101 protein-coding genes, 3 tRNA genes and 1 other RNA gene (2 of these 105 only partly in view) are annotated in these 115343 nt (G+C 66.9%); 50 read left to right on the top strand and 55 right to left on the bottom strand.

Going from position 1 to position 115343, the window contains the following annotated elements; genetic code table 11:
• On the bottom strand, positions 1-1633 hold the 5' portion of the coding sequence (locus LC066_RS01870) for an autotransporter outer membrane beta-barrel domain-containing protein (RefSeq protein ID WP_224896299.1). The gene continues 803 nt to the left of window position 1, outside the view; only the first 1633 of its 2436 coding nucleotides appear in the window; it begins with the start codon at positions 1631-1633; the stop codon falls past the left edge of the window.
• 184 nt (positions 1634-1817) lie between these two features.
• Between LC066_RS01870 and LC066_RS01865 the strand changes: the two genes are divergently transcribed.
• The 3 genes from LC066_RS01865 to eno all read left to right on the top strand — a co-directional run bounded on the left by LC066_RS01865 (position 1818) and on the right by eno (position 4675).
• Complete coding sequence (locus tag LC066_RS01865) at positions 1818-2249, top strand: Fur family transcriptional regulator (RefSeq protein WP_222474393.1); 432 nt, start codon at positions 1818-1820, stop codon at positions 2247-2249.
• A gap of 79 nt (positions 2250-2328) precedes the next feature.
• Positions 2329-3228, top strand: a complete 900-nt coding sequence (locus tag LC066_RS01860; protein ID WP_224896298.1) for a DMT family transporter — start codon at positions 2329-2331, stop codon at positions 3226-3228.
• Positions 3229-3400: 172 nt separating this feature from the next.
• The gene (eno, locus tag LC066_RS01855) at positions 3401-4675 is read left to right on the top strand and encodes a phosphopyruvate hydratase (protein WP_222474391.1); all 1275 of its coding nucleotides are present in this window, start codon (positions 3401-3403) and stop codon (positions 4673-4675) included.
• 90 nt (positions 4676-4765) lie between these two features.
• Here the strand turns inward: eno and LC066_RS01850 are convergent, their stop codons facing one another.
• The gene (locus LC066_RS01850; protein ID WP_224896297.1) at positions 4766-5038 is read right to left on the bottom strand and encodes a DUF2798 domain-containing protein; all 273 of its coding nucleotides are present in this window, start codon (positions 5036-5038) and stop codon (positions 4766-4768) included.
• A 339-nt stretch (positions 5039-5377) separates the two neighbouring features.
• A complete protein-coding gene (locus tag LC066_RS01845) occupies positions 5378-5896 on the bottom strand; it encodes a PRC-barrel domain-containing protein (RefSeq protein ID WP_224896296.1) in 519 nt (172 codons plus the stop codon).
• 112 nt (positions 5897-6008) lie between these two features.
• Between LC066_RS01845 and LC066_RS01840 the strand changes: the two genes are divergently transcribed.
• On the top strand, positions 6009-6437 hold the full coding sequence (locus LC066_RS01840) for a cupin domain-containing protein (protein ID WP_224896295.1): 429 nt from the start codon (positions 6009-6011) through the stop codon (positions 6435-6437).
• Positions 6438-7085: 648 nt separating this feature from the next.
• Here LC066_RS01840 and pgi read toward each other — a convergent pair.
• The 4 genes from pgi to LC066_RS01820 all read right to left on the bottom strand — a co-directional run bounded on the left by pgi (position 7086) and on the right by LC066_RS01820 (position 12347).
• The gene (pgi, locus tag LC066_RS01835; RefSeq protein WP_224896294.1) at positions 7086-8690 is read right to left on the bottom strand and encodes a glucose-6-phosphate isomerase; all 1605 of its coding nucleotides are present in this window, start codon (positions 8688-8690) and stop codon (positions 7086-7088) included.
• Positions 8691-8785: 95 nt separating this feature from the next.
• Complete coding sequence (gene pgl, locus LC066_RS01830; protein ID WP_222474386.1) at positions 8786-9457, bottom strand: 6-phosphogluconolactonase; 672 nt, start codon at positions 9455-9457, stop codon at positions 8786-8788.
• An 80-nt stretch (positions 9458-9537) separates the two neighbouring features.
• Positions 9538-10992 carry a glucose-6-phosphate dehydrogenase gene (gene zwf, locus LC066_RS01825; protein WP_222474385.1) on the bottom strand — a complete coding sequence of 485 codons (1455 nt, stop codon included), beginning with the start codon at positions 10990-10992 and terminating at the stop codon, positions 9538-9540.
• A gap of 215 nt (positions 10993-11207) precedes the next feature.
• Positions 11208-12347 (bottom strand): anhydro-N-acetylmuramic acid kinase, encoded by a 1140-nt coding sequence (locus LC066_RS01820; RefSeq protein ID WP_224896293.1) that lies wholly within the window; start codon positions 12345-12347, stop codon positions 11208-11210.
• A 64-nt stretch (positions 12348-12411) separates the two neighbouring features.
• Here LC066_RS01820 and tyrS point away from each other — a divergent pair, with 64 nt between their 5' ends.
• The 6 genes from tyrS (at position 12412) to LC066_RS01790 (ending at position 18187) form a co-directional block, all read left to right on the top strand.
• On the top strand, positions 12412-13665 hold the full coding sequence (tyrS, locus tag LC066_RS01815) for a tyrosine--tRNA ligase (RefSeq protein ID WP_224896292.1): 1254 nt from the start codon (positions 12412-12414) through the stop codon (positions 13663-13665).
• 127 nt (positions 13666-13792) lie between these two features.
• Positions 13793-14142: a transfer-messenger RNA gene (gene ssrA, locus LC066_RS01810) on the top strand.
• A gap of 117 nt (positions 14143-14259) precedes the next feature.
• Positions 14260-15381, top strand: coding sequence for a THUMP domain-containing class I SAM-dependent RNA methyltransferase (locus LC066_RS01805; RefSeq protein ID WP_224896291.1), 1122 nt, complete (start codon positions 14260-14262; stop codon positions 15379-15381).
• Between the two features lie 85 nt (positions 15382-15466).
• The gene (gene chrA / locus LC066_RS01800) at positions 15467-16744 is read left to right on the top strand and encodes a chromate efflux transporter (RefSeq protein ID WP_224896290.1); all 1278 of its coding nucleotides are present in this window, start codon (positions 15467-15469) and stop codon (positions 16742-16744) included.
• A 112-nt stretch (positions 16745-16856) separates the two neighbouring features.
• A complete protein-coding gene (locus tag LC066_RS01795; RefSeq protein ID WP_224896289.1) occupies positions 16857-17354 on the top strand; it encodes an SspB family protein in 498 nt (165 codons plus the stop codon).
• 308 nt (positions 17355-17662) lie between these two features.
• Positions 17663-18187 (top strand): class I SAM-dependent methyltransferase, encoded by a 525-nt coding sequence (locus tag LC066_RS01790; RefSeq protein WP_224896288.1) that lies wholly within the window; start codon positions 17663-17665, stop codon positions 18185-18187.
• A 90-nt stretch (positions 18188-18277) separates the two neighbouring features.
• Here the strand turns inward: LC066_RS01790 and LC066_RS01785 are convergent, their stop codons facing one another.
• Positions 18278-19033 carry a hypothetical protein gene (locus LC066_RS01785; RefSeq protein ID WP_224896287.1) on the bottom strand — a complete coding sequence of 252 codons (756 nt, stop codon included), beginning with the start codon at positions 19031-19033 and terminating at the stop codon, positions 18278-18280.
• Positions 19034-19078: 45 nt separating this feature from the next.
• Here LC066_RS01785 and LC066_RS01780 point away from each other — a divergent pair, with 45 nt between their 5' ends.
• From LC066_RS01780 to LC066_RS01755, 6 genes are all read left to right on the top strand, one after another.
• Positions 19079-19261 (top strand): hypothetical protein, encoded by a 183-nt coding sequence (locus LC066_RS01780; protein ID WP_224896286.1) that lies wholly within the window; start codon positions 19079-19081, stop codon positions 19259-19261.
• A gap of 1 nt (position 19262) precedes the next feature.
• Positions 19263-20657: a class II fumarate hydratase gene (fumC, locus tag LC066_RS01775; RefSeq protein ID WP_222474377.1), complete on the top strand. Its 1395-nt coding sequence runs from the start codon at positions 19263-19265 to the stop codon at positions 20655-20657.
• A 148-nt stretch (positions 20658-20805) separates the two neighbouring features.
• A complete protein-coding gene (locus LC066_RS01770; protein ID WP_224896285.1) occupies positions 20806-21777 on the top strand; it encodes a serine hydrolase domain-containing protein in 972 nt (323 codons plus the stop codon).
• Positions 21778-21818: 41 nt separating this feature from the next.
• Positions 21819-22010, top strand: coding sequence for a DUF4169 family protein (locus tag LC066_RS01765; protein ID WP_085886691.1), 192 nt, complete (start codon positions 21819-21821; stop codon positions 22008-22010).
• Positions 22007-22249: a ribbon-helix-helix domain-containing protein gene (locus LC066_RS01760; RefSeq protein ID WP_224896284.1), complete on the top strand. Its 243-nt coding sequence runs from the start codon at positions 22007-22009 to the stop codon at positions 22247-22249. The genes LC066_RS01765 and LC066_RS01760 overlap by 4 nt, the downstream gene beginning before the upstream one ends.
• The gene (locus LC066_RS01755; protein ID WP_224896283.1) at positions 22246-22839 is read left to right on the top strand and encodes an NTP transferase domain-containing protein; all 594 of its coding nucleotides are present in this window, start codon (positions 22246-22248) and stop codon (positions 22837-22839) included. Before LC066_RS01760 ends, LC066_RS01755 begins: the two co-directional genes overlap by 4 nt.
• Here the strand turns inward: LC066_RS01755 and LC066_RS01750 are convergent.
• The 3 genes from LC066_RS01750 to speB all read right to left on the bottom strand — a co-directional run bounded on the left by LC066_RS01750 (position 22781) and on the right by speB (position 30538).
• Positions 22781-24502, bottom strand: a complete 1722-nt coding sequence (locus LC066_RS01750; RefSeq protein ID WP_224896282.1) for a Hint domain-containing protein — start codon at positions 24500-24502, stop codon at positions 22781-22783. The two genes, LC066_RS01755 and LC066_RS01750, sit on opposite strands and share 59 nt — an antisense overlap.
• 626 nt (positions 24503-25128) lie before the next feature.
• Positions 25129-28896 (bottom strand): Hint domain-containing protein, encoded by a 3768-nt coding sequence (locus LC066_RS01745; protein ID WP_224896281.1) that lies wholly within the window; start codon positions 28894-28896, stop codon positions 25129-25131.
• Between the two features lie 679 nt (positions 28897-29575).
• Positions 29576-30538, bottom strand: coding sequence for an agmatinase (gene speB, locus LC066_RS01740; RefSeq protein WP_224896280.1), 963 nt, complete (start codon positions 30536-30538; stop codon positions 29576-29578).
• A gap of 150 nt (positions 30539-30688) precedes the next feature.
• Between speB and LC066_RS01735 the strand changes: the two genes are divergently transcribed.
• The 6 genes from LC066_RS01735 (at position 30689) to LC066_RS01710 (ending at position 39970) form a co-directional block, all read left to right on the top strand.
• A tRNA-Leu gene (locus LC066_RS01735) sits at positions 30689-30772 on the top strand.
• Between the two features lie 328 nt (positions 30773-31100).
• On the top strand, positions 31101-32318 hold the full coding sequence (locus LC066_RS01730; protein WP_224896279.1) for an exonuclease SbcCD subunit D: 1218 nt from the start codon (positions 31101-31103) through the stop codon (positions 32316-32318).
• 3 nt (positions 32319-32321) lie between these two features.
• Positions 32322-36050, top strand: coding sequence for an AAA family ATPase (locus tag LC066_RS01725; protein WP_224896278.1), 3729 nt, complete (start codon positions 32322-32324; stop codon positions 36048-36050).
• A gap of 140 nt (positions 36051-36190) precedes the next feature.
• Positions 36191-36838, top strand: coding sequence for an aldehyde dehydrogenase iron-sulfur subunit PaoA (paoA, locus tag LC066_RS01720; RefSeq protein ID WP_224896277.1), 648 nt, complete (start codon positions 36191-36193; stop codon positions 36836-36838).
• On the top strand, positions 36835-37785 hold the full coding sequence (locus tag LC066_RS01715; protein WP_224896276.1) for an FAD binding domain-containing protein: 951 nt from the start codon (positions 36835-36837) through the stop codon (positions 37783-37785). Before paoA ends, LC066_RS01715 begins: the two co-directional genes overlap by 4 nt.
• A gap of 4 nt (positions 37786-37789) precedes the next feature.
• Positions 37790-39970 (top strand): xanthine dehydrogenase family protein molybdopterin-binding subunit, encoded by a 2181-nt coding sequence (locus LC066_RS01710; protein ID WP_224896275.1) that lies wholly within the window; start codon positions 37790-37792, stop codon positions 39968-39970.
• Between the two features lie 74 nt (positions 39971-40044).
• Here LC066_RS01710 and LC066_RS01705 read toward each other — a convergent pair whose 3' ends face one another.
• A complete protein-coding gene (locus LC066_RS01705; RefSeq protein ID WP_224896708.1) occupies positions 40045-40986 on the bottom strand; it encodes a helix-turn-helix domain-containing protein in 942 nt (313 codons plus the stop codon).
• Positions 40987-41227: 241 nt separating this feature from the next.
• On the opposite strand from LC066_RS01705, the gene LC066_RS01700 reads away from it, so the two are divergent.
• A complete protein-coding gene (locus LC066_RS01700; protein ID WP_224896274.1) occupies positions 41228-41860 on the top strand; it encodes a hypothetical protein in 633 nt (210 codons plus the stop codon).
• Between the two features lie 80 nt (positions 41861-41940).
• Here LC066_RS01700 and minE read toward each other — a convergent pair whose 3' ends face one another.
• From minE to LC066_RS01675, 5 genes are all read right to left on the bottom strand, one after another.
• On the bottom strand, positions 41941-42249 hold the full coding sequence (gene minE / locus LC066_RS01695) for a cell division topological specificity factor MinE (protein WP_224896273.1): 309 nt from the start codon (positions 42247-42249) through the stop codon (positions 41941-41943).
• On the bottom strand, positions 42246-43064 hold the full coding sequence (gene minD, locus LC066_RS01690) for a septum site-determining protein MinD (RefSeq protein WP_412103225.1): 819 nt from the start codon (positions 43062-43064) through the stop codon (positions 42246-42248). The genes minE and minD overlap by 4 nt, the downstream gene beginning before the upstream one ends.
• Before the next feature lie 26 nt (positions 43065-43090).
• Positions 43091-43837 carry a septum site-determining protein MinC gene (gene minC / locus LC066_RS01685; RefSeq protein ID WP_224896271.1) on the bottom strand — a complete coding sequence of 249 codons (747 nt, stop codon included), beginning with the start codon at positions 43835-43837 and terminating at the stop codon, positions 43091-43093.
• Positions 43838-44181: 344 nt separating this feature from the next.
• Positions 44182-46692 (bottom strand): cation:proton antiporter, encoded by a 2511-nt coding sequence (locus tag LC066_RS01680; RefSeq protein WP_224896270.1) that lies wholly within the window; start codon positions 46690-46692, stop codon positions 44182-44184.
• A 165-nt stretch (positions 46693-46857) separates the two neighbouring features.
• On the bottom strand, positions 46858-48507 hold the full coding sequence (locus LC066_RS01675; RefSeq protein WP_224896269.1) for an alpha/beta hydrolase fold domain-containing protein: 1650 nt from the start codon (positions 48505-48507) through the stop codon (positions 46858-46860).
• A gap of 183 nt (positions 48508-48690) precedes the next feature.
• On the opposite strand from LC066_RS01675, the gene LC066_RS01670 reads away from it, so the two are divergent.
• The 11 genes from LC066_RS01670 (at position 48691) to LC066_RS01620 (ending at position 62259) form a co-directional block, all read left to right on the top strand.
• Positions 48691-49569 (top strand): shikimate dehydrogenase, encoded by an 879-nt coding sequence (locus LC066_RS01670; protein WP_224896268.1) that lies wholly within the window; start codon positions 48691-48693, stop codon positions 49567-49569.
• 324 nt (positions 49570-49893) lie between these two features.
• The gene (locus tag LC066_RS01665; protein ID WP_224896267.1) at positions 49894-50415 is read left to right on the top strand and encodes a TRAP transporter small permease; all 522 of its coding nucleotides are present in this window, start codon (positions 49894-49896) and stop codon (positions 50413-50415) included.
• On the top strand, positions 50408-51703 hold the full coding sequence (locus LC066_RS01660) for a TRAP transporter large permease (protein WP_224896266.1): 1296 nt from the start codon (positions 50408-50410) through the stop codon (positions 51701-51703). The genes LC066_RS01665 and LC066_RS01660 overlap by 8 nt, the downstream gene beginning before the upstream one ends.
• A 6-nt stretch (positions 51704-51709) precedes the next feature.
• Positions 51710-53602 (top strand): bifunctional sugar phosphate isomerase/epimerase/4-hydroxyphenylpyruvate dioxygenase family protein, encoded by a 1893-nt coding sequence (locus LC066_RS01655; RefSeq protein ID WP_224896265.1) that lies wholly within the window; start codon positions 51710-51712, stop codon positions 53600-53602.
• A gap of 41 nt (positions 53603-53643) precedes the next feature.
• A complete protein-coding gene (locus tag LC066_RS01650; protein ID WP_224896264.1) occupies positions 53644-54528 on the top strand; it encodes an SMP-30/gluconolactonase/LRE family protein in 885 nt (294 codons plus the stop codon).
• Positions 54529-54549: 21 nt separating this feature from the next.
• Entirely contained in the window at positions 54550-55527 is a 978-nt protein-coding gene (locus tag LC066_RS01645; RefSeq protein WP_222474353.1) for a sialic acid TRAP transporter substrate-binding protein SiaP, read from the top strand.
• A gap of 366 nt (positions 55528-55893) precedes the next feature.
• Entirely contained in the window at positions 55894-57423 is a 1530-nt protein-coding gene (locus LC066_RS01640) for an ABC transporter substrate-binding protein (protein WP_224896263.1), read from the top strand.
• Positions 57424-57474: 51 nt separating this feature from the next.
• Positions 57475-58392, top strand: coding sequence for an ABC transporter permease (locus LC066_RS01635; protein WP_224896262.1), 918 nt, complete (start codon positions 57475-57477; stop codon positions 58390-58392).
• Positions 58389-59297: an ABC transporter permease gene (locus tag LC066_RS01630; RefSeq protein WP_224896261.1), complete on the top strand. Its 909-nt coding sequence runs from the start codon at positions 58389-58391 to the stop codon at positions 59295-59297. The genes LC066_RS01635 and LC066_RS01630 overlap by 4 nt, the downstream gene beginning before the upstream one ends.
• Positions 59294-60919, top strand: coding sequence for a dipeptide ABC transporter ATP-binding protein (locus LC066_RS01625; protein WP_224896260.1), 1626 nt, complete (start codon positions 59294-59296; stop codon positions 60917-60919). Before LC066_RS01630 ends, LC066_RS01625 begins: the two co-directional genes overlap by 4 nt.
• On the top strand, positions 60916-62259 hold the full coding sequence (locus LC066_RS01620) for a lyase family protein (protein WP_224896259.1): 1344 nt from the start codon (positions 60916-60918) through the stop codon (positions 62257-62259). Before LC066_RS01625 ends, LC066_RS01620 begins: the two co-directional genes overlap by 4 nt.
• On the opposite strand, the gene LC066_RS01615 is transcribed toward LC066_RS01620, so the two are convergent.
• The 3 genes from LC066_RS01615 to LC066_RS01605 form a co-directional block, all read right to left on the bottom strand.
• Positions 62247-63188, bottom strand: a complete 942-nt coding sequence (locus LC066_RS01615; protein ID WP_224896258.1) for a LysR substrate-binding domain-containing protein — start codon at positions 63186-63188, stop codon at positions 62247-62249. The two genes, LC066_RS01620 and LC066_RS01615, sit on opposite strands and share 13 nt — an antisense overlap.
• Positions 63189-63516: 328 nt before the next feature.
• Positions 63517-63593, bottom strand: a tRNA-Arg gene (locus LC066_RS01610).
• A 168-nt stretch (positions 63594-63761) separates the two neighbouring features.
• Positions 63762-64772: an acetylserotonin O-methyltransferase gene (locus LC066_RS01605; protein WP_224896257.1), complete on the bottom strand. Its 1011-nt coding sequence runs from the start codon at positions 64770-64772 to the stop codon at positions 63762-63764.
• Positions 64773-64991: 219 nt separating this feature from the next.
• Between LC066_RS01605 and LC066_RS01600 the strand changes: the two genes are divergently transcribed.
• Entirely contained in the window at positions 64992-65534 is a 543-nt protein-coding gene (locus LC066_RS01600; RefSeq protein ID WP_224896256.1) for a GNAT family N-acetyltransferase, read from the top strand.
• 128 nt (positions 65535-65662) lie between these two features.
• Here the strand turns inward: LC066_RS01600 and LC066_RS01595 are convergent, their stop codons facing one another.
• The 11 genes from LC066_RS01595 to LC066_RS01545 form a co-directional block, all read right to left on the bottom strand.
• Positions 65663-66883, bottom strand: coding sequence for a cysteine desulfurase (locus LC066_RS01595; RefSeq protein WP_224896255.1), 1221 nt, complete (start codon positions 66881-66883; stop codon positions 65663-65665).
• A gap of 132 nt (positions 66884-67015) precedes the next feature.
• On the bottom strand, positions 67016-67570 hold the full coding sequence (locus LC066_RS01590; RefSeq protein ID WP_224896254.1) for a YIP1 family protein: 555 nt from the start codon (positions 67568-67570) through the stop codon (positions 67016-67018).
• Positions 67567-68061, bottom strand: a complete 495-nt coding sequence (locus LC066_RS01585; protein ID WP_224896253.1) for a YIP1 family protein — start codon at positions 68059-68061, stop codon at positions 67567-67569. The genes LC066_RS01590 and LC066_RS01585 overlap by 4 nt, the downstream gene beginning before the upstream one ends.
• A complete protein-coding gene (sufD, locus tag LC066_RS01580) occupies positions 68061-69374 on the bottom strand; it encodes a Fe-S cluster assembly protein SufD (RefSeq protein ID WP_412103221.1) in 1314 nt (437 codons plus the stop codon). Before sufD ends, LC066_RS01585 begins: the two co-directional genes overlap by 1 nt.
• Positions 69374-70129: a Fe-S cluster assembly ATPase SufC gene (gene sufC / locus LC066_RS01575; protein ID WP_222480335.1), complete on the bottom strand. Its 756-nt coding sequence runs from the start codon at positions 70127-70129 to the stop codon at positions 69374-69376. Before sufC ends, sufD begins: the two co-directional genes overlap by 1 nt.
• 26 nt (positions 70130-70155) lie before the next feature.
• A complete protein-coding gene (locus LC066_RS01570; protein WP_224896705.1) occupies positions 70156-70731 on the bottom strand; it encodes a hypothetical protein in 576 nt (191 codons plus the stop codon).
• Positions 70732-70762: 31 nt separating this feature from the next.
• Entirely contained in the window at positions 70763-71077 is a 315-nt protein-coding gene (locus tag LC066_RS01565) for a heavy metal-binding domain-containing protein (protein WP_224896252.1), read from the bottom strand.
• Positions 71074-71877, bottom strand: a complete 804-nt coding sequence (locus LC066_RS01560; RefSeq protein ID WP_224896251.1) for a polysaccharide pyruvyl transferase family protein — start codon at positions 71875-71877, stop codon at positions 71074-71076. Before LC066_RS01560 ends, LC066_RS01565 begins: the two co-directional genes overlap by 4 nt.
• Complete coding sequence (gene sufB / locus LC066_RS01555) at positions 71877-73406, bottom strand: Fe-S cluster assembly protein SufB (RefSeq protein ID WP_224896250.1); 1530 nt, start codon at positions 73404-73406, stop codon at positions 71877-71879. The genes LC066_RS01560 and sufB overlap by 1 nt, the downstream gene beginning before the upstream one ends.
• A 105-nt stretch (positions 73407-73511) precedes the next feature.
• Entirely contained in the window at positions 73512-74570 is a 1059-nt protein-coding gene (locus LC066_RS01550) for a cysteine desulfurase family protein (RefSeq protein WP_224896249.1), read from the bottom strand.
• Positions 74571-74622: 52 nt separating this feature from the next.
• Complete coding sequence (locus LC066_RS01545) at positions 74623-75081, bottom strand: Rrf2 family transcriptional regulator (RefSeq protein WP_222480328.1); 459 nt, start codon at positions 75079-75081, stop codon at positions 74623-74625.
• Between the two features lie 363 nt (positions 75082-75444).
• On the opposite strand from LC066_RS01545, the gene LC066_RS01540 reads away from it, so the two are divergent.
• The 4 genes from LC066_RS01540 to LC066_RS01525 all read left to right on the top strand — a co-directional run bounded on the left by LC066_RS01540 (position 75445) and on the right by LC066_RS01525 (position 78757).
• Positions 75445-76101: an alpha/beta hydrolase gene (locus LC066_RS01540; RefSeq protein WP_222480326.1), complete on the top strand. Its 657-nt coding sequence runs from the start codon at positions 75445-75447 to the stop codon at positions 76099-76101.
• 10 nt (positions 76102-76111) lie between these two features.
• On the top strand, positions 76112-76345 hold the full coding sequence (locus LC066_RS01535) for a hypothetical protein (protein WP_222480324.1): 234 nt from the start codon (positions 76112-76114) through the stop codon (positions 76343-76345).
• A gap of 165 nt (positions 76346-76510) precedes the next feature.
• Positions 76511-77650 carry an HD domain-containing protein gene (locus LC066_RS01530; protein WP_224896248.1) on the top strand — a complete coding sequence of 380 codons (1140 nt, stop codon included), beginning with the start codon at positions 76511-76513 and terminating at the stop codon, positions 77648-77650.
• Between the two features lie 231 nt (positions 77651-77881).
• A complete protein-coding gene (locus LC066_RS01525) occupies positions 77882-78757 on the top strand; it encodes a helix-turn-helix domain-containing GNAT family N-acetyltransferase (protein ID WP_224896247.1) in 876 nt (291 codons plus the stop codon).
• A 40-nt stretch (positions 78758-78797) separates the two neighbouring features.
• Here LC066_RS01525 and mfd read toward each other — a convergent pair whose 3' ends face one another.
• Both mfd and LC066_RS01515 read right to left on the bottom strand, forming a co-directional pair.
• Positions 78798-82271: a transcription-repair coupling factor gene (gene mfd, locus LC066_RS01520; RefSeq protein WP_224896246.1), complete on the bottom strand. Its 3474-nt coding sequence runs from the start codon at positions 82269-82271 to the stop codon at positions 78798-78800.
• A gap of 4 nt (positions 82272-82275) precedes the next feature.
• Positions 82276-82794 carry a component of SufBCD complex gene (locus LC066_RS01515; protein ID WP_224896245.1) on the bottom strand — a complete coding sequence of 173 codons (519 nt, stop codon included), beginning with the start codon at positions 82792-82794 and terminating at the stop codon, positions 82276-82278.
• A 180-nt stretch (positions 82795-82974) separates the two neighbouring features.
• On the opposite strand from LC066_RS01515, the gene hemB reads away from it, so the two are divergent.
• Together hemB and LC066_RS01505 are read left to right on the top strand one after the other, a co-directional pair.
• Positions 82975-83970 (top strand): porphobilinogen synthase, encoded by a 996-nt coding sequence (hemB, locus tag LC066_RS01510; RefSeq protein ID WP_224896244.1) that lies wholly within the window; start codon positions 82975-82977, stop codon positions 83968-83970.
• Positions 83971-84219: 249 nt separating this feature from the next.
• A complete protein-coding gene (locus tag LC066_RS01505) occupies positions 84220-84783 on the top strand; it encodes a YSC84-related protein (protein WP_224896243.1) in 564 nt (187 codons plus the stop codon).
• 14 nt (positions 84784-84797) lie between these two features.
• On the opposite strand, the gene LC066_RS01500 is transcribed toward LC066_RS01505, so the two are convergent.
• A complete protein-coding gene (locus tag LC066_RS01500; protein ID WP_224896242.1) occupies positions 84798-85295 on the bottom strand; it encodes a hypothetical protein in 498 nt (165 codons plus the stop codon).
• Positions 85296-85559: 264 nt separating this feature from the next.
• Between LC066_RS01500 and gyrA the strand changes: the two genes are divergently transcribed.
• From gyrA to LC066_RS01485, 3 genes are all read left to right on the top strand, one after another.
• Positions 85560-88295, top strand: coding sequence for a DNA gyrase subunit A (gyrA, locus tag LC066_RS01495; RefSeq protein ID WP_224896241.1), 2736 nt, complete (start codon positions 85560-85562; stop codon positions 88293-88295).
• Between the two features lie 32 nt (positions 88296-88327).
• Entirely contained in the window at positions 88328-89167 is an 840-nt protein-coding gene (locus tag LC066_RS01490) for a LysR family transcriptional regulator (protein ID WP_222480308.1), read from the top strand.
• Between the two features lie 550 nt (positions 89168-89717).
• Complete coding sequence (locus LC066_RS01485; protein WP_224896240.1) at positions 89718-90440, top strand: hypothetical protein; 723 nt, start codon at positions 89718-89720, stop codon at positions 90438-90440.
• Between the two features lie 75 nt (positions 90441-90515).
• Here LC066_RS01485 and LC066_RS01480 read toward each other — a convergent pair whose 3' ends face one another.
• From LC066_RS01480 to LC066_RS01470, 3 genes are all read right to left on the bottom strand, one after another.
• Positions 90516-92003: a carboxypeptidase M32 gene (locus LC066_RS01480; RefSeq protein ID WP_224896239.1), complete on the bottom strand. Its 1488-nt coding sequence runs from the start codon at positions 92001-92003 to the stop codon at positions 90516-90518.
• Between the two features lies 1 nt (position 92004).
• A complete protein-coding gene (gene ctaA, locus LC066_RS01475) occupies positions 92005-93141 on the bottom strand; it encodes a heme A synthase (protein ID WP_224896238.1) in 1137 nt (378 codons plus the stop codon).
• A 96-nt stretch (positions 93142-93237) separates the two neighbouring features.
• Positions 93238-93972 carry an RNA methyltransferase gene (locus LC066_RS01470; RefSeq protein ID WP_222480301.1) on the bottom strand — a complete coding sequence of 245 codons (735 nt, stop codon included), beginning with the start codon at positions 93970-93972 and terminating at the stop codon, positions 93238-93240.
• A gap of 168 nt (positions 93973-94140) precedes the next feature.
• Between LC066_RS01470 and LC066_RS01465 the strand changes: the two genes are divergently transcribed.
• Complete coding sequence (locus LC066_RS01465; protein WP_224896237.1) at positions 94141-94758, top strand: thiamine phosphate synthase; 618 nt, start codon at positions 94141-94143, stop codon at positions 94756-94758.
• An 18-nt stretch (positions 94759-94776) separates the two neighbouring features.
• On the opposite strand, the gene LC066_RS01460 is transcribed toward LC066_RS01465, so the two are convergent.
• The 3 genes from LC066_RS01460 to LC066_RS01450 form a co-directional block, all read right to left on the bottom strand.
• Positions 94777-95616 carry a lysophospholipid acyltransferase family protein gene (locus LC066_RS01460; RefSeq protein WP_224896236.1) on the bottom strand — a complete coding sequence of 280 codons (840 nt, stop codon included), beginning with the start codon at positions 95614-95616 and terminating at the stop codon, positions 94777-94779.
• 4 nt (positions 95617-95620) lie between these two features.
• Positions 95621-96397: a GNAT family N-acetyltransferase gene (locus LC066_RS01455; RefSeq protein ID WP_224896235.1), complete on the bottom strand. Its 777-nt coding sequence runs from the start codon at positions 96395-96397 to the stop codon at positions 95621-95623.
• Positions 96398-96560: 163 nt separating this feature from the next.
• Positions 96561-96743 (bottom strand): DUF3553 domain-containing protein, encoded by a 183-nt coding sequence (locus LC066_RS01450; protein WP_085889965.1) that lies wholly within the window; start codon positions 96741-96743, stop codon positions 96561-96563.
• Between the two features lie 39 nt (positions 96744-96782).
• On the opposite strand from LC066_RS01450, the gene LC066_RS01445 reads away from it, so the two are divergent.
• Positions 96783-97388: a histidine phosphotransferase family protein gene (locus tag LC066_RS01445; RefSeq protein ID WP_224896234.1), complete on the top strand. Its 606-nt coding sequence runs from the start codon at positions 96783-96785 to the stop codon at positions 97386-97388.
• Between the two features lie 102 nt (positions 97389-97490).
• Here the strand turns inward: LC066_RS01445 and LC066_RS01440 are convergent, their stop codons facing one another.
• From LC066_RS01440 to LC066_RS01405, 8 genes are all read right to left on the bottom strand, one after another.
• On the bottom strand, positions 97491-98756 hold the full coding sequence (locus LC066_RS01440; protein ID WP_224896233.1) for a glutamate-5-semialdehyde dehydrogenase: 1266 nt from the start codon (positions 98754-98756) through the stop codon (positions 97491-97493).
• Between the two features lie 33 nt (positions 98757-98789).
• On the bottom strand, positions 98790-99902 hold the full coding sequence (proB, locus tag LC066_RS01435) for a glutamate 5-kinase (protein ID WP_263624968.1): 1113 nt from the start codon (positions 99900-99902) through the stop codon (positions 98790-98792).
• 11 nt (positions 99903-99913) lie between these two features.
• Entirely contained in the window at positions 99914-100960 is a 1047-nt protein-coding gene (gene obgE / locus LC066_RS01430; RefSeq protein WP_222480289.1) for a GTPase ObgE, read from the bottom strand.
• A 49-nt stretch (positions 100961-101009) separates the two neighbouring features.
• Positions 101010-101624, bottom strand: coding sequence for a GNAT family N-acetyltransferase (locus LC066_RS01425; RefSeq protein ID WP_224896232.1), 615 nt, complete (start codon positions 101622-101624; stop codon positions 101010-101012).
• Positions 101625-101725: 101 nt separating this feature from the next.
• Positions 101726-101995, bottom strand: coding sequence for a 50S ribosomal protein L27 (gene rpmA, locus LC066_RS01420; protein WP_222480285.1), 270 nt, complete (start codon positions 101993-101995; stop codon positions 101726-101728).
• 27 nt (positions 101996-102022) lie between these two features.
• The gene (locus LC066_RS01415) at positions 102023-102649 is read right to left on the bottom strand and encodes a 50S ribosomal protein L21 (RefSeq protein ID WP_224896231.1); all 627 of its coding nucleotides are present in this window, start codon (positions 102647-102649) and stop codon (positions 102023-102025) included.
• A 249-nt stretch (positions 102650-102898) separates the two neighbouring features.
• Positions 102899-103801 carry a hypothetical protein gene (locus LC066_RS01410; protein WP_224896230.1) on the bottom strand — a complete coding sequence of 301 codons (903 nt, stop codon included), beginning with the start codon at positions 103799-103801 and terminating at the stop codon, positions 102899-102901.
• Between the two features lie 3 nt (positions 103802-103804).
• Positions 103805-104707, bottom strand: coding sequence for a DUF2059 domain-containing protein (locus LC066_RS01405; RefSeq protein ID WP_222480279.1), 903 nt, complete (start codon positions 104705-104707; stop codon positions 103805-103807).
• 271 nt (positions 104708-104978) lie between these two features.
• Here LC066_RS01405 and LC066_RS01400 point away from each other — a divergent pair.
• A tRNA-Ser gene (locus LC066_RS01400) sits at positions 104979-105068 on the top strand.
• A 183-nt stretch (positions 105069-105251) separates the two neighbouring features.
• Here the strand turns inward: LC066_RS01400 and LC066_RS01395 are convergent.
• The 7 genes from LC066_RS01395 to LC066_RS01365 form a co-directional block, all read right to left on the bottom strand.
• Complete coding sequence (locus LC066_RS01395; protein WP_224896229.1) at positions 105252-106136, bottom strand: hypothetical protein; 885 nt, start codon at positions 106134-106136, stop codon at positions 105252-105254.
• 154 nt (positions 106137-106290) lie between these two features.
• Positions 106291-108279 carry a glycosyltransferase gene (locus LC066_RS01390; protein WP_224896228.1) on the bottom strand — a complete coding sequence of 663 codons (1989 nt, stop codon included), beginning with the start codon at positions 108277-108279 and terminating at the stop codon, positions 106291-106293.
• A 3-nt stretch (positions 108280-108282) separates the two neighbouring features.
• Positions 108283-109008 (bottom strand): hypothetical protein, encoded by a 726-nt coding sequence (locus LC066_RS01385; RefSeq protein ID WP_224896227.1) that lies wholly within the window; start codon positions 109006-109008, stop codon positions 108283-108285.
• A gap of 436 nt (positions 109009-109444) precedes the next feature.
• On the bottom strand, positions 109445-110434 hold the full coding sequence (gene pdxA / locus LC066_RS01380; protein ID WP_224896226.1) for a 4-hydroxythreonine-4-phosphate dehydrogenase PdxA: 990 nt from the start codon (positions 110432-110434) through the stop codon (positions 109445-109447).
• A 107-nt stretch (positions 110435-110541) separates the two neighbouring features.
• Positions 110542-111174 carry a hypothetical protein gene (locus LC066_RS01375; protein ID WP_224896225.1) on the bottom strand — a complete coding sequence of 211 codons (633 nt, stop codon included), beginning with the start codon at positions 111172-111174 and terminating at the stop codon, positions 110542-110544.
• A gap of 67 nt (positions 111175-111241) precedes the next feature.
• Positions 111242-112012: an RlmE family RNA methyltransferase gene (locus LC066_RS01370; protein WP_222480268.1), complete on the bottom strand. Its 771-nt coding sequence runs from the start codon at positions 112010-112012 to the stop codon at positions 111242-111244.
• Between the two features lie 156 nt (positions 112013-112168).
• Entirely contained in the window at positions 112169-113281 is a 1113-nt protein-coding gene (locus LC066_RS01365) for a Ppx/GppA phosphatase family protein (RefSeq protein WP_085889982.1), read from the bottom strand.
• 386 nt (positions 113282-113667) lie between these two features.
• Between LC066_RS01365 and LC066_RS01360 the strand changes: the two genes are divergently transcribed.
• The 3 genes in view from LC066_RS01360 to LC066_RS01350 are tightly spaced (at most 40 nt apart) and all read left to right on the top strand, a layout consistent with a single transcriptional unit that may run on beyond the window.
• The gene (locus tag LC066_RS01360) at positions 113668-113970 is read left to right on the top strand and encodes a virulence factor (protein WP_224896224.1); all 303 of its coding nucleotides are present in this window, start codon (positions 113668-113670) and stop codon (positions 113968-113970) included.
• Positions 113971-114010: 40 nt separating this feature from the next.
• Positions 114011-114937: a methylenetetrahydrofolate reductase gene (locus tag LC066_RS01355; protein ID WP_224896223.1), complete on the top strand. Its 927-nt coding sequence runs from the start codon at positions 114011-114013 to the stop codon at positions 114935-114937.
• 34 nt (positions 114938-114971) lie between these two features.
• Positions 114972-115343 carry the 5' end (the start) of a methyltetrahydrofolate cobalamin methyltransferase gene (locus tag LC066_RS01350; protein ID WP_224896222.1) on the top strand. It continues 588 nt past the right edge of the window, so the window shows 372 of its 960 coding nt (coding positions 1-372); the start codon lies at positions 114972-114974; the stop codon falls past the right edge of the window.

The following is a 115343-nucleotide window of genomic DNA, read 5'->3' as shown; positions in this document are numbered from 1 at the left end:
TGCCCAGCGACAGGGTCTGGCCTGCCGCAACGCTGTCCATACCCGCGAAGGCATCGGGATCGGCCACCGCAAGTGTCAGGTTGCCATAAACCGCCTGCGGCGCCTCTGACAGGTCGATCACCTCCGGGTCGCTGACAAAACGGACGGCCCCGGCCTGCACGGTGGAGCGGGCGATCAGTGTATCCGTCCCCTCGCCCAGATCCACCACGCCGCGGAGGTCCATCGAATATACATCCAGCGTGTCGTCGCCTGCGCCGAGTTGCAGCGCCGTCCCGGAATGGCCGATGATCGTCCCATGGTTCACCACCACCTGAGACTGGGTATTCGCCGGATCGTCGCCGCCCAGTTCAACGTTGATCCCGATCTTACCTTCGATCAGCCCGTGGTTGGTGATGGTGGAGGTGGCCACGTCAGAGGCGTCGAAGTCGATGCCGTCCTCGCCGCCTTCGGAGACGATGCTGCCATAGTTGGTCACCGCGCCGCTGTCGATGTCGATGCCGTCCTGCGGCCCGGTGACCAGCAGGTCGCCGTAGTTAAAAATGGTCGCGTTTTCACCGGCGTTGATCGCATCGTCCAGCGTCTCGATGCTGCCCCGGTTGGTGATGACGGCATTGTCCTCGGCCTCGATCCCCTCGGTCAGCGACAGGATCGTGCCCTCGTTGACCACCGTCGCGTCGTCCTCGACCGCGATGCCCTTGTCGGCGCTGTCGATCAGCCCGTAGTTCCGGACCGTTACCTCGTCCTCAGCCTGGATGCCCTCGTCACCGGCCAGGATCGTCCCGCGGTTGGTGATCGACCCGCCGGTGCCCTCGAAATGGATGCCGTCACCGTCGATCCCCTCGATCAGGGCGCCCTCGTGGTTGACGATGGTGGTGGCGTTGGGATCGCCGTCATCTTCGCCGCTGGTGTCGATGGCGTGGTCTTCGCCCGTGATCGTGCCGTAGTTGTGGATGGTGGCATCGGCCCCGGTCTGGATGCCCTCGTCCGCGCCGGAAATCTCGCCGTAGTTGGTCACCACGCCCTCTGCGCCGTCGATGCGCAGGCCGTCACTGTCCAGCGCGGTGATCGTGCCGTCCTCATGATTGATGACGGTGGTGCGGGCGCCGGTGTCGACGCCGCGATCCGTGCCGGTGATGGCGCCGTAGTTGTGGACGGTGCTGTCGTCACCGACCTGCACGCCCTCGTCGGTGCCGATGATCCTGCCGTTGTTGGTGATCAGCGCATCGTCATCGACGTTGACGGCGTCTTCGCCCACCATCTCGCCATCGTCTTCGTACCAGGCGGTCGAGGTGATGGTGCCGTTGTTGGTCAGCGTGGCGCGCTTGTCTGCCTTGATCGCCTGATCCCCGGCCGAGGTGATACTGCCGTGGTTGGTCAGGGTCAGATCATCATCCACCTCGAAGGCGCGGTCGCTGTCGCCGCTGATCTGGGCGCCGGGCGCGACCGTGACGGTCACGCCGTCCAGATCGTCGTCGGTGAACCCGCTGCCGGTGCCCGAACAGGTCACCACGTCATCATCGGCCGGCGACGACGGGATGCAGGCGGACGGGTCGGACGAGGCAAGGGCCTGCCCGGCAAGGGGCATGGCGGCCAGGAGGGCGATGAGGGAGACGTGCGAAAGGGCGCGGGGCATGAAGGCTCCTGTGGTCTTGCAAGGCATGTCCGCTGGCACTGCCGCAACAAGGTAACAGGGGCGTGACGGTGGCATGACAATTCCCCGCCCCGTTTCGACCGCCTACCGACAGGACCTGCACGCGCAAAGCTCTTGCCGCCCTCGCCCCGCTTTGAGAAAAGGAGGAAAGGGACCCGGGAAGACGATGGCCAAACGCGACACGATCCTTCATCGCTGCGAGACGGCGGGGCTGCGCATGACCGAGCAGCGCCGGGTGATCTCGGACGTGCTGGACGGCGCTCGGGACCATCCCGATGTCGAGGAGCTTCACGCCCGGGCTGCGTCGCGCGACCCGCGGATTTCGCTGGCCACCGTCTATCGCACGGTGAAGCTGCTGGAAGAGGCCGGGATCCTGGAGAAGGTCGATTTCGGCGACGGGCGCGCACGGTACGAGGATGCGGAACGCGAACACCACGACCATCTGATCGACGTGACCACCGGCCAGGTGATCGAGTTCGTCGATCCGGAGATCGAGGCTCTTCAGGAAAAGATCGCGGCGAAGCTGGGCTATCGCCTGCAGGGCCACCGGCTGGAACTTTACGGCGTGCCGGTCCACCGCAAGCCTGCCAAGGGCTGAAGACGCGGTACCGGCGACAAAGCTTGTCCGCCTCGGGGCGCGGTGATAGCGGGACCCGTCGTTACTACGGAATTTCCAGATGCAGAACGTCAGGGGCATCGCCCTCGTCATCCTCGCCATGCTCTTCTTCACCATCGAGGACGGGTTCAACAAGTACCTGACCGGCGACCTGCCGCCCGGGCAGGTCATGGTCCTGCTGGGCGTGGGCGGCGTGGTGCTGTTCGGAGGCATCTGCCTGGTGCGGGGCTACCCGATCTTCGGCGCCGACAGCCGCCGTCCGACGGTGATCTTCCGCACCGTCTCCGAAGGCTTTGCCACGCTCTTCTTCATCACCTCACTGGCGCTGGTGCCGATCGCGACGGTGGCCGCCGTCTTCCAGGCGATGCCGCTGGCCATCACCCTGGGCGCGGCGCTGTTTCTGGGCGAACAGGTGGGCTGGCGGCGCTGGTCGGCGGTGGCCGTCGGCTTTCTCGGCGTCCTGATCGTGATCCGCCCCGGCATGGCGGGTTTCCAGGTGGAGGCGCTGCTGGTGCTGGGCGCCGTCGTCGCGGTAGCCGCGCGGGACCTGCTGTCGCGCCGCATGCCGCCCGCCCTACCCTCCACCGTTGCGGCCTTCCTGGCCTTCGGCGCCCTGATGCCGGCGGGCGGGATCCTGATGCTGATCCTCGGCGACAGCTGGGTGGCGATGGACGGGCTGCAAGCCCTGCTGATGCTGCTGTCCTTCCTGTCGATGGCCGCCGGATACTACTTCATGCTGCTGGCCACGCGGATCGGGGACGCCTCGGCGATCACGCCCTTCCGCTACACCCGCCTTCTGTTCACCCTGATCATGGGCGCGCTGATCTTTGCGGAGATCCCGGACGCGCTGACCTACCTCGGCTCCGCGCTGATCCTGGGCTCGGGCATCTATACCTTCCTGCGCGAACGGAGGCTGGCCCGGGTCAACCTCGCCCAGGCCCGCGCGACGCCGCTGCCCTGATCGCCGTCTCGCCCCGACGGCCCGCTCCGCCGCCGCCCCCGGACGGGCGCGGCGGGGCGCCGTTCGGGCAAAGATCGCCCTGTTTGCGCTATTCTTTCGGCGCTCGCCTTTCCAAGAGCGCGTGGGCGGCTTACAACCCCGACAAAGGCCCCTGGACAGAGGATATTTCCAGATGAGCACCATTATCGACATCCACGCCCGCGAGATCCTGGACAGCCGCGGCAACCCCACGGTCGAGGTCGACGTGATCCTTGAAGACGGCACCATGGGCCGCGCCGCCGTGCCCTCGGGCGCCTCCACGGGCGTGCACGAAGCGGTCGAGCGCCGCGATGGCGACAAGGCCCGCTACATGGGCAAGGGCGTGCTGGAGGCCGTGGCGGCCGTCAACGGCGAGATCGCCGAGGCCATCGTGGGCTTCGACGCGCTGGATCAGGTCGGCCTGGACATGGCGATGATCGAGCTCGACGGCACCGAGAACAAGGGCCGCCTGGGCGCCAACGCCATTCTGGGCGTGTCGCTGGCCGTGGCCAAGGCCGCTGCCGATTTCACCGGCCAGCCGCTCTATCGTTACGTCGGCGGCACCTCGGCCCGCGTCCTGCCGGTGCCGATGATGAACATCATCAACGGCGGCGAACATGCCGACAACCCGATCGACATCCAGGAATTCATGATCATGCCGGTGGCCGCGGAAAACATCCGCGAGGCCGTGCGCATGGGCTCGGAAGTCTTCCACACCCTGAAGAAAGAGCTGTCGGCCGCGGGCATGTCCACCGGCCTCGGCGACGAGGGCGGCTTCGCCCCCGAGCTGGGCTCGACCACCGAGGCGCTCGATTTCATCCTGAAGTCCATCGAGAAGGCCGGCTACACCCCCGGCAAGGACATCTACCTGGCTCTCGACTGTGCCTCGACCGAGTACTTCAAGGACGGCAAGTACGAGATGAAGGGCGAAGGCAAATCGCTGACCTCCGCCGAGAACGCCGAGTACCTGAAAGGCCTCTGCGACGCCTATCCGATCATCTCGATCGAGGACGGCATGGCCGAGGACGACTGGGAGGGCTGGAAGCTGCTGACCGACGCCATCGGCGAGAAGGTGCAGCTGGTCGGTGACGACCTCTTCGTCACCAACCCCGAGCGTCTGGCCATGGGTATCGAACAGGGCGTGGCGAACTCCATGCTGGTGAAGGTGAACCAGATCGGCTCGCTGACCGAGACGCTGAAGGCCGTCGATATGGCGCATCGCGCGCGCTACACCAACGTGATGTCGCACCGTTCGGGCGAGACCGAGGATGCCACCATCGCGGATCTCGCCGTCGCGACCAACTGCGGTCAGATCAAGACCGGCTCGCTGGCCCGTTCGGACCGGCTGGCGAAGTACAACCAGCTGATCCGCATCGAGGAAATGCTGGGCGAGACCGCCGAATACGCGGGCACCTCGATCCTGAAGTAAGGGCCCTGCCCTGACGATGCGCGCGCGCCCCGGCCCCTGGCTGCGGGCGCGCGTCGCGTTTGAGGGGACGCCGGTGGCGAGGCCGCCGCCTTAGGCCCGGCCCGCGACGCGGGCGCGCAGGAACAGCACCAGGCCCGAGAGCTTGAACGCCAGGGGCCCGACGCCCAGGGACAGGATGAAGGCCACCGGCCAGGCGGTCAGCCAGCGGCCCATCCAGATGCCGAACCAGCCGGGGCCGAAGCCCATGGGCAGGATCGACATCAGGAAGGTCATCATCAGCGCCATCAGGCAGGAAATGAACAGCTGCGCGATCAGGATGAACGCCTTGGACTGCGCGGCGGCAGGGGGTGCGGATTGGGTCATGGTCAACTCCGGTACGGTCACGTGGGGCGTTGCGTCCGGAGGAGATCCGATACACAGCGCCCGATGAAAGGGCGCCGGGAATCGAGGATCGACAAACTTGCGGTTTCCGCGGCGCGCCCCTGGCGCAGCCCTGCGGTGACCGTGACCGGGCTAACCAAACCGGCCTTGCGTCTTTCGGCTGGGCTCGAATAGCGCGGGCACCCTGTGCCCGTCAACGCCGCGCTGCGAAAGCCTGCCCTGCTTTCGCGGAATAACGCGGGCCGCGCAACGAAAAAGGGCCCGGAGAAACTCTCCGGGCCCCGTGACCCCAGAGGGGCCTCAAGCTGTCTCAGTCAGACCTCAGTTCCAGAAGCCTTCGTCGACGCCTTCCATCTGCTCCAGCTCTTCCTCGGTCTGGGAGACGACCACGGCATAGCTCTGGTCATCGACCGGAACCAGGCGCACGTCGTTCAGTTCCAGCATCACGTGCTTGTCCGCGATGTCGAGGAAGCCGCCGACCTCGGCAACCACGCCGATCATCTTGCCGGAGCTGTCCAGAACCACATCTTCGATCTCGCCGATGTCATTCCAGCCCTCTTCGACCATGTCGAATTCGGTGTCGGCGGACCATTCCTGCGGGTCGCCGGTGGTGTAAATGTCGCCACCGGTGATGTCGCGGGTGCGGATCAGTTCCGCGTCAGCGATCTTCCGGGTGTCGGACATGGACTCGTTCATCTCCGAGCCTTCCGTCTGCATCGCGGTTTCGCCCTGGTTCATGGTCTCGGTTTCGGACATCTCGTCGCCGTGATTGTCGGCAAAGGCAGCGCCACCGATCAGGGTGAAAGCAGCAGTCGTGGCCATCAGGATGTTGCGGGTCATGAAGTGTCCTCCTTAACTTGTCTTCAGTGATGCAACACCGCACTCTCGGCAGAGGTTCCAAAATTTTCTCAGACGGACCAATCTTATCCCTAAGTAAAGAAAGGAAATTTGGATGACTGCCGAGGATATCATCGCCCTGTTGGGTCTCGAACCGCACCCCGAGGGGGGCCATTACAGGCAAACCTGGATCGCCGAGACGGAGGATGGCGCGCGCCCGGCAGGCACCTGTATCTACTTCCTGCTGAAGGCCGGCGAACGCAGTCACTGGCACCATGTCGACAGTGCCGAGATCTGGCATCACTACGCTGGGGCCCCTGTCCTGCTGCGCATCTGCGAAACAGACGACGGCCCGGCCCGGCAGGTCACCCTGGGCAAGGACCTGGCGAAGGGAGAGCGCCCCCAGGGCATCGTGCCGCCGCATCACTGGCAGGCCGCCGAGGCTCTGGACGGTTGGGCCCTCGTCGGCTGCACCGTCTCGCCCGCGTTCAACTTCGAAGGCTTCGTTCTGGCGCCCGAGGATTTCGATATCCCCTCCGCCTGACGCCCGCCCCCGTCATCCGCGAAAGTTTTTTCGCCCGAACCGCATTTTTCTCGCAAGAGGGTGAAACTCCCCCGAAGACCTTACGTACCTCCATCGAGTTCTCCGCGGGACGGTGTGTGTGTACCGGTCCTGTTGTGTGGGTGTCCCGCGGAGACAGTTGTGTAGTGAGTGGACTGTTTCCCCTCGACGCCGGCCTGGCTGGCGTCCGTTCCCAAGATTGCGTGGCCCTGCGCGTCGGTGACTTCCCTCCAGGGGACCTGCCCCGACCGGCGCCGCGGCCACGCTTTCCACGGTCTGCCGCTGCCCGCTCTCCGGGTCGCGGGGCCGGCGGGAGAAAAAACGACTCCGCGCCACATTTTTCTGAAACTTCCCCCAGAGACCTATCGTGACTGTCCAGAGGCTTTACCGAGCCTGGGGCAAATGCCCTCCTGCGCGGATCACCGGCCCACCCGGTGGTTCGGTCCGAAAGTCGTGGGGTCTGGTCGTGCGCCTCGTCCCTGGCGCATTCCCGACGGCCTGATCCGCGGCTGACGGTTGGCCCTTTTCGCATATTCCCACCACGTGTGCGAAAAGGGCCCGCGGACAAACGCAGGCCCTTTCGGACAATCAGTTCTGACAGTCGGACAGGATCAAGGCCGAAGCCAGCGCTTAGCGCGACGCGCGCAGCGCCGCTACAAGGCCCGCGGTCGAACCGTCCTTGCCCTCGGTGCCTTGCTTGCCCGCGAGGATCGGCGACAGCTTCACCGCCAGTTCCTTGCCCAGCTCCACGCCCCACTGGTCGTAGGAGTTGATGCCCAGAATGACCCCTTCGACAAACACCCGATGTTCGTAAAGCGCGACCAGCTGGCCCAGCACATAGGGCGTCAGCTTGGTATAGAGCAGTGTCGTGGAAGGACGGTTGCCCGGGAAGACCCGGTGCCGTGCCTGGCGTTCCAGCTCGGCCCCCTCCAGCCCCTTCGCCGCCATGATCTCGGTCGCCTCCTCCAGAGAACGGCCGCGCAGCAGCGCCTCGGACTGGGCCAGGCAGTTCGCGGCCAGCAGGTCGTGCTGATGCGCCAGATCGGGTTCATGCCCCTCGGCGCCCAGCATGAATTCGCAAGGCACCACGCGGGTCCCCTGGTGAATCAACTGGTAGAAGGCATGCTGGCCATTGGTGCCCGGTTCCCCCCAGACGACGGGGCCGCTGTCGATGGTCAGGTCCCGCCCTTCCATGTCGACGCGCTTGCCGTTGCTCTCCATCTCCATCTGCTGGAGGTAGGCCGGGAAGCGCGCCAAGCGCTGTTCATAGGGCAGCACGGCGCGGGTGGCATGGCCCAGCCCCTGATTGTGCCAGATGCCTGTCAGCGCCAGGAGCACCGGAAGGTTTTCTGCGGCAGGCGCCTCGCGGAAATGCTTGTCCATGGCGTGCCCGCCGGCCAGGAACCCACGGAAATCGGTGGCGCCTACGGCGATCATCAGGGCCAGGCCGATCGGCCCCCACATGGAATAGCGCCCGCCGACCCAGTCCTCGAACCCGAAAACCCGGCTGGGGTCGATGCCCCATTCCGCCGTCTTCTCGGCGTTGGAGCTGAGCGCGGCGAACTGCGCGCCGGGATCATCCAGCTTGGCCGCCATCCACTTGCGCGCCGTTTCGGCGTTGGTCATCGTCTCGATCGTGGTGAAGGTCTTGGAGGCGACGATCACCAGCGTCCGCGCCGGGTCCAGCCCCTTCAGCACGTCATGGATATGCGCCCCGTCCACGTTCGACACGAAATGGCAGCGCGGCCCGTCGCAATAGGGTTTCAGCGCCAGCTCGGCCATGGCCGGTCCAAGGTCGGAGCCGCCGATGCCGATGTTGACGACATCGCTGATCCGTCCACCGGCGCCGTGGTAGTCGCCCGTGCGCACGGCTTCGGCGAAATCCTCCATCCGGCGCAGGGTTGCCAGCACCCCGGGCATCACGTCCTGCCCGTCGACCTTCACCGGATCCCCGGAGAGGTTGCGCAGCGCGGTGTGCAGCACGGCGCGTCCCTCGGTCTCGTTGATCCTGGCGCCGGTGAACATGGCCTCGCGCTTCTGATCCAGTCCCGCCGCGTCGCAGAGCGACAGCAGCGCGTCGCGCACCTCGTCGCAGATGTTCGTCTTCGAGTAGTCGAACAGCAGCCCGCCGGCGCGGGCCGAGAAGTGGTCGAACCGCGCCGGGTCGGCGTCGAAGAGCGACAGGATGGAACGGTCACGATGGCGTTCGGCCAGGGCGGAAATGTCTTGCCACATGGATCAGGGTCCCGTTGCTGAAATGAAATGGACCGGCGGCACGGGGCCCCGGCAGAGACGCCCCCCGGACGCGCGGGCGACCGGGGGCAGGTCTGTCACGGCGCCCAGTGGACCACCGCATTGGGCAGGACGGCGGCAATGGGCGCCTCCTCGGGCTTCTTGCCCTGGGCTTCTTCCAGCACCCGCCGCTTTTCATCGCCCATGATGACCACATGGGTGGACAGCGCGCCCTTCAGGTAGCGCGCGGTGATGGTGATGCGTGGCTCGCCCGCGCCCTCGGCCCGCATGGGCAGCAGGATCGGCGCGTCGGGCGCCAGGGCCTCGGCAAGGCGATCGGCGCCGGGGAACAGGCTCGCGGTATGGGCATCGGTGCCCATGCCCAGCAGAAGCACGTTGATCGGCAGATGCGGGCGCAGCCCCTCCGACAGGGCGTCCAGCGCCAGATCGGGTTCCTCGGTCTCGGTGTGCAGCGGCAGCATCGTCGCGCTCGCCGCATGGCCCGTCAGCAGCCGCTTGCGCAGCAGCGCGGTGTTCGACCGCGGAGAGCTTTCGGGCACCCAGCGTTCGTCGTTCAGCACCACGTCGACCCGATCCCAGTCCAGCGTGACGGCTGTCAGCGCGTCGAAAATCGGCCCCGGCGTGGTCCCGCCGGGCACGCAGAAGGTGACCCGGTCATCGTGGCGCAGCGCGGCGCCCAGTTCCGAGGCCAGCGTGTCCGCCAGGTCCAGCGCCAGCAGGTCGCGATCGGGATATTCCTTGAATTCCATGAGCTTGCCCCTTTCGGGTCCTCTCCCATTCTGGGCGGCCCGTCTGGGCGCGCCCGGTCTTTCAGTGAGGCCAGATTGCCTCAGGCGCGGATCTCGCGCCATCGGCGGCCGTCGCGGTGCATCAGCGCCAGCGCCTCTTCCGGCCCGGTGGAGCCGCTTTCGTAGGCCACCGGCTTGTCGCCCCGTTCCTCCCAGGAGGCGATCAGCGGGTCGGCCCAGGCCCAGGCGGCCTCGACCTCGTCACCGCGCATGAACAGCGTCTGGTTGCCACGGATCACGTCCATGATCAGGCGCTCGTAGGCGTCCGGCACATCCTCGGCATCGGGACCAAGCGCCTCGGCGAAGGTCATGTCGAGGGGCACATCGACCAGACGCATGCCACCCGGCCCCGGTTCCTTGATGGTGACGAAAAGATCCATCCCCTCGTTCGGCTGCAACCGGATGGTCAGGACGTTGCGATGCCGCCCGGCATCGGCGCCGAAGATCGAATGCGGCGTTTCCTTGAAGACCACGGCGATCTCCGAACTGCGCGCCTTCAGGCGCTTGCCGGTGCGCAGGTAGATCGGCGTGCCGGCCCATCTCCAGTTCGACACGCGCAGCTTCATCGCGATGAAGCTCTCGGTCTTGCTGTCGGGGTTCTCCACATGCTCCAGGTAGCCGGGCTGGTCGGCGCCGGCGGCCAGGTACTGGCCTCGCACCACGTCCTGCAGGGGCACCTGTTCCAGCGCGCGGATCACCTTCAGCTTCTCGTCGCGCACCGCGTCGTGGTCGAACTTCGCCGGCGGCTCCATCGCGATCAGGCACAGCAGCTGCATCAGGTGGTTCTGCACCATGTCCCGCATCGCGCCGGACTTGTCGTAGTATTCGCCACGCCCGCCGACACCCACGGTTTCGGCCACGGTGATCTGGATATGGTCGACGTATTGGGCGTTCCACAGCGGTTCGAACAGCATGTTGCCGAAACGGACGGCCATCAGGTTCTGCACCGTTTCCTTGCCCAGGTAGTGGTCGATCCGGTAGATCTGGCTTTCGTCGAAATGCGCCGCCAGATCCGCATTCAGCGCCTTGGCCGAGGCCAGGTCGTGACCGAAGGGTTTTTCCACCACGATCCGGGTCTGGTCATCGGCGATGCCATGGGTGTGCAGCCGTTCCGCCAGCGCGCCGAAGAGGCTGGGCGCGACGGAGAAGTAGAAGGCGCGAACGCGGCCCGGCGACATCAGCGCCGCCAGGTCCTTCCAGCCGCCGTCGCCCAGGGCGTCGACCTGAACATATTCCAGCCGTTCCAGGAACTCCGCCCGCAGCTCGGGCGTGCCGCTCTTGGGATCGAACTCGGCGATGGCGTCGGCGATCATCTGGCGGAATTCCTCGGTCGAATGTTCCGACCGGGCGGCGCCGATGATGCGGCTGTTGTCTTCCATCTGGCCCGAGCAGAAGCGGCGATAGAGACCCGGCAGGATCTTGCGCCGGGCCAGATCGCCGGTGCCGCCGAAGATGACGAGGTCGAAGGGATCGACGGGAATCACGCGAGAGACCATCGGGGTTCCTTTCCGCTTGGCTGTCCTCCGCCAGGCCGGGCCACGGCGGTTCGCCTGTTGCTGTGCGGGGCCTTGGCCCCTTGCGTCTCTGCCGGCCCGCAGGCCGATGCCGCATTGCGGCGCTTTCGTTCAGTCGCAGCATAGCAGAGAACCCGTGGCCGACAATGGGGGATGTTAGCGGTAACTCACCTCACGGCCGTCCCTTGCCGCTGCGGTCACGCCGGCGTCCGCGCGGGCGTCGACGGACGCGAGATCTCCCCCCCGCCGACGGCCATCCGCACCCCCGTCGTGCCTTCGCAGGAGGTCGGCAGCCCGTGCAGCACCCTCGCGGCGAGAAAGGCAAAGGCCTGCGCCTCCAGCATGTCACCGTCAAAGCCTGCGTCCTCGACCGGGCGCACGGGACAATCCAGCGACACCGCCAGCATTTCCATCAGCACCGGGTTCAGCCGCCCGCCCCCGGTGACCAGAAGCTGCGCCGGCGGTTCCGGCAGATGCTCCATCCCGCGCAGGACCGAGGCCGCGCAGATCGCGGTCAGCGTGGCGGCGGCATCGGCGTCCGACAGCCCGGCCACCAGCCCGGGCAGATCCCCGAACTGGTTCCGATCCAGGGACTTGGGCGGAATGCGGTAGAAATACCGATTGTCTAGGAAGGCCTCCAGCGTGCCCTCGGCCACGGAGCCTTGTGCCGCCAGCGCCCCGTCGCGGTCGAAGGGCTGGCCCCGGCGCGCCTGCATCAGGTCGTTCAGCGGCGCATTCGCCGGGCCGGTGTCAAAGGACAGCAGCGCCCCGGGCGCCTCGGGCTGCGCGAGGCGCGGATCCGCCCAGGTGATGTTGCCCACGCCGCCCAGGTTCAGAAAGGCCACCGGCGCCGAGGCCCCCATGTGCCGAGCCAGCGCGTGGTGATAGAAGGGCGCCAGCGGCGCGCCCTCCCCGCCCAGCTGAACATCGGCGGAGCGGAAATCCCAGACCACCGGCACGCCCAGCCGGTCGGCCAGTGTCGCCCCGTCGCCGGTCTGGAAGGTGCCGCGCCCGCGTGGCTCATGCGCCAAGGTCTGACCGTGAAAGCCCACCAGGTCGATGTCGTCGAACTGGGCCAGAAGATCGGCATGGGCGCTAAGAACCACCTGCTGCGCGGCCTCGATGCGCGGATCCGGGTCAGGCCCGGGCCAGAGGCCAAGCGCGTCCGCCAGCGTGGCGCGTTCGGCGTCGCTGTAAGGGCGGTAGGCGGAGGGCCCGAAGGCGCGGATCGCCTGCCCGTCCGTCTCCACCACGGCGGCATCCACCCCGTCGAGCGAGGTGCCCGACATGGCCCCCAGGACACGCAGCACGGGCTTGTCGGTGGTGTGGCGCGTCATGGTCTTTCCCTTGGCTCCTGTGGCGACTATAGAGTGCCGCGCAAACCCCAGAGGGACAAGAGTGATGACATACACCCCCAAATCCGACTTCCTCAACGTGATGCAGGAACGCGGCTTCGTTGCCGATTGCACGGATTATCAGGGCCTCGACGAGGCGCTGATCAGCGGGGTGGTGCCGGGCTATATCGGCTACGACGCCACGGCGGCGTCGCTTCATGTCGGGCACCTGATGAATATCATGATGCTGCGCTGGTTCCAGAAGCTGGGCGGCAAGCCGATCACCCTGATGGGTGGCGGCACGACAAAGGTGGGCGATCCCTCCTTCCGCAGCGATGAACGCCCCCTGCTGGGTCCGGATCAGATCCAGGCCAACATCGACGGCATGGGCCAGGTCTTCGCCCGTTACCTCGACTACGGCGAAAGCGACACCGGCGCCCTGATGCTTAACAACGCCGAATGGCTGGACGGGCTGAACTACCTGGAATTCCTGCGCGACATCGGCCGGCATTTCAGCGTCAACCGCATGCTGTCCTTCGAGTCGGTGAAATCCCGGCTGGACCGCGAACAATCGCTGTCCTTCCTGGAATTCAACTACATGATCCTGCAGGCCTACGACTTCCTCGAACTGAACCGGCGCTACGGCTGTCTGGTGCAGATGGGCGGCTCTGACCAGTGGGGCAACATCGTCAACGGGATCGACCTGACCCGCCGCGTGCTGGATCACGAGATCTACGGGCTGACCACGCCGCTGCTGGCCACCTCGGACGGCAAGAAGATGGGCAAGAGCGCCAACGGCGCCATCTGGCTCAACGGCGACATGCTCATCCCGTACGAGTTCTGGCAGTTCTGGCGCAACACCACCGACGCCGACGTCGGCCGGTTTGCCAAACTCTACACCGAGCTGCCGGTCGAGGAATGCGAGCGCCTGGGCGCCCTCGGCGGGTCGGAGATCAACGAAGCCAAGGTGATCCTGGCCAACGAGGTGACCGCGCTGTTGCATGGTCGCGAGGCTGCTGAGACGGCGGAAGCCACCGCGCGCGAGGTGTTCGAGAAGGGCGGCGTGGGCGGCGACCTGCCGACGCTGGAGCTGACGGCCGAGGAAGTGGGCGACGGTATTTCGGTGGCCCAGCTGATCGTGCGCTCGGGCCTGGCCAAGACCGGCAAGGAGGCGAAGCGCCTGATCGCCGACAATGGCGCGAAGATCGACGACGCGCCGCTGACCGACGCGGGCCTGATGCTGGACGCCGCCGCGCTCGCCTCTCCGGTGAAGCTGTCGGCGGGCAAGAAGCGCCACGCACTGGTGAAGCTGGCCGACTGATCCAGCCTGCAGTTTCTTTCTAGGATCAACGGACGGGCCCCACGGGGCCCGTTTGCATGGGGCCCCTCCCTGCGTGCCCTGCCACGTCGCCCAAACGGCGAAAAGCAGTGAGAATTTCCCGCAGATCCCCCTTCAAATCCGCCTGCCGCCGTCCTATATCTCATGTTGTCGCTTCGGCGACTATGGGCATAAACGCGCATGTAATAAGCGGATCGGACCCGGGGGCGGTACCCGGCGGCTCCACCAAACATCCCTTGTTGGGGGATCATGGGGCCGAAATAGGATCGACGAACGTGTAAAGATGTAGCTTTGTCCCGGTGAGATACCACCGTTATCGGTTCGCTAAGTACAATTGCCAACAACAATCGTGCTCCGGTTGCAGTTGCTGCGTAAGCAGTAACAAGACCGAAATCTAAGTCCTTGCGCCTAGCAGTGTAAGGCGGGGTTCGCAGGTACCTGGCAACAGAAACCTGCACTTCCCTTCCCCATCTCCGATGCCACGCCGCCGTCCACCCGGGCGGCTTTTTGTTTGATCGGCGCGCGGCGCGCATTTCCGCCTCGCGGGGGCACGGGAAAGCCTGTATCAGCCCCCACATGAGCGCCGCATTCGAGATATTCCTGCAAGGCACCCCGGGTCTGGAAGAGGCCCTGGCCGAGGAGGCCCGTGCCACCGGTTTCGCCAAGGCCGAGGCCGTCCCCGGCGGCGCGACCCTCCAGGGGCAATGGACCACCGTCTGGCGGGCCAACCTGAAACTGCGCGGCGCTGGTGCCGTGCTGGCCCGCATCGGCGGCTTTCCCGCCAGCCACCTGTCGCAGCTCGACAAGCGGTCGCGCGCCTTCCCCTGGGGCGACGTGTTGCGCCCGGATGTGCCGGTGAAGGTCGAAGTGTCGGCCTCGGCCAAGTCGAAGATCTACCACGCGGGCGCGGCCCAGGAACGGATCGAACGGGCGCTCAGCGAAAGCTTCGGCGCCCCCATCGACCCCGACGCCGCCGTGGTCCTCAAGACGCGGATCCAGCGCGACTACGTCCAGTTCAGCGTCGACACCAGCGGCGAGAGCCTGCACAAGCGCGGACACAAGCCTGCCGTGGGCAAGGCGCCCATGCGTGAAACCCTGGCCGCGCTTTTCCTGCGCCAGGCCGGGTTCACCGGCGAAGAACCGGTGCTGGATCCGATGTGCGGCTCCGGCACCTTCCTGATCGAGGCGGGTGAGATGGCCGCGGATCTCTGGCCCGGGCGCAACCGCCGCTTCGCCTTCGAGGATCTCGCCACCTTCAACCCCGACCTCTATGCCCGGATCCGGGCCGAGGCGCCGCAGCCGCGCCCGCTGGACGAGCTGCCGGGTCTCTTCGGGTCGGACCGCAACGCCGGCGCCATCGAGATGGCGGGCCGCAACGCCGAAGCCGCAGGGCTGGGCGGCGCGGTGACCCTGGCGCACCGGGCCGTGTCGGACCTCGAACGCCCCGCCGGCCCGCCGGGCCTGGTGATCGTGAACCCGCCCTACGGCGCCCGGATCGGCGACCGCAAGCAGCTCTTCTCGCTCTACGGGCGTCTGGGCACGGTGCTGAAGGAGCGGTTCGGCGGCTGGCGTGCGGCCATCGTCACCTCCGACGGCGGCTTGGCGCGCGCGACCGGCCTGCCCTTCCTGCCCCCCGGCCCGCCCGTCGCCCATGGCGGGCTGACGGTGAAGCTCTACCAGACCGCCGCCCTGCGCTGAGCCGCGCATCGCGCGTCATCAAAGCTTGGCTTGACCCACCCGACGCGGCCCGCGACAGTCGCCCGGCTGAAGCGAAGAGGTGCCCATGCCGAGCGATCCCCGCGCGCCTGCCTGGCGCGAGCTGTTCCAGGCCTTCGGCCGTATCGGCGTGATGAGTTTCGGCGGCCCCGCGGCGCAGATCTCCGTCATGCACGGGGAGCTGGTGGACCGCCGCCGCTGGCTGAGCGAGGACAGCTTCCTCGGCGCGCTGAGCTTCTGCATGCTGCTGCCAGGGCCTGAGGCCATGCAGCTGGCGACCTATTCCGGCTGGCGTCTGCGGGGCGTCGCGGGCGGTCTGATGGCGGGCCTGCTGTTCGTGCTGCCCGGCGCCGCCGTCGTGGCCGCCCTGGCTCTGGCCTACGTGCAATGGGGCACCTTGCCGGGCGTGCAGGCGGCCTTCATGGGCATCAAGGCGCTGGTGGTGGCTCTGGTGTTGCAGGCGCTCTGGCGTCTGTCGCAGCGGGCGCTTCCGGGCTGGGCGCAACGGGGCTGGGCCGTGGCAGGATTCGTCTCGATCTTCGCCCTGGACGTGCCCTTCCCGCTGCTGATCCTGGCCGCCGCGCTCTGGGGGCTGTGGCGAGGCGGAGAGGCGGGGGCCCCGGCCCCACCCGTGCCTACCTTCACGACTGCCGCGCCGAGCTGGCGCCGCAGCCTGGTCACCGCCGCGCTGTGGGTCCTAGCCTGGCTGGCGCCCGTCCTTCTGCTGCGGCTCAGTGGCGCCACCTTCCTCGCCGACCTCGGCGCCTTTTTCGCGCGCCTTGCGGTCCTCAGTTTCGGCGGCGCCTATGCTCTGCTGGCATGGATGGCGCAGGTCACCGTGGATCAGCACGGCTGGCTGACGCCGGGGCAGATGATCGACGCCCTCGGGCTGGCCGAAACCACGCCCGGGCCGCTGATCCTGGTGACGCAGTTCGTGGCCATGGTGGCCGGCGCCGTCCGTGCCGGGCCGGAGCTGGGTCTGGCCGCCGGGGCCCTGACCCTCTGGGTGACCTTCGTCCCCTGTTTCCTCTTCATCTTCGTGCTGGCGCCGCATGTCGAGCGCCTGCTGGCCCTACCCCGGCTGAAGGCCGCGCTCGCCGCCGTGACCGCCGCCGTCGTCGGCGTCATCGCCTCTTTGGCGCTGTGGTTCACGCTGCATGTCCTGTTCGACACGATCCGCGGGGCGGGCGTGCCGCCGCTGCCGGTGTGGGAGAGCTTCCAGCCCCTTGCCGCGGCCCTCGTGGCCCTGGCCCTGGCGCTGGTCTTCGTCCTGCGCACCGGGCTTCTGACGAACCTGGTCGCGATGGCTGCTCTCGGGCTTGCCGCAGCGCAGCTTGGCCTGTGACATCTCCCCGGCAGGCCGCCGCCGCCGGTTGCAGAGAATCTTCCCGCATCACCTTCCGTTTTGCTTAGAATCCCCTATGCTCAGCCGAAAGTTTGCCCCCTGGAAGACAGACATGGCCCAATCTATCGACTACGGAAATCTGATGCACCGCGCCATGCGCAGCCTGATCCAGGATGTGCTGAGCGACGTTGCCGCCAACGGACTGCCGGGCGCCCATCATTTCTTCATCACCTTCGACACCACCCATGAGGACGTGGAACTGGCCGCCTGGCTGCGCGACCGCTACCCCACCGAGATGACGGTGGTGATGCAGCACTGGTTTGAGGACCTGGAGGTCAACGACGAGGGCTTTGCCGTCACGCTGAACTTCGGCGACAGCCCGGAACGGATGTTCATCCCCTACGACGCCATCGAGACCTTCGTCGATCCCTCGGTCGAGTTCGGCCTGCGGTTCGAAACCCAGGGCCAGGATGACGAGGACGAGGATGACGACGAGCCCACGCCGCCCGACGCCTCCGGTGAGGGCGACGACAGCGACGCGGAGGATGGAGCCGACGAGAAGACCGGCAAGGAGGCCGACGTCGTCAGCCTGGACGCCTTCCGCAAGTGATCTGACATCGCCTTTCTCGCGGCGCGCAGCACGCGCCCGTGACAGCCTTCAAGACAGCCCGGCAGCCACTGCCCGGGCTGTTTTCGTTCCGGGCGCTACGTAAGACGCCAGGCTCGTCCGCGGATGGATCCCGAATTGTGCAGGGGCACCGGCGCCGTGTAACAGCGGGCCAAGCGTCCGGTGAATTTTTTGTAAATGCAAAGTATCAGGCTTGTCCGGAGGCGACCGGCTTGCCAAACCATCTGCGAACGGCAGGCATTCAAGGGGACAGACCGGTGGCCAGCGACTTCGCAGTATTTCTCGGACAGATGATGCGCAAACCCAAGGAGGTGTCGGCCATCGCGCCCTCTTCCGCTGCGGTGGCCCGCATGATGACCGACGGTGTCGAGACCGTCGAGGGGCCGATCCTGGAGATCGGGCCGGGCACCGGCTCCTTCACCAAGGTCCTGCTGGAGCGCGGCATCGCGCCCGAACGCCTGATCCTGATGGAGCTGAACACCCGCTTCTGCGAGGAACTGCGGCAGCGGTTCCCGGGGGTTCGGGTGCTGAACCAGCCCGCGCAGCAGATCGGCAGCATCGGCGTCGAGAACCTCGGCTGCGTGATCTCTGGCGTGCCGGTCCTGGCGCGGCCGCAGATCCAGCGCGAGGTGGTGGGCAACGCCTTCAAGGTGATGGCGCCCGACGGGGTCTTCGTCCAGATCACCTACAGCCCGAACGCCCCGATCCCCGAAGACGTGCAGGCCGAGATGGGCATCACCGCCCGCAAGCGCGGCACCGTCTGGGCCAACCTGCCCCCGGCGCGCGTCTTCGAGTTCCGCAGCCGCCCGAACTGAAGGCGTCGCGGCCCAACGGGTCGAGGACACATGAAAAAGGCCGCGTCCCCATTGGCGCGGCCTTCTGACATCTTCGATCGTCACCGCGGCTCAGACGCGCACCGCGCCGCGGACCTCGGTGTAGGGCATGTCGCGATAGCGGTCGATCAGGCGGCGGAAACCGTCCATCAGCTCGATCACCGAAGTCTCGGCCCGGCGCGAGATCGCCAGAATCTGCACGCCGTATTCCACCGGCACCTCCGGCCCTTCGGGCACGATCTTGCGGAAGATCAGCGAGGTGCGCGGCGCCCCGTCGAGGCCCGCGCCCGGCTCCACCCGCATCAGCGCCATGCCGACCTCCGGATCGACGCCGGTGACATGGGCCAGGGTCCAGCCCCCCTCGCCCGGCTCCGGCGCCACGCGGGCGATCCGGTCCACCAGGCTGCCGCAGGTTTCACCGTCGAACAGCTGACGCCAGTCGCGCCCCTCGCTGTCGGGCAGCTCCGTGCGGGCCTGTTCCAGCACATCGGTCTCATGGCTGCGCACCACGCGGAACTCCTCCGGCGCGGTGCCGAAACGCAGGAGCCCCTTCTCGTTCTTCTCGAAGTTCCCCGCGAGGTAGTAGAGGTATTCGCCCTTGGGCCGGGACTCCCAGAGGATGTGTTCATAGGTGGGCGGCGTCTCGGACTCCGCCGGCTCCTCAACCCAGAGCGGTAGTGACAGGGCGAGGCTTTGCCCCTTGGGCTCCAGATCGACGACTGGATGCTGCGCCAGGGCGGTCTTCGGGTTGACCGTGGGGGTCACCTGCCGCGCGCGCGGCCCCGGATCCTGCCCCGCACCGAACAGCTTCTTCCAGAACCCGGCCATGATCGCACCTCTTGATCGTTCAGACTTGAGACTAGACATGCACCGATGACCGCGGGCTTCAAGGCGGATCATGCGGCGCCGCCCGCCCCTCTCGCCATGGTGATGCGCGCCGTGCGGCATACGACGGTGCACAAATGCACCCCTGCGCCGGCCGCGTTAGCGGGAACGGCATTGAAACTGGGCCACTTTGCGGTAAACCGGGCGCGACGTTCCTTTTGGGAGATCTGAAATGTCGCAGACCCGCACCGAAACCGACAGCTTCGGCCCGCTCGAAGTTCCCGCTGACAAGTACTGGGGCGCCCAGACGCAGCGGTCGATCATGAACTTCCCCATTGGCTGGGAAAAGCAGCCGGTTCCGATCATCCGCGCGCTCGGCGTGATCAAGAAGGCCTGCGCCATGGCCAACAAGGAGCTGGGCAACATGGAGGCCGAGGTCGCCGATGCGATCATCGCCGCCGCCGGTGAGGTGATCGAGGGCAAGTTCGACGACAACTTCCCGCTGGTGGTCTGGCAGACCGGCTCCGGCACCCAGTCGAACATGAACTCGAACGAGGTGATCTCGAACCGCGCGATCGAGATGCTGGGCGGTGAGATGGGGTCGAAATCCCCCGTCCACCCAAATGACCACTGCAACATGGGCCAGTCGTCCAACGACACCTTCCCGACCGCCATGCACGTCGGCATCGCCATGTCCGCCCGCGACACCCTGCTGCCGGGCCTGCGCAAGCTGCACGCGGCGCTGGAACAGAAGTCGGAAGACTTCAAGGACATCATCAAGATCGGCCGGACCCACACCCAGGACGCCACCCCCCTGACCCTGGGCCAGGAATTCGGTGGCTACGCCCACCAGGTGGCCAAGGGCATCGAACGGGTCGAGGCCGCTCTTGGCGACATCTACGAGCTGGCGCAGGGCGGCACCGCCGTCGGCACCGGACTGAACACCAAGAAGGGCTGGGCCGAAATGGTCGCCGCCAACATGGCGGAAATCACCGACCTGCCCTTCGTCACCGCGCCGAACAAGTTCGAGGCGCTGGCCGGCCATGACGCCATGGTCATGTTCTCCGGCGCGCTGAAGACGGTCGCGGCCTCGCTGTTCAAGATCGCCAACGACATCCGCCTGCTGGGCTCCGGCCCGCGCTGCGGCCTGGGCGAGCTGATCCTGCCGGAAAACGAGCCGGGCTCCTCGATCATGCCGGGCAAGGTGAACCCGACCCAGGCCGAGGCGCTGACCATGGTCTGCGCCCATGTCATGGGCAACGACGCCGCCGTCGGTTTCGCCGGCAGCCAGGGCCACTTCGAGCTGAACGTCTACAATCCGATGATGTCCTACAACGTGCTGCAGTCGATGCAGCTTCTGGGCGACAGCGCCTCGGCCTTCACCGACAACATGGTGGCGGGCATCCAGGCGAACGAGCCGCGCATCGAGAAGCTGCTGCATGAAAGCCTGATGCTGGTGACAGCGCTGGCGCCGACCATCGGCTACGACAACGCCACCAAGGTCGCCAAGACCGCGCACAAGAACGGCACCACGCTGAAGGAAGAGGCCATCGCGCTTGGCTTCGTTGACGAGAAGACCTTCGACGAGGTCGTGCGCCCGGAGAAGATGATCGGTCCGAAGGACTGACCCGTCAGTTCGGCAGGATGATTGCAAGGGGCGCAGCCGCAGGGCCGCGCCCCTTTTGCATGTCCCTCTGACCTGCCCGCCCTTTGTCCCACGTGAACGTGAGGCGCCCGCGCTTGCCGCCGGGGCAGCTTGCCCTCAGATCTTGCTCATGATCACCCGACGCGCCCTTCTCGGCTCCGCCCTCGCCCTGCCCTTCATCCGCCCCGCCATGGCCGCCACCGCACCGCTGGCCGAGGCCGGCGACCGCTTTGACCAGATGCACGCCCTGATGGTGATGAAGGACGGTGAAGACGTCTTCTCCCGCGCCTTCCGTGGCCCCGGCCTCGACGGCTTGGCCAACATCAAGTCCTGCTCGAAAAGCCTGGTGGCCCTGATGCTGGGCCAGGCCATCGACCGGGGCGACGTGTCCGGCGTCGATGCGCGCCTGGGCGACGTGGCGCCGGGGCTGATCCCCTCAGGCGCGACCGAAGGCGTGGCCGACATCACCCTGGGCGATCTGGCCAGCCTGCGCGGCGGGTTGGAGGCGACCTCGGGTGCGAATTACGGCGCCTGGGTGAACTCCGGCAACTGGATCCGCTACGCCCTGACGCGGGAGATGGAGGCAGAGCCCGGCGGGCGCATGATCTATTCCACCGGCGCCACCCATGTCCTGGGCGCCGCCCTGACCGAGGCCACGGGCGACAGCCTTCTGGCGCAGATGCGCGCGCGCCTGGGCCGTCCGCTGGGCATCGACGTGCCCCCCTGGACCCGCGATCCGCAGGGCTACTACATGGGCGGCAACGAGATGGCCCTGACGCCCCGCGCCATGTTGCGGGTGGCAGAGATGATGCGCAACGGCGGCCGCCATGACGGCGCCCAGGTCATCCCGGCGGATTGGCTCGCACGCTCGACCGAGCCGCTGACCCGCTCGCCCTGGTCGGGCATGTCCTACGGCTATGGCTGGTTCATGACCGACAGCGGCTATACCCTCGCGCGCGGCTATGGCGGTCAGGTCATCGCCTGGCATGCGGAACGCGGGCTGTCGGTGGCGCTGACCTCGGACCCGCTGCGCCCGGCCCGCTCGGGCGGCTATTTCGGGGATATCATGGAGCTGCTCGAAGGCCCCGTTCTGGCGCTCTGAGGGCGCTTGCCCCGCCCCCCGGGCGCTGGCAGTATGGCTTCATGTCGAATGTCACCAACCTCAACCGCTTCCGCAAGGAGAAGGCCCGCGCCGAGAAACGCGCACGGGGCGATGAAAACGCGGTGAAGTTCGGACGGACCGGCGCGCAGAAGGCGGCGGAGAAGACCGAAGCCGACACGGCCCGCCGTCACCTCGACGGGCATCGCCGCGACGAAGACACCCCCGAGGCATGAGCGGCCGTCCCGTCAAACGCTCGCTGACTCTGCGCGGGCACCGCACCTCGGTTTCGCTGGAAGATGAGTTCTGGGCCGAGTTCCGGCGTCTCGCCGAGTCAAAGGGACGCCCGATCAACCAGCTGGCCGCCGAGATCGACGCCGACCGCGGGCTGGAGCTGGGCCTGGCCTCGGCCATCCGCCTTTACGTACTGCGCGCGTTGAAACGCGAGGCGGCGGTGCAGGACGACGCCCCATGATCGCCGTCCTGGTGCTGGCCGCCGGCGCCTCGCGGCGAATGCGCGGGCGCGACAAACTGCTGGAAGATATCGACGGGGAACCGCTGTTGCGTCGGCAGCTGCGCCGCGCGCTGAATGCCGGTATCGGCCCTGTGCTGGTGACGCTCCCCGCTCTCGATCATCCACGCAGCCGCGCGCTGGACGGGCTGCAGGTGACGTCGGTGCCGGTGCGCGACGCGGACGAGGGCATGGGCGCCTCGATCCGGACAGGCGTGGCCGCCCTGCCCCCGGACCTGCGTGGCGTAATGATCCTGCCCGCCGACATGCCCGACCTGACGGCAGAGGATTTGCGCAGCGTGGCCGACGGTCTGACAGGCGACCCCGCCCCCATCCTGCGCGGCTCCAGTGGGGAGACGCCGGGCCACCCGGCGCTCTTCCCAGCGGATCTTTTCCCGGACCTTGAAACGCTTGGCGGCGATCGCGGGGCTGCCCCCGTGATCGCCGCCAATCTCTCTCGACTGAGGCTGGTGCCCCTGCCCGGGGCCCATGCGCTTACCGACCTCGATGCGCCCGAGGCATGGGCAGAATGGCGCCGCCGGCGGGGCGGCTGACGATCCCGCCCTCGGCGCGCAGAACCTCGGCCTCATGTTTCTTCAGGCTGCGGCGCGCGGCACTGAACCCGGTCAGGGCGCGCGGTGCGGCCAGTTCGGGGAAGAGGTAATGGATCTCGGCGCGCTGCGCACGGTCCAGCGTCTTCATCGAATAGTCGCCGGGCTGGAAGCTCTCGGACCAGGCGCCATTGGCCAGGATCACCTCGTGCTGGTCGAACAGCAGGTGCAAATAGGTCACCTTGCGATTGGTCAGCCGCTCAACGCCCGGCATGCCCACCAGGTCCTTCGCCGCCACCAGAACCTCGCTTTCCTCGTAGAGGAGCGACGCGCGGTCCGAGCGGATCAGCATCCGATGCTGCGGGCTGACCACCAGGTCCGTATGCGGCAGGCCGTGGCCCAGGGCACCGGCGCGGACCAGGACGGGCTGCAGGTGCGGCATCGTCGCCAGCTCCTTCGGGCTGAGGTCCCGGCGGCCGATCCAGCGCAGCTCCTGCATGCCGTTGTCGCGGGTGATGACCCGGTCGCCCTCGCGCAGCTGTTCCACCGGCACCTCGCCGCGCATGGTCGCGATCAGGGACCCGGCGGCGAAGCAGATCGCACCCTCGGGGCTGGTGGTGGTGATCTCCTCGATGTCCTTGTAGTAGATCCGGCCCAACTCTCGCCCGTCGCCGGTCTTCAGAAGGATCGTGCCGTCTTCGCCATCGTCACTGACGTTGGAATAGTGCAGTTCCAGGTCGGGATAGCGTTCCTTGAACTCCGACAGGTCCAGCACGTCCCAGTCGGTATCGCCGGGATCCTCGCCGCCATAGACGTAGAGGTTGTTCAGGTTGCCCTCATCGGCGATCGCGGTGAACAGGTCATCGCCGGAGCCGCCATAGAGCTTGTCCTGGTTGCCATTGGAGCGCAGCGTGTCGTTGCCTTGGCCGCCGTAGAGCGTGTCGGTCGAGCGGTTCCAAGCGGTGTCACCGGCCTCCAGGAAGTCGTCGCCGGAATTGCCAAAGATCGTGTCCTGGCCCTGGCCGCCGTAGACGGTGTCGTCACCTTTCCCGGCCTTGATCAGGTCCTCGCCGTCACCGCCGTCGATGAAATCGTTGCCGTCGCCGCCATAGATCGTGTCACGGCTTTCGCCACCGAAGATCGTGTCGTTGCCGTCGTCGCCCTCGATCAGGTCCTCGCCACCCTCGCCGTGAAGCTCGTCGTCACCCTTGTCGCCTTCGATGGTGTCACGCCCGTAGCCGGCATAGATGGTGTCATCGCCACTGTCGCCGATCAGCTTGTCGTCGCCATCGCCGCCGTAGATCTCGTCATGGCCGTCGTCGCCGTAGACCGTGTCGTTGCCGCTGCCCGCATAGACCAGATCATCGCCGGAATCCGCGTCGAGCTTGTCGTTGCCGTCACCACCGATCAGCGTGTCATTGCCGTCCTCGGCGTCGAGGTCGTCGTGCCCGGTGCCGCCGTCGAGGTAGTCGTCGCCGCTGTCACCATGCAGGTCGTCATCGCCGTCACCGCCATAGAGGACGTCGTCGCCGCGTTTCCCGTAGAGATCGTCATTCCCCTGGTAGCCGGTGATCGTGTCGTCGCCGCAGCCGCCATACAGGTTGTCGTCCCGATAGGTGCCGTTGATGCTGTCACCCTTGCCGGATCCGCCGCCATATGTCGTCATTTCGACCTCTCAAACGCCATTTCATGCGCCGACCCCCGATGGATCGACTCGCCGTCCCGAAATTCTGTGCAGGACCGGTGGGTCGACTTGCATCGACGGCGCCCGGTCACAGCGCCCCCGACCGTCTGTTAGCTCACGAAAGTAGTCGCTGACAAACACTTGCTGACGATGTCGCTGCAGAGCAGCGCAATGCGGGTACAGAAACAACATATGTTTCCCAAATGGAAACGAAAACTCATCCGCTGATTGCAGTGCGTGACCGCAAGCTACACTTTTGCGCAGCCCGGCCATGCGACCGAAGCAACCCACGCTAAGCGGACGCCGCCAGATGATTCGCATTTACCTCAGATCCAACTCTGATTTGCCCGAACTGCCGCAAAGTTCCGTCGCGATATTGTCGCATTTCGGGAAACACGGTCGGCGGAGATCTCCTGCGGTCTGCGCGCCCCGCCGCCCCCGATGGGCCCGGTTCGGGTGATGGTCCGGCACCGCCCGGGACAGGCTGCGACACGTCAGGGCACGGTCCCCATCCCTGACGGCGCTGTCCCGGGCGGCCGGCGTCGCCGGGGGTCCCACCCCGGCGCAGCACCACGCCTCCCCCGAAGGCGTGGCAGACCTCTCTCGGGTCAGCTCAGGGCGAGCAGATCCGCTTCGTGTTTCTTCAGCGTCTTGCGCGCGGCGTGGTAATCCTCCAGCCCCTTGCGCGCCCGCAGGTCCGGGAACAGCTCGAAGATCTCGTTGCGCTGCGCGTTGCCCAGGCCGTCCATGGTCTGATGCCCCGGCTGGAAGGTTTCCGACCAGGCGCCGTCGGACAGGATCACCTCATGCTGGTCGAAGAGGAAGTGCACGTAGGTCGTGCTCTTCGCCTTCAGCCGCTCGATCCCGTCGAGGCCGGTCAGGTGCTTGGCCGCAACCAGCACCTCGCGGTCCTCGAAGTAAAGCGCGGTCTTGTCGTTGTTGATCAGCATCCGGTGGTTCGGGCTGACGACCATGTCGCGTTCCGGCAGGCCATAGCCGAGCGCGCCCTTGCGGATCAGCACCGGCTGCAGGTGACGGGCCTTCAGCAGCTCCCCACCCTTCAGATGGCGACTGCCCTTCCAGCGGATCTGCTGCATGCCATTGTCACGGGTGATGACCCGGTCGCCTTCCTGCAGCTCTTCCACCGGGACCTCGCCGCGCGGCGTCGCGATCAGCGTGCCGGGGGTGAAGCAAGGCACCACGTTCTCGATCTCGTGGAATTCCGCCGTCCCGGCCAGGGTACTGTCGGGGTTGTAGAATTCGACGATGCCGTCCTCGCGGTCGGCGGAGGTGTAGTTGATCTTGATATGGCCGCCGGGCACGCCGTAGCCGCGCAGGTCCAGCGTGTCGTAGTCGTCGCCGGAGCTGCCGCCGTCGATGTAGTCGCCGGTGGTGGCGCCCACGATGCTGTCGCGGTCGGCGCCGCCGTAGACTTCGTCGGCATTGGCCGAGCCGAAGATCGTGTCGGCGCCGATACCGCCGTAGACCTCATCCTCCTGATCCGATCCATAGAGCAGGTCATCGCCGCTTTCGCCCAGGATCGTGTCGAGGCCGGAGCCGCCGTAGATCTCGTCATTGCCGGCGCCGCCCTCGATCAGGTCGTCGCCCGCATCGCCAGCGATGAAGTCGTTGCCGTCCCCACCTTCGATGCTGTCGCCCGAGGTGCCGCCGCGGATGCTGTCGTCACCGGAGCCGCCAAAGATCGTGTCGGCGCCCGATCCGCCGATGATCGTGTCGTTGCCGGCGCCGCCCTCCAGCGTGTCCTCGCCATTGCCGGCGGTCAGGCTGTCGTTGCCGTCACCGCCCGACAGGCTGTCGGCGCCCTGGCCGCCATCCAGCACATCGTCGCCCGAGCCGCCGAAGAGCGCATCGGCCTCGTCGCCACCATAGAGCGTATCTGCCCCCTGGTTGCCGTAGAGCAGATCCTGGCCCGCGCCGCCGGTCAGTTCATCATTGCCGTAATCGCCAACCAGCGTGTCCTCGTCGATGCCACCGTCCAGCACGTCATCGCCCGAGCCGCCGTGCAGCATGTCATCATCGTCACCGCCGAAGACGGTGTCGTTGCCGTGACCCGCATAGACCTCGTCGCGGTCGTTTTCCGGCACCGGATCGCTGTCGTCCGGCGCGTTGGGATAGTCCATCCCGCTGGTCTGCGCGCTGGCGTCGATACTGTCGTCGCCGGAGCCGCCCAGGATCGTGTCCGAGCCATGGCCGCCGAGGATGACATCCGCCCCCTGGCCGCCTTCGACATAGTCGTCGTCGATGCCCGCGTTGATGCTGTCTTCGCCGGATCCACCGTAGAGCGCGTCGGCATCATCGCCGGAGATGATCGTGTCATCGCCGATGCCGCCATAGACGGTGTCCTTGCCGTCCGCGGTGTTCGGATCGGACAGGTTGCCGTCAGCATCATAGGGATTGGGCAGGTTCGGATCATCGCCCTCGTAGTCCGAGAAGGCGTCGACGCCGGCCACCAGGCTGTCATCGCCGGAACCGCCGAAGATCAGGTCATTGCCCAGCGTTCCATCGACGATGCCGTTCAGGCTGCCGTCCACGGTGTCATTGCCAGCGCCGCCGTAGATCTCGTCGTCGTCCAGTCCGCCGTCGATGCTGTCGGCGCCGTCGCCGCCGTAGATCGTATCCGCGTCGTCCCCGGTCGAGATCGTGTCGTCGCCCGAGCCGCCTTCGACGTAATCGGTGTCATCCAGCTGCGCATCGCCGGTCTCGAAGGGGATTCCCGGGAAGGTCTCGTGGTCGTTAACCTGATCCGCCGATCCGGTGGAGATGCTGTCGTTGCCCGCACCGCCATAGACGTCGTCGCTGCCCTCGCCCGCGATGACCGTATCGTCGCCGGAGAAGGCCAGCACCACGTCGTCGTCACCGCTGTCGCCGGGCAGGATCGCATCGTCGGCGTCGATCATGTCGCCATCGGGATCGCCGTCATAGCCCGCGTCGATCACGTCGCCGCCGGCCGTGCCCTCGACATAGCCGTCGAGCTGCGGGCCGGGATCAACCGGATCGGTCAGCACGGTCTCGATATTCTCGAAGGTCATCGTGCCGGTGACGTTGTCGTCGTCATCCAGGAAGCTGACGGTGCCCGCCTCGGGGTCGTCGTCCTCGTATTCGACCGCCACGTTCATGCCGCGCAGGTCCAGCGTATCCTCGTCCACGCCAGCCTCGCCACCGTCCACGTGGTCCCCGGCCGAGCCGCCGACGAAGGTGTCGCGATCTGCGCCGCCATAGGACAGGTCCGCGCCGGCGCCGTCGATGATCGTGTCATCGCCCCCCTCGCCGAACAGCGTGTCTTCGCCTGAGCCGCCGTCGATCACGTCGTCGCCGTCGGACCAATGGGTCTGCGAGCCGCCTTCGTAGTCCGGCGCCACGTCGTAGTAGATGTCGCTGACGGTGATGCCGGTGGTGCCGTGGCCCACTTGGGTATGGGTGATCTCGATCCGCGAAATCGGGCCCGGAATGCTGACCAGGGCGGAGTACTGCGCGCTGTCGTCCGAAGCCCCGCCATTGGGTGTGGAGGAGATCAGCGTCTCGGTCCCGCCGGCCGCGTCCTCGTCGGTGGCGGTGATCAGCGAGCCTGCGTCGATGTCGATGTCGACCAGGTTGCCCTCGGCGTCATAGGCGCGGATGGTCACCTGCGACAGATAGTCTATGTCGTTGATCCGGAAGGAGACGTCGTCGACGTCCTGCGAGAAGTCGAGCTTGTAGGTCGCGCTTTCGCCATCGGCGTTCAGGTAGGACGACATGGTGGAATTGCGGTCCACGCCGTTGCCGTCGTCGACGATACCGTCGGTGTTGCCGTTGACCTCGTAATAGGTCGTCTCGGGTGTGCCGGTGGTCTCCTGGGTGAAGGTGACATTCACCTCGCCCGTGTCCTGGTGCAGCGTGCCGTACAGCGGATCGTTATGGTCGATCTGCCCGCCGTGGTAGTGCGGGTCCGGCAGCTTGTCCCATTCAAAGCTCTCGCGCGGGCTGTCCGGCGCCTGGCCGCTGTCGCCGTAGATGACGTCGTTGCCGCTGTCGCCCGACAGGTCATCGTCCCCCCGTCCACCGGAGATCTCGTCATCGCCGGACCCGGCGGACACGCTGTCATCGCCGGAGCCCGCGAAGATCTCATCGTCACCTGCCCCGGCGAGGATGGTGTCGTTGCCTCCCCCGGCCCGCACGATGTCGTCGTCGCCGGTTTCGCCGGGCAGAAGCGCGTCGTTGTTGTCGATGTAATCGCCATCGGGGTCGCCGGAATAGGCGGTGTCGATCAGGTCGCCGCCCGCGGTGCCGTCGACGTAGCCATCAGGGGACGTGCCGCCATAGGGATCGCAATCGTCGTCGTCGTGGCCGCCGTACCCGCCGTAATACTTCCCGGTCATGTCGTCACCCTTCCATCGCATCCGGGACTGGCCCGGCCCGTACCCGGCCCGGTGGGCCAGCACACGGCAATCTGTTTCTACCCGAACCATGGAGACGCGCGGCGCGCCGGTGTTGATCACCGGACATAAGTGCCTCGTCCGGCCGAAGCCGGGTTCCGGGCCGACGCCCGGTCCTGCATCTCCACGATGCATGCAATTCGAAGGACCGCCCCATGGTCCAGAAAGGTGCCCATCCCAGTCGGGCAAGACAGGTGATACCTCTTCCCCATGGCGCGACAAAGAGAAAAAAGAGGCAGGAAAGTGGCGGAGACAAGGCGGACATACTGCAGAGCATGCCAAATTTTCGCCACATTCAGGCCTATCACCCGCCTGATTGTTCACACTCAATCTGACGCGGATCAGCGCCTACATAATTGAAAAAACGCCTTTACGCCGGAATATGCGGAGGAAAACGCTGCGATCTTACCGAAGCGCCGTTTCCTCATCAGAAACACTGACGCAGGGGTAAATGGCCTCAATCCGTCCATATTTAGACCACCTTTGCCGCAAACCACGCTCGCAAGACGGGCAGATTCCGCTCCCAACACACAGCTTTAGCGGGAATTCCAATCAAAATTGAGCGACAAGGTAGTTAAGCGCCGAATCGCTCACCGGGGAGGATTCGACGCGCAGATCCGCCCTAGCCGATGTCACGATGATGCAGGACACGGCCGATCAGATTCATCAGGATCTGCGCAGCCAGGGTCGTGGTCGAGCCGCTCGGATCATAGTCCGGCGCCACCTCTACAAGGTCGATCCCGACGACTTCATTGCGCCGCGCCAGCCCATCCAGCAGCTCCAGCACCTCATAGTAGAGAAAGCCGCCATGGCTCGGCGTGCCGGTGCCCGGCGCAATGGACGGGTCGAAGGCGTCGATGTCGATCGTCAGGTAGATCCGCGCCCCTTCCGGCACCCGGCGCAGCAGCGCCTCGGTCCCCAGAGTACGCGCCTGGCGCACCGACAGGATGTCCGATCCCATGGCACGGGCGTCGTCATAGCCGTCCTTCGCCGTGGATGACACGTTGCGGATGCCCAGTTGGGTCAACCCGGTGACATAGGGTTTCTCCGCGGCACGGCGCATCGGGTTGCCGTGACCGTAGCGGACCCCGTGGCGTTCATCGACGAAATCCAGGTGGGCGTCGATCTGGACAACGTGGAACGGCTCCTGCCCCTCGAAGGCGTTGATGCAGGGGATGTTGATCGAATGGTCCCCGCCGATCACCACCGGCAGCGCCCCGGCCGCCAGGATCCGGCGCACGCCATGTTCGATGTTCTCATGACTGCGTATGGTGTCGGTATGCACGATGTCCGCATCGCCGATGTCCACCACGCTGACCTTGGCCGGGTCGAGGTAGGTCACGTCATCCTCGTGGTCATAGGCCCCGGCGTGGCCGAAACTGAACAGCGTCGAGGCCTCGCGCACCCCGCGCGGCCCCATGCGGGCGCCCGCACGCCACTGGGTGCCGGCGTCAAAGGGCGCCCCCATCACGGCCACGTCGGCATCGATCTCGTTCCAGTCCTCGACCAGCGGGTATTTCCCGAAGGTGCAGATCCCGACAAAGGGCAGGTTCAGCCGCCCCGTCTCATAGCCATGTCGTGCCATCGCGTGTCCCCTGTCTATTGGCCGCAGGCTAGCCGGGGACAATGGTACGGGTCGAGTCCCCTCCCCGCCGTGTCAGCCCGGGCTCCGCATTCCCACTGGACGCCGCCCGGCCACAGCGATAAACCGAAGACCCGAAGCGATGGCTTCCGGGCCCAAGTGGCGGAATGGTAGACGCAGGGGATTCAAAATCCCCCGCCGCAAGGCGTGCCGGTTCGAGTCCGGCCTTGGGTACCAACTTGGTTTTGCGTGGCTTGCCATGTCCACGCGACCCGTCGTGCCTCGCTTAGGCATCGAGGCAGCCTCCTACAGCGCAACATCCACCGCCTACCCGGCTCCGTTGTTGTGAAAGCCGTTCTTGACGCTTTGCGCGCGACCGAACGCTTGCAACTCGGCCGACTTCCCCGTCACCGCCAGGATCGCAGCGTCACCTCAGCCTCTCTCGGCGAACTGTCGCGGCAAGGCAACCGTGGCCGGGAACGCCCGAACGACTTCCGCAGTCACCTGACGCTTGACGCTCCCGCTCGTCCCCGCGACTTTGCGCGCAGTATCGAAGGAGCCCCCCATGCGCGCGCTGCACACCGCTGACTGGCACATCGGCCAGACCCTGAACGGCTGGTCCCGCGAGGCGGAGCATGCGCGTTTCTTCGCGGCGCTCACGGACCTGATGGTTGCCGAGCGGATCGACCTGCTGCTGGTGGCCGGCGACATCTTCGACACCACCAACCCCTCGGGCGAGAGCCAGCGGCTGTTCTACCGCACCATGGCGGCGATGAAGGCCCGCCTGCCAAACCTGCGCATCATCCTCACCGGCGGCAATCACGATCCGGCCCTACGACTGGAGGCGCCGGGCGATGTGCTGGGCAGCCTCGACATCCACACCATCGGCACGGTGCTCCGCAAGGACGGCGCCGTGGACCTCGACCGCCACCTGATCCCCGTGCCCGGCCCCGACGGGGTGCCCGCGCTCTACGTCCTCGCCATCCCCTTCCTGCGCGCCGCCGACCTCTCCGGCCTCAGCTTCGCCAGGGACGAGGGCGAGGATACGGTGATCGAGGCCGCCCGCCGCTTCCACGCCGAGCTGACCGAGGCCGCCCTGCCCCGCGTGGGGGATCTGCCCCTGATCGCCATGGGGCACCTGCATTGCACCGGCGGGCTGGAGGCCGAAGGGGCGGAACGGCGGATCCTGATCGGCGGCTCGCATGCGGTGCCGCCCGAGATCTATCCGCCCCGCATCGACTATGTTGCGCTCGGCCACCTGCACGGGCCGCAGTCGCTGGACGGCGGGCGGGTGCGCTATTCAGGCTCGTGCTTCCCGCTCTCGGCCTCCGAGATCCGCTATACCCACGGGGTCACGATCCTCGACATCGAGGGGCGCGACATCCGCGCCACCCACCACGCGATCCCCCTGCCCGCCCCGGTCCTGCGTCTGCCCGCCACGGGCACCCTGACCCTGGCCGAGCTGGAGGCTGCCCTGGCCGAGATCGCCCCGGTCGAGGACGTGAACCTGCGCCCGCTGGTCTATGTCGAATTGCTGGCCGAGGAGGCGCCATCGGTGATGATGGGCCGGGCCGAGGCGCTACTGCGCGAGGCGCCCGTCCGCCCCGCTGGCATCCGCATTCATCGCGCCGCCGAGGACAGCGCAGAGCCGCCCGCGTCCGCGCCCTCGCTGGGTGAGACCAGCCCCGAGGACCTCTTCGCCCGGGCCTTCGAGACGAAGAACGGCTTCGCCCCGGAGGACCGCCACCTCGCGGCCTTCCGCGATGTCCTGGCGGAGGTCTGAGCCATGCAGATCCTGTCGATCCGGGGCGAGAACATCGCCAGCCTCGCCAAACCTTTCGAGATCTGCTTGGACGACGGCCCGCTCGCCAGCGCTGGCCTCTTTGCCATCACCGGCGAGACAGGGGCGGGCAAGTCCAGCTTGCTGGATGCCATGTGCCTGGCGCTTTACGGCGATTGCCCGCGCCTGTCGGGCAGCGGCACGCGCGAGGCGGTGGAGGATGTCGACGGCTCGGCCCTGCGCGCCACCGACGCGCGCATGGTGCTGCGCCGGGGCGCGGCGCGGGGCCTGGCCGAGGTCACCTTCCGCGCCACCGACGGAGAGGTCTACACCGCAGGCTGGTCCGCCCGTCGGGCGCGCGACCGCATCGACGGGCGCCTGCAGGCCGTGGACCGCAGCCTGGTGCGTGCCTCCGATGGCCAGGTTCTGGAAAGCCAGCTGTCGCGCGTCAACGACCGGGTGACCGAGCTGACCGGCCTGACCTATGACGAGTTCCGCCGCACCGTGCTGCTGGCCCAGGGCGACTTCGACGCCTTCCTGTCGGCCCAGACCGGCGAACGGGCGGCGATCCTGGAGAAGGTCACCGGCACACAGGTCTACCGCGACATCTCGCGCCGCATCTACGAGCGGAACACAGGCGCCCAGTCGGCGCTTGAGGCCCTGGAGATCCGGCGCGGTGAGCATCCGTTGCTGAGTGCCGAAGAGCGCGCCGCGCTGGAGACCGAGAGCGAGGCCCTGCGCGCCCGCAAGACAGCCACCGAGGCAGAGCTGACCCAGGTGACGGCGGACCTCGGGCGCTATGCCGCGCAGGAGGCCGCGCAGACCGCGCTGACCCGGGCCGAGGCGCGTGTCAGCGCAGCAGAGGCGGCCCTTACGGCGATGGCCGACCAGCAGGCCTGGCTGGCCGACTGGGACCGCGCCCAGGCCCTGCGCGGCGAGCTGCGCGAGGATCAGGCCGCCCAAGCGGCGTTGCGCGAGGCGGTCGAGGCCGAGGCACAGCTGACCGAAGCGGAGCGGGAGCAAGGCGAGGCCGCTGAGGCGCTGGCGGAGACCGCCGCTGCGGCACAGGCGCGGCTCGATCAGGTCGAGGCCGCGTTCAAGGCTCTTGGCCCCGAATGGACGAAGGCCGAACAGTTCGACAGTCGGATCGTTGGCGCCACGGAGGAGCTGACCCGCGCCGAGGCAGAGCTGACCCGGCGCCAGGCAGACGCCGGAGCTGCCGAGGACAAACAGACGGCGCTGGAGGCAGAGGACCGGCGTCTGGCCGATGCGCGGGCCGAGGCACAGGCCGCGCTTGAGCAGATCCCCGGCCACGAGGGTCTGCGCCGCGACTGGAGCGCGTTGGAAGAGCGGCTGGAGGCCCGCATCGCCGCAGCGACCCGCCTGCGCGAGGCGGAAGAGGCACGCGCGGCGCTGAAGGAGGCCACAGCCGCGCAGACCCGGACCCGGGACGAGGCCAACGCCGAGACCGCCGCGCTGACCGCCCGGCTGGCGGATCTGCGCCAACAGCAGGCCGACCTGCAACCGGAACGCCGGCGCCTGCAGGCCGCCGCCCCGGCGACAGCGCTGGCCACCCTGGGCCAGCAGCTGATCGACCTGCGCGCCCTGCGTCAGGCCGCCGCCCAGGTCCGCGAGGCCGACCATGCGATCGCCGAGAGCGCGGCCCGGCAGCGAGCTGCCCTGGAATCCCGCGAGCAGGCCGAAACGGACGGCCAGCGTTTGGCAGAGGAGCTGAAGACGGCCAGCCACCACATCGACGCGCTCTCCCGCCCCGTCGCCTCGGCAGAGGCTGCGGTCAGCGCCGAGGCGGATCACCTGCGCCAGCACCTGGAACCGGGACGCCCCTGCCCGGTCTGCCATGCGACCGAACATCCGGTGCTGGACGACAGTGCCCTGTCGCGCCTCGCCACGGAGCTGCGCCAGCAGATGCAGGCGGCGACCGAGGCGCGCGACACGGCACAGGCGGCCCTGCGCGACGCCACCACACGACGCGACGAGGCAGCCGCAACGATCGCCCGGGAGGAGGCCGAGGCCCCGGCCCTCACCGAGCGCCTCGCCGAACGGATCGAGGACCATGCCCGCCAATGGGCCGCGCTGGAGGTCAGCGCCCTGCCGGATCTCCCAACAGATCCCCGCGCCGCCGACTCTACCTTCGCCACCCTTCTTGAGGCGCTGGAGGCCCGCCGCCCCGCGCTGGAAGAGGCCCGCGACCGGTTGGCGCTGCAGGAACGCGACCATCAGCGCCTCGGCCAGGAGATCGAAACGGCTCAGGCGCAGCTGACGGCCCGGACCGAGCAGGCGGCAGCCCTGACCGCCGCCCTGGCCGACAGCGAGGCGCGCGCGAAGGACCTGGCCCGCGACTGCGACACCGCGCAGCGAGAGATCGCGGCCCTGGCCCCCCGGCTGGTCGATCCCCTCGCCGCCCTCGGCCTTTCGCCCGAGGCATTCGACGCCGATGGCCAGCCCGCCCTCGACGCCCTGCGCGAGACCGCCGGCCGTGCCGGGGCCCTGCTGAAGGCGATCGAGGAGACCGAAACCGCCCGCACCGCCCAGATGCCCGCTCTGACCGAAGCACGCAGCGCCGCCCGAACGGCCACGAACCGGGTGACCGAGGCAATCGAGACCCGGGACAGCCGCAAGACAACCCTGGAAAGCCTGCGCGCCGACCGCGCCGAACTGCTGGGGGGCGAGGCCACCGGGCCGCACCGCACCCGCCACAACGAGGCACGCAAGGCCGCGCAAGCGGCGGCCAGCGAGGCGCAGCGCCAGCACGCCGAGGCCCGCGCCCGACTGGCGCAGATCGCCGGCAGCCTGGAGGCTGCACAAACCACGCTAACCCGCGCCACGGCCCGCCGGCACAGGGCCGCAAAAGCCCTTACCGAGGCCTGCACCGCCGCAGGTCTGGACCTCGACCGGGTCCAGGCATTGCACGCGACCGAGGCCGACGTGATCGAAAGCCGCCGTGCCGCGCTCAATGCCGCCGAGACGGAGCGCACCAGCGCCCTCGGCGCCCGCGACGAACGCCAGCAGGAGTGGGACGCGTTGCAGGCCGACGGGCTGCCCGAGACGCCGCGCGAGGATCTGCAGACCCGCAAGGACGAGCTGGCCGCCACGGCCACCACCCTGTCCGAAGAGCTCGGCGCGCTGAGCGAACGGCGCAAGGCTGACACCCGCGCGCGTGAGGCACTGGCGGGGCTGGAGGCGGAGATCGAGGCAGCGCGCAAGGTGGCCGACACCTGGGCGGCGATCAACGATGCCATCGGCTCCGCCCGCGGGGACCGTTTCGCCCAGATCGCCCAGGCGGTCACCCTGGCAATGCTGGTGGAACGCGCCAACCTGCACCTCGACCAGCTGAAGCCGCGCTACCAACTGGCGGTGGCCGATCAGGACCTGGCGCTGCATGTGATCGACCGCGACATGGCGGGCGACACGCGGCCCAGCCGGTTGCTCTCCGGCGGGGAACGTTTCCTGGTCTCGCTGTCGCTGGCGCTGGCCCTGTCGGGCATGGGCAGCCGGGGCGCGCTGGCCGGCACGTTGTTCATCGACGAGGGCTTCGGCAGCCTGGACGCGGAATCCCTCGACCTGGCCATCGACGCACTGGAGCGATTGCAGGCCCAGGGTCGCACCATCGGCGTTATCAGCCACGTCCAGGCGATGAAGGACCGCATCCCGGTGCAGCTGGAGGTGACCAAGACCGGCGGTGGCGCCAGCGAGATCGCCCTCAGGATCACCTGACGCAGAGGTCGGGGCGCCGCGCGGCAGGCATTCATGAGCCAAGTTCATTGACGCTATTTCGCCGCCTGGCCTTTCCAGCAGGCAAAGCGGGCTACCTGAAAAGGGATCCTACTTCGCGACAGGCCAGGAAGGGAACCCTCATGACCCCGCCCCCCATCGAATTCGAACTACGACGCAGGACCCTGCTCGTCGGGACCGCCGCCGCCGCCCTCGGGGCCGGGGCCGGCCGCGCCGCCACCGCCCAGACGACCGACGCCGCCGCGCCCGCCGGGTCCGAGACGACCACGGTCACCCTGACCGTGAACGGGACCCCGCAGGAACTGACCGTCGACAACCGCGTCACGCTACTGGACGCCCTGCGGGAGCATCTGCAGCTGACCGGCACCAAGAAGGGCTGCGACCATGGCCAGTGCGGGGCGTGTACCTGTACCGTCAACGGCACCCGCATCAACTCCTGCCTCAGCCTTGCTGTCATGCATGACGGCGACGAGGTGGAAACGATCGAGGGCATCGGCACGCCGGATCAGATGGACCCGATGCAGGCGGCCTTCGTCGAGCACGACGGCTTCCAGTGCGGCTATTGCACGCCCGGTCAGATCTCCTCCGCCCGCCAGGTGATCGAGGAGGTTCGCGCCGGCATCCCCAGCCATGTCACCGATGACCTGACCGCCGAGATCGCCCTGACCGACGCTGAGATCCGGGAACGGATGTCCGGCAACATCTGCCGCTGCGGGGCCTATGCCAACATCCTCGCCGCCATCACCCAGGTCGCGGAGGACCAGGCATGAGAGCGTTTTCCTACGAAAAGCCGACCGATGTCGCCGCCGCCGCCGCCCGCGCCGCCGAGGTGGACGGGGCGAAATTCCTCGCCGGCGGGACCAACCTGCTGGACCTGATGAAGCTGGAGATCGAGACGCCGGCCCATCTGATCGACGTCAACGGGCTGGGCCTGGACGAGATCACGCAAACCGACGAGGGCGGCCTGCGCATCGGCACGCTGGTGTCCAACACCACCCTGCTGGCCGATATGCGCGTGCGGCGGGACTACCCGGTGCTGACGCGCGCCCTGGCCGCCGGTGCCTCGGGCCAGCTGCGCAACAAGGCGACGACCGGGGGCAACCTGCTGCAACGCACGCGCTGCCCGTATTTCTATGACGGCGCCATGCCCTGCAACAAGCGGGAGCCGGGATCGGGCTGTGCCGCGCTGACCGAGGGCGCCTTCTCGCGCCAGCTCGGCGTCATCGGCACCTCGGATGCCTGCATCGCCACCCATCCCTCCGACATGGCCGTCGCCATGCGCGTTCTCGACGCCACGGTCGAGACGGTGACGCCTTCGGGCATGACCCGCCGCATCGCGCTGGAGGATCTGCACCTGTTGCCGGGCGATACGCCCGAGGTGGAAACCGCGCTGATGCCGGGCGAACTGATCACCCATGTCACCCTGCCCGCCCCCGTCGGCGGGACGCAGACCTATCACAAGGTGCGCGACCGGGCGTCCTACGCCTTTGCGCTGGTCTCCGTGGCACTGATCCGCCAGCCCGACGGCACGGGCCGTGTCGCCCTGGGCGGCGTCGCCCCGAAACCCTGGCGCTCCGCCGCCGCCGATGCGGAGCTGCCGAACGGCGCCCGCGCCGTGATGGCCCGCCTGCTGGAGGGCGCGCGCCCGACGGAAGAGAACGCCTTCAAGATCACCCTGGCCGAGCGCACGCTCGCCGCCATGCTGGCAGAGGAGTAACCCGATGCAGTTCGACGAACCCGCAGGCCAGAACCTATTCGACACCGCCCGCACCATCGGAAAGCCCACGCATCGCGTGGACGGTCCTCTTAAGGTGACCGGCACCGCTCCCTATGCCTACGAACGGCATGACGTCGTTCCGGACCAGCTCTACGGCTACCCGGTCATGGCCGGCATTTCCCACGGGCGCATCACCGCCATGGACGCCGAGGCGGCGCGCAACGCCCCCGGCGTGCGTGCCGTGGTCACCACGCTGGAGATCGAGCCCCTGGGCATCTGGAACTACAACGTCGCCCGCCTTTTCGGCGGCGACGAGATCCAGCACTACCACCAGGCGATTGCCGTGGTCGTGGCCGAGACCTTCGAGCAGGCCCGCGCAGCCGCCGCCCTGATCGAGGTGGACTACGCACCCGGCGATCCGGCGGACTACGACCTCGATGCGGCCTTCGGGCGGCTCGAAGGCTCGGGCGAGCCCGGCACCCTGGTGGGCGACGTCGACGCGGCCTTCCGTGATGCGGCGGCCGTGGTTGACCAGATGTATCACACCCCCTCGGAAAGCCACCAGATGATGGAGCCCTTCGCCTCCATCGTCGACTGGTCCGATGGCGGCGAGATGACTGTCTGGACCTCCAACCAGATGATCGAATGGAACCGGCAGGCGCTTGCGACCACCTTCGACATCGATCCGGACAGCATCCGGGTGGAAAGCCCCTACATCGGCGGCGGCTTCGGCGGGAAGCTCTGGCTGCGTTGCGACGCGGTTCTGGCCGCCCTCGGGTCGCGCGAGGTCGGCGCCCCGGTGAAGCTGTCGATCCCCCGTCCGATGATGATGAACAACGCCACCCACAGGTCGGCCACGGTCCAGCGAATCCGCCTGGCCGCCGATGCGGACGGCCACCTTCAGGGCATCTGGCACGAGGCGGCGTCGCATTCCCTTCCCGGGGGCCGGGGCGAGAATGCCACGGCTCAGACGCCCTTCTTCTACGCCGCACCCGCCCGCCGGGTGCAGCATCACATCGTGGAGATGCCCCTGCCCGAAGCCTCCGACATGCGCGCCCCCGGCGAGGCCTCCGGGCTGATGGCGCTGGAAGTGGCGATGGACGAGATGGCAGAGGCCCTGGGCATGGACCCGGTGCAGCTGCGGATCGTCAACGACACGCAGGTGAACCCGTCGAACCCGGAGCAGGAGTTTTCCGAGCGTCATTTCGTCGAATGCCTGGAACGCGGGGCGGAGGCCTTCGGCTGGGCCGATCGCAACACCACCCCCGGCGCGCGCCGCGAGGGCCAGTGGCTGATCGGGCACGGCATGGCCGGCGCCTATCGCGGTGCGCCGACCCTGGCGTCCGGGGCCACCGCGCGGCTGTCGGATGGCCGGCTGGTGATCGAGACGGACATGACCGACATCGGCACCGGCTCCTACACCATCCTGGCGCAGACGGCGGCGGAATGCCTCGGCCTTCCCCTCGACGCGGTGGAGGTCCGGCTGGGCAACAGCGCCTATCCCGTCTCGTCGGGGTCGGGCGGCCAGTTCGGCGCCGCCAGTTCCACCGCCGGGGTCTACGCGGCCTGCATGGGCCTGCGCCAGAAAATCGCTGACAGCCTCGGCCTGGAAGATCCCGACTTCCACGACGGGCGCGTGACCGGCGACGGCACCGACATGGCCCTGGCCGATCTGGACGGCGCGCTGGAAGCGACGGACACGATGGAATGGGGCGACTTCAAAAGCGACTACGTGCTGGCCACCTTCGGCGCGCATTTCGTCGAGGTGGGCGTGCATGTCGGCACTGGCGAAATCCGCGTGCGCCGCATGCTGGCCGCCGCAGATGCCGGGCGCATCCTGAACCCGATCACCGCCCGCAGCCAGGTCATCGGCGGCATGACCATGGCCGTCGGCGCGGCCCTCTCGGAAGAGATGGCGCTAGACACCGGGCGCGGGCTCTTCGCCAACCATGACCTTGCCGGCTACGAGGTGGCCGTTCACGCGGACATCCCCGAGCAGGAGGTGATCTTCCTCGACACGCTCGACGCGAAATCGACGCCGCTCAAGGCGAAGGGCGTCGGCGAGTTGGGGATCTGTGGCGTGGCGGCAGCCGTGGCCAACGCGGTCTACAATGCCACGGGCGTGCGCGTCCGGGACTACCCGGTGACCCTGGACAAGGTCCTCGACGACTTGCCGTCGATCTGAACGACGGGGCGGGCCAGTGGCCCGCCCTTTTTACCTCAGCCCTAAGGATGCGGCGCCAAGGCGGTCGCCGTGTCTCATGCCCTGCGCCACTGCGAGGGCGACATGCCGAAGCGGGCGCGAAACTGCCGGGCGAAGTGAGAGCTGTCGGCGAACCCCAGTTCCAGCGCGATGTCCGTGACCGGTCGTGTCGGCTCTGACCGCAGAAGGTCGCGCGCCAGCACCAGCCGTCGTTCCATGATGTAGCGCGAGGGCGTCGTCGACATTCGGGCAAAGAGGTATTGGATCGTCCTCTCCGACAAGTCGACCGCCCGCGCCAGATCCGAGGTGCGCAACCCGGGCTCGCGCAGCCTGGCCTCCACCAATCGCAGGACATCCTGGCGCGCCTCCGCCGTAGCCTCCTCGGCCCCGTCGGTGGGGCCTGCCCCCTCGGCCCCGGTCACCGCCTGGGCCACCAGATCGCAGACCACCTGCGCGGCGCCCTCCATCCAGGCGTCCTCGACGTGGCCCTGTTCCCCGTTGCGCCAGAGCGACAGCAGGAAATCATGCAGCAACTGGCCGGCGGGCGTCCGCCCCGACAGGGCCTGGCACAACTGGTCCTCCAACGCCGGGATCCGCCGGGCCAACTCGGCGCGCGGCACCTGCAGCACCAGGAACTCGTGCGCAGAGGGGAAATCGAAGGCGTAGCCTTCCGCCGCGTTCGACAGGACGAAATCCCCCGGCGCCAGCTCGGCCCGGCGCCCGTCCTGGGCAAAGCAGCTGTACCCGTGGTGCTGAAAATGCAGCACGACGGCGCCTTCCTCTCCCTGTGGTTCGGAAAAGGGCGCGCGCAGAAGGCTCGACGGCCCGGCACTGGGCCGTACCATGGTCACCGGACCGACGGTCCAGCGGCGCATGACGGCATCGAACCGGTCGCCGCGCGTGTCGATGCAGGTTTCCGCCAGTGTCTCCGTGCAGATCCTGTTCCAGAAATCGAGCCTTCGTCTCTGGCTGACCCCGGACGTGCTGAACCGCTCCATCCTGCTCACGGCGTCTCCTCCTCCCTGCTCGCTCCGCCGCGGCCTCTCCCATGGCCGCGGGCCTCCTTGCCCTTCAATCTGAGCACCCCTTGCACGCCGGTCAACAGGCTCGCCGCCCTTGCGCCCTCGTTCCGACCGCCCTGCGCCCGGGTCCAAGCCCGCCCCGCAGGACCCGGCTAGGGTTGCCGCAGCGTCGGGCCCGCCCGGCGCCGCAGCTTTCAGCCACGATGGGAGGAACATCATGAACAGGTTCGAACAAGCGGTCTATGACTGCATGAAACCGACAGCCGCGCTGCTGGAAAAGACCACGGATCCGCTGCACCGCGCGATGCTGCTGAACTTCTGGCGCCACGTCCACCTGGAAGGATCGGCCCAGTTCGAGGCCATCGTCGCCGACGACATGATGGTGGAGACGCCGGTCTACCGGGTCGCCTGGGGCGCATCCCAGGCCGTGGTCGAGGGGCGCGAGGCCGTCGTGAACTTCTACCGCAGCGTGGGCGATGCCGTGCTGTGGAACTCCGACGATTGCATTGCGGTGAACGACTGGGGCATCGCGGACGAACTGACCTTCCACCAGCTCGGCCGCGGGGCCGATCTGAAGGCGGCGGGCTACGACCTGCCCGAGGATGACACCCTCTACCACGTCTCCAGCCGCCAGGCCTTCATCTGGCCCTACGATGAACGCGGCCTGCTCAAGGGGGAACATCTCTACGAGGACAAGACGAGCCTGGAGATCGAGGAGGTGGACCCCGCCGAGGCGATCACGGCGGAGCGCATCCACGCCATCCACCGCGAGTTGCTGGCGAAGCTCGAAGAGGAACGCGGCCCGAGGTACTGGGCGCTCGACCGCCAGCCGGTGCCGGAGCGGGCCTGAGCCCTGCGGCAGGCCGCAGCGACGGCCTGCCCTTCATTTGCGGTTCCGCGGGAGGCCGGCGAGGCCTCCGCGCGGGGCCCTTAGGCCTTCTTGGCGCTGCCGGTCCCGGACTCTGCCTTGGCGTCGTCCTTGGCCCGGGCCGGCATCTCGACGTTGATCTCGAGGCTCGACACATCGTCTTCGCGCTGCATCTTCACCTCGACATCGTCGTCGTCGACCTTGACGTATTTGCGGATCACCGCCAGCAGATCGGCCTGAAGCTGCGGCAGGAACTCGATGTCGGGGGCGCCGCTGGCGCGCTCATGCGCCAGAAGCAGCTGCAAGCGGTCCTTGGCGGTCTGCGCGGACTTGGCGCGGCGGGGCTTGAAGGCGAAACCGAACAGGCTCATGCCGACCGTCCGAACAGCCGCTGGAACAGGCCGGGCTTGGGCTCGTCACCGACGCGCATTTCCACGTCCTCTCCGGTCAGACGGGCCACGGCGTCGCCATAGGCCCGGCTGGCGTTGGACGGGTCGTCCAGGATGACCGGCGTGCCGACGTTGGAGGCCCGCAGCACCGCCTGGCTTTCGGGAATGATCCCCAGAAGCGGCACGGCCAGGATTTCCAGCACGTCCTCCACCGTCATCATCTCGCCCCGGTCGATCCGGCCCTGGTCATGGCGGGTCAGCAGGACCTGCGCCTTCACCGGCTCCGAGGATCCGCTTTCGGCTCGCCGGGTCTTGCTGGCCAGAAGGCCCAGCACCCGATCGCTGTCGCGCACCGAGGAGACCTCGGGGTTGGTCACCACCACGGCCTCGTCGGCGAAATACATCGCCAGCTGCGCGCCGCGCTCGATCCCGGCGGGGCTGTCGCAGATGATGTAGTCGAACTCCTGCTTCAGCTCGTCCAGGACCGCCTCGACGCCCTCCTGGGTCAGCGCATCCTTGTCGCGGGTCTGCGACGTGGGCAGGATCGACAGCGTATCCAGGCGCTTGTCCTTGATCAGGGCCTGCTTCAGCTTCGCATCCCCCTGGATCACGTTGATGAAATCGAACACGACCCGGCGCTCGCAACCCATGATCATGTCGAGGTTGCGCAGGCCCACGTCGAAGTCGATCACGACCGTCTTGTGCCCCAGCTTCGCCAGCCCGGCGGAGATGGCCGCGGCCGATGTCGTCTTGCCGACCCCACCCTTGCCGGAGGTGATCACGATGATCTTCCCCAGCGGGGCCTCCTCCTTCATTTGCGTCGTCATGTGACCGCCTCCAGTTTCAAACCGTCATCCTTCAAAAATACCTGCAGGCACTGATCGCGCATGTCATCGCCCAGGCTCTCGCTGGTCCTGTAGATCCCCGCGATGGCCAGCAGTTCGGCCTCCTGCCGCTGGCAGAAGATCCGTGCCGTCTCGTCCCCGTAGGCACCCGCAAAGGCGCGCCCGCGCAGGGTGCCGTAGACATGGATATTGCCCGAAGCGATCAGCTCGGCCCCCGAGGAGACGGATCCGATCACCGTCAGGTCGCCCCGTTCGGCCACGATCACCTGGCCCGAGCGAATGGGCCGGGTCATCACCACGTTGTCGGGGGGCAGCAGCTTGTCCGCCTTGCGCCGCCGATCGGCGCCGACCTTCTCCACCGGGGCGTCGCGCCCAATCAGGACCGGGATCAGGCCCAGCTCCTCCGCCATTCGGCGCTGCGGATCGGTGGCGTTCTCGACGCCGAAGACCTGCAGATTGCGCGCCCGCAGCGCCTCCACCAGCGCCCGCACCTGATGCGTGTCGGTCAGCCCCGGAACCTTGGCCAGATCCAGCAGCATCGGCGCATCCAGCAGGAGCTGGGGCGCACTGCGCAGCTGCTCGTCCAGCACCGCGTAGAAGGCCTCGTCCAGGCTCTCGGCCTCAAGGCGCAGCCCGACCGCGGTGATGAACCTGCCGCGCAGCTGGAAAGGCCGCGCCGCTACCGAAGCGCGCCCGCTTCGGCCGTTTGTCTGATGTGTTGGCACGTGAAATGTGCTCCTGCTCTCGTCCTCTGGCGCGGATTGTCCCGCGCCGTTTCTTCTTTTTTGGCGCTGGTAATCCAGTTCGCGCGGCGCTGGCATCGCCTTACATCCCCCGCAGGGGATTTGCGCAGATTTCTGCCTCCATACCCTCCCGACTAGGAGGCGATCCGCTCACCGCCGGCGCGCGTATGACCCGTCACTGCGCCCCCGTCAACGGGGTCTCTATCCGGGACCACATCGCCACCTCTTCGGCCCGGCCTTTGGCGATATCGATGGGCCAACCTACGCCCCTTTCGGGACGTAGACGGGGCAGCATCGAGGCCGGGTCCGACCCAGAGTGGCAGGCCTCAAGCGGCCTGTGTTTCCCCGAACAGCTCGTCCGGCGAAATCCCGCGCTTCTTCGCGCTGGCGCGTACTGCCTCCTGCAGCGGCTTGCTGCGGCTCAGCAGACGGCGGAACCGCACTTCGTCCAGTTCCAGCAGGGTCGACGGCGCGATCGCGCGCACCTCCGACCGGAGCGTCTTCTTCATCAGGATCGACATCTGGCCGAACATCTCGCCCCGGCCCAGGCGCCAGGTCTGGCCCGCCGTCTCGACCTCGGCCGCCCCGGAGGCGATGAAGAACACGCTTTTCGCCGCCCCGTCCCGTCGGACGATGACATCGCCGGCATTCGCGTAACGGGAACGGAGCACGCGGCTCAGCCGTTTCAGGTCACGTTCGTTCAGACCGGCGAAGAGCGGAAGCTGGCGTACCAGCTCGACGCGGCGCAGCGCGAAGTCCAGGCTGGGACGCTCCTCTGCCGCGGCCCGGCGCAGGTCGAGATCCGTCATCAGCTTGGTGTAGACCTCGGCGCCGATCAGGGCGTCCTCGCGCATTGCCGCATATTCGCGTTCTTCCAGACGCAGCGCGGTCCGGCGGATGAAGCGCCGTTCAAGCTCCTCGGCATAGCCCGGGTACTGCAGGCGAAGCCCCTCCAGGGCGGTTTCGACCATTTCGATCCGGCGTGCCAGCAGACCGGACAGCAGGTCACTGACCCGTTTGCCGTGAATGCGGCGGATGCGCCCGGTGATGAAACTGCCGAGATCCCGCAGGACCAGCCGTTGCGACAGCAGCAGCTCGAAGTGGGCCGCGGTCATCTGCGCCAGCGGTCGCGACAGGCGCAACCGGGCGTTCAGGACCCCGGCCACGCGGAAGGCACGACCGTAGGCCACGCTGCGGCGGGCCGCGCGATTGTACCCGTTCCGACCGTTGGAGCGCGCGCCCTCGATCAGGCGGTCCGCATCCGCCAGCACCCGCTCGGCCATCCGGGCGGAGATCGTCCGCTCCCGCACCCGGGCGAGGATCGTGTCGCGTTCATGCCCCGCCAGCGCGATCAGACCCAGCGTGATCCGGTCCCGGTCCAGGATATCGGCACTGTCCTCGGCCAGCCGCACGGCCTCCTGCAGCCGGTCGCCGAACCGCTTTGCCTCGGCGCGGACGGTGTCGCGACCCAGCTCGTAGTTCTCGGTGGTGCGCGCCAGATCCTCGCGCACCTGTTGCAGGGACACGGCAACCACCTGCCGCGACAGCGCCTCGTCGATCGGGGACAGGCGATCCAGCCCCAGCTTGCCGATGATCCAGCGCAGCGTCGTCCCCTGGGCCAGCAGCGTGAACAGCGTGAAGCCGGTGGCCAGGATACCGACCACGCGTTGCACATCGTCCGGCACGCGGAAGCTTTCGGTCACGGCCAGGGCCAGCGCCAGGGTGACGGCCCCGCGCAGCCCGCCCCAGAGGATCGCGACCCGATAGGGTTGCTCGACCTTCGGCGACAATTTCAGGGCCGACAGCAACGGCAGGAGGACAAAGAGGATCAGCGCCCGGGCGAAGATGGCCGCCAGGATCACGACGGCGACCTGCACGAAATCCTCGATCCGGACCTCCTCCAGAAGACGCGGCACCAGCAGCGCCGCCAGGATGAAGATCAGCGCGCCGGCCCAATGCGCCAGCACGTCCCAAAGCTCGCGCAGGTTGGTCCAGGCCTGCGGCGGCAGGCGCCCGGGCCCGGCCAGGTTCAATGTCAGACCGGCGGCCACCACCGCGATGACCCCCGACGCCCCGACACTCTGTTCCGCGCCGATATAGGCGAGGTAGGGCAGCGACACGGAGATCGAGATCTGCGCCAGTTCATGTCGCCCGAACATGCCCATGATGCCCAGGGCGATCCGCGCCGCCAGCCAGCCCGTGACCGCCCCGCCGCCGATCAGGAAGGGAAACCGCGCCAGCGCATCCCCCAGCTTCGGGTCCGGCACGCCCAGCATGACAAAGCCCATGAAGAGCCCGAAGAGAGCAATGGCAGCGGCGTCGTTCAGCAGGCTCTCGCCCTCGATGATCCGCGACAGGCGGCGCGGCGCCGAGATCGAGCGGAAGATCGAGACCACGGCGGAGGGATCGGTCGTGGAGATGATCGCGCCGACCAGCAGACAGGCCGCGAGCGGCAGCGTGCTGACCCAGGACAGCGCGTAGCCCACCGACAGCGTTGCCGCCACCACGGCCACCACCGCCAGCATCAGGATCGGCACCCAGTCGTCCAGCATCCGGCGCAGGTCCATCCCCAGCGTGGCCTGGAACAGCAGCGTCGGCAGGAACACGTAGAGGAATACGTTGGACCGGATCGGCAGGCCCAGGATCGCCTCGGCCACGGGGTTCAGCGCGTCGGTCAGCTCGGTCCGCAACAGGAAGATCGCGCCGACACCGATCAAGATGCCAAGGCTGGCCAGGATCACGCTGAACGGCAGGCGCAACCGCGCCGCCAGGGGCTCTGCGAAGCCGATGACGAGGAACAGCGAGGAGATGACGGTCGTGATCAGAACAATGTCCATGCCCCTGAAATACCAGATGGATCGCTGAGGGCATCGGCAAAAGTTGTTACAGGGGCCGAGATGACGGTCTTGTCAACGCGCCAGCGGACGATCGCGCGGCCAAGGCACGTCACCGCCCTGCGCCCCCCCGGACTTCACCTCGCCAGCCGCATCAGAGGCCGCCTGTCACCCGTCCGAGATGCCCCTCAGCCAGGCGCAGATGTCGCGCAAGCGAAGCTGGGCATCGGGGCAGTATTCCATCGCGCGCAAGTAGCCATGGATAAGACCGTCACCTACATGCGTGGTCACCGGCACCCCGCTCGTCTCCAGCGTCTGCGCATAGGCAAGGCCGCTGTCGCGCAGCGGATCATATTGCGCCACCGCCACGTAGGTCGGCGGCAGGCCGGCGTGACTTGCGGCAGAAAGGGGCGAGATGCGCGGATCCGTGCGCAACTGATCGGCGTCGGCGCAATAAAGGGCGTCGCTGGCCGCCATGCTGGCCACCTTCAGCAGAGGCCCTTCGGCGTTTTCCACATAGGACGGGCGCGTGCGGTCGAAATCGCACACCGGATAGATCAGGAGCTGGGCGCAGAGCGGCAGCTCCTCGTCGCGACAGGCGAGGGCCGCGGCCGCGGCCAGGTTGCCGCCGGCGCTGTCGCCGCCGATGGAGATCCGGGCCGGGTCGATCCCCAGCATCCCGGCCTCCTCGCGCGCCCATCTGGCCACCGCCAGCACCTGCAGGTAGGCGGCCGGGAACGGGTGTTCCGGGGCCAGCGCGTAGTCGACTGAGATCACCGTCTGCTGCGCCCAGGCCGCGATCCGGGCCGTGATGTCCCAGTGGGTTTCCGGGCTGCCCTGCATCCAGGCGCCGCCGTGCATGTAGATCAGCGCAGGCTGACGGCCCCCGCCGGCGTGGCGGAAGAGACGCACCCGGACCGGGCCGCCGTCGCTGTCGATCCAGTATTCCTCATCGGCTTCGACATCGGGCGGCGTCGACAGGCGCATGTCCCGGGCGAGCCCCTCGAAATGCAGGCGCCGATCAGCCGGTGTCGCATCGGGGCTCAGGGTGGACCATTTGTCCTCCCAGACCTCCAGGAACCGGAAGATATCCGCGTTGATATTGCGTGCCTCCTCCTTCGGTCGCGGCACGCCGCTTTCCGCCGAGAGGCCCGGCTTCATCACCAGGCCCAGGATCATGTCGCCCACCTGGCGGCGCAGCTTCTGCTGACCCCGCTCGGTGAACAGATCATCGCCGAAGATATGCGAGAAGGTCGCACGGTTGGAGACGTTGAAGACCGAGGCCGCCGAAATGTGCCAGTGCAGTTCGGGCGCCGACAGGCCCCGGCGGAAGAGCCCCATCTCGACCCCGCGGCGGTAGATGTCCTCCAGCAGGGAGATGGCCGAGCTGTTCTGCCCCGAGATCGACTTCAGCCGGGACATGTGCTCTCCCTCGTGGATGTTCTCGATCATCACCAGGCGGACGAAATCGGGGGCGTGGCGGTGGTGTTCAAAGGTGAACTCGGCCAGCTCGCGCAGGGCGGCGACCGGGTGCAGCTTCCCCAGATCCAGCGCGTCTTCCGCGTGACGTACCCCGGCATAGGCGTCTTCGAGGACAGCCTGATAGAGCGTCTCCTTGTCGGAGAAGTAGTAGTAGATCATCCGCTTGGATGTGCGGGTGCTCCGGGCAATCTCGTCCATGCGGGCCCCGGACAACCCATGGCGGGCAAAGACCGCGCGGGCGACCTGCAGGATGTTGTCGCGCACGGCATCCGGATTCTGCTTCCAGCCGCCGCGCTGCGATTCCCCGGACTTGCCGGTCTGGTCGACCTCGCCCATCTGCCTTGTCCTCCCTCTCCTGGTTTCGCCTAGGCTATAACCTATTGGCCCGCCTGCGGGAAACCGGATCCTTCGCCCGTGCTGCGCTGCGGAATTTAACCGTCGCGAACATAGTATTGACTAAATTAACCACCCCGTCCATTGTGTCGTCAAGAGACGGGGAGCCTGGGAGGGAATCCGGACGTGAACGACACTGTGACAGCGCGGGCGGGCGAGAGCTCTGCACGGGCATTGAAGATCGGACTGCTTGGCAGCGGCATCGGGGGATCCCGGACGCCGCGCATGCACCTGGCCGCGGCCGAGGCGGCGGGGCTGCCCTATGAATACCACCTGGTCGATTCCCAGGTGCGCAGCCTGCCGGACGACCCAGCCGAGATCCTGGCCCTGCTGGAATCCGAGGGCTTCGACGGGCTGAACGTCACCTACCCCTACAAGCGCGCGGTGCTGCCGCTGATGGACGAGTTGTCGCCGGCGGCGCGCAACGTGGGGGCGGTGAATACCGTTGTGCTGCGGGACGGGCGCCGGTCCGGGCACAACACCGATCACTGGGGCTTCGGCGAGAGCCTGCGCCGCGGCCTGCCCGGGGCGCCGCGCGAGCGGGTACTTCTGCTGGGCGCCGGCGGCGCTGGCGGGGCCGTGGCCCACGCGCTGCTGGACGCCGGTGTCGGCCGCCTGGCCGTGCGCGACGTCAACGACCAGGTGGCCGCCGACTTGGTGGCCCTGCTGGGCGAGCATTATGGCCCCGACCGTGCCGAGGTGGTCACCGACATCGCCGACGCGGCGCAGACCGCGCAGGGGATCGTCAACGCTAGCCCCGTGGGGATGGAAAAGCTGCCGGGATTGCCCCTGCCGGAAGAGGCGATCCGGCCCGACCACTGGGTCGCGGACATCGTCTATTTCCCGCTGGAAACGGCATTGCTGGCCACCGCCCGCGCCAAGGGCTGCGCGGTGCTGCCGGGGTCGGGCATGGCGCTTTACCAGGCGGTCCGGGCCTTCAAGCTGTTCGCCGGCTGCGAACCGGACGTGGACCGGATGCAGGAGGCATTCGAGTCCTTCAACTGAGGGTAACCGAGAGCGGCCCGCCGCACTCGTCTGATGCGTGATAGGGAGGAGCGCATGAGCATGACAGCGAATGACATGGCGGTCGCCTCGGCCCCGGTGCAGTTGGCCGGCACGGTTTCGGCCCTGGCAGTTCAGATTGACCTGATCTGGGCCAGGCTGACCAGGCGGCCTTCCCCCTTGGCCTTTCGCACCTTCGACGCCCGGCCTGCGGGCCTCCGCCGAAGGGCCGGCTTGCCCTGAGCCACACCCCTCCGGCACGGGATGCGCCGCGCCGGAGACCCCGAACGACACACCACCACGCAAGCTATGATGAACAGGTAGAACATGGAGCGTTTGAAATCACTCGCACGATGGGGAGAGCGCGGAGCGGAAGTCGTTCTGGCCCTGATCCTCGGGTCGCTCTTCCTGAGCTTCCTGATCCAGATCGTGTTCCGCTATCTGCTGAACCTCCCGCTGGGCTGGACGGTCGAGTTCGTCTCCATCGCCTGGCTCTGGGGAATCCTCTTCGGCTATGCCTTCGTGGTGCGCGAAAGCGACGTGATCCGGCTGGACATCCTCTATGCCGCCCTGCCCCGCTGGGCCCGGCGTGCGCTGGACGTGATCACCGGCACCATCTGCGCGGCCATCTTCCTTTGGACCCTGCCGCAGGTCTGGGGCTACATCGAGTTCATGTCGATCGAGAGCACTTCCTACATGAAGCTGCGCTTCGACTATGTCTTCGCGATCTACGTTCCCTTCGTCATCTCTGTCGTCCTGCGCTGCGGCATCTCCATCTGGCGCGGTCTGACCGGCGCCGGCCCGGGCTTCGACACTCCCAAATCGGCGGGAACCCACGACTATGACTGATCCCTTTACCGTCTCGATCATCCTCATCGCCTTCCTCGCCTTCGGCGGCCTCTCCATGGGGCTGGCGATGATCTGCGGCTCTTCCGTCTACCTCATGATGCGGGGCTTCGATCCCTCGATCGCCTCCGAAACGCTGCTGCAGGGCCTGTTCAACAGCTATACCCTGCTGGCGATCCCGCTGTTCATCCTGGCCGCCGACATCATGAACATCGGCTCGCTGGCCGACCGTCTGCTGCGGTTCAGCCAGGCCCTGGTGGGCCGGTTCCGCGGCGGGTTGGGCCACGTCAACGTGGTGTCCTCGCTGATCTTCTCGGGCATGTCGGGCTCGGCCGTGGCCGATGCGGTCGGCATGGGCAAGATCATCATCAACATGATGACCAAGGACGGCAAATATACCGCCAGCTACGCCGCCGCGATCACCGCCGCCTCCGCCACCATCGGTCCGATCATCCCGCCGTCGATCCCGATGGTGCTCTATGCGCTCGTTTCCGACCAGTCGGTGGGCTACCTCTTTGCCGCCGGCATGATGCCCGGGCTTCTAATGGGGGTGGTGCTGATGGTCATGAACCTGATCATCGCGCATCGCCGCGGCTTCGAGGTGGATGAAGCGATCCCCATGCGCGAGATCCCCGGCGTGACTTTCCGCGCGATCCCGGCCCTGCTGCTGCCGGTGATCCTGCTGGGTGGCATTTACGGGGGCATCATGACCCCCACCGAAGCCGCCGCCGTCGCCGCCTTCTATGCCCTGGTGATCTCCGTCGTCCTGTACCGCTCCGTCACCGCGGGGCAGTTCTACCAGACGCTCGTTTCCTCGGCGCGGTCCACCGCCACGGTCGGGATCCTGATCGCCGGCGCGCTGACCCTGCAGTACGTCGTCACCCGCGAGAACGTGCCGGATCAGCTGGCAGCCTTCCTCGCCCAGTACGACCTGGGTCCCATCGGCTTCCTGCTGGCAATCAACGTACTGTTCCTGGCGCTTGGCTGCATCCTGGAAGGCAGCGCGATCCTTCTGATCATCGTGCCGATCTTCATCCCCACGGCCCAGGCCCTGGGCATCGACCTGGTGCATTTCGGCGTGATCTGCGTGGTGAACGGCATGGTGGGGCTGATCACGCCGCCCTATGGCTTGCTGCTGTTCATCGTCTCATCCATCACCAAGCAGCCGCTTGGCCGGATCATCCGCGACCTGATGCCCTTCCTGCTTGCCCTCTTCGTGGCGCTCGGGATCATCACCTTCGTGCCGGACTTCGTGCTCTGGCTGCCGCGTCTGCTGGGCTACGGGGGGTAAGCGACCATGAAAACCTCGATCGCCACCGTCTGCATCGCAGGGGATCTCCGGGAAAAGCTCGCCGCCATCGCGGCGGCGGGCTTCGACGGGATCGAGATCTTCGAGCAGGACTTCATCACCTTCGACGCCTCTCCGCGCGAAGTGGGCGCCATGGTCCGCGATCACGGGCTGGAGATTTCGCTGTTCCAGCCGTTCCGTGATTTCGAGGGCCTGCCGGAACCCGAACGGGGCCGCGCCTTCGACCGCATGGAACGCAAGTTCGACCTGATGCAGGAGCTTGGCACGGACCTGGTGCTGGTCTGTTCCTCGGTGCACCCCAAGGCCCTTGGCGGCATTGACCGCATGGCGGGGGATTTCGCCGAACTGGGCGACCGCGCCAGCAAGCGCGGGTTGCGCGTCGGCTACGAGGCGCTGGCCTGGGGCACCCATGTCTGGGATCACCGCGATGCCTGGGAAGTGGTGCGCCGCGCCGACCATCCCAACATCGGCCTGATCGTCGACAGCTTCCACACCCTGGGCCGCAAGCTCGACCCCGACAGCATCCGCCGCATCCCCGGCGACAAGATCTTCTTCGTGCAGCTGGCCGATGCGCCGCTGATCGAGATGGACCTGCTCTACTGGTCGCGCCACTTCCGCAACATGCCGGGCGAGGGCGATCTGGACGTGACCGGCTTCATGCGCGCCGTCGCCGCCACCGGCTATGACGGGCCGATCAGCCTGGAGGTCTTCAACGACCAGTTCCGGGGCGGCAGCCCCAAGGCCATCGCCCAGGACGGGCACCGGTCGCTTGTCTACCTGATGGACCAGGTGAAACGCGCCGAGCCGGGCCTGAGCCAGGACCTGCCCGACATCCCTGCCCGCGTGCCCACCGAAGGCGTGGCCTTCGTCGAATTCGCCGCCTCCGAGGCAGAGGCGGAAGGCCTGCGCAAGCTTCTGGGCTCGCTCGGGTTCCACCGGGCGGGCAAGCATATCGCGAAGCAGGTCGAGGTCTGGAAACAGGGCGAGATCCGCATCGTGCTGAACACCGACCCCGAAGGCTTCGCCCATACCGCCCATATCGCCCATGGCCTGAACATCTGTGACGTGGGCCTGCTGGTGGACAGCGCCGAGGCCACGGTGACCCGTGCCCGCGCCCTGGGCGCCACGCCCTTCAGCCAGCCCGTCGGCCCCGGAGAGCTGGAGATTCCCGCCATCCGCGGCGTGGGCTCGGGGCTGCTGCATTTCATCGATCATGGCTCCGACCTCGGCAAGGTCTGGGAGATCGAGTTCGAACCCTCCCCGGGCGGCGCCCCGCATGAGGCCGGGCTGACCCGGATCGACCATATCGGCCAGACGATGAACTACGAGGAGATGTTGACCTGGTCGCTCTTCTACCTGTCGCTCTTCGAGGTGGAGAAACAGGCGACGGTCGACGTGGTGGACCCGGGCGGGCTGGTGCGGTCCCAAGCGATCGAAAGCCCTGACGGCGCGCTGCGCGTGACGCTGAACGGGGCCGAGACGCACCGCACCTTCGCCGGTCGTTTCATCGCCGACAGCTTCGGCTCCTCGGTGCAGCACGTGGCCTTTGCCACAGACGACATCTTCGCCTGCGTGTCCGAGCTGAAGCTCTGCGGGTTCGAGCCGTTGCCGATGCCGGAGAACTACTACGACGATCTCGCCGCGCGCCTGTCCCTCTCCCCGGGGTTCACCGAACGGCTGAAGGCGGCTCACATCCTCTACGACGAGGACGGCCAGGGCGGCGCCTTCTTCCAGGTATATTCGCGCTCCGTCGGCGACGGGATCTTCATCGAGATCTGCCAGCGCAAGGGCGGCTACGCGGGCTATGGTGCCCCGAACGCGCCCTTCCGCATCGCCGCGCAGCGCCGTCTCGCGCGGCAGGTCGGAATGCCCCGGGCATGACCGTCGTCGCCCTCGCCCCCAGATCAAGAACAGGAAACAGGATGTCCGAGCCGAACGTTCAACTGGTCCAGAAAGTGGACGCCCGCCTGGGAGAGACCCCGCTGTGGGATGCGGCACGCGGCGTGCTGTGGTGGATCGACATCGAGCAGCCGACCCTGTGGCAGCTGGACCCCGAAAGCGGCGCCGCCGAGGCGGAGGCCCACCCTGGCACCTACCTGGGCTCCATCGCGCTGACCCGGTCGGGCGGGATGCTGGCCGCGCGGGACCTGGAACTCGTGCACCGCGCGCCGCACTCCCGCGACTGGCAGCCCTTTGCCGTCACCCCGGGCGAGGCGATGCCCGCCACCCGCCTGAACGACGGCCGGGTCGACGCCAACGGCAGCCTGTGGATCGGCACCATGGACAATGGCCTTTCACAGGGGCTCGGCGGCCTCTACCGCGTCGATCCCGACGGCACGATGACCCGCATGCTCGACGACGTGATCGTGTCGAACGGCATCGCCTTCGCCCCGGACGGGCGCAGCATGTATTTCACCGATACCCGCCGGCACGTGACCTGGCGTCTTGGTCTGGACGAGACCGGGCGCGAGATCACCAGCCGCGAGGTCCTGGCCGATTACAGCAGCAGCGGCATTCGCCCCGACGGGGCCTGCGTCGATGCCGATGGCTGTCTTTGGCAGGCCTTCTTCGCGGGCGGCCAGGTGGTGCGCTATGCACCCGACGGCCGGCTGGACCGGCAGATTGCCCTGCCGGTCACCAATCCCACCTGCCTTTGCTTCGGCGGGCGGGATCTGAAGACCCTTTTCGTCACCTCCGCCTTCAAGTTCCTCTCCGACGCGCAGCTTGCGGCCGAGCCTCTGGCCGGATCCGTCTTCGCCATCGACGGGGTTGGACAAGGGGTGGCGGAAAACCACTTTGCACTCTGAAGCTTTCCTAGGGAGGAAACCATGATCTACAAGAGCTTCCGCAACATGACCGCCGCCGCCGTGGCGATGGTCGCCTTCGCCGGTGCCGCCTCGGCACAGGTCGAGCTGATCTTCTCGGACGTGAACCCGGCCGAGGTGCCGCGTTCCAAAGCGATGACCGACATCTTCGCCGAAGAGCTGGGTGATGACTTCGACTTCCAGCCCTATTTCGGCGCCACGCTGATGAAGCAGGGCACCGAGCTGATCGGTCTGCAGCGCGGCAACATCCAGATGGCGGGCCTGCCGCCGTCCGACCTGGCGCAGCAGGTGCCCGAGTTCGACATCCTGGGCGCCGCCTACGTGGTGCGCGACCAGGCACACCTGAAGGCCATCTTCGACAGCGAAGTGGGCGAAGAGCTGAAGGCGCTGGCGCGTGAAGAGCTGGGCGTCGAGATCCTCGGCACCTTCTACTACGGCACCCGTCACCTGAACCTGAAGGGCGATGCCGAGTACATGACCCCGGCCGACCTGTCGGGCGTCAAGCTGCGCATGCCGGGCGGCGAAAGCTGGCAGTTCCTGGGCAAGTCCCTGGGCGCCAACCCGGTGCCGATCCCCTACACCGAGCTGTACACCGCGCTGCAATCGGGCGTCGTGGACGGCCAGGACAACCCGCTGCCCAACAACCGCCAGATGAAGTTCCACGAAGTGACCGATCAGATCGTGCTGACCGGCCACAACGTCGGCTTCGGCATGCTGCTGGTGTCCTCGATGGTCTGGGATGAGCTGAGCGACGAGCAGAAGGCCACCATGCAGGCCGCCGCCGACAAGGCCACCGCATGGTCCGATCAGCAGTATCTGGACCAGGAAGCCGAGCTGGTGGAGTTCTTCGAAGGCGAAGGCCTGACCGTCTATGAGCCCGACCTGGAGGCATTCCAGACCTACGCGCAGGAGCAGTACCTGAACTCGCCCCTGTCCGACAGCTGGCCCGAGGGCATGCTCGAGGCGATCAACGACCTCTGAAGTGCTGCAAAAATGACGGTTCGGGCGCACAGCCCGAACCGTCTGCCGGCAATTGTCCGCGGCCGCGCCAGAAGACAGGCGACAGACAAAGCGCGCGGTCGATTGCCTCTCCCCCTTCCCCAAGACAACATCCCCGGGTCCTGACGCCAGTCCTCTTTGGTTTCAGGTGCTTCACGTGTTTCCCGGCTACGGCAAGGAAGCGGTGATACGCTCTAGACAACCCTGATGCAGGCGCCCCTGGCCGATCCCGAAAGCCGTGGCCTGGCTCGCGCTGAGTTGCGGAAACTGCAACAGTCGCGCCCATCTTTGAAATTTCCGGGCTTCTCCCCCTCTGCTACGCTTTCTGCATTGATAGGGAGGAACATCATGAACACGAAGCTCTGGCGCGCCCTGCGTGCTGCGGGCGTGCTGACCGTCTGCGCGGTCGGCGCCCCTGCCCTTGCCGGTCCTGACGACGACACCCTACGTGTCGCCATGGCCGAGGAAATCCTGAACCTCGACTACAACTACACCACCAAACGCGAATACATCATCCTGGCCCAGCTGACCGACGCGACGCTGTTCGATCTCGACCCGGAAACGCAGGAGTTCAAGCCGTCGATCGCCACGGGGTACGACTGGGTCGACGACGCGACGCTGGACGTGACCCTGCGTGACGACGTGACCTTCCATGACGGCACGCCGCTGACGGCCGCCGATGTGGCCTACAGCTACAACTGGATCGGCAGTGCCGAGAGCGAGTCCAACGCCACCGGCGTCGTCGACCGCTGGCTGGACACCGCAGAGGTCACCAGCCCGACCTCGGTCCGTTTCCACCTGAAATCCGTCTATCCGCTGGTGCTGCGCGACATGGCCAACCGGATCATGATCCGCAAGAAGGGCACCTATGGCGCGGGCGCCGAGATCGACCGCGACGCCATGGCCAGCGACCTGATCGGCACCGGCCCCTACAAGGTCAGCAGCTTCGAACCGGGCACCGAGCTGGTGCTGGAACGCTATGACGGCTTCTTCGGCACGGCCCCCGCGATCGAGACCATCGTGGTGCGCAACATCCCCGATGTCGGCACCCAGCAGGCAGAGCTGATGTCGGGCGGCATCGACTGGATGTTCAAGGTCCCGCTGGATCTGGCGCAAAGCCTGGGCGCCACGCCCATGGCCACCCATCTGTCCGGTCCCGATCTGCGCGTGGGCTTCCTGGTGCTGGATGCCAACGGCTACACCGATCCCGAAGGCGCGCTGACCGATGTCCGCGTCCGCCAGGCGATCAACCACGCGCTGAACACCCCCGAGATGGCGAAATACCTGATCGGCGGCTCGGCCGAGGCGATCCACACCGCCTGCCACCCGGCGCAGTTCGGCTGTGACCAGTCCGTCACGGCCTATGACTACGATCCCGAGAAGGCCAAGGCCCTTCTGGACGAGGCGGGCTTCGCCGATGGTTTCCCGCTGGAGCTGTGGGCCTATCGCGACAAGCCGGTGGCAGAGGCCGTGGCCTCCGACCTGACCGCCGTGGGCATCGACGTGAACCTGCGCTACGTGAAGTTGGAAAGCCTCAACCAGGCCCGCGCCGCGCGCGAGATCCCGGCCTATTTCGGCACCTGGGGGTCCGGCGGCACGGCGGATACCGCAGCCATCGCCCGGATCCACTTTGACGCGGAATCGGACCGCAATATGTCCGGCGACGCGGATCTGGCGGAGCTCGTCCTTTCGGCGGAACAGACCGCCGACCAGGAGAAGCGCAAGGCGATCTATTCCGAAGCCCTCGGGCATATCGCCGATCAGGCCTACTGGGCGCCGCTTTTCTCCTACTCGGCCAACTACCTGGTCTCGCCTGAACTTGATTTCCCGCTGGACCCTGACGGGCTGCCCCGGCTGCAGAATTCGAGCTGGAAATGACCTGACGGTGGGGGCCTTCCCGGCCCCCACCTCTGACCCGAGGACATCCTAATGCTGCGATACATCGCCCTGCGCGGCCTCCTGGCCCTGCTCGTGGCCTTCACCGTTTCCCTGGCCGCCTTCCTGCTGCTGAACGTCGCCGCCGACCCGGCCCAGGCCATCGCCGGCGAAGACGCCACCCCCGAGGTGGTCGAGACGATCCGTGCCCGCTATGGCCTCGACCGGCCGCTGGCGGTGCGCTACGCCGACTGGCTCGGCGGCGTTGTCCAGGGCGATTTCGGTGAAAGCTACTACTGGCACAAACCCGTCGCCTCCCTCGTCGCCGACCGCGCGGACGAGACGATCACCCTGGCCTTCTCGGCCCTGGCCGTGACCATCCTGATTGCCATTCCCCTAGGTGCACTGGCCGCCCTGAACCCGAATTCCTGGATCGACCGCCTGGCGCTTGGCGTCGCGGTCTCCGCACAGGCGGTGCCGAATTTCTGGCTGGGGCTGATCATGATCATCCTCTTCGCGGTAATGGTCCCGATCTTTCCGGTCTCCGGCGATGACAGCTGGCGCCACTTCGTCCTGCCGGCCTTCGTTCTGGGCGCCTCCTCCGTGCCGGCGGTCATGCGACTGACGCGTACCGGGCTGATCGAGGTGATGGGTGCCGACTATATCCGCACCGCACGCTCCAAGGGCTTTCGCGGCTGGCAACTGCTGCGCCGCCATGCGCTGCGCAACGCCATCCTGCCGGTCATCTCGGTGCTGGCGGTCCAGCTGGGACAAAAGTTCGGCGGCTCCGTCATCACCGAAAGCATCTTTGCCATCAACGGCCTGGGACGGCTGGCGCTGGAAAGCATTCTGGGGGCGGACATTCCGACCGTGCAGATGCTGATCTTCGTCTTCGCCATCGTCTTTGTCGCCATGAACCTTCTGGCCGATATCCTGAACGCGGCCCTGGACCCGAGGATCCGGATCGGATGAGCACCACCGACACCACCCTGCCCCCCGTCACCGCCGAACGCCGCATGACCCCTGCCGAAATGTTCCGCCAGCGCATGTTCGGCCATCGCGGCTTCCTGCTTGGCGCCGGGCTGATGCTGCTGATCGTCCTGATCGCCATCTTCGCGCCGCTGCTGGCGCCCCATGATCCCTTTACGCAGACCCTGTCGGCCCGGATGCTGCCCCCCGTCTGGTCCGAGGGCGGCAACTGGGATTACATCCTCGGCACCGATCAGAACGGTCGCGACTACCTCAGCCGGCTGATCTACGGCACCCGCGTGTCGATCACCATCGGGCTGGGCGCCGCCACCGTGGGCATGCTGATCGGCGTGACCCTGGGCGTGCTGGCGGGCTATTTCGGCGGCTGGATCGACCATGGCATCAGCTTCCTTCTGACCGCCCAACTAGCCCTCCCGGGCCTCCTGCTGGCCATGGCGCTGGTCTTCATCATCGGCCCCTCGATCTGGGTCGTGATCGGCATCGTCGGCGTGCTGCACTGGACCTATTACCTGGTGGTCACCCGCGCCGCGACACAGCGCATCCGAAGCCAGGATTTCGTCGCCGCCGCCGCGGCCTCGGGCGCGACCTCTCGCCAGATCATCTGGCACGAGATCCTGCCCAACCTGCTGAGCCAGATCATCGTGATCTTCACCTTCGAGCTGGGCATCGCGATCCTGGCCGAAAGCTCGCTGTCCTTCCTCGGCGTGGGTATCCAACCCCCGACCCCCAGCTGGGGACTGATGATCGCCGAGGGCAAACAGGCCATGTTCTATCGCCCCTGGCTGGTGATCCTGCCCGGTATCTGCCTCTTCCTGCTGGTCATCGGCGCCAACCTGATGGGCGACGGACTGCGCGACATCACCTCGCCGGAGGGCCGCAACGAATGACGCTTCTCGATATCCAGAACCTCGACATCACCCTGTCGCTGCCCAATGGGCCGCTGCATGTGGTCCGCGACGTATCGCTAAGCCTCGCCAAGGGCGAAGCCCTGGGCATCGTGGGCGAAAGCGGCTCGGGCAAATCCATGACGGCACTGGCGCTGATGCGGCTGCTGCCCCGCAGCGCCAGTTGCACCGCCGCCCGCATGGCCTTCGACGGGCAGGACCTGCCCGCACTCGATGGCCCCGCCTTCACCGCAGCGATCCCCGGTCCGAAGATCGGCATGATCTTTCAGGAGCCGATGACCTCGCTCAACCCGGTCTACACCATCGGCCGCCAGATGACCGAGGCGGCGGTGGCCCGTGGTCTGCTATCGGTCCCCGAGGCCCGGCAGAAGGCCGTGGCGCTGCTGGACCGTGTCGGCATCCCCGATCCGCAGGACCGCATGGCGCAGTACCCGCACCAGCTGTCCGGCGGCCAGCGCCAGAGGGTGATGATCGCCATGACGCTGATGCTGGACCCGGACCTTCTGATTGCGGATGAGCCGACCACGGCGCTGGACGTGACCGTGCAGGCGCAGATCCTCGACCTGCTGGACGACCTGCGGCGGGAACGCCAGATGGGCCTGATCCTGATCTCGCACGATCTGGCCGTGGTGGCACAGCGCACCGACCGCGTGGCGGTCATGTACATGGGCGAACTGGTCGAACAGGGCAGCGCGCAAGACGTGCTGTTCGAGCCCCGGCACGATTACACCAAGGCCCTGCTGGCCGCGATCCCGCGCCTGGATGGCCCGCCCCGCCACGCGGGCGACAGCGCCGCGACGGACGAGGTCATCGCCGCCCGCGACGTCACACGGCGCTTCACCTCCCGCAAGGGGCTGTTCGGCCCGAAACGCGAGACGCTGGCCCTCGACGGCGTCAGCCTGTCGGTGAAACGCGGGGAAACCCTGGCACTGATTGGGGAAAGCGGCTCTGGCAAGTCGACCCTGGCGCGCATCCTGCTGGGCCTCGACCAGCCCGACGCGGGCGAGGTGCGGATGCTGGACCGCCCCGTGGCCGATCTGGCGCCGACGGACCGCGCCGCCTTCGTGCAGCCGGTCTTCCAGGATCCCTATACCTCGCTCAACCCGCGCCGCCGCCTGGCCGAGATCATCGCCCGCCCGCTGGTGCTGCGCGACGAGGGCGACCGGGCCTCGCGCCTGGCCGCCGTGGAAGAGGCGATGGAACGCGTCCGCCTGCCTGCACGGCTGCTGCACGCCTACCCCTCGCAGCTGTCCGGCGGCCAGCGTCAGCGGGTGGCCATCGCCCGCGCCCTGGTGACCCGCCCCCAGGCGCTGATCTGCGATGAGCCGACCTCGGCGCTTGATGTCTCGGTGCAGGCGCAGATCCTGGATCTGCTGGACGAGCTGCGCCGCGACATGGGGCTGACCTGCCTGCTGGTGACCCATGACATGGCCGTGGTGCACGAGGTGGCCGACCGGATCGCGGTCATGTACCGGGGCCGGATCGTCGAGGAAGGCAGCGCCGAGGCCGTCCTGTCCAACCCCTCCAACGACTACACCGCCCGGCTTCTGGCCGCGGCGCCGCGGTTCGGTGAAACCGCTGAAGACAGGCAGGTGGCCCGATGAAGCTGAACACCCCCGAACTGACCCCGCGGACCCTCTTTGCCCGGGAAACCCTGTGGCAATCCTGGCTGGACGTCGAGGCGGCCCTGGCCGAGGTCCAGGCGGACATGGGCGTCATCCCGGCCCCGGCGGCCGAGGGCATCCGCGCGGCCGCGCGGCTGGACCGGATCGGGATCGCGGCGCTGGAGGCCGATATCGCCGTAACCCATGCGCCGATCCTGTCGCTGACCCGTCTGCTGGCCCAGGCCGCGGGCGAAGCCGGCGCCTACGTCCACTGGGGCGCGACCACCCAGAACGTGATGCAGACGGGCCGGATCCTGCTGATCCGCGAGGCCGACCAGGCGATCCGTCGGGCGCTGGCGGGGGCACTTGGCCAGTTGGGCCAGATGGCCGAAACCCATGCCGAAACGCTGATGGCGGGGCGCACCAACCGGATGCATGCGCTGCCCATCACCTTCGGCTTCAAGGTCGCCGGCTGGATCGAGGAGCTGACCCGCGCCCTCGACCGTCTGGACAGTGGCGGGCGGCGGCAGTTCGTCCTGCCCTTCGGTGGCGCGGTCGGTGCCATGCACGCCTTCGGGCCTGCGGGGAAAGAGCTGAACACCCGCCTCGCCGCCCGTTTCGGGCTGGAGCCGCTCTTGGTGCCGGGGCGCACGATCAACGACATCTTCGCCGACTACATCGTGCAGCTCTCGCTGCTGGCCATGACCCTGGAACGCATCGCCTCCGAGCTCTACCTGCTGATGACCGAAGAAATCGGCGAGATTTCCGAGACGCTGGATGCGGGCACCGTCGGTTCCTCGACCATGCCGCACAAGGTGAACCCGAAATACGTGGTCCGGGTGCTGGCCGACGCGGCCGAGCTGCGCGGCCTGGCGGCGCCTGCGATGGAAACCGGACGCTCCAGCCACGAAGGCGACAGCGCCACGAACCACCTGCTAAGCTCGATCATGGATCGTGCCATTCCGCTGGCCTGGGAGATGTCAGAACGGTTCGAGGCGCTCATGGGCCGGATCGCCGTCAACGCACCGCGCATGGCGCAGAACGCGGCGCTGACCGGCGGGGCCATCGCCACCGAGAACCTGATGATGCTGCTGGCCCCCCGGACGGGCCGCGCCCGTGCCCATGACCTGATCCACCATGCGCTTGAAAACTCTGCCGCGGGTGGCAGTTTGGCCGAGACCCTGCTGGCCGATGCCGAGATCGCCGCGCTGCTCTCGGCGGAGGAGGTCACCGCCGCGCTGGACCCGGCGGGCTATTGCGGTGACAGCCGCCGCATCGCTCTGGAGGCGGCGGGGCTGGCCCGGGACCATGCCGCAAGGCTGCGCGCTCAGATCAGGTAGACCATCTCGCCGAACTGGGGATCCTCGGCGCGGCGGGCCTCCACATGGGCGCTGAGCGCATCCAGGAAGACCTCGCACAGCTCGGCCCGGGGGCCCTTGGCGTGCAGGCTGGCATAGGTGATCCAGTGATCGCCCTCCAGCGGGCGAAGGACGAGGCCGTCACGGGCCGAGGCCGGCAGGGTCAGCTGATCGATCAGGGTCAGGCCCAGCCCGTGGCGCACCATTTCCACCGTCACCAGGGTCGAGCCGGTCTCGAAGGCGACGCGCGGGCGCAGACCCGCCTCGCCCATGGCCTCGTCCAGCCGGTCGCGCCAACGCTGTCCCACCGCCAGCGTCACCAGCGGCTGCTCCGACAGGGCTTTCAGACCGACCTCCCGCTGGACGGCGAGCGGGTGATCCGCTGGCATCAGCACGGACAGGCGCGACCGCAGCACCGGCATGGCATCCACCGGGATGATCCGGTTCTCCATCGGCAGGGAGATCAGGCCGATGTTGTAGCCCCGCGCGGCCACCTTGCTTTCGATCTCGAAGCGGGTTTCGACGTGCAGGGTACAGCGGATGTCGGGGTTCAGCTTGCGGATCTCGGCGATGGTGGGCACCACCAGCCCGTTGGCCAGCGGCGCGGCGGTGACCACCGACAGCCAGTTGCGGCTACGGTCGCGCAAGTCGCGGGCAATCAACGGGATCTCGTCGATCCCGTCCAGCGTGTTGGAAATCTGCTGATAGAACAGCGCCCCCTCCTCTGTCAGCGACAGGTTGCGCCGCGAGCGGGAGAAAAGCGTGAGCGCCACCTGTTCCTCCAACTGCGACAGCAGGCGGCTGGCGGCGGAAGACGACAGGTTCACCTTCTCCGCCGCTTCTGCCAGCGATCCGGTGGCGACGACCAGCCGGAAGAGACGCAACCCCTTGATATTCACCTGTCTTGCCACCCATTCGCTATTTGCAACAAACTGACCCAGGGCAGCGAGATATGCAATCGTGACGTGAGAAGGCGTCCGCACTCTGGTGCGCATGTGATTGCCAGAACAGCCCCCTTCAGAGCACCAAGTCCCGCTCTTTCGCGAAGCACCCATCCAGATTCATCAAAGTCTGCGTGCCTGGTGCGCACAGATGCACCGCGATCGAAATCGACGCCAGGAAAGGTCATGACAGCCTGACCTAGATCGCGCGAACAAGAGCGGTGATCTTGGCAACCCAGATGGGTAAGCCAGCCCAAGCGGCCCGCAAGATACTGAACGAAATTAAACTATTGGAAATTGGCGCACCCGATAGGATTCGAACCTATGGCCTCTGCCTTCGGAGGGCAGCGCTCTATCCAGCTGAGCTACGGGTGCCTGTCGCGGACCTATAGCGGCTTGGCGCGCGGGTCGCAATGGGGGCTGAAGGCGCGAGGGCAACTTTTCGCGTCAGCCCCACCCTGCCCCGTCCAGCAAGGGGCGCGAGACGGGAGGAGAGCGAAAACCGTGGCCCGCCAGACACCTGTCGGCGGGCCACGGAAAGGATCAGGCCTTGGTGCCGGTGGCCAGCATGGTCATTTCGGGAATCATCGTGCGCACGCCGACGTCCTTGAACCCGGCCCCCGACAGGGTGTCAGAGAGCCAGCCCGCGTCGAGCGAGCGCGCCTCGGGGGTGAAGGCGGTGTGCTGCAGCTGCCAGAGCGCGGCCAGCGCCGGGCCGGTGCGATCCGCCTCGACGATGAAGTCGTGGATCAGCAGGATGCCACCGGGTTTCAGCGCCGCCTTGGCCCGCGCGATCAGATCGTCATGGGTATCGCCCGGCACGCCGGAGAACAGGTAGGACATCAGCACGATGTCCTGATCGCCCGGGAACTCGGTCTCAAGAGCGTTGCCGTCGAGGTAGGTGATCCGGTCCGTCAGGCCCGCCTTCTCGACGTATTCACGCCCCAGCTTGGCGACGTTGGGAAACTCCAGCACCGTGGCGGTCAGCTCGGGGTTCTTGCCGCACAGCACGATGTCGAAGGCCGCGGTGCCGCCGCCCACGTCCAGCATCTTGGTCTTGCCGCCGAGATCCAGCGACTTGGCCAGCGCCCGCGCCGGGCCGAGGGAGCCGGCGTGCTGGCTTTCGGAGTAGAGGCGTGCCTCTTCCGGATCCGAGAACCAGTCGGCGTAGGAGCCGGTGTCATCGTCGGACAGCTCGCCCTTCAGGGCCGGTTCGATCTGGTCCAGCAGCGGATACATCTGCTTGCCGACCTGCAGGCGCAGGTAATCGCCGAAGTCGTACTTCGCGCCCTTCACCAGGAAGGCCTGCGATGCCGGGGCATTGCTGAATTTGCCGTCAGCGACCGACACCAGTCCCATGCCCGCCAGCGCGGTCAGCAGAGTCATGGCGCGATCCTCGTGAACTCCGGCCTCTGCCGCCAGCTCTTCGGCACTCTTGGCGCCATCGGCCAGACGCGAAAAGACATCGAGCTCCAGCGCTGCGAACAGCGCCTTTGAGCCCATGAACCCAAACGCGATCTGCGAGATCTGGTCGGCTTCGGTCAGCAATGTCATGTGGCTCTCCTAGTCTTGTTTCAGTGGCTGCACCCTAACGCCTCAGTTGCTGAGCGAAACCCATGAGGGCGAAAAGCGACATATTTCGGGTCGTAAACGCCCAAGAGCCATGCAACTGGTCGGAGGATCGGCGTTTCCCGGGCGCTTTTGTCATTATCTTGTCATATGAACGCACTAGCAGCCGGGGCCGATGTGCTCCGCCCGTTCAGGAGAGACGTGATGCCCCACCCGGAGATCCCGCAGCTGGTCACGCCACGCCTGCGCCTGCGCGCGATGACCCGCGCCGACTGGCCGGCCTACGCGGCCCTGATGATGTCGGACCGCGCGCGTTTCATGGGCGGCCCCTTCGATCGGCCGCGTGCCTGGGGGATGTTCTGCGCCGATCACGCGCAATGGGATCTGCTGGGCTGCGGCGCCCTGATGATCGAGGATCGCACCACCGGCCAGGCCCTGGGCCAGGTGGCAGTGAACGGCGGGCCGCTCTTTCCGGAATGGGAGCTGGGATGGCTGCTCTACCCCGCGGCCGAGGGGCGCGGGCTGGCGTTCGAGGCTGCCTCCGCCCTGCGGGACTGGGCCCGCGAGACGCGGCGCCTGCCGACGCTGGTCAGCTATGTGGATGCCGGGAACCACCGCTCCCGCCGCCTGGCTGAACGCCTGGGGGCGGTCCAGGACGCGACCGCACCGCGCCCGGATCCGGCGGACCTGGTCTATCGCCATTTCGGCACGCCGCAGGGCACAGCAGAAGGCGCCGGCATGGGCTGACCCCGAAACCGAAAAGGGGCGCCGGGCCGACAAACCCGACGCCCTCTCTCATACGTTGGCCGAAAATACTCTCGCCGAAGGCAGTCCTGCCCGTTCAGCCAGTGCCGCCGCCGGAATAGCGCACCGCCTCAGGCGAAAAGATCGTGGGCCAGCTCCAGGGCCTCGATCAGCACATCCACCTCGTCGCGGGTGTTGTACATGGCAAAGCTCGCACGGCAGGTGGCGGTCACGCCCAGATGCTCCATCAGCGGCCCGGCACAGTGGTGGCCTGCGCGGACGGCCACCCCCTTCTTGTCGAGGATGGTGGAGATGTCATGTGCATGGGCCGCGCCGTCCAGTGTGAAGGAGAAGATTGCCCCTTTGCCCGGCGCCTGCCCCTGCACGTTCAGCCAGTTCAGCCCGTGCAGGCGTTCGCTGGCATAGGCGGCCAGGTCGGCCTCATGGGCGGCGATCGCCTCCATGCCGACGTCCATCATGTAGTCCAGCGCCACGCCCAGACCGATCGTCTGGACGATGCCCGGCGTGCCCGCCTCGAACTTCATCGGGCCGTCGGCATAGCAGACGCCGTCGCGGGTCACTTCCTTGATCATGTCGCCGCCACCCATGAAGGGACGCATCTCCGCCTGGCGCTCCTTGCGGATGTAGATCGCGCCGGAGGCAGAGGGGCCATAGAGCTTGTGCCCCGTGATGGCGAAGAAATCGCAGCCGATGGCCTGAACGTCGACGGGCATGTGCACGGCGGACTGGCTGCCGTCGATCAGCGTGGCGATGCCGCGCGCCCGCGCGGCGGCGCAGATCGCGGCCACGTCGACCACGGTGCCCAGCACGTTGGACATATGGGTCAGGGCCACCAGCTTGGTCTTCGGGCCCATGGCGTCGATGACCTTCTGCGGGTCCAGGGACCCGTCGGCCTCTGGCTCTACCCACTTCAGCACGACACCCTGGCGTTCGCGCAGGAAATGCCAGGGCACGACATTGGCATGGTGTTCCATCACCGACAGCACGATCTCGTCGCCCGCCTGAAGGCGCGGCGCGGCCCAGCCGTAGGAGACAAGGTTGATGCCTTCGGTGGTGCCCGTGTTGAAGACGATCTCGTCCTCATGGGCGGCATTGAGGAAGCGTTGGATCTTGCCCCGCACGGCCTCATACTTGTCGGTCGCCAGGTTCGACAGGTAGTGCAGCCCCCGGTGGACGTTGGCATATTCCTCGGCATAGCCGCGCGTCACCGCGTCGATCACCGCCCTTGGCTTCTGCGCCGAGGCGCCGTTGTCGAGATAGACCAGCGGCTTGCCGTTCACCTCTCGCGAGAGGATGGGGAAATCGGCGCGGATCTCGTTCACGTCATACATAGTCGGTCCTCCGGGCCTGCCCTGCGGCCCTGTGGTCATCTCTGGTTAGCGGTCCGGAGGCCCTGCGGGCGTCCGGGGTCCCCCCCGGCCCGAGGGCCAGCGAGGGTGCTATCTGGTCGGCCCCACCAGGGCCTACATTTCGGTCAGCGCGGCGCCGCCCACCAGGGACAACAGCACCGATGCGGCCACGATGGTGGCAACGAAGACGACGCCCAGTGTGCCAAGCGCCTTCAGCCGGTTGTCGAAGCCATGCGCCTCGGTCAGGAAGCAGACCATCATGAAGATGCCCCAGGCCCCGGCCACCAGGCTGACGATGGCCGCGATCGGCGGCACCAGCACGCTGAGCACCAATAGAGCCACCTGCGCGAAGATCCGGATCACCTGCAGGAACAGCACCATGCGCAGCAGCGCCGGCAGCGTGCCGCCCCCGCCCATGTACTGGCCCACCTTCGTCAGCAGCCAGGCGCTGAGCCAGATGATGCCCCCCGCGACAACCGCCATGGCGATCGGCGAAAACACCATGCCCGGCGGCAGGATCAGGGTGTAGAGGATGCCGTTCAGAACCGCCACCAGCGCCAGCAGCACGGGCGTGGCGGCCTCCGGCCAGGGAGTCGCCATCAGTTCCGCCGCGCCGCGTCGCGGGTCGATCACGCTGATCCGCATCAGCTCCAGCCAGTCTTTCATCATGCGCCCGTCCCGGCTCCAAACTCGGCCCGCCGCAACCCGGCGATCCAGATCCATCCAAAGCCCACGATCCAGGCCAGGCCGATGAGGCTCTTCGCCGCGCCCGGCCCGATGAAGCCAGCCACCAGACCATGCAGCAGCATCAGCGGCGTCGCCGCCACCAGCGCCCAGAAGAGCGCCAGCCGTGCGCCGAAGCCAGTCCCCTGCCCGCCCAGCAGACGGCACAGCAGATGGCTCAGCCCGGCCAGCAGATAAAGCGCCAGCGGCAGGATGAACACCACCCCCAGAAGCGACCCGCCTAGAAGCATCTGAAGGTCATCCCCACTCAGGTAGGCCTCCCGCGACAGACGCGGCCACTGGGCCACGAACATCGCGATACAGCCGCCCATGCAAAGCGCCAGCGCGCGGTCCTCCCGCGCGCCCTCCGCCAGCATCCGGCCCAGCACGTCGCCGGGCCGGCGATAGCTGGCAGCGATATTGGCTACCAGCGACATCAGCCGCGACGACGGTCCAGCCAGCCGGTCAGCCGGTCGAGCAACTCGGCCCGCAGGCCTTCGTCCTCGATCTCGTCCAGCGCCTCGGCGATGAAGGCGATGACCATCAGGTTCTGCGCCTCCGCCATCGGCACCCCGCGCGAGCGCAGGTAGAACAGCGCCTCCTCGTCCATCGCGCCCGAGGTCGAGCCGTGCGAACAGGCCACGTCGTCGGCGTAGATCTCCAGCTCCGGCTTGGCCAGGAAGGTGCTGTCACCATCCAGCAGCAGGGACTGGCTGATCTGGTAGCCGTCGGTCTTCTGCGCGCCGTCCTTCACCAGGATCTTGCCCTGGAAGATGCCCTGGGCGCCGTTCTTCAGCACCTTCTTGAACACCTGGCGACTTTCGCAGTTCAGCGCGTCATGGGTGACGAAGACGGTGTCGTCATGGTGGAAATCGCCGTCGCCCATGCAGGCGCCGGCCACGTGGGCCATGGCGTCATCGCCCAGCAGTTCGATCACCGCCTCGTTGCGGGTCATCACGCCGTTGGCGGTCAGGGTGAAGCTCTTGAACAGGCTTTCCCGGCCCAGACGGGCGAAGATGTGGGTGGCGGCGCGGCGTTCGTGGTCGCGCCCCTGGGCCCGGACATGGTGGAAGCGCGCTTCGTCGGCCACGTCCACTTCCATCACCTTGTTGAAGCGCGCGGCGGCGGGGCCGTTCTCCAGCAGGGTCAGTTCGGCGCCCTCTTCCAGCTTGATCACGTGGTGCAGCGTCGCGTCCGAGGTCTCGGAGGCGTGCTTGTAGATCAGGCTGACCGGCTTCTCGGCCTTGCCCGTCACGCGGATCAGCAGGCCGTCGGTGGCGGCCCAGGTGTTCAGAGCGGCCAGCGGACGTTCCACCGGGCTCTGCCCGCGGGCCTCCAGCTTGCCGTACAGCTCGGACGCCCAGTGGATGTCGCTGGTCGAGTCCGCCAGGCGCTCGATCGAGACACCGGTCAGTTCCAGCGGATCACTTTCCTCGGCGGAGAAGACACCGTCGATGAAGACGACCTTCACCCGGTCCACCGCATCGAAGATCGGCGTTTCCGCCGGATCGAAGACCGCGGCCGTGGGGGCTTCGGGCGCGATCAGGCTCGCGGGGCGGGTCCAGCGCCAGTATTCGTCGCGCGGCTGCGGCAGGCCCATGGATTTCACCCGCTCCAGCGCCGCCTCGCGGTTGGCGACGCTCCAGCCTTCGGTGGCACCGGCGGACATCACCGCCAGGCGCGCGGCGGTCTCTTCATCGCGGCGCGCCGAGGGCTTCGTCTTGATGGTTTCCGACAGGATCGCCGTCATTACTGCACCTCCGCCAGCAGGTCGGCATAGCCGTTCTGCTCGACCTCCAGGGCCAGCTCGGGACCGCCGGTCTTGATGATGCGGCCATCGGCCATGATATGCACCACGTCGGGTTTGATGTGGTCCAGCAGGCGCTGGTAGTGGGTGATCACGAGGAAGCCACGGCCCTCGTCACGCAGGGCGTTCACACCGTCCGACACCAGCTTCATCGCGTCGACGTCCAGACCGCTGTCGGTCTCGTCGAGGATGCAGAGCTTGGGCTCCAGCATGGCCATCTGCAGGATCTCGTTACGCTTTTTCTCACCACCGGAGAAGCCGACGTTCACCGGGCGCTTCAGCATTTCGGCGTCGATCTTCAGGGTCTTGGCCTTTTCGCGCACCAGCTTCAGGAAGTCGGCGGCGCTGATCTCCTCTTCGCCACGGGCCTTGCGCTGTGCGTTCACGGCCGTCCGCAGGAAGGTCATGTTACCGACGCCGGGGATCTCCACCGGGTACTGGAAGGCCAGGAAGACACCGGCGGCGGCGCGTTCCTCGGGATCCATGTCCAGCAGGTCCTCGCCCAGCAGGGAGGCCTCGCCCTCGGTCACCTCGTAGCCGCCACGGCCGGACAGCACGTAGGACAGGGTGGATTTGCCCGACCCGTTCGGGCCCATGATCGCATGCACCTTGCCGGCCTCGACCGTCAGGTCCACGCCCTTGAGGATCTGCTTATCCTCTTCTTCAAGCTTCACATGCAGGTTCTTGATTTCCAACATCTTATTACCTTTCCTCACGCAACGCATCAGGGCTGCGTCATCATCCGTATCACATCCAGAAGCCGGGTCGCGGGGACCGGCATGGGGTTTATGTCGAACACGGCCAGTCGGCCGATCAGGGTTGGCTGGCCCACGAAATCCTCGATCTCGTGGTATTGCTCGCGGTGCTTGTAGTCGTCCAGCAGCAGGGTCACCGGACGCGAGATGTGAAAGGCGGTCGCCAGCACGCAGCCCGTGCGGAACCGCCCGTCCACCAGCACCAGGTCGGGGTGCGGCATCTCGCGCCGCTCCCAGACCGCCAGGGGATAGGCCGCGTAGCGACGCCACCCCTTGTCATCCTTCGGGTGGCCCCATTCCTTGGTCCGCCCGATGTCGGCATGGATCACCTCCACCGCGCCCTTGGGCGGGTTGTCGGCGAACCAGTCGCGCATCATCTGCGCCCAGGCGCCATCGCTTTCCACGCTGGTCACCCGCTTGCCCAGGTCGCCCGCCAGCACCGTCGAGCCGCCCGATCCGTATTCCAGGATCACCTCCGCCTCGCCGTAGGCCAGGCGCACGGCCTCGGCCTCCGCCTCGGGGAAGGTCAGTTCGGGGCGCGTCATCGGCGCGTCGGAGGGCGACAGGTCGCTCACGTCACTCCACCACCACGGCGGTGCCGGAGACCGACACCATCAGCATGCTGTCGCCCACCACCTCGTAGTCGAGGTCGACACCGACCACGGCATTGGCGCCAAGGGCCGCGGCACGGCCCTCGATCTCGCGCATGGCGATGTCGCGGGCATCCTGCAGCTTGGTCTCGTAGGCGCCCGAACGGCCCCCGATGACGTCGGTGATGTTGGCGAAGAAATCACGGACGATATTCGCGCCCATGATGGCCTCACCCACCACCACGCCCCGGTAGTCGGTGATCCGGCGGCCCTCGATGGTATTCGTCGTCGTGACGATCATTGCGTCACCTCCTCGCTTGCTGTCAGCCGGGCCGGGAAAGAGGCCCGCAGATCCGATTTCGACCGCGCCACGCCCTCGGCATATGGCAGATCGCCCTGGGGCAGCGACGCCAGACGTCCCGGCAGATCCGCCAGCGCCAGCGGACGCGGCAGCGCCCGTTCGATGCCGGCGGCGTAATCCAGGAACTTCAGCTTCGGCGCGGCGTGGATGCCCTCCGGCGACAGCCAGGTGTTGGGCACCCCGAAACTGTCGGCCACGATCAACCCGTGAAGGGACGAGCTGACCACGTGGGCGCAGCCCGCGATCCGGCGGCAGACCTCCAGGGCGTCGCCCCGCACGTCGATCAGGTCGAGCACCGGATGGGCCTCGACCATGGCGCGGAAGGCCGGATCGGCCAATTGCGCGTAATGCGGGATCAGCCCGATGCGATCGCCGCGCGGCACCTCGCCCAGGATCTCGGCCATCAGCAGGCCGGGATCGCCGTAGCCCGGCACCTCTATTCCCAGAAGGCTCTCGGTGATCGGGCCACGGACCAGGGCGAAATCGACGTTGGCGACGAAGTCGGTGTTCACCGGCTTCATGCAGCCGGAGCCCCAGACGACGGGCCGGGCGCCCTCGCGCGGGTCCTTGTTGCCGCGCCGGACCACATGCATGATCGAGCCGATGGCGAAGACATCCACGGCGCCGGGCTTCGCCCAGGCGACCTCGCGGCCCGACACATGGGCCACGATGGCGCGCGAGATGGCATCACCGAAATTCGGCTTGCCCGCCCACCAGTAGAGCTTCACCGGCTCGCTCATCAGCCGACCGAGCCTTCGAGGCTGATCGCCACCAGTTGCTGCGCTTCCATGGCAAACTCCATCGGCAGGGCCTGCAGCACGTCCTTGCAGAAGCCGTTGACGATAAGCGCCACCGCTTCTTCCTCGTCCATGCCGCGCGACTGGCAGTAGAACATCTGGTCGTCGTCCACCTTCGAGGTGGTCGCCTCATGCTCCACCCGGGACGAATTGTTCTTCACCTCGATATAGGGGACCGTATGGGCCCCGCATTCGGATCCGATCAGCAGGCTGTCGCACTGGGTGTAGTTGCGGCTGTTGGTGGCCTTGGGATGCATGGCGACCTGGCCACGGTAGGTGTTCTGCGCCTTGCCGGCGGAGATCCCCTTGGACACGATGCGCGAGCGGGTGTTTTTCCCCAGGTGCAGCATCTTGGTGCCGGTGTCGGCCTGCTGGTAGTTGTTGGTGATGGCGATCGAGTAGAACTCGCCCTGGCTTTCCTCGCCGCGCAGAATGCACGACGGGTATTTCCAGGTCACGGCAGAGCCGGTTTCCACCTGGGTCCACATGATCTTCGCCCGGTCGCCGCGGCAGTCGGCACGCTTGGTGACGAAGTTGTAGATGCCGCCCTTGCCCTCGTCGTCGCCGGGGAACCAGTTCTGCACCGTGGAGTATTTCACTTCGGCGTCTTCCTCGACGACAATCTCGACCACGGCGGCGTGCAGCTGCGCGGTGTCACGCTGCGGCGCGGTGCAGCCTTCGAGGTAGGAGACGTAGCTGCCCTTGTCGGCAATGATCAGCGTGCGCTCGAACTGGCCGGTGTTTTCCGCGTTGATGCGGAAATAGGTCGACAGCTCCATCGGGCAGCGGACGCCCGGCGGCACGTAGACGAAGGAGCCATCGGAGAAGACGGCCGAGTTCAGCGTGGCATAGAAGTTGTCGGAGACCGGCACGACCGACCCGAGGTACTTCTTCACCAGCTCGGGATGTTCGCGGATCGCTTCCGAGATGGAGCAGAAGATGACGCCCGCCTTCTTCAGCTCCGCCTGGAAGGTGGTGCCGACAGAGACGCTGTCGAAGACCGCATCCACGGCGACCTTGCGTTCCGGGGCGGCCTCATCCTTGATTTCCTCGGCGCCCTCGACGCCCGCCAGGATCATCTGCTCCTTCAGCGGGATGCCCAGCTTCTGGTAGGTTTCCAGCAGCTTGGGATCCACCTCGTCCAGGGACTTCGGCTTCTCTTCCATGCTCTTGGGGCGGGCATAGTAGTACTGGTTCTGGAAGTCGATCTTGGGGTATTCGACCATCGCCCAGTCGGGTTCTTCCTTCTCCAGCCAGCGGCGATAGGCGGCCAGGCGCCATTCGGTCATCCACTCGGGCTCGTGGTTCTTGGTGGAGATCAGGCGGACGATATCCTCGGACAGGCCCAGGGGGGCGTAGTCCATCTCGATATCGGTCTCCCAGCCGTATTTGTAGGTGTTGATCTTGGCGACGGCATCGACCGTTTCCTGATCCACGCCTTCCTTCACTTCGGGGGTATCCATCTTACTCATGATCTCATCCTGTCCGGCTTGTCGCGGCTCGTTCTCGTGTCTTCAGGAATGGAGGCCCGGGGGTCATGGTCCGGGGCGTCCTCGGGGGCGCAGGCTCCGGGCGTGTCACGCTGCCCTGGCGCGCCGTTTCTCTCTCTGCGTCAGCCAGGCCGTGGCGAAACGCGTGATCTCTTCCTCGGTCGTCTCGGGGCCGAGGCTGACGCGCAGGGCGCCCATGGCCTCGTCCTCGTCGTAGCCCATGGCGCGCAGCACCTGGCTGGCGCGGACCTTGCCGCTGGAACAGGCCGATCCCGCGCTGACGGCGAACCCGGCCAGGTCCATCTGCATCACCTGGGTCTCGCCCTTCCATCCGGGCGTCACCAGGCAGGTGGTATTGGGCAGGCGCTCTGCCCCTGCCCCGGCAATCTCGGCCTCCAGCCCCATGGCCTGAAGCCCGTCGCGCAGCTGCGCCTCCAGACCGTCCCGCAGGACGCGGACGCGATCCCATTTGCCGGCGTCCAGGTCACGCGCGGCGGCCTCGGCGGCGGCGCCGAAGCCCGCGATGCCGATCACGTTCTCGGTCCCCGCGCGGCGACCCATTTCCTGCCCGCCGCCCTTCAGCTGCGCCGGCAGATCGGTGCCGCGCCGCATTACCAGCGCGCCGACACCTTTCGGGCCACCCAGTTTATGGGCGCTCACAAGGGCCATGTGGCAATTCAGCCAGTTGAAGGCAATGGGCAGCTTGCCGAAAGCCTGGGTCAGGTCGCTGACCGCCAGGCCTTCGGGAAGCCGCTGGATCACGCCCGTTTCGCTGTTGGCCAGCTGCAGCGCGCTGTGCGTCGGATCGGCGACCGTGACCCGGCCGTCGTGATCGACGGGCAGCGGATCGTCGGTGCCCCAGGCCCGGACCGCGTCGTGTTCGATGTCGGCGGCGCGCAGCTCGCGCCCCGCCATGGCCAGCGCCGCCCCTTCGGTCGCGCCGGAGACGAAGACGATATCGGCGCCTTCCGCCCCGAGGGCGGCGGCAACCTGGGCGCGCGCGCGCTCGACCAGCGCCTTGGCCGCCCGCCCCTCGGCATGGACCGAGGACGGGTTGCCCGTCACGTCCATCGCGGCGATCATCGCGGCGCGCGCCTCCGCGCGCAGGGGCGTCGTGGCGTTATGATCCAGGTAGACGCGGCTCATGCGGCACCTGCCCGGGTCCGCAGACCGGCCGAGGGATATGCGACACGCAGGTTCACTCGTCCACCACCTCGAAGAGGTTCGGCACCGCGGGGCACGGGGCCAGCTCGTTCTTCACCACGTCGCCCAGGGTCGTCTGGTGCAGGAAGACGTACACATGGGCCGACAGACCCTCCCACAGGCGGTTCGTCACCGACTGCGCGCGAGACCCCGACAGGCCGCCGGAAACGCCCGCGCCCTTGTGCATGGCGCTGACCGTCTCATCGACCGCGGCGAGGACATCGACCACGCGGATCTCCGTCGCCGGGCGCGACAGCTTGTACCCGCCGCCCGGCCCCCGCACGGAGGCCACGAGGCCCGCGCGGCGCAGCTTCACGAAAAGCTGTTCCAGATAAGGCAGAGACACCGATTGCCGTTTGGAGATATCGCCAAGAGCCACCAGGCAGCCATCCGGCTGCAGCGCGATATCGGCCAGCGCGACCATGGCGTAACGTCCCTTGGTGCTGAGTTTCATGCGCCTTGTCTCCCATTGCCGCGCCCGTCATCTCGGCGCCTGTCACGGTTTCTCACTCGTGGCTCGCCGTATCGGTCGGCGGAGCTGCGGATCAGGGGTCACGGAGAGCCTGGCAAGGCCGCCCGCGACGGTTGATTTCATTGACCTTGGTCGCCGCCCGGATTATCCCGCTTTGCAGCGCGTCGCCAGAGGCAGCAGCCTCTTTAGAACATTTCTAAGGTGCCCGATAATATTCGTCAAGAATGAAGGTTCAGCCGCGCGGACTGCGCGGCCCGGGCCCGGGGCGGATTTGGGCCTGACTTTGGCACGCAAGAGGACAGTCGGACCGCGCAGCGGACCGCGCCAAGGTTGAGGACGTATTGAATGCCCGAGGTCATCTTTCCCGGACCCGAAGGCCGCCTGGAAGGCCGCTATCACCCGCAGAAGGACCGTGACGCGCCGATCGCCATCGTGCTGCATCCGCATCCGCAGTTCGGCGGGACGATGAACAACAAGGTTGTCTACAACCTGCATTATGCCTTCTACAACATGGGCTTCACCGTTCTTCGCTTCAACTTCCGCGGCGTGGGCCGGTCTCAGGGCGAATACGATCAGGGCGTGGGCGAACTGTCCGATGCGGCCTCCGCGCTGGATTACCTGCAGTCGATGAACTCCAACTCGAAGCACTGCTGGGTCGCCGGTTTCTCCTTCGGGGCCTGGATCGGCATGCAGCTTCTGATGCGCCGCCCCGAGATCACCGGCTTCATCTCGGTATCGCCGCCGGCGAACATGTACGACTTCTCCTTCCTGGCGCCCTGCCCGTCCTCGGGCCTGATCGTCAACGGCACCGCCGACCGCGTCGCGCCCCCCGCCGACACGCAGTCCCTGGTGGGCAAGCTGCAGGAGCAGAAGGGAATCACCATCACCCACGAGGAAATCGACGGCGCTGGCCACTTCTTCCAGGAAGAGGACCAGATGCAGTCGATGCTCGGCTCCGTCAGCGACTACGTGAAGCGTCGCCTGACCGAAACCACCCGCTGAGGGACACGCCATGGCCTCCTCCGTCGACACGCTCGCCGCCGCCCTGGCCGAGGATTGCCTGAAGGCGATGAAGGCCACCGGCGAGGACCGCCTTTTCGTCGAGGTCGGCCATGTTCTGGGCGCGGCATCGCAGACCCTCGAAGAGGCCTTCCTGACCGAGGTGCGGGTCCGTCTGGCCGAACGCGCCGCGCGGGACTTCCTGATCCGCCGCGTGAAGGAATTGAAAGCAGCGCGCGACGACTGATCGCCGCGTCTATCTTCAGAACATATCACCGGGGGGCTTTCGGCCCCCCGTTTGCATTCCGCCGCCCCGAAAGGTTTTCGGGCTCTCGGACCGCGCAGGACCACCCCTTGCACCCGTCGCACGCCGAGGCTAGGCCGGGCCTGTTCCCCCACCGGAGATTTCGCCATGGATGCCCAGAGGCTCGACGCGCAGCTTTCTTTCCTGCAGGAGGCCGACCGGCTGAAAGGCGTCACTCGCGCCTCCACCCTGACCGACCAGTCACGCGCCGAGAACTCGGCCGAACATTCCTGGCAGGCCGCCCTGGGCGCGCTGATCTGGCTGCCGGAGGTCGAGGCGGCACGGATGGACCGCATCCTGTCGATGCTGCTGCTGCACGACCTGGTGGAGATCGACGCGGGCGACCAGCCCATCGACCTGCCCCATGACGCCGAGGCCCTGGCCGCCGCAGAACGCGCCGGCGCCGACCGGCTGTTCGCCCTGCTGCCCGCCGACCAGGGGCCGCGCCTGCGCGCGCTTTGGGAAGAGTTTGAGGCAATGGAGAGCGAAGACGCGCGCTTGGCAAAGACGGTGGATTTCGCCATTCCCGTCCTGCAGGTCTGGGCCGCCGCGCCCCGGCGCGCCGATCACGAAGCGATCGCACGGGACAACACCGCCGCGGGCCGCGCCCGGCTGATCGCGGAAACCCGGCCGGATCTTTACGCTCATCTGCATTCCGAACTGACCGAGGGCCCCGCCGAGGTCGCCGCACGCTCCGCCTTCCTGGCGGAAGCCGATCGGCTGAAGCGGGTCGAGCGCGCCACGACCCTGTGCGATGCTTCAAGACAGGAAAATTCTGCTGAACATTCATGGCACTTGGCCCTCTATGCTCTGGTGCTGGGTGAACATGCGCCTGAAGGCGTCAGCCTGTCGCGGGTGCTGCGCATGCTGCTGCTGCATGACCTGGTGGAAATCGACGCCGGCGACGTGCCGATCTACGCCCAGACCGCCGAAGGCCAGGCCGAAACAGAGGCGGCGGAGCTGGCGGCGGCGGAACGGCTGTTCGGCTTGCTGCCCGAGGCGGAGGGCGCGCCCCTCCTGGCCCTCTGGCAGGAGTTTGAAGCAGCCACCACGCCCGACGCACGCTTCGCCAAGGCGCTGGACCGCTTCCAGCCGCCCCTGCAGAACCTCGCCTCGGGCGGCGTATCCTGGCTAGCGCATAACGCGACCTTCGAGATGGTCGAGGCCCGCGTCGGGCGCGCCATCGCCCGCTCCATGCCCGCGTTCTGGGATCACATCGCCCCGCGTATCCGCGCCTTCCTGGGCTGACAGTCCGCCGCGGGTTTCGACGGCACCGACCGCAAACGTATAGTATGTGCAACGATTTCCGCGTGATTGTGGGGGCGTCGTGCAGTTTTGTTCGCAAATGGAAAGGGCGTCGATCGTCCGCCGCACCGCGCCATCGAAGCACCGAAAAGCGCATCCACTTGCGACGAATTTCCCTGACAAAAGTCAGGCAATAGCTTGACGGTGGGGCGGTATCAGACAAAAGTCAGCTACATGACACCTGATCCCGTTTCCCGATTCCGCCGTTTCTCCCGTGCCGTCACCTCCGAGGTGGGCGCGCTCGATCAATCCTTTCTGGGACGGGGCCGCCCCCTGGGCACGGCCCGCGTGCTGAACGCCATCGGCCAGGGCCGGACGGAGGTGGCGGCGATCCGCGATTACCTCGGGCTCGATTCCGGGCTGATGTCGCGCCTGCTGCGCGGGCTGGAAGCCGAAGGGTTGGTCACCACCGGACCGCACCCGGAGGACGCCCGTGCTCGCGTCGCGGCGCTGACACCCGACGGCGAGGCCGAGTTCGCCGCCTACGAGGCCCTGTCGGACCAACGCGCCGCCGACACCCTGGCGCGGCACCCCCGCCCCGAGGCCCTGCTCGCCGCGATGGACCTGGTGGCCTCGGCCCTGGGTCGCGACCGCATCACCCTGGAGGAACGCGATCCGCGCGACGAGACCTCACGCTATTGCCTGCAGGAGTATTACGCCGAACTGGCGCGCCGGTTCGACACCGGGTTCGACCCGCAGCTGTCGCGCGACCCGGAGGCCACGGACATGATCGCCCCGCGCGGTGCCTTCCTCGTGGCCTTCTCCGACGGGCTGCCCCTGGGCTGCGTCGGGTTGAAGGGATCGGGCGGCCCGGTGGCCGAGATCAAGCGGTTGTGGATCGCCCCCTCGGCCCGCGGCCTGGGCCTGTCGAAGCGGCTGATGGCGGAGATCGAGGCGCGCGCCAAGCCGCTCGGCATCACGACGCTGCGGCTGGACACCAATTCCGCCCTGCCGGAGGCCGTGGCCCTGTACCGCGGCCTCGGCTGGACCGAGATCGACAGGTTCAACGACGATCCCTACCCCGACCACTTCTTCGAGAAACACCTCTGAGGCACGGGGCGCGCAGCGACAGAGGCCGCGCGCCTGAGCCTCACTTCTTCGCCTTGGCCTGCTTCTCCGCCTCGACCAGCTTCGCCGCCAGGTCGCGGGCGATGGCGAAGGCGCCCTTGATCCGCTCCGCGTCGCCCTTCCAGTCGCGACGCACGACGATCTTGTTGTCCTTCACCTTGGCGAGGCCGTTCTGTTCCTTGATAAACTCGACCAGCCCCTGCGGCGCGGCGAACTTGTCGTTGTGGAACTGGATCGTGGCCCCCTTCGGCCCGCCGTCCAGCTTGGCAATGCCCGCCCGCTTGCACATGGCCTTGATCCGAACAACGAGCAGCAAGGTATTGACCTCCTTCGGCAATTTCCCGAAGCGGTCGATCAGCTCGGCGGCGAAACCTTCCAGCTCCACCTTGGTGGTCAGGCCCGACAGACGACGGTAGAGACCCAGGCGCAGATCGAGGTCCGGCACGTAGTCCTCAGGGATCAGAACCGGCACGCCAAGGTTGATCTGCGGCGCCCAGGTCTCCTCGGTTTCGGTCAGCCCCTCGGCCTCGCCCGACTTGATCTTGGCAATCGCCTCTTCCAGCATCGACTGGTAGAGTTCATAGCCCACGTCGCGCATGTTGCCCGACTGCTCCTCGCCCAGCAGGTTGCCGGCACCACGAATGTCGAGGTCCTGCGAGGCCAGGGTGAAGCCTGCGCCAAGAGTATCCAGCGAGCCCAGCACCCGCAGACGTTTCTGCGCGGTATCGGTCAGTTTCGCGCGCGGCTCGGTCGTCAGGTAGGCATAGGCGCGGGTCTTGGCGCGACCGACGCGGCCCCGGATCTGATAGAGCTGGCTGAGGCCGAACATATCTGCCCGATGCACCACCATCGTATTGGCGCGTGGAATATCCAGGCCCGATTCCACGATGGTCGTGGCCAGCAGCACGTCATATTGCCCGTCATAGAAGGCGTTCATGCGCCGATCCAGCTCCCCCGCCGCCATCTGGCCGTGGGCGGTGACGAAACTGACCTCGGGCACCTGCTCCTTCAGAAACTCCTCGATCTCCGGCAGGTCGCTGACGCGCGGCACCACGAAGAAGCTCTGGCCGCCGCGGTAGTGTTCCCGCAGCAGGGCCTCGCGGATGGTGACCGGATCGAACTCGCTGACATAGGTGCGGATCGCCAGGCGGTCGACGGGCGGCGTGCCGATGATCGACAGATCGCGCACGCCGGACAGCGACAGTTGCAGGGTGCGCGGGATCGGCGTGGCGGTCAGGGTCAGGACGTGCACGTCGGTGCGCAGCTGCTTCAGCCGTTCCTTGTGGCCGACGCCGAACCGCTGCTCCTCATCCACGATCAGCAGGCCGAGGTTCCTGAACTTGATGTTCTTGGCCAGAAGCGCATGGGTGCCCACGGCGATATCCACCGTGCCATCGCTGATCCCGCTGCGCGTCCGGGCTGCATCATTTGCACCAACAAAGCGCGACAAGGCGTTGACTTGAATAGGGAAACCCCGGAACCGCTCGGCAAATCCCTGGTAGTGCTGACGGGCCAGCAGCGTGGTGGGCGCGATCACCGCCACCTGCACCCCGGACATGGCCGCGGCAAAGGCCGCGCGCAGGGCCACCTCGGTCTTGCCGAAGCCCACATCACCGCAGACCAGCCGGTCCATCGGGTGCCCCGAAGCCAGATCGCCCAGCACGTCGTCGATGGCGCCCAGCTGATCGTCCGTCTCCTGGTAAGGGAAGCGGGCCAGGAAGGCGTTCCATTCGGCCTCCGGCGGCTCCAGCATGGGCGCACGGCGCAGGGCGCGTTCGGCGGCCACACGGATCAGCCGGTCCGCCATCTCGCGGATGCGTTCCTTCAGCCGCGCCTTCTTGGCCTGCCAGGCGCCGCCGCCCAGCTTGTCCAGCAGCCCCTCTTCATGGCCATAGCGGGACAGCAGTTCGATATTCTCGACCGGCAGGTAAAGGCGCGCGTTCTCGGCGTATTCCAGCACCAGGCATTCGTGCGCGGCCCCGGCGGCAGTGATGACTTCCATGCCATGATAGCGGCCGATGCCATGGTCGACATGGACCACCAGATCACCGGGGCTGAGGCTCTGTGCCTCGGTCAGGAAGTTCTCGGCCCGCCGCTTCTTCCGGGCCGAGCGGATCAGCCGGTCGCCCAGCACGTCCTGTTCGGAGATGACCGTCAGCGGCCGGTCCTGCCAGGTGCCCTCGAACCCGTGTTCCAGCGCCCAGACCGCCAGATGCAGCCCCCTGCGACCGATGCGCTGCGCGTCAGTGACCGGGATCGCTTCCTTCAGGCCTTCGTCGGCGATCAACCCTTCCAGCCGCTCCCGCGCACCTTCGGAATAGGAGGCGATGACAACGGGCCCGTCCTGAAGTTTTGCCTTCACATGATCCGCTAGGGCACCGAAAAGGCTTACATTTTCAAGCTGACGCTCAGGCGAGAAATTGCGCCCGATGTGCCCGCCGGCATCCAGAACGCCCGGGCCGGGGCTCTGCGCCAGCGGCGAGAGCTGTAACAGGCGGCGCCCCTTGGTCTGGGCCTGCCAGGCCTCGTCGTCGAGGTAGAGCAGCCCCGGCGGCACGGGTTTGTAGACCGACCCCAGGCGCGCCTTGTCGGCCAGGGCGATGCGGCGGCTTTCGTATTGATCCGCGATCGTGTCCCAGCGGGCCAGCCGCGCCGGCGTCGCCTGGTCGTCGAGGGTGATCGTGGCCTGCGGCAGGTAGTCGAACAACGTTTCCAGCCGCTCGTGGAAGAAGGGCAACCAGTGCTCCATCCCCTGCTGCTTGCGCCCGGCACTGACCGCTTCGTAGAGCGGATCATCGGTGCCCGCGGCGCCGAACTCGATACGGTAGTTCTGACGGAACCGGGTGATCGCCGCCTCGTCCAGGATGACCTCGCTCACCGGGGCCAGTTCGATCACCTCGCGCTTGTCGGTGGTGCGCTGACTGCCGGGGTCAAAGCTGCGTGCGCCATCGAGGATATCCCCGAACATATCGAGGCGCACCGGTCCCGAAGGGCCCGGCGGGAAGATGTCGATGATGCCACCGCGAATGGCGTAGTCGCCTGGTTCGGTGACCGAGTGGCTTTGGGAAAAGCCCATGCGCACCAGGAAGTTGCGCAGCGCAGCTTCATCAATCCGCTCCCCCACCCGGGCGGTGAAGGAGGCCTCCTGCAACACCTCGCGCGCCGGGATCCGCTGGGTCGCGGCATTCAGCGTCGTCAGCAGGATGAACTGGTCCGGCATGCCGTGCACCAGCCCTGCCAGCGTGGCCATCCGCGTGGCCGAAATGTCGGCATTGGGCGAAATGCGGTCATAGGGCAGGCAATCCCACCCCGGGAAGGTCAGCACCGGCATCGCGGGATCGAAGAAATGCAGCGCGTCGGCCATGGCCGCCATTCGCTTGTCGTCCCGCGCCACGTGCAGCACGGGCCGCCCGGTCTTCGCGATCTCCTTCAGCAGGAGCGCGGCATCATAGCCCTCCGGCGCCCCGCCGAGGATGAAATGGCTGTCATCTGCCAAGAACTTAGCCTCCAAGAACGCCGACAGAGGCATTCACGTACATGCCCCAGAAGGAGGTGGTCAACACCGAGAGCATGCCGATCACCTGAATGACGAAGCGCAGGCGCCGCAGGCGCAGGTAGAGCTCCGCCGTCGTCAGCGGCGCCAGCGCGATCTTCCGGGCGGTGCGCACCGACAGGATCCAGACGATGGTCAGCGGCAGGCCGATCAGCAGCAGCGCCTGGGCGAACTCGACCCAGTAGAAGAACCCGAGGATCGCCAGCACCGTCAGCAGGAAGCTCATCACGCCCACGGCGATCTCGCCTGCCGCGTCGGCGATGTAGAGCATCCGGTTGACGTTGATGCGGATCAGATCGCGCAGATCCTCCTCGACCGAGCCGCCACGGCGATGCGCGCGCAGCACCAGGTCAAAGGGCACGCCCAGCACCCAATGGCTGGCGGAGGACCAGACGACCGCCAGGGCAATCCAGAACCAGAGGTTCGAGAAGGACCGGAGGTCGATCAGTTCGAGAGTTGTGGCCAAAGACCCCAAGGGCGCCCGTCCTTTCTGCTCACCTCCACTTCTTTCCGGATATAGCCCCGCAACCCGGCCTTGCCCACCCCCCGCAGGGCCGGAACCGGCGCAGAAAGCCACGTCTGCGGAAGGACTTGAGCTTGACGGGCGATCCGTGCCACCTGAGGGAAGACCTTCGGAGTTGAGATCATGCAGCCCATCCAAGCCCCCTTCCCGGCAACCCGCCTGCGCCGCACCCGCAAATCCGGCGCGATCCGCGACCTGGTGCAGGAAAACGTCTTTACCGTGAAGGACCTGATCTGGCCGGTTTTCGTCTGCGAGGGCGAGAACCACGAGGACCCCGTGCCCTCCATGCCCGGCGTCTACCGCCGCTCCGTCGATCGGGTGGCCGAGGCCGCGCGCGAGGCCTTCGATCTGGGCATTCCCGCGATCTGCCTCTTCCCCTACACCCCCGACGGCAAGCGCAGCGCCGATGCCTCCGAGGCCTGGAACCCGGAAAACCTGTCGAACCGCGCCACCCGCGCCATCAAGGCCGCCGTGCCGGAGATTCTGGTGATGACCGACGTGGCCCTGGATCCCTATTCCGACACCGGCCAGGACGGCTTCGTCATCGACGGCGAGATCGTCAATGACCTGACCGTGGAGGCGCTGGTGAAACAGGCCGTCAGCCAGGCCGAGGCCGGCGCCGACATCATCGGGCCCTCGGACATGATGGACAGCCGCATCGGCGCCATCCGCGCCGCGCTGGAGGCCGGCGGCCATCACAACGTGATGATCCTGTCCTATGCGGCAAAATACGCCTCGGCCTTCTACGGACCCTTCCGCGATGCGGTCGGCGCCTCCGGTGCGCTGAAGGGGGACAAGAAGACCTACCAGATGGATCCCGGGAATTCCGACGAGGCCGTGCGCCTCGTGGCCCGTGACCTGTCCGAAGGCGCCGACATGGTGATGGTGAAGCCCGGCATGCCCTACCTCGACATCTGCCGCCGGGTGAAGGACAGCTTCGGCGTGCCGACCTTCGCCTACCAGGTGTCCGGCGAATACGCGATGATCCAGGCGGCCGCGCAGAACGGCTGGATCGACGGCGAGAAGGCCATGATCGAAAGCCTGATGGCCTTCAAACGCGCCGGCTGCGACGGGGTGCTGAGCTACTTCGCCCCCGCCTTCGCCCGCCTCGCGGGCTGAGGGGCGGCTGCGCGCCGCGCATCGGAAGGCACGGCAGGCAAGGCAATTCGCCTGCGGAGACAAGGAAAAAGGGGCCGATATCGGCCCCTTTTCGCTTTATCCCCGGCCTGACACGTCTGAGAGGATGACACCCCCGCGGGCCGAGGCTAGAAAAGGGCGCATATCAAGCCGGGCCACCGGCAGAGCAACAAGCCGGACCACCGGCAGAGGCAGTAGACAGGCGCCCCGGCGCCGCATGAGGGCAGAGACATGAGCCAACTGACACGACGCGCATTCACCCTTTCCGCGCTGGCCGCCGTGCCGGCGGTGGCGGCCTGTTCCGGCAACGGCTACGGCAACAATGGCGCGGCCACGATCGACGCGCGGGTCGATGCGACCCTGGCGCAGATGTATTCCGACTATCCGCAGACCCGAGACCTGGCGGCGAAATCCACCGGCATGCTGGTGATGCCGCTACTGACCGAGGCGGGCCTGGGCCTGGGCGGCGGCTATGGCCGCGGTGCCCTGCGCGTTGGTGGCGCCACGGTGGACTATTACTCCGCCACCCGCGCCAGCGCCGGCCTGCAGATCGGGGCGCAGCAATATGCCCACGTGCTGTTCTTCATGACCGAGGACGCCCTGCAGGACTTCCGCATCAATGACGGCTGGGCCGCCGCCGCGGACGCCGACATCGTGTTCAACAACCTGGGCGAGAACCTGCGGGCCGAAACCACCACCTCGCTGGCGCCGGTCGTCGCAGTGATCTTCGCCCAGGCGGGCCTGCGCGTCGGCGCGACGATCGAAGGTCTGAAATACTCGCGCATCATCCCCTGATCGCATGGGCAGACCTAGTTCCTGTATTTCTCAACCCGCTTCAGAGCAGGCGTAAGATTCGGAAAGAACGGACGACGGTCGCCGTCGCCGTTCACAACATTAAACGACTCCATCGCAGCAAAGAACGGCTCGGCCAGCCTGCAGTCTTCAAGGATCAATGGTGATATGTAGGTCGTAAATGTCCTATTATCTAGGTCTCCGGCTAAGTAGGTGTCGCACGCCAAATCGTAGAAGTTGAAAAGGTGTAGTATCTCTACCCTTTGTGGACGTTTTGCTGTGCACTTGAAGTTCGCGAGCTCTGCGTAATTCTCTGTATCTATGGAGAATTCTTCTAGTAGATATCTAGCTTTCAAACGCGCGTGAGACATTTCAGCCGAATAGAGACTTAAGGCCAGTTGAAATCCTCTGCTTCTCTTGTCTGCGCGACGCGACACCCAGAACCCGAACCACCCACCGAGGATTGCGCTAACGACACCAACCGTCGAGACTACTAGAACCTCAAATCCTGACATACCAAAGCTCCAATTGATGGATATATAAATATGATCGTAAAGAATTAATGTTTCTGGGCATAGCTGAACACTGAAGAAAAGCTAGAATTAAATCTATCATCTGAGAATAGATTTTGCGCTTCGTTCAGTTTAGCTCTGCCACCAACTCCTGCAGCCCGCGACCCCGTCAACAGACGAAGGGGTGCAGGCATTGCACCCCAGATCATGGCGGTGCTATAGTTGCGCCAACAAGATATAGAAGCCATCCCCAGACAGGCAGACTCAGTGACCGATACACCGGAACCCCCTGAAAACGAACAGGAAACCCCGTCTGCGCCGGCCAGCGGCCCGACCGTCTCGATTTCGGAGGAAATGCGTTCCTCCTATCTCGACTACGCGATGTCGGTCATCGTCAGCCGCGCCATCCCGGATCTGCGCGACGGCCTAAAACCTGTGCACCGGCGGATCCTCTTCGCCATGCACGAGGTCGGCAACACCCACGACAAGCCCTACCGGAAATCCGCGCGCCCCGTCGGCGACGTGATGGGTAAGTACCACCCCCATGGCGACAGCGCGATCTACGACGCGCTGGCCCGGATGGCGCAGGATTTCTCGATGTCTCTGCCGCTACTGGATGGCCAGGGCAACTTCGGTTCGATGGACGGCGATAAACCCGCCGCCATGCGCTACACCGAGGTGCGCATGGACAAGCCTGCGGCCTACATGCTGAACGACATCGACAAGGACACGGTCGATTTTCAGGACAACTATGACGGCAAGGACAAGGAACCCTCGGTCCTGCCCGTCCGCTTCCCCAACATGCTGGTGAACGGCGCCGGCGGTATTGCCGTTGGCATGGCCACCAACATCCCGCCGCACAACCTGGGCGAGGTGATCGACGCCACCCTGGCGCTGATCGAAAACCCCGACATGTCGGTCGAGGAACTGATCCAGTACGTGCCCGGCCCCGACTTCCCCACGGGCGGGATCCTGTTGGGCCGCTCCGGCGCGCGGAAGGCCTACCTGGAAGGGCGCGGCAGCTGCATCATCCGCGCCAAGACCCACGTCGAGGAGCTGCGCAAGGATCGCTATGCCATCGTCATCGACGAGATCCCCTATCAGGTGAACAAGGCGGCGATGATCGAGAAGATCGCGGAACAGGTTCGCGACAAGAAGATCGAGAGCATCGCCCACGTTCAGGACGAAAGCGACCGGCACGGCGTCCGCGTCGTGGTCGAGCTGAAGCGTGACGCGACGCCTGAGGTGGTGCTGAACCAGCTCTTCCGGTTCACGCCGATGCAGACTTCCTTCGGCTGCAACATGCTGGCCCTGAACGGTGGTCGTCCGGAAACCCTGACCCTCTATGGCTTCCTGTCGCATTTCGTCGACTTCCGCGAAGACGTGGTGGCCCGCCGCACCGCCTACCTGCTGCGCAAGGCGCGCGAGCGGGCGCATATCCTGTGTGGTCTGGCCGTCGCCGTCAGCAACGTCGACGAGGTCGTGGCGACTATCCGCTCCTCCGCCGATGCGGCCGAGGCGCGCGAGAAGCTGATGACCCGAAAGTGGCCGGCGGCGGAGATTGCGGATTACATCCGCCTGATCGACGATCCGACCCACAAGATGAACGAGGACGGCACCTATAACCTGTCCGAAACCCAGGCCCGCGCCATCCTGGAGCTGCGCCTGCAGCGTCTGACCCAGATCGGCGTGAAAGAGGTGACGGACGAGCTTCAGGAGCTGGCCGGCAAGATCAAGGAATACCTGGAGATCCTGGGCTCTCGCGATCGCATCATGGGCATCATCGCCGATGAGCTGCGCGAGGTGCGCGAGCTCTTCGCCGTGCCCCGCCGGACAGAGATCGTCGACTGGGCCGGCGACATGGACGACGAGGACCTGATCGAACGCGAGGACATGGTCGTGACCGTGACCGCGGGCGGCTACATCAAGCGGACCCCGCTGGCCGACTTCCGCGCACAGAAGCGTGGCGGCAAGGGCCTGTCGGGCGGCGCGATGAAGGATGACGATGCGGTCACCACGCTGTTTGTCGCCAATACCCATACGCAGCTGCTGTTCTTCACCACTGAGGGCATGGTCTACAAGCTGAAGACCTGGCGCCTGCCGGTCGGCGGACGCACCTCCAAGGGCAAGGCGGTGGTCAACATCCTGCCGATCCCGACGGGCGTGTCGATCGCGGCCATCATGCCGGTGGACCGTCCGGAAGAGGAATGGGGCGATCTGCAGATCGTTTTCGCCACCTCCGCCGGCACGGTGCGCCGCAACGCCCTGTCCGACTTCACCAACGTCATGCGCAACGGCAAGATCGCGATGAAGTTCGAGGGCGAGAACGAGGGCATGCGCCTGATCAACGCCCGCATCTGCGGCCCCGAGGACGACGTGATGCTGTTCACCCGTTCCGGCCGGGCGATCCGCTTCCGCGCCGATGACGTGCGGGTCTTCAACTCGCGCAACTCCACCGGGGTGCGCGGTGTCCGCCTGAACGAGAATGACGAGGTCGCCTCGATGTTCGTCCTGCCCCACTTCGCCGCCGAAAGCGACGAACGGGCCTCCTACCTGAAGATGCGCCGCGCCATGGCCGGCGACACCGAGGCCACGGAGGAGGAAGAGGGCAACGCCGACATGCCGCTGAGCCAGGAGCGTTACGCCGAGATGTCGGCCGCCGAGACGCTGCTGCTGACCATCACCGCCGGCGGCGCGGGTCACATCAGTTCCTCCCACGACTACCCCGTTCGGGGCCGTGGTGGCATGGGCGTGACGGCATGGGAGAAATCCATGCGCACCGGTGAGATCATCGCGGCCTTCCCGGTCGATATGGATGACCAGATTATGCTCGCAACCTCGCGTGGTCAGTCGATCCGCGTGCCAGTTGAAGGTATTTCCTTCCGCTCCCGTAGCGCGGGTGGTGTTCGTGTGTTTAATACAGGTAAAGAAGAACACGTCGTCTCCGTCGCCCGGATCATCGAGCAGGGAGAAGAGGAGGACGGCGACGGCGAGACTGGCTGACGGGGACATCGGCCGCTTGGGAGCAAAGTGAATTGAAGAACTGGGACGACCTTCGCTACCTGGTCGCGGTCCACAAGACGGGCTCGATGAGTGCGGCAGCGAGACTGCTTGATACCAACCCCGCAACCGTTTCCCGAAGACTGGGACGATTGTCGGAAACCCTTGGTTTCGAACTGTTTCTCAAGACGCCGCAAGGCTGGACGGCGAACGAGGCCGTTGGTGACCTCATCGAGTCGATCACGGCCTTCGAAAACGAGATCGAGTCCTACCTCAACACCCGGGACAGCGACGGGACCAAGGTGGCGGGCCATGTGAACATCGGCTGCGCCCCCACGGTGTCCAATCACGTGCTGCTGCCCGGGCTGAAGGATCTGATCGGCGAGAACCCCGACCTCGAAATCACCCTCACCAGCCAGTTTTACCAGGATGCCCTGGGCGACAACGACCTGTTCATCTCGGCGGTCCGCCCGCAACAGGGGCGCCTGGTGGTCCGGTTCGTCGGCAAGTACGCGACGAACCTCTACTGCTATCCCGACAGCCCGCGCGATGGTCGCTGGGTCGGACTTCACAATCTGCACGATCGTTACCCCCCGGCGCAGCACTGTCGCACAATCATGGGGGGACGGGATCCGATCATACGGGTCGAGACCTTGATGGACGCCTACCGCACGGTCCGCGCCACCCGCCTGCCCGGCGCGATCCCCGTAGGCGCCGCGCAGGAGGACCCCGAGCTGATCCCCTTCGACCCGGAAAGCCGGCCCATGCAGACCCCTCTTTATTTGTGTTTTCATGAGACCCGGCGCAAGGATCCCCTTGTACAGATGATTGCTGACTGGGTGGCAGATCGTTTCAACGCATATAACAACGTTTGACCGGCCTTGCAGGAATGCAAGCACAGGTATGCGGCGCAAAGATATTGTGCGCGTTTCGGCTGCACCGCATAGTCCGGGTACAGAAATTTCGCAGACGTATGAATGGCCTCCTTCCCGGGTTTCTTTTTTCGCCTTAAGGTAGAGAGACGTGTCGACGTTCCGTTTGTCCGCTCGAACAGACGATGGAACGTCGACATCAGACGACAGTGTCCCTGGAGGTGGCTCGACGCGCCCGTTCAGCGGCGAACCTCGGTTCGCAGCCACATCCAACCAAAGGCTTGACGCTTCTACCCCGTCAAACCCTTCACTGGGCCGGCCCGAACAGCCGGCCCCTTTTCTTTCTGGCCGTCCCGGAGCCCTCGTCGCCGTTCCGCACCGCGGCATTTGTGCAGCAGCGCAGGTCTAATGGGCGCTCACGGCCTTTCCCTTTCAACGCAAAGCTTACAATTATCGGCTAGCCAAGGCTTGCCGACCCAGCCTCCACAGCGCGTCTGCGGCGCCTTTTTCACGATTGACCGGCCTCCACCGGACCAGAAACGGACCTTTAGCCATGTTCACAAGCCATATGTCGCGCGCTTCTCTCTCTGCCCTCGCCGCCCTGCCGGCCGCCGCGTTGCTCCTGTCGACCGCCCAACCGGCCCAGGCCCAGCTGACCCTGGACGGCACGTTGCGGCTGGAACTGGCCCATAACGAGGACACGTCGGTCAACACCAAGCGGTTCCGCGGCTCCTTCGACGGTCTGGTCTGGAACGACATGGGGCTGCAGCTCGACATCGGCGTCGGCAAGCATGAACACCACGAATCCACCCAACCCTCGGCCGCCCTGCACGGCTACTACCGCGTGGATGAGACCCTGTCCTACGGCGTCTTTCTCGCCGCCGAGGATCGTCGCCCGGGCAATTCCTACTTTTACGGGGCCGAGGTCGCCTATCAGGGTGATGCCTTCGGGATCGAGGCCTTTGCCGCCTACCGCGACGACATCGCCGAAAGCACCGATGGCGGCCGCTACGGGCTGGACGTGACCTATGCCCTGCCGACGGCGCCGCGCTGGACCCTGCTTGCGGGTGGCGTCAGCGATGATGGCGCGCCGGTCGAACAGGGCTTCGGCTACCTCGGTGCCCGCTACGAGGTCCGCGACGGGATCGACATCGGCATGACCGCCGGCAGCACCGACGACGGAGCAGGCATCGTCACCGCCCTGGCCACCTTCACCTTCGGCCGCGGCGCCACCTTCCGCGCCCGCGACACGATGGAGCTCTACCCCGGCTACTGACCCGGGCTTGCATCGCGACGACAAAGGGGCCGCAGCATCCGCGCGGCCCCTTTTTCTTGTCCCGGCCGTCGCCGCTCAGAGATCGTAGAGATCGCTGAACTTCGCCTCGATGTACTCCAGGAGCGGCCCCGCCGTGGGCGCTGTGCCGCAGGCCCGGGTGATGACCTCGCGCGGCTCGTAGAGCCCGCCATGGCGCTGCACGTTCTCGCGCAGCCAGTCGGTCGCCGGCGCCGTGATCCCCTTCGCCAGTTCCGCGTCCAGATCCGGCACATCCGCGCGCAACGCCTCGGCCAGGCAGCCAGCGTAGACATTGCCCAGGCTGTAGGTCGGGAAATAGCCGAACAGCCCCACCGACCAGTGCACGTCCTGCAGGCAGCCCAGCGAGGCACGCGGCACGGCATAGCCGAAGTCGGCCTCGAAGCGCTCGTTCCAGGCACCTTCCAGATCGGCCACCTTCAGATCGCCCGAGATCAACGCCCGTTCCAGGTCGAACCGCAGCATGACATGCAGGTTGTACTGCAACTCATCCGCCTCGGTCCGGATGAAGTCCTTCTGCACCCGGTTCACGGCGGCATAGAAGGCCTCGGGGCTGTCCACGCCGATATCGCCGAAATCGGCCCGCATCTGATCGTAGATCCAGCCGGTGAAGGCGCGCGAACGGCCCAACTGGTTCTCGTAGATCCGGCTCTGGCTTTCATGCACCCCCATCGACACACCCTGCCCCAGGGGCGTCAGCGCATAACCCGCGTCGATGTTCTGCTCATAGCAGGCGTGGCCGACCTCGTGGATGGTCGAGAAGAAGCAGTTGAAGGGGTCGTCCTCGGCGGTGCGGGTGGTGATGCGCACGTCTGCGCCCGAGCCGGAGCTGAAGGGATGCACCGCCTTGTCAATCCGGCCCCGGGTCAGATCGTAGTTGAAGGCCAGCGCCAGCTTGCGGGCAAAGGCCATCTGCGCCTCGGCGGGGAAGTCACCGGACAGCCCGGCGGGCTGCGGCTTCTCCAGGACCTTGCCCCGCAGATCGACGAGGCGCGGGCGCATCTCGGCGAACATCGCCTCCAGCTGAGTTGCGGTGGCGCCGGGTTCATAATCGTTCAGCAGGGCGTCATAGACATCCCCGCCAGCGGCAAGCGCCTGGCCCTCCTGCTGGCGCAGTTCGATCACCCGGGACAAGACCGGGGCGAAGGCGGCGAAATCATCGGCGGCACGGGCCTCGGCCCATTGCCCCTGCGCGACCGAGGTCACGCGGGCCAGCTCGGCGGCCAAGTCCGCGGGGATCTTGCGGCTGCGGTCGTAATCGCGGCTGATGTGGCGCAGCTTGGCGGCATCCGCCTCGCTCATCTCGGCGCCCTCGCAGGCGCCCAGCCAGTCGCCCAGCCGGGGATCGGTCCGGCGCGCGTGCAGCACGGCCTCCATCGCCGCCATCTCCTCGCCACGCTGGTCCGCGGCGCCACGGGGCATCACGGTTTCCTGGTCCCAGCCCAGGCGGCCTGCGACCTGCGCCAGGGCTTCGGTCTGTTTCTGATAGGCCAGAAGCTCGGCCAGGGGGGTATTCGTCTGGGTCATCTCAGCCTCGGACACTGGTGGCAACGGGATAGGCGGCGGCGAAGCGGGCGCGCAGGATCAGCACCCACAGCAGCACCGCGACGACCTGGTGAGTGATCGCCACGTGCAGGTGTGCTGCGGTCATGACGGCGGCCACGCCCAGGGCCACCTGGCCCCAGAGGGCGATATAGGCCGCGGTGAAAGCGCGCCGCGTGGCCGGGTTCGCGCTGCGCCGCCCCCGCAGGAAGGCCACGGTGCCGAAAATCAGCAGCAGGTAGCCGGACATGCGGTGGATGAACTGCACCAGGCCGGGGTTTTCCAGGAAGTTGCGCCAGACCGGCTCGATGTCGAAGGCATAGGGCGGGAAGAACTGCCCGCCCATGGTCGGCCAGTCGGTGAAGGACCGCCCGGCGTCGATGCCCGCCACCAGCGCGCCCAGCAGGATCTGCAGGAAGGCGAAATGCATCCAGCCGGTGGCCAGGCCGAACTGTTTCGCCTCGCGCACGCGGCGGGCCTGCATCAGGTCGCGTTCCTCGCGGCTCAACAGGAAGACATACCAAGCGATGGTACCCAGGATCGCGAAGGCCAGGCCGAGGTGCACCGCCAGCCGGTAGGAGGCGACGCTCAGCATCCCTTCCCCGAGGCCCGAGGAGACCATCCACCAGCCGATGGCACCCTGTGCGCCGCCCATGGCCCCGATCAGGACCGAGCGTTTCACCCAGCCCGCCGGCATCCGGCCCGAGACCCAGAAGCCCAGGAACCCGATCGCCCAGACCAGCCCGATGGCACGGCCCAGCTGGCGGTGGCCCCATTCCCACCAGTAGATCTGCTTGAAGTCCGACAGCTCCATCCAGGAGTTCATCTCGGTGAACTGCGGGATCTGCTGGTAGAGGGCGAATTCCGCCTCCCAGTCAGCCTGGGTCATCGGCGGCAGGGCACCCGACAGGGGTTTCCACTCGGTGATCGACAGCCCGCTGTCGGTCAGCCGCGTCAGCCCGCCCACCACGATCATCACGGCGACCATCAGGAAGAGGACGATCAGCCAGGCGCGCAATCCCTTGCGCGATCCCCGGCGCCCGGCGTCGATGCCACCCTTGCGGATCTCGGGGCGCGCGTCGTCGCTGCCCACCTCTTCAAAAATGCTGCGTTTCTCGCTCATGCGGCCCTCGCTGGCTCTGATTGGCCGGCGGACCCTAGCCCCGGGCGCACCCGGGGGCAAGACGGCGCAGGGGCGCAGAGAGCGACTGCGGGCTGCTCAGTCGCCGCGTTCCTTCCAGCGCACCATCTGGCGCAGGATGCCGTGCATCATCTGCACGTCGGGCCGGGTCAGCGGCATGCGCGACCAGAAGTTGCGCAGCACCAGCTTCATCCCCTCGGCCTTGGTCTCGGGGAAGAAGAACCCGGCCTCTTCCAGCCGCCCCTCGTAGTGATCCGCCAGCTTCTCGATCTCGATCTGGCTGGCCCAGTCGGCCCCGGCCATCTCCATCCGCTCGGCCTCGATGTCGACAGCCTGGCGGCGCCATTCATAGGCCGTCAACAGCACGCATTGCGCCAGGTTGAGGGAGGCGAACTCGGGGTTCACCGGCACATTGATGATGGCGTTGGCCTTGGCGATGTCGTCGTTCTCCAGCCCGGCCCGTTCCGGACCGAACAGAACGGCCACCTTTTCGCCCGCCAGGATCTTCTCCCGTGCGATCTCCATCGCGCGTTCGGGCGTCACCACGGGTTTCGTCAGGCCCCGGGCCCGGGCTGTGGTGGCGAAGACGTAGGAGCAATCCTCCAGCGCCTCGGCGGTTGTCTCGCACAGCTTCGCCTCGTCCAGCAGGCGGCCGGCGCCGGAGGCCATGGCCACTGCCTTCGGGTTGGGCCAGCCGTCGCGCGGGCTGACCAGGCGCATCCGGTCGAGGCCGAAATTCCACATCGCCCGCGCGGCTCCGCCGATGTTTTCCCCCATCTGGGGGCGGACAAGCACGAAAGCGGGTTGCGACATGGGTCAGGCTCCTTGAAAGACTGGCCCCTCCTAGACGCGCCGGGCAGCGCTGTCGAGGCCCCTGCCCCCCGGCAAGCCCGCACAGGTCCGGCCTGCTGCGCCGTCGCAATCCCTTTGCACCAGCGCCGGTGGCACGCTATATCGGCCCGAAACGTGAGAGGCCCCGGAATGTCCCAGGAAGAGCAGCCGCAGATCTATCTGATTTCCCCGCCGGAATTCGACCTGATGGAATTCCCCGATCGCCTGGCCGCGGTGCTGGACGCGCAGGAGGTCGCCTGCGTGCGCCTGACCCTGGCCAGCCACGACGAGGATCGCATCTGTCGCGCCGCCGATGCCCTGCGCGAAGTGACGACGCCGCGCGACGTGGCGCTGGTGATCGACCGGCATATCGTGCTGGCCGAACGCCTTGGGCTCGACGGGGTGCACCTGGATGACGGCGCGCGGTCGGTCCGCAAGGCCCGCAAGGCGCTTGGCGCGGATGCCATCGTCGGGGCCTTCTGCGGCACCTCCCGGCATGAGGGCATGAACGCGGGCGAAGCGGGCTGTGACTACATCTCCTTCGGGCCTGCCGGCGCCACTGCGCTGGCCGATGGCGAAACCGCCGATTTCGAGATCTTCGAATGGTGGTCGCAGATGATCGAACTGCCCGTGGTCGCCGAAGGCGGGCTCAGCCCCGAGGTCGTGGCGCGCCTTTCGCCCGTCACCGATTTCTTCGGCGTGGGCGAAGAGATCTGGCGCGAAGACGACGCCGTCGCGGCGCTGAAGGCTCTGACCGACCGCTTCTGATCCCGGACAAGGGGCGCCTCAGGCGTCCTTTTGCCAATCCCAGGGCATGGCGCTGCGCACACGCCGTTCGCATTCGGCCGCCAGCGCCTTGCGGTCAGTGAAATCGGCCACGGCCAGCGGCGGGTGATAGATCACCTCGACCCCGCCCTGGCGCTTCGCCCCGAAGATCTTCAGGAAGCTCGCGCCGAAGTCCATGTCGCCCCACCATCCGTAGAATCGCGGCTCCTCTCCTTCAGGCGCGCGGTACAGCAGCGTCACCGGCTGCACGTGGCAGAAGTCCCGCAGCTCCGGCGCGAAGAAGGCGGCAAACAGCGTGGTCTTGAAGGGCAGCACCCGCTTGCCGTCGGTCGAGGTGCCCTCGGGGAAGAACATCAGCCGCTGACCGGCGCGCAGCCGGTTCAGGAAGACGTCTTGCTGGGCCTTCGCATCGCCACGCTTGCGGGTGATGAACACGGTGCCGGCGGCCCGGGCGAGAAAGCCGATGCCGGGCCAGCTGCGGACCTCGGATTTCGAAACGAAGAAGACCGGGCGCGGCGCTGACAGGGTGAAGATGTCCAGCCAGCTGACATGGTTCGACACTATCGCGCCGCGTTCGCGCATCGGCGTGCCGGTGACCTTCAGCCGTATGCCCGACAAGCGGAAGAAGGCCCGGCAGACCTGGCGCTGGAAGATCGGCGTGACGGGGCGGCGCAGCCCGCACAGCGCGCGCTCGACCAGGCGCACCAGCAGCAGCAAGGCGAGGCACAGCAGAAGGAACAGCGCCAGCGGCCCGGCGCGGCGCGCGATGCGCCACTTCGCGGCGCCGTCCAGCGGCGGTGGCGGTGCGGGCGGCTCGGGCGCGTACCAGGTGGCGCTCATGTCCTCAGCCCTCGCGCCGGAACAGGCGGCTCTGCTTTTCGTTCAGCAGCTGCGTGTCCAGCACCAGGCAGACGTCCACGGTGTTGAAGGCATAGTCGATGTAGGCGCCTTCGCCGACGAAGCCGCCGAGCTTCAGGTACCCCTTGATCAGCGCCGGCACGGCGCGCATCGCCGCGACACGGTCCAGCTCGCCCTCGGCGATCAGGTCCATCCGCTGATAGGAGTCTTCCAGAGCGCGCACGCGCAGGGCCTCGGGCGCCAGGTGGCGGGCATGCAGGGCCGACAACGGCCCGGCCAGCGCCTCGACATCCGTGCCATGGAAGGACGCCACACCGAAGAGCACCTCGATCCCGCGCTCGATCACGTAGTCGGCCAGGGCGGCCCACATGTGCATCATCGCCGCCCCGCCACGGTAATCTGCGTGCAGGCAGGAGCGGCCCAGTTCCAGCAACTTGCGCCCCGAGGCGATCAGCTTCGACAGGTCGTATTCATCGGCGGAATAGAACTGGCCAATCCGTGCCGCAGCGTCATCTGTCAGCAGGCGGTAGACGCCCACGACCTGCTCGCGCAGCGGTCCAGGGCGGGCGTGGTCGATCAGCAGCAGGTGATCGAAATGCGGATCGAAACGGTCCCGCTCCAGCTCCGCCGTATGGTCGACCATGGCGCCGCTGCCACCCAGTTCCTCGACGAAGACCTTGTAGCGCAGGTGCTGCGCCGCGCGCAGGTCCTCCTCGCTCGCGGCCAGGCGGGTCTCGAACTGCGGGGCGGCGGTCTGGGTCATGAGGGGCGCTTGGGTCCTGCGGTCATCCTGTCGGGTCGGGCATGTCCCAACCTTGCGGCGTTGTAGGCAAGAGGGGCGATACAGGCAAGCGCGGGCACGTAGCTCTTTGGTCTTTCGGCGCAACCCTGGCCTGTATTAACCTCCTGTATACCACTTAACGGTTTCAGTGGTCGAAGACCGGGATCAGCGCGATTCTGGACCCGTCGATGACGATCTTGCCGGCCTCGGGGAAGTTCACCGTGATCCGGCCGCCGATGTTCGATTGCACCTGCCCCGTGCCCCAGTCGGGTTCCATGGGATGGCGCACGAGCATGCCAGGTTCCAGCAGGGCGTTCAGATCGGACATGGCGGGGCTTTCGACAGTCAGGGTAAAGGGTATGTCACATTGCAGTCTACGCATCTTCTCGCCTCGCTCATAGGGTCGCGGATCTGTCACGACCTGATTTCTCCGGTCGGCGCGATCCAGAACGGTCTGGAACTGCTGTCGCTGGAAGGTGCGGCGCAGGGGCCGGAAATGGGCCTGATCTCCGACTCGGTCTCCGCCGCCTCCGCCAAGATCCGCTTCATGCGGATCGCCTTCGGCCTGGCCGGCGAGGGACAGCGCATCGGTTCGCGGGAGGTGTCGGACCTGCTCGACGATCTCAGCCGGTCGGGGCGGCAGACTTACGACTGGACGCCGACCGGCGATTTCCAGCGCCGCCGCATCCAGGAGGTCTTCCTGGCGCTGCTCTGCCTGGAAAGCGCCATGCCTCATGGCGGCGTGATCTCGGTCACCCGGCCCGATAACGACCCCACAGGGTGGGAGGTTTCGGGCCCGGCGCGCAGCACGCGCCCCGATCCGGAGCTGTGGCAGATCCTTGCCAGCGGTGAAGGCACCGAGACGGTCATGCCCGCCCATGTGCAGTTCGCCCTGCTGCCCTCGCTGGTGGCCGAACGGCACGGGCAGATCACCGTCACCGAACAGGGCGACAGCCTGACCCTGCAGTTCTGATCCCCTGCTGCGACAAGGGCCCCGCCGTGGCGAGGCCCCTGCCCGATCCTTGTCTCTGGCGGCCCGTCTCTTTCCGGGCTTCCCTCCGAGGCCGGCCCGCGCCTAGGCGCGGGTCGTGCCGTCTCCGGTCACCAGATACTTGAACGAGGTCAGCTGCTCCGCCCCCACGGGGCCTCGGGCATGCATCTTGCCGGTGGCGATGCCGATCTCCGCGCCCATGCCGAACTCGCCGCCATCGGCGAACTGGGTGGAGGCATTCCACATCAGGATGGCACTGTCGACGCGCTGGAAGAAGCGTTCCGCGACCTCCGGATCCTCGGTGATGACACCCTCGGTGTGGCTCGACGAATGCTTGCGGATATAGGCGATGGCATCGTCCACGTCATCCACCACGCGGGCCGCGACGATGCTGTCGAGGTATTCACGGCCCCAGTCGTCCTCCTCGGCGGCGGAAATGCCCGGCAGCTTCGACAGCTCGGCATCGCCGCGCACCTCGACGCCCTTTTCGGCCAGCGCGCGCAGCACGCCCTGCCCGATCGTCGCCACCACGTCGCGGTGGATCAGCAGGCATTCCACGGCGCCGCAGATGCCCGTGCGCCGGGTCTTGGCGTTCAGCACCACGTCCAGCGCCTTCTGCGGATCAGCGGCCTTGTCGATGTAGATATGCACGATGCCTTCGAGGTGGGCAAAGACCGGCACCCGCGCCTCGCGCTGCACCAGCCCCACGAGGCCCTTGCCGCCCCGGGGCACGATCACGTCGATGTAGTCGGTCGCCGTCAGCATCTCGCTCACCGCCGCGCGGTCCCGGGTCGGCACCAGCTGGATCGAGGCCTCGGGCAGACCCGCGGCGCGCAACCCTTCCAGCAGACAGGCATGGATGGCACGAGAGCTGTGGAAGCTCTCGGAGCCGCCGCGCAGGATCACCGCATTGCCGGCTTTCAGGCAGAGCGCGCCGGCATCCGCCGTCACGTTAGGGCGGCTTTCGTAGATCACGCCGACGACGCCAAGGGGCGTGCGCACGCGGCGGATCTTCAGCCCCGTGGGCTGTTCCCACTCGGCGATCACCTCGCCCACCGGGTCGGCCTGGGCTGCGATGGCGCGCAGGCTGTCGACGATGCCCTTGATGCGCGTCTCGTCCAGCTTCAGCCGGTCCATCATGGCCGGCGTCAGGCCCTTGTCTTCCCCGAATTTCAGGTCATCGGCATTGGCAGCGATGATATCGGCGCGCGCGGCCCAGACCGCGTCGGCGGCAGCCTCCAGCGCCTTGGCCTTGGCCTCGGCGGGGGCGAAGGCCAGCTCGGCGGCGGCGTCCTTGGCGGCCCGGCCGATGCCGGTCATCACTTCTTCGATCGTCAGGGTGTCGTTCATCCCGTCCTCCTTGGGCGGCGGCGCCTGCGGCGGTCAGCCTGCCCGTGCAAACAAAGTCATGTCGTCACGATGGACCAGCGCGGCCCGGCCCGGATAGCCGAGGATCTCCTCGATCTCTCCGCTTTGGTGGCCGGCCAGCGCGCGGGCTTCTTCCGCCGTGTAGCGGGTCAGGCCCTGGCCCAGGAAGATCCCGCCTGGGCCGAGGATTTCGACGGGCTCGCCCCGGCCGAAGACACCCTCCACGCCGGTGACACCCGCAGGCAGCAGGGACCGACCTCTTTCCAGCGCGCCGACCGCGCCCGCATCCACGATGATCCGCCCCTGCGGTTTCATCGACCCAATCCACCCCTTGCGGGCATGGGCCGGATCGCCCTCGGCGGTGAACCAGGTGGCGGTTTCGCCTTCGGCCAGCCGCGCCAGCGGGTTCATCCGCGAGCCCAGGGTGATCGCCATGGCACAGCCCGCGCCGGTGGCGGTCTTGGCGGCCATCAGCTTCGTCTTCATGCCTCCCTTCGACAGGCCGGAGCCCGCGTCACCCGCCATCGCCTCGATCTCGGGGGTGATGCGCTCGACCACGTCGAAACGGCGGGCGGTCTCATCCTCGTTCGGATTGGCGGTATAGAGACCATCCACATCCGACAGCAGCACCAGGTGGTCCGCGCCCACGGTCACGGCGACCTGCGCCGCCAGGCGGTCGTTGTCGCCATAGCGGATCTCATCCGTGGCGATCGTGTCGTTTTCGTTCACGATCGGCACGGCACCGAAGCCCAGCAAGGTTTCCAGCGTGTTGCGCGAATTCAGGTAGCGGCGGCGGTTGGCGCTGTCTTCCAGCGTCACCAGCACCTGCGCCACAGTGATGCCGTGGCTGCGCAAGGCCCGGTCATAGGCCGCGGCCAGGCCGATCTGGCCCACGGCCGCAGCGGCCTGGGCCTGTTCCAGCGCCAGGTTGCCAAGGCCCAGCCCCAGCACCCCGCGGCCAAGCGCGATGGAGCCGGAGGAGACCAACACGACTTCGGTCCCCTGCGCCTTCAGCGCCGCCACGTCATCGCAGAGCGATTGCAGCCACCGCGCCTTCAGCTCTCCGGTGGCGGCGTCGACCAACAGGGCCGAGCCAATCTTCACCACCAGGCGGCGCGCGCCTGCCATCGAAGGGGTCGTCAGGGATGCCACGGCGCATCCTCCTCATCGCCGCCCTCTTCCTTCTTGCGGCGCAGGCGATCCTCGTCGATCTGGGCCCGCAGGGCGCGCAGTACCTCTGTCACCCCTTCGCCCGAGGCGCCGGACATGAACATCACCGGCCCGCCGGTGACTTCCTCCAGAAACTCGCGCTGCATCTCGCGCAGCTCCTCATCCAGGGCATCGACCTTGTTCAGCACGGTCACCCGCGGCTTGTCGGCCAGGCCTTCGCCATAGGCCTCGATCTCGTTCACGATGGTCTGGTAATCCTCGGCCACCTCGTTGGCGGTGGCGTCGATCAGGTGCAGCAGCACGGCGCAGCGTTCCACATGGCCCAGGAACAGGTCCCCCAGACCGCGGCCCTCGCTGGCCCCTTCGATCAGGCCAGGGATGTCGGCCACGACAAACTCCACCCCGTCGACGCCGACGACGCCCAGGTTCGGGTGCAGCGTGGTGAAGGGATAGTCCGCGACCTTGGGCCGGGCGTTGGACGTCGCGGCGAGGAAGGTCGACTTGCCGGCATTGGGCAGGCCCAGCAGGCCAACGTCCGCCAACAGCTTCAGCCGCAGCCAGATCGTCCGTTCCACGCAGTCCTGGCCGGGGTTGGCGCGGCGCGGCGCCTGGTTGGTCGAGGTCTTGAAATGGGCGTTGCCAAAGCCGCCGTTGCCGCCCTTGGCCAGCACGACGCGCTGGCCGACCTCGGTAAGGTCGGCGATCACCGTTTCTTCGTCGTCTTCCAGGATTTCGGTGCCCACGGGCACGCGCAGGATGATGTCGTCACCATCCCGGCCCGTAGACAGGCGGCCCATGCCGCCCTGCCCGTTCTGGGCGAAGAAATGCTGCTGGTAGCGGAAGTCGATCAGGGTGTTCAGCCCTTCGACCGCCTCGGCGATCACGTCACCGCCGCGTCCGCCATTGCCGCCGTCGGGCCCACCGTATTCGATGAACTTCTCACGCCGGAACGAGATGCACCCGTTCCCGCCTGCGCCCGAGCGAATGTAGACCTTTGCGAGATCGAGGAATTTCATGGTTCTTTCCCTGCCGCAAAGGTCGCTCTATCTCAGGCGGGCCGGCGGCTCAATCGAGTTTTCTGATATAGGTCCAGGTCGCCACCTTGGCGCCCCGTGCCACCGAGAAGGCCTCGGCGTCTCCCACGTATTCGAACCCGGTCTTGGTCAGCACGCGGGCTGCACCGGGATTGTCCTGAAAGACGGTGGCGAAATAGGTCCGGTCCCCCAGCGGGTTCGCCGCCACCAGTGCCTCAACCGCGGCCGAGGCCGCATTGCCGTTCCACCAGCTTGGCGCGACCCAGTAGCCGATTTCGCTCTGCCCGCCGTCCATGCGTTTCAGGCTGATGACGCCCTTGAAGTCCGCCCCGCCCTCGGCGGAGGCATCCATCGCCCAGATCACCTCGCGTGGCGAGGGTTTCAGGGCCCGGGCCACGAAACTGTCCGTCGTGCCCGGCGGCAGCGGGTGCGGGACCGAGGTGGTCATCTCGGCCACCCGCGCATCGCTGGCGTAGAATTCGATCATCCCCGCATCGGCGTAGGTCAGCGGACGCAGCACCATGCCATCGGCCTCGATGACCGGCTGGTCGAATGCCTCCGCGTCGCCTGCGGCCTTGCGATCCGCGGCGGCGATCATCGCGCTGCTGCGCGATTTCAACGGATCCTTGATGTCTGCGTCGTCCATGGGGGTGCTCCTCTCAGGGTCGGGCCCCTTTCACCACCGAAACGGCAAAGGGGACCGGCTGCTTGCCGATCCCCTTAAAGTCTGTCGCGAGGGCAGTCGGCTTACTCGGCGGCCTCGGCCACTGGCAGAACCGAAATGAAGGTCCGGCCTTTCAGGCCCTTGTGGAACTTCACGGCGCCATCTTCGGTGGCGAAGATCGTGTGATCCTTGCCCATGCCGACGCCTTCACCGGGGTACCATTTGGTGCCGCGCTGACGTGCGATGATGTTACCGGCCAGAACGGCTTCGCCGCCGAACTTCTTGATCCCGAGGCGGCGGCCCGCGGAGTCGCGACCGTTGCGGGAAGAACCGCCAGCTTTCTTGTGTGCCATCTTGCGTGTCTCCTGTTAACGGGGCCCTTACTGGGCCAGTTCCTTGGCTTCGGCGACCCAGTTGTTCGACTGAGCCTTGCCCTTGAACGCGTCATCGAGGGCTTCGATGTCGGCGTCGGTCCAGGCAGCGATCTGGGCGAAGGAGGTGATGCCGGCGGCAACCAGCTTCTTCTCCAGTGCGGGGCCCACGCCCGAGAGCTTCTTCAGGTCGTCAGCGCCGGCGGCTGCTTCGGCCTTCGGTGCTGCGGCCTTCTTCTCGGCCTTGGGGGCCGGAGCGGCAGCGGCGACACCGTCGATCGAGCCGGCACCAACAGCGGCTTTCACGCCGGACTTGTCCGCGCCTTCGGCCAGGATCTCGGTGATCTTCAGCAGGGTCAGCTGCTGACGGTGACCCTTGGTGCGCTTGGAAGAGTGCTTCCGGCGGCGCTTGACGAAGTTGATGACCTTGTCGCCCTTGATCTGGTCGATGACCTCGGCCTGGACGGCGGCGCCGGCCACGAAGGGCGCGCCCACGGTGACCTTGTCGCCACCGAGCATCAGAACGTCGTTGAACTGGATTTTCTCGCCGGCGTCAGCCGCCAGCTTCTCGACGCGCAGCAGGTCGCCAGACTGGACCTTGTATTGCTTGCCGCCGGTTTTCAGAACCGCAAACATGTGCTCTTCCTTTTTCTGTCGCGTCCTGCGGCCCCCTGCATCGGGTGTTCCTGACCGGGCCCTGCCCGCTCGCCTTCGAACTGCGCGCCCTCTCTCGGGCGAAATTGAAACGCCCGGCAGGGTACGAGACCCGCCGGGATGGGCGCTATATCGAGGCAAGTGTCCTGCTTGTCAAGCCTTGCGTCCCTTCCCCATCGGGAAATCCAGTCCCGCGGGCGCCTGTCGTCAGGCCGGGAGGATCCACGCGGATCAAAGCTCCTCGCCACTCAGCAGGGTCGACACCCCGCGACCGAGTGCACGGTAGAGATCATTGTAGAGCACACCGTAGGCTTCGAACAGGGCCGCATTCAGCCGCTGACCCTCGGGGCTGCGGACCAGGGCGAGGTAGTCGTCCAGGGCCGCATCCGGCACATCCTGGTAGGCATAGGTCAGGAAGGCGCGCAGCCAAAGCTCGATGTCCAGCCGCGCCGCCTCCTCCTGCTGCCAGACATCGGCCAAGATCTCCTCCTCGGTCATGGTGTAGGCGCCGCCGTCCATCAGGCCGAGGTAGAAGTGGTAATTCGCGGTCAGCACGCCGCCGAGGTTCATCTCGATCAGGTCGCCGGCCTCGACGTAGGCGCCGACCGCCGCGTAGAGGTCCGGCTCCTCCACCCGCGCGATCTCGGCATCGCGGCCAGCTTCCGTCTCGACCTCGGGATCCAGGAAATCACGCCGCGCGCCCAGTTCTGCGCGCACGATACGCTGCGCCGGCGGGCTGTCGTAATAGGCGACCAGATGGTCCAGCTGCCAGGGCGCCGCCTCGCCCAGGCGCCGGACGAAGGCGCGACGCATCACGCGATTCATGCGCTCCGTGTCGTAGATCCGGGTGGCCATGTCGTGAAAGGCGGGCGTGGCGGGCGCGTCCAGGTAGTCCTCGGCCAGTTGCTCGCTCATCCGCAGGCCCTCGGCCCGCATGGTGTCGACCAGGCGCGGCAGGCCCATCAGGTCATAGATACGGTCGGCCTCGGCCCGGCCAGGCGCCAACACACGCGCCTCCTCGGCCACTTCCGCGCCTCCCGGCGCCGGTGGCGCGACAGGCACGCCCGTCCCGGCCCCCGCGGCCCACGGCCAGAGGCCGCAGAGCAGCGGCGCCAGGAGGGCGCGCGTGCGCATCGATCAGAGCTCCTGGCCCGGCTGTGCGCCTTCCAGCAGGCCAGCCGCAGTCTCGAAACGGTCCGCCATCACCTCGTATTGCACCGCGTTCATCAGCTCGTAGACACGCTGCATCCCCGGATCCTCCAGCGCCTCGGCATAGGCGTCGATCTCTTCGGTGGTGAAATCGCGATAGGTCCAGGCGGCATGGGCCACGGCGTCCTGCGAGCCGTTGTCCGATTGCATCTCGCGGAACTGCTGGGTGATCAGGTCGCGCAGCGCCTCGTCGCCAACGCGCAACTCAATCACCCCGGCGTCGCGCGCAGCGATCATGAAGCGGGTCTGCACCTCGGCCATGGCCGCAACCCCGTCCGAGGTATCGTCCAGCGCCGACACCAGCCGATCCAGCGCGGCGATGCGATCGACCTCGCGTTCCTCGATCAGATGCGCCAGCAGCGCATCCGACAGCTCCGGCCGGTCCTCGCTTTCATCCATGTGCGAGGCATTCTCCACCTCGACCAGGCGACGGCCCAACTCGCTGCCGTAGAATTCATGAGCGGTCCGGATCGCCTCCTCGTCCAGCGTGTCCTGCAACATGGTCACCGCCATCTCCTGCATCTGCGCCGGATCGAAGACCGGGGCCGCCATCAGGTTCCAGACGGTGGCAAAGCCCGGATCGTCGAGCCCCAGCATCGCCGGGCCACGATCCGACGACAGCGAGATCGAATCGATGGCCGCATCGAATCCCGTCACGGTCAGGAAATCGCGCACCTCCTCGCGGCTGGCGGCCCGTCCCGGCAGGGCCAGGCTCAGCACCAGCGCCAGGGCCAGCAGCAAGCTCAGGATCGGGGCGCGCAGGTCCGGCATCTTCCGCGTCGCGGCCACGGCACGCGAGCGCGGGGCGCGATCTCTCTGGGGATAGGTCATCCGGTCACTCCTCATATGGTCTTCTTCAGAATGAGGCCCGACGGAGAAGAATTTCAAGGGCCGGCGCGGTCACGTCCCCGCGCGCGACGGGATCCGCCGATGGCCCACAGGACAAGGCCCCGAAGACATGGGCGGCGGGATCCGGCATGCCCCGGCATCGGCCGTCGGCGCGCCCTCCCGGCCAAGCTTATGACATTTCTGCCCTCCGGCGATGAAAACCCCTCTTGAACCCCCCGGAATTTCTCTTTAGACGGCCCTCCACGACCCCCGCGGAGAGGTGCCGGAGTGGTCGAACGGGGCGGTCTCGAAAACCGTTGACCCTTCACGGGGTCCCAGGGTTCGAATCCCTGTCTCTCCGCCACTATTCCCAAGAGAACAGTGCCCAAAGCCCCCGCAAGGGGGTGTCGGCACGTTCTTTTCGGTCTGGCCCGCCGGGCCTAGGAACCGGGCATCGCGACCAATCCTACGATCACCCTGGCGAGCGCGCGCAACGCGCCCGGACGCCCGCTTCGGTCGTGGGCCGTGCATCCGGGCCCGGATCCTCTCAGCCCGGTCCTGTCAGCATCCACTCATGCGGACCGCCGCGCAGGGCCGCCGCCACGGCGTCGAAATTGCCGATCAGCGAAGACAGGGGTTCCGGGTTCATCTTGAGGTTTCCGGGCAGCGAATCCACCGACAGCGGCGCCAAGATTCGCCCCGCCAGGTCCGTGACCGCGGGCGCAAAGAGGCCCTCGGGCGTGAACATCTCCTCGTAGTCCAGCCGCGCCGCCCCCGGCCCCGCCGCCAGCATCCGGGCCACGCGGACATCCTGAGCCTCCAGCCGGGCGATGACGTTCAGAACCTCCTCGGGGTCCAGCTCCAGCCGTGGCTTTTCCGCCAACAGCTGATGGTCCTTCTCCGCCGACCAGCGACCGGTGGCGATGGAGATCTGCTCCGACACATGCACCCTCAGCTTGTTGCGCCGCACGATATGAACCACATGCGCGCCCTGCTCGCGCATGAATCGCATGAGGAAGGGCGACTGCGCATCCACGTCCTCGCGCGCGGGGATCAGGTTCAGGCCGAAGTATTTCACGTCGAGCGCGATCGGCCGCCCGCCGGCGACCCGCCGCAGCTCGCCCACGAACTGGCGAAAGACGGTGGGGTGGGTCTGCGGATGAACAAAGCGCGGTTCCTCGGCGATCCGGTCGCGCAGGTAGGCGTAGAACCGATGCTTCGGCGCCAGATCGCCATGAAATATCTCATCGGCATTCATCGCGCCGGCGCGCACCAGAAGGTTGCGGAAGACGGTGGTGCCGCTGCGTTGGCGCCCGATGATGAAGACAAGATCGCGGCCTGCGCCGCCGTCCCGTGCGGGCTGAACCTCCGGAGCCACGACGCCTGCGGTCTGTCCCCCTGCCACCGGCTGCGCGGCCTGGGCCTGCGTCAACGTGCTCTCCCCCGGCGCCACCCATTGCTGCGCCGGGGATCGGGACGGGCGTGCGGGCGCCGTGTTCTCCGCTTGCAATACCTCACCCGCTCCGGCTCTGTGCTTTCTTGTCAAATCCATCGGCGTCGCCCTTTCCTGTCCTGCGCCCTGCCCTTCACCGGCTGACCCCGGCGACATAGAGCGCCCGCGCCAGTGTCATCGCCTGTTGCGGATCGTTGCGGCACATCTCCAGCGCCGCGTCCCGCACCATCTGCCGGCTGCCCGCGTTCTGTCCCTGCGACCAGGGCCAGGACATGGATCCCTTGCGGAAGCGATAGAGGAACCCCTGTTCGGGCAGCAGCGCGCCGGTCAGGCCGCGCGCGGTAAACTCCAGCCAGAAGGCCCAGTCGTCCCCCTCGCCGTTGCGGCGCGTAGCGTCGAAGCCGATCTCGCGCAGGAGGCGCGTCGGGATCAGCGCCGTCATGCGGTAGTCGTTTTCCAGCAGGTGCAGGTGATCCCCCAGCAGATGGTTCAGCACCAGCTCGGCGCTTTCGCCGAAGTTGCGTCTCTGCGGCAGGATCGCATCGGGGCGCGCGGGGTGGCTGTTCCAGGCCTCGAGCAGATGTTCCAGCAGATCCGGCGCCAGTACGTCATCAGTGTCCAGAAACAGCGCCAGCTCGGTCTCGCAGGCCTCCGCCAGGGTGTTGCGCGCCGCCAGAAGACCGCCGTTCGGCTGCTGGACCACCCGACATTCGGGCAGCAGGGCGCGAGCGTAGTCGAACCAGGGGCGGGAGGCCTCGGGACTGCCGTCATCGCAGATCAGGACCCGGGGCGGGCCGCCCTTCTGCCACGCCAGGCTGTCGACCGTCTCCATGAACTCCGCGTCTGGATTGTAGGCCGGGATCAGCACCGTAACGTCGCCCCGCGTGGCCGGGCGGCGTGGCGCGCCGTAGAGCCGCCGCCCCCGCTTCTCTTCCAGCGTCCTGTCGTAGCAACGCCCCATGTTCTCGGCGATCCGTGCCGGATCCAGTGTTTCGCGGCAATGGGCTCGCACCCGGCCGGAGATCTCCCCGGCCTCGGCCAACATCCGTTCCATCTGCTGCTGCATCCCCCGGACCGACCGCATGCGCGGATCGAGCAAGTGGTGCAGCATGTCCTCGGGGAAGAACTCCGCCATCGGGGTCCCGTCGCGCACCACCGGCAGAAGGCCGGCGTCGATGCTCTCGACACAGGCGTAGGAGAAGGTCTCGGCCGAGCCGAGCTGCGGGCAGATCGCCCCCGGCTCCAGCAGGTCCAGCGCCTTCTCGCGCGGCAGGTAGTCACTGAAGAAGACCGCATCACGCAGCTCCGGTCGCAGGCGGGCGCGCACATAGGCGCGCATGTCGGACTGGCGGAACGGCGTGTCGATCACCCGGCCCACAAGGCGAATCTGGCGCAGCGGGTGCACATCCTGCATCAGATTGGCGAGATAGATCAGCTTGTCGATACCCTTCGACAGGGCCAGGCGACCCATGTACTGGATCTCGTCCCGCAGTCCCGGCCAGGGAGCGGCGGCGTCGCTGCGAAAGACGTAGGGTTCGCGGATCACCTCGACCCGGTCCGATATGCCGTAGCTGGAGAGCCGCGCCGCCGCCGCATGGGAGGGCGCGATCACCAGGTCGGAGCCGCGCAGCTGCTGTCGTTCGCAGAGGTTGTTGTGCCGTGCCGCCGCTGTCAGGGACAGCTGGTCGGCCTCGTAGAAATCCTCGATCAGGCCGTGATTGTAGGTGACGAAGAGCCGGTCGGCCGCACCTCGCCGCGCCTGCATCGCCTGAAAGGCGGTCAGGCAGGGGGCCAGGAAATCCGTGGCCTCGACCACGTCGATGTCCCAATCCCGGACCTTTTCCGCGATGCGGTCCGACAGCCAGGTGGACAGGAAGAGATTGTGCGCCGGCACCGGGCAGATACGCCAGACCTCTCGTGGATCCACGGCCTCGATATGCACCCGGTCGGCCCTGAAGGGGGCATGGCGCAGCGGCCGGGCCGGCCGGTCTGCCTCGGTCCAGGAGAACAGGAAGACCTCATGTCCCGCCGCCTCCATCGCCGGCACCATGTACTCCAGGTAGGTCGCGATGCCGCCGGCCGGCGCCAGGGGCGTCTCGCGGGAGACGTAGAGGATGCGCATCGCTCAGCCCTCGTCGATCGCGAGCAGCGCGAAATGATCGAGGTGCAGCGTGTAGTTTCCGGCGAGCGGCAGTTCGAGTATGATCGTGGCCTCGCTGACGTCCTTTAGGTCAATCTCCGCCAGGGTGGCGCGCGAGACCCGCGCGGCATGCTCGAACGGCATGGTGGAGACCGGGATGCGGTGGCCCAGGTGATCCGAGGTCTTGCCGCCGGCGCGATGCAGCCGCAGATTCATGGTGACGCTGCGCGGGATCTCGGCGGTGTTGCCAGGGCCGATCTGAAAGAAGCTGATCGTGTCGATACGCAGCGCCCGGGCCTGGCGCAGGGTCTCGACCGAGACGGCGGTTTCAAGCGTGACCCAGCGCGGCTTGCGCGCCAGCGGGAACACGGGATTTACACTGAGACGCGCCACACCGCGACCCTCGCCGCCCGGCCCCGGTCGCCGCAGGGCCTTCATGGCGACCGTGGCACCGGCATCCGTGGTCTCATGGTCCAGCCCGATCCAGACGTCGGGCGCGAAGTGGCCGTAGGGGTCGACAGCCATCGAGGCGAGCGGTGAAGCCGCGCGAAAGAGCGAGCCGAGGCCCGATGGCACCTCTTCCTCATGTTCCATCGTGCCAGGGGCGAAACCGCTGATCTGGCTCTCGATCTCGGCCCGCAGGATGCGCGTCATCCGTTCCATCCCGCTCAGTTGCGCCCGAATGCGCCCCAGGCTCGTCTCTAGATCCATCTGTCTCTCCTCTCTCGCCAGCCACGGCCCGAGGGGCCACTCTCCTGCATGCGTCCCGGTGACGTCACGCCCGGAGACAAGCCACCAGCTCACCCAGGCAACCCCGGGCCTTGGCCCTCGGGCGTATTTCTCAGGCCGCTCCGACCACCGAGTACGGCAGGCACAGGCCAGCGCCCTGTGGACCGCCCGGTGGTGTCACTCTCGGCATAGGTTGGTTAAATCGCCGTTAAACGCTCCGCGCCGACAGGTGCGGTGATCTGTCCGGCCATCGAGGGCTCAAGGCTCAAGGCTCAAGGCTCAAGGCTCAAGGAAAGTCACGATGTCCCTAACCGCTTTGCAAAATGCAAAGTTGAGATTTGCATATCGCTTTATGCAAACGACACTTCGCAGACCTGCATTTGCAAACCATCACATCGGGTTCGCAAATCCGCTGCAACTACGCCCCTTGGCGCCGGGCCTCTGCCATACGAAGCGCCTGCGACAGCGCCAGTGACATGGAGCGTGGATCGGCCTTGCCAGTACCGGCGATGTCGAAGGCGGTGCCATGGTCGGGGGAGGTCCGCACGAAGGGCAGACCCAGCGTGATGTTCACGCCCTCCTCCAGCCCCATGTACTTCACCGGGATCAGACCCTGATCATGGTATTGCGCGACGACGACGTCGAACTGCCCCTTGCGCGCCTGCATGAAGACGGTATCCCCGGGCCAGGGGCCGGAGACCTCCATCCCCTCGTCCCGTGCTGCGGCAATGGCGGGGGCGATGATCTCGATCTCTTCACGGCCAAACAATCCGCCTTCCCCCGCATGGGGGTTGAGACCGGCAACCGCGATGCGCGGTTGCGCAATGCCGAAGGCAAGACAGCCCTCATGAGCCAGCCGGATCGCCCGCAGGTTGGCATCGAAATCCGCCAACGCCACGGCGTCACGCAGAGAGACGTGAATCGTCACCAGCACCGTGCGGATCTCGTCGTTGGCCAGCATCATGGCCACCTGCACCCCACCCGCGTGATGAGCCAGCATCTCTGTATGCCCCGGGAAGGGCACACCGGCGGCGCTCAGGGCTTCCTTATGGATGGGCGCGGTGACGATGCCAGAGACCTCCCCCGACATGGCCAGTGCGATGGCACGCCGGATCGCGGCATAGGCCGCCTGCCCGGCCTCGGCGGCAACGGCACCATAGGGCGAAGGAGTCGCGATGGCCGGGCCGGTGTCGATCAGGCGCAAGGCGTTGGGGGCCTTGGCGGGCTCCGATGCGCTTTCAATCTCCTGCAGCGTCCATCTGCCGGGCAGAAGGGCCAAGGCCCGCTCGGCCACCGCGCGCTGCCCCAGCAGGACACCGGCCTGGGTGCCCGCACCCGCCAGAGCTTTCAGCGCGATCTCGGGACCGATTCCGGCGGGATCACCGAGAGTGATGGCAAGGGGGATCATGGTCTGCTCCTTCCGCTGGGACTGCACGGGGTCGGCACGGGGCCTGCGCCGACACCATAGCTCGCTGGTGAGTGGCCGAAAGGGCGAAAGCGGCGCGCGCCCTGCCCTCAGACGTTGTCACCCGTGAGGCTGGGGTGCACCTCGGGCCGATAGCCGTGGCGCAAGACCTTCAGCAGCGGCGCCGGGGTCAGGACCGTCACCGGTCCCTCGCCCAGCGGGAGGGCCTCGCCGTACCCCTCGAACCCCCAGAGGTGCAGTGATCCCTTCAGGATCAGGAAGGCGTCCTCGCCCCGGGCGATGATCGTCCCGTCGGGCAGATCGGCGGCCCTGGCTTCGGAGGTCACCTTCCGGCCGCCCCGCGCGATCCGCGCCCGATGCAACGCGCGGTCGATCGTTTGCGGCAGGCTGCGCCCCTCTTCCGGACCGCCGTGCACCGCTTTCCAGGCTGCAGTGAAGGCCTTGAACCGATCGCGGCGACAGGTGGCGCAGGGGCGATGCCCGGAAGCCAGCGCCGTCGCCTCATCGAGGAAGAAAAGCTCGGTATAGCGTCCCGGCCACATCAGCGGCTTGCGATCACGCCCCTTGTAGCTCAGCGCGCAGGCGACCCAGGCCTGGTGGGCGTGGGTACGCCGCACGACACGCCGGTCGTCGTGCAGGATGCCCCGGTTCCCCATCAGTTGGCCGCGCGCAGGCACGGCGCGGATCGTGCCGAAAGGATCCACCCGGTTCTGCAAGGTCATCCGATCACTCCCTATGGTGAACCGTCGGGGAACGGTGGGGTATCGGGGGAACCGCCCCTTGTCGGGATCAGCCGAGCGGACCGGCCTCCGGATCCTCGTCCTCCTCGGGCTCTGCCACGCGCCCGCCGCGGAAGCCCGTGGCGACCACGAACTTCTCCGAGCTGTCCGAGCGCGACGAGGGCGGCTTCATGTGGTGCACCTTGGTGAACTTCTGCTTCAGCAGCTGCTGCAGATCCCCCTCGGCGCCGCCGGCCAGGACCTTGGCGACGAAGGTGCCACCGGGGGCCAGCACGTCGAAGGACAGATAGGCGGCCGCCTCGCAAAGCGCGATGATCCGCAGGTGATCGGTCTGCTTGTGCCCCGAGGACGAGGCCGCCATGTCGGACATGACCACATCGGCCTCGCCCCCCAGCCAGGTCTTAACCTGGTCGTCGGCACCATCGGCCATGAAATCGAGGACGTGGATCTCTGCGCCGGGGATCGGATCGACCTCCTGCAGGTCGACGCCCAGGATGGTGCCCACGGCCTTGCCCTTCTTCTCGCCCAGGGCATTGATCCGGGGCACGGCCACCTGGATCCAGCCACCGGGGGCACAGCCCAGATCGACCACTCGCGCACCGGGCACGAGAAAGCGGAACTTGTCGTCCAGCTCCATGATCTTGAAGGCCGCGCGCCCGCGATAGCCCTCGGCCCGGGCGCGGGCCACGTAGGGATCGTTCAGCTGCCGCTGCAACCAGCGCGTCGACGACAGCTTGCGCCCCCGCGCGGTCTTCACCTTCACGGTCAGATCCCGCTGGCCACGCCCCGATGTGTTCTTGCCGGTCGGTTTCTTGGCCACGGCCCACCTCTTCTCTTTGCCAAAAATATCCCGGGGAGTCGCGGCATGCCGCGACGGAGGCAGCGCCCCCTTCCCCGTTCGCACGGAAGTCCCGCTTAGAATAGCAAAACCGCCCCGCTGTCAAAGGGGGCGGTTTCGCCGAGGTCTGATCCGGGCTTAGAACGGACCGTCTTCCAGCACGCCGTCGGCGCTCATCTGCGCATAGAGCAAGCCTTCGCGCAGGCCACGATCGGCCACGCTCAGCCGATCGGTCGGCCAGCAGCGCAGCAGCGCCTGCAGGATCGCAGCCCCCGACATGATCAGGGCCTGGCGGTCCTGGCCGATGCGCGGATCGCGCCGGCGCCCTTCGGGACCGGCATCCAGATAGCCGCGGATCACCCGATCGATCTGGTCGGAGGTCATCCGCAAGCCGTCAACCTTGGTCCGGTCATAGCGTTTCAGCCCAAGGTGGCTGGCCGCGACCGTGGTCACCGTGCCGGAGGTCCCGATGATCTGGAACCCTTCCCGCGCCTGTTCGTCCTTGTAGGGCGCGAACTCCGCCAGGCTTTCCTCGAAGAACCAGGACATCAGCGCGAAGCGCGCACTGTCGTCCTCCACGTCGCGGAACTGGTCGCGCAGGGTCGCCACGCCCAGGGGCACGGAGATCCAGTCGACGACCTTGGCCGCCGGAAACGGGCTTTCGGGCGGGTGGAACCCCGCGTGCAGCCGCATGATGGCCTTGGGCCGGTCGCGATGCGGGACAGAGGTCAGGTCGATCCAGACCAGCTCCGTGGACCCGCCACCGATGTCGACCACCAGAAGCTGCTCCGTGCGCGTGCTGACAAGCGGCGCGCAGGAAATCACGGCAAGCCGTGCTTCTTCCTCCGGCTCGATGATTTCGAGCCGCAGACCGGTCTCCCGTCGCACCTGCTGGATGAAGTTCTTCGCATTGCAGGCCCGCCGACAGGCTTCGGTGGCCACCAGCCGCATGTGCGACACCTTGTGGCGCTGAAGCTTCTGCTTGCAGATCCGCATGGCCTGCACCGTCCGTGCCATCGAAGACCGGGACAGCCGACCAGAGCGTTCCAGCCCGGAACCGAGCTGAACCGATTTCGAAAAACTGTCGACCACATGAAACTGAGAGCCCTTGGGCTGGGCGATCAGCATGCGACAGCTATTTGTGCCCAGGTCCAGCGCAGCATAGAGCTCCGCCGGGTCTGGGGCGTTGGATGCGGGGCCTTCGACCGGTTTCGGGAATGCGCCCGCACCTTTGGGACGCCTGGGCGCCATCTTTGCGCCCTCCTATATCGTGTTGGGGTCGAAGGTAGTGTGTCGGGGCCCGAGGCGCAAGATGCTTGCTCACCATGCCGTGATCGCGAAACGCCCGTTCAGCCACGCGTCAGGCCGCAGGACCCTGAATTTACAGGCGCGGCCGTGTTTCCAACTTTTTTGCACCTCTATCAAGGTGACCTGCCGAAACCGTGCCTCTGCGCACCATACGCCAGTCTCTTTTGCACAGCAGGACGTGCACAACCGGCAGAGCGGACCGACACGACCCCTCCCGGGAACAGAGCGCACAAGCGCCGCCGAGGTCGCATTCCCCTGCGCGCAGGTCGCGGCCCGGCACGCCACAAGGCACATTTGCGCGCAGGGTCGGAGAAAGACAGGAGGGACCCATGCCCCAGCTCACCATCCTCTACTGGCGCGACATCCCCGCCCAGGTCATCGTCGGCAAGGGACGGCGTGCGGCCAAGGCGCCGCTGCCGGAACGGTTCGAACAGGCGATCGACCGGGCCGCCATGGCCTCCGGCGCGGCCGGCACCGACGATTACCTGGCCGAATGGCGCAAGGGTGACCCTCGGGAGGTCGATGGCGATCCACAACAGGTCGCAGATGACGCAATCGCCCGGCTCGACGCCGACTACGATCAGGACAGACTCAAGACGCTTATCGCCAACGGCGGCCACGCGCTCGCCTGATGCCAACCCGGCGCCCCGGCGCCCAGATGCGGAGCCGCCCATGGCCCTCCTTCCCTTCCGCCGCAAGCAAGCCGCCGATGGTGGCGTTGGTCAGCCCACCGACATCTCCGGTCTGCTGGCTGGCTACTCGATCGAGGTGATGCCCCGCACCGCCGCCAAGGTCGATGATTTCAAGGCGCTGCTTCCGCAAGGCACTCGCGTCTACATTGCCCATATCGAGGGCACGCCGATCGAGGAAATGGTCGAGACCGCTGCACGGCTGTCCGATGACGGCTTTGACGTGATGCCCCATTTCCCGGCGCGCATCATAGCCGATGCCCAGGTGCTGGAAGACTGGATTGCCCGCTATCAGGGCGAGGCCGGCATCCGCCAGGCGCTGCTGCTGGCGGGCGGGGTGAAGGCGCCCCATGGCGATTTTCACTGTTCCATGCAGCTGCTGGAAACCGGGCTGTTCGACCGCGCGGGCTTCACCCGTCTGCACGTGGCGGGCCATCCCGAGGGCAACCTGGACATCGACCCGGATGGATCCGACGCCAACGTGATGGAGGCCCTGCGCTGGAAGCAGGCGTTTTCAGAACGCACCGATGCGCAGATGGCCATGGCGACGCAATTCGCCTTCGACGCTGCGCCGGTGCTGGCCTGGTCCCGACGTCTGCGCGACGAGGGGATCACCCTGCCCGTCCACCTCGGCATCGCCGGCCCGGCAAAGCTGCAAACGCTGATCAAGTTCGCCATCGCCTGCGGCGTCGGCCCCTCGCTGAAGGTGCTGCAGAAACGCGCCATGGACGTGACCAAGCTGATGATGCCCTACGAGCCGGTGGAGATCCTGTCGGATCTGGCCAGCGCCGACGACCTCGGGCTGATCGAACAGATCCACGTCTTCCCGCTGGGGGGCATCCGTGCCTCCGCCGAGTTCGCCGCCCGCCACGGTGCCGGCGTCCTCGCCCCCGTCCAGGCCGAGGCCTGACTTTCACTCTCGCGTCTTTTCAAGGGGACACACCATGACCCGCACGACACTGGAATCGGCCACCAAGACCGTCACCATCGGCTTCGACGAACCCTTCTGCGTGATCGGAGAGCGCATCAATCCCACCGGCCGGAAGAAGCTGGCGGCCGAGCTGGAGGCGGGCGACTATTCCACCGTTGAGAAGGACGCGCTGGAACAGGTGGCCTGCGGGGCGGCCGTTCTCGATATCAACGCGGGCGTGGTCTACAATTCGAACCCCAACCCGAACGAGACCGAACCGCCGCTGATGCGCTCCATCGTCGAGCTGGTCCAGGGGCTGGTCGATGTGCCGCTGTGCATCGACAGCTCGGTCCCCGGGGCGCTGGAGGCGGGGCTGGAGGCCGCGACGGGCCGCCCGCTGGTGAAC

The organism is Pseudooceanicola marinus (assembly GCF_020177265.1).
Lineage (GTDB): Bacteria > Pseudomonadota > Alphaproteobacteria > Rhodobacterales > Rhodobacteraceae > Pseudooceanicola > Pseudooceanicola marinus_A.
This window is presented reverse-complemented; position numbering and strand designations above follow the sequence as displayed.

Bases quoted from the DNA above. Each gene is read 5' to 3' on its own strand.
- LC066_RS01725 (WP_224896278.1), top strand. From the start codon at position 32,322: ATGCAGATCCTGTCGATCCGGGGCGAGAACATCGCCAGCCTCGCCAAA.
- LC066_RS01525 (WP_224896247.1), top strand. From the start codon at position 77,882: ATGACACCTGATCCCGTTTCCCGATTCCGCCGTTTCTCCCGTGCCGTC.
- LC066_RS01645 (WP_222474353.1), top strand. From the start codon at position 54,550: ATGATCTACAAGAGCTTCCGCAACATGACCGCCGCCGCCGTGGCGATG.
- LC066_RS01850 (WP_224896297.1), bottom strand. From the start codon at position 5,038: ATGACCCAATCCGCACCCCCTGCCGCCGCGCAGTCCAAGGCGTTCATC.
- LC066_RS01865 (WP_222474393.1), top strand. From the start codon at position 1,818: ATGGCCAAACGCGACACGATCCTTCATCGCTGCGAGACGGCGGGGCTG.
- paoA (WP_224896277.1), top strand. From the start codon at position 36,191: ATGACCCCGCCCCCCATCGAATTCGAACTACGACGCAGGACCCTGCTC.
- LC066_RS01385 (WP_224896227.1), bottom strand. From the start codon at position 109,008: ATGGATCTAGAGACGAGCCTGGGGCGCATTCGGGCGCAACTGAGCGGG.
- LC066_RS01530 (WP_224896248.1), top strand. From the start codon at position 76,511: ATGGATGCCCAGAGGCTCGACGCGCAGCTTTCTTTCCTGCAGGAGGCC.
- LC066_RS01585 (WP_224896253.1), bottom strand. From the start codon at position 68,061: ATGTCGCTGGTAGCCAATATCGCTGCCAGCTATCGCCGGCCCGGCGAC.
- LC066_RS01355 (WP_224896223.1), top strand. From the start codon at position 114,011: ATGGCCCTCCTTCCCTTCCGCCGCAAGCAAGCCGCCGATGGTGGCGTT.
- LC066_RS01710 (WP_224896275.1), top strand. From the start codon at position 37,790: ATGCAGTTCGACGAACCCGCAGGCCAGAACCTATTCGACACCGCCCGC.
- minE (WP_224896273.1), bottom strand. From the start codon at position 42,249: ATGAGCCTGTTCGGTTTCGCCTTCAAGCCCCGCCGCGCCAAGTCCGCG.
- obgE (WP_222480289.1), bottom strand. From the start codon at position 100,960: ATGAAATTCCTCGATCTCGCAAAGGTCTACATTCGCTCGGGCGCAGGC.
- LC066_RS01860 (WP_224896298.1), top strand. From the start codon at position 2,329: ATGCAGAACGTCAGGGGCATCGCCCTCGTCATCCTCGCCATGCTCTTC.
- LC066_RS01470 (WP_222480301.1), bottom strand. From the start codon at position 93,972: ATGTCGCAACCCGCTTTCGTGCTTGTCCGCCCCCAGATGGGGGAAAAC.
- LC066_RS01620 (WP_224896259.1), top strand. From the start codon at position 60,916: ATGAAGCTGAACACCCCCGAACTGACCCCGCGGACCCTCTTTGCCCGG.
- LC066_RS01540 (WP_222480326.1), top strand. From the start codon at position 75,445: ATGCCCGAGGTCATCTTTCCCGGACCCGAAGGCCGCCTGGAAGGCCGC.
- LC066_RS01805 (WP_224896291.1), top strand. From the start codon at position 14,260: ATGAGCGCCGCATTCGAGATATTCCTGCAAGGCACCCCGGGTCTGGAA.
- LC066_RS01760 (WP_224896284.1), top strand. From the start codon at position 22,007: ATGAGCGGCCGTCCCGTCAAACGCTCGCTGACTCTGCGCGGGCACCGC.
- LC066_RS01665 (WP_224896267.1), top strand. From the start codon at position 49,894: ATGGAGCGTTTGAAATCACTCGCACGATGGGGAGAGCGCGGAGCGGAA.
- LC066_RS01590 (WP_224896254.1), bottom strand. From the start codon at position 67,570: ATGATGAAAGACTGGCTGGAGCTGATGCGGATCAGCGTGATCGACCCG.
- LC066_RS01650 (WP_224896264.1), top strand. From the start codon at position 53,644: ATGTCCGAGCCGAACGTTCAACTGGTCCAGAAAGTGGACGCCCGCCTG.
- LC066_RS01480 (WP_224896239.1), bottom strand. From the start codon at position 92,003: ATGACCCAGACGAATACCCCCCTGGCCGAGCTTCTGGCCTATCAGAAA.
- LC066_RS01840 (WP_224896295.1), top strand. From the start codon at position 6,009: ATGACTGCCGAGGATATCATCGCCCTGTTGGGTCTCGAACCGCACCCC.
- LC066_RS01450 (WP_085889965.1), bottom strand. From the start codon at position 96,743: ATGTCCGATCTGAACGCCCTGCTGGAACCTGGCATGCTCGTGCGCCAT.
- LC066_RS01605 (WP_224896257.1), bottom strand. From the start codon at position 64,772: ATGACATTGCTGACCGAAGCCGACCAGATCTCGCAGATCGCGTTTGGG.
- LC066_RS01660 (WP_224896266.1), top strand. From the start codon at position 50,408: ATGACTGATCCCTTTACCGTCTCGATCATCCTCATCGCCTTCCTCGCC.
- LC066_RS01675 (WP_224896269.1), bottom strand. From the start codon at position 48,507: ATGGGCGAGGTCGACCAGACCGGCAAGTCCGGGGAATCGCAGCGCGGC.
- LC066_RS01360 (WP_224896224.1), top strand. From the start codon at position 113,668: ATGCCCCAGCTCACCATCCTCTACTGGCGCGACATCCCCGCCCAGGTC.
- LC066_RS01785 (WP_224896287.1), bottom strand. From the start codon at position 19,033: ATGGCCGGGTTCTGGAAGAAGCTGTTCGGTGCGGGGCAGGATCCGGGG.
- LC066_RS01570 (WP_224896705.1), bottom strand. From the start codon at position 70,731: ATGACGCGCCCCGAACTGACCTTCCCCGAGGCGGAGGCCGAGGCCGTG.
- LC066_RS01425 (WP_224896232.1), bottom strand. From the start codon at position 101,624: ATGGACGACGCAGACATCAAGGATCCGTTGAAATCGCGCAGCAGCGCG.
- sufD (WP_412103221.1), bottom strand. From the start codon at position 69,374: ATGACGGCGATCCTGTCGGAAACCATCAAGACGAAGCCCTCGGCGCGC.
- LC066_RS01820 (WP_224896293.1), bottom strand. From the start codon at position 12,347: ATGACGCGCCACACCACCGACAAGCCCGTGCTGCGTGTCCTGGGGGCC.
- zwf (WP_222474385.1), bottom strand. From the start codon at position 10,992: ATGGTCTCTCGCGTGATTCCCGTCGATCCCTTCGACCTCGTCATCTTC.
- LC066_RS01745 (WP_224896281.1), bottom strand. From the start codon at position 28,896: ATGACCGGGAAGTATTACGGCGGGTACGGCGGCCACGACGACGACGAT.
- LC066_RS01795 (WP_224896289.1), top strand. From the start codon at position 16,857: ATGGCCCAATCTATCGACTACGGAAATCTGATGCACCGCGCCATGCGC.
- fumC (WP_222474377.1), top strand. From the start codon at position 19,263: ATGTCGCAGACCCGCACCGAAACCGACAGCTTCGGCCCGCTCGAAGTT.
- hemB (WP_224896244.1), top strand. From the start codon at position 82,975: ATGCAGCCCATCCAAGCCCCCTTCCCGGCAACCCGCCTGCGCCGCACC.
- LC066_RS01625 (WP_224896260.1), top strand. From the start codon at position 59,294: ATGACGCTTCTCGATATCCAGAACCTCGACATCACCCTGTCGCTGCCC.
- LC066_RS01415 (WP_224896231.1), bottom strand. From the start codon at position 102,649: ATGTTTGCGGTTCTGAAAACCGGCGGCAAGCAATACAAGGTCCAGTCT.
- LC066_RS01455 (WP_224896235.1), bottom strand. From the start codon at position 96,397: ATGACCCAGACCGCCGCCCCGCAGTTCGAGACCCGCCTGGCCGCGAGC.
- LC066_RS01440 (WP_224896233.1), bottom strand. From the start codon at position 98,756: ATGAACGACACCCTGACGATCGAAGAAGTGATGACCGGCATCGGCCGG.
- sufC (WP_222480335.1), bottom strand. From the start codon at position 70,129: ATGTTGGAAATCAAGAACCTGCATGTGAAGCTTGAAGAAGAGGATAAG.
- LC066_RS01705 (WP_224896708.1), bottom strand. From the start codon at position 40,986: ATGGAGCGGTTCAGCACGTCCGGGGTCAGCCAGAGACGAAGGCTCGAT.
- LC066_RS01700 (WP_224896274.1), top strand. From the start codon at position 41,228: ATGAACAGGTTCGAACAAGCGGTCTATGACTGCATGAAACCGACAGCC.
- pgl (WP_222474386.1), bottom strand. From the start codon at position 9,457: ATGGAATTCAAGGAATATCCCGATCGCGACCTGCTGGCGCTGGACCTG.
- LC066_RS01550 (WP_224896249.1), bottom strand. From the start codon at position 74,570: ATGAGCCGCGTCTACCTGGATCATAACGCCACGACGCCCCTGCGCGCG.
- LC066_RS01485 (WP_224896240.1), top strand. From the start codon at position 89,718: ATGTTCACAAGCCATATGTCGCGCGCTTCTCTCTCTGCCCTCGCCGCC.
- LC066_RS01630 (WP_224896261.1), top strand. From the start codon at position 58,389: ATGAGCACCACCGACACCACCCTGCCCCCCGTCACCGCCGAACGCCGC.
- chrA (WP_224896290.1), top strand. From the start codon at position 15,467: ATGCCGAGCGATCCCCGCGCGCCTGCCTGGCGCGAGCTGTTCCAGGCC.
- LC066_RS01680 (WP_224896270.1), bottom strand. From the start codon at position 46,692: ATGGACATTGTTCTGATCACGACCGTCATCTCCTCGCTGTTCCTCGTC.
- pgi (WP_224896294.1), bottom strand. From the start codon at position 8,690: ATGTGGCAAGACATTTCCGCCCTGGCCGAACGCCATCGTGACCGTTCC.
- eno (WP_222474391.1), top strand. From the start codon at position 3,401: ATGAGCACCATTATCGACATCCACGCCCGCGAGATCCTGGACAGCCGC.
- LC066_RS01655 (WP_224896265.1), top strand. From the start codon at position 51,710: ATGAAAACCTCGATCGCCACCGTCTGCATCGCAGGGGATCTCCGGGAA.
- LC066_RS01560 (WP_224896251.1), bottom strand. From the start codon at position 71,877: ATGAGCGAGCCGGTGAAGCTCTACTGGTGGGCGGGCAAGCCGAATTTC.
- LC066_RS01635 (WP_224896262.1), top strand. From the start codon at position 57,475: ATGCTGCGATACATCGCCCTGCGCGGCCTCCTGGCCCTGCTCGTGGCC.
- LC066_RS01845 (WP_224896296.1), bottom strand. From the start codon at position 5,896: ATGACCCGCAACATCCTGATGGCCACGACTGCTGCTTTCACCCTGATC.
- LC066_RS01595 (WP_224896255.1), bottom strand. From the start codon at position 66,883: ATGTATGACGTGAACGAGATCCGCGCCGATTTCCCCATCCTCTCGCGA.
- LC066_RS01410 (WP_224896230.1), bottom strand. From the start codon at position 103,801: ATGCGCACGCGCGCCCTCCTGGCGCCGCTGCTCTGCGGCCTCTGGCCG.
- LC066_RS01640 (WP_224896263.1), top strand. From the start codon at position 55,894: ATGAACACGAAGCTCTGGCGCGCCCTGCGTGCTGCGGGCGTGCTGACC.
- LC066_RS01365 (WP_085889982.1), bottom strand. From the start codon at position 113,281: ATGGCGCCCAGGCGTCCCAAAGGTGCGGGCGCATTCCCGAAACCGGTC.
- LC066_RS01565 (WP_224896252.1), bottom strand. From the start codon at position 71,077: ATGATCGTCACGACGACGAATACCATCGAGGGCCGCCGGATCACCGAC.
- rpmA (WP_222480285.1), bottom strand. From the start codon at position 101,995: ATGGCACACAAGAAAGCTGGCGGTTCTTCCCGCAACGGTCGCGACTCC.
- LC066_RS01730 (WP_224896279.1), top strand. From the start codon at position 31,101: ATGCGCGCGCTGCACACCGCTGACTGGCACATCGGCCAGACCCTGAAC.
- LC066_RS01780 (WP_224896286.1), top strand. From the start codon at position 19,079: ATGACCGCGGGCTTCAAGGCGGATCATGCGGCGCCGCCCGCCCCTCTC.
- speB (WP_224896280.1), bottom strand. From the start codon at position 30,538: ATGGCACGACATGGCTATGAGACGGGGCGGCTGAACCTGCCCTTTGTC.
- LC066_RS01500 (WP_224896242.1), bottom strand. From the start codon at position 85,295: ATGTCAGGATTTGAGGTTCTAGTAGTCTCGACGGTTGGTGTCGTTAGC.
- pdxA (WP_224896226.1), bottom strand. From the start codon at position 110,434: ATGATCCCCCTTGCCATCACTCTCGGTGATCCCGCCGGAATCGGTCCC.
- sufB (WP_224896250.1), bottom strand. From the start codon at position 73,406: ATGAGTAAGATGGATACCCCCGAAGTGAAGGAAGGCGTGGATCAGGAA.
- LC066_RS01505 (WP_224896243.1), top strand. From the start codon at position 84,220: ATGAGCCAACTGACACGACGCGCATTCACCCTTTCCGCGCTGGCCGCC.
- LC066_RS01600 (WP_224896256.1), top strand. From the start codon at position 64,992: ATGCCCCACCCGGAGATCCCGCAGCTGGTCACGCCACGCCTGCGCCTG.
- LC066_RS01535 (WP_222480324.1), top strand. From the start codon at position 76,112: ATGGCCTCCTCCGTCGACACGCTCGCCGCCGCCCTGGCCGAGGATTGC.
- ctaA (WP_224896238.1), bottom strand. From the start codon at position 93,141: ATGAGCGAGAAACGCAGCATTTTTGAAGAGGTGGGCAGCGACGACGCG.
- LC066_RS01765 (WP_085886691.1), top strand. From the start codon at position 21,819: ATGTCGAATGTCACCAACCTCAACCGCTTCCGCAAGGAGAAGGCCCGC.
- tyrS (WP_224896292.1), top strand. From the start codon at position 12,412: ATGACATACACCCCCAAATCCGACTTCCTCAACGTGATGCAGGAACGC.
- proB (WP_263624968.1), bottom strand. From the start codon at position 99,902: ATGGCAGGCGCGCGCCGCCTGGTGGTGAAGATTGGCTCGGCCCTGTTG.
- LC066_RS01755 (WP_224896283.1), top strand. From the start codon at position 22,246: ATGATCGCCGTCCTGGTGCTGGCCGCCGGCGCCTCGCGGCGAATGCGC.
- LC066_RS01770 (WP_224896285.1), top strand. From the start codon at position 20,806: ATGATCACCCGACGCGCCCTTCTCGGCTCCGCCCTCGCCCTGCCCTTC.
- LC066_RS01405 (WP_222480279.1), bottom strand. From the start codon at position 104,707: ATGACCTATCCCCAGAGAGATCGCGCCCCGCGCTCGCGTGCCGTGGCC.
- LC066_RS01390 (WP_224896228.1), bottom strand. From the start codon at position 108,279: ATGCGCATCCTCTACGTCTCCCGCGAGACGCCCCTGGCGCCGGCCGGC.
- LC066_RS01375 (WP_224896225.1), bottom strand. From the start codon at position 111,174: ATGACCTTGCAGAACCGGGTGGATCCTTTCGGCACGATCCGCGCCGTG.
- LC066_RS01790 (WP_224896288.1), top strand. From the start codon at position 17,663: ATGATGCGCAAACCCAAGGAGGTGTCGGCCATCGCGCCCTCTTCCGCT.
- LC066_RS01545 (WP_222480328.1), bottom strand. From the start codon at position 75,081: ATGAAACTCAGCACCAAGGGACGTTACGCCATGGTCGCGCTGGCCGAT.
- LC066_RS01460 (WP_224896236.1), bottom strand. From the start codon at position 95,616: ATGAGCGCCACCTGGTACGCGCCCGAGCCGCCCGCACCGCCACCGCCG.
- LC066_RS01465 (WP_224896237.1), top strand. From the start codon at position 94,141: ATGTCCCAGGAAGAGCAGCCGCAGATCTATCTGATTTCCCCGCCGGAA.
- LC066_RS01750 (WP_224896282.1), bottom strand. From the start codon at position 24,502: ATGACGACATATGGCGGCGGATCCGGCAAGGGTGACAGCATCAACGGC.
- LC066_RS01715 (WP_224896276.1), top strand. From the start codon at position 36,835: ATGAGAGCGTTTTCCTACGAAAAGCCGACCGATGTCGCCGCCGCCGCC.